This window comes from Novosphingobium album (ex Liu et al. 2023) (assembly GCF_029076845.1).
Taxonomy (GTDB): Bacteria; Pseudomonadota; Alphaproteobacteria; order Sphingomonadales; family Sphingomonadaceae; genus Novosphingobium.
This window is the reverse complement of record NZ_JARESE010000001.1, coordinates 1-115,343: the sequence shown is the minus strand read 5'-3', so window position 1 is coordinate 115,343 and position 115,343 is coordinate 1. Positions and strand designations below refer to the sequence as shown.

The 115,343-nt window shown below is 67.3% G+C and carries 97 protein-coding genes (1 of these 97 running past the window's edge); 61 read left to right on the top strand and 36 right to left on the bottom strand.

Annotated features, from left to right (window positions below):
- The 5 genes from PYV00_RS00485 to PYV00_RS00465 all read left to right on the top strand — a co-directional run.
- Nucleotides 1-908, top strand: the 3' portion of a protein-coding gene (locus tag PYV00_RS00485) for a VIT1/CCC1 transporter family protein (protein ID WP_275226275.1). 208 nt of this gene lie to the left of the window's left edge; 908 of the gene's 1,116 nt are visible here — the last part of the coding sequence; its start codon lies beyond the left edge, outside the window; its stop codon occupies nt 906-908.
- Between the two features lie 199 nt (nt 909-1,107).
- Complete coding sequence (locus PYV00_RS00480) at nt 1,108-1,686, top strand: RNA polymerase sigma factor (RefSeq protein ID WP_275226274.1); 579 nt, start codon at nt 1,108-1,110, stop codon at nt 1,684-1,686.
- Nucleotides 1,670-2,596, top strand: coding sequence for a FecR family protein (locus PYV00_RS00475; RefSeq protein ID WP_275226273.1), 927 nt, complete (start codon nt 1,670-1,672; stop codon nt 2,594-2,596). The genes PYV00_RS00480 and PYV00_RS00475 overlap by 17 nt, the downstream gene beginning before the upstream one ends.
- An 80-nt stretch (nt 2,597-2,676) precedes the next feature.
- The gene (locus tag PYV00_RS00470; protein ID WP_275226272.1) at nt 2,677-5,661 is read left to right on the top strand and encodes a TonB-dependent receptor; all 2,985 of its coding nucleotides are present in this window, start codon (nt 2,677-2,679) and stop codon (nt 5,659-5,661) included.
- 66 nt (nt 5,662-5,727) lie between these two features.
- Complete coding sequence (locus PYV00_RS00465) at nt 5,728-7,338, top strand: alkaline phosphatase D family protein (RefSeq protein ID WP_275226271.1); 1,611 nt, start codon at nt 5,728-5,730, stop codon at nt 7,336-7,338.
- Nucleotides 7,339-7,418: 80 nt separating this feature from the next.
- Here PYV00_RS00465 and uvrB read toward each other — a convergent pair whose 3' ends face one another.
- Nucleotides 7,419-9,605: an excinuclease ABC subunit UvrB gene (gene uvrB / locus PYV00_RS00460; RefSeq protein ID WP_275226270.1), complete on the bottom strand. Its 2,187-nt coding sequence runs from the start codon at nt 9,603-9,605 to the stop codon at nt 7,419-7,421.
- A 108-nt stretch (nt 9,606-9,713) separates the two neighbouring features.
- Between uvrB and PYV00_RS00455 the strand changes: the two genes are divergently transcribed.
- Nucleotides 9,714-10,271, top strand: coding sequence for a DUF3617 domain-containing protein (locus PYV00_RS00455; RefSeq protein WP_275226269.1), 558 nt, complete (start codon nt 9,714-9,716; stop codon nt 10,269-10,271).
- A 178-nt stretch (nt 10,272-10,449) separates the two neighbouring features.
- Nucleotides 10,450-11,070 (top strand): DUF3617 domain-containing protein, encoded by a 621-nt coding sequence (locus PYV00_RS00450; protein WP_275226268.1) that lies wholly within the window; start codon nt 10,450-10,452, stop codon nt 11,068-11,070.
- Between the two features lie 327 nt (nt 11,071-11,397).
- Here PYV00_RS00450 and PYV00_RS00445 read toward each other — a convergent pair whose 3' ends face one another.
- Together PYV00_RS00445 and PYV00_RS00440 are read right to left on the bottom strand one after the other, a co-directional pair.
- Complete coding sequence (locus PYV00_RS00445) at nt 11,398-11,883, bottom strand: DUF1465 family protein (protein WP_275226267.1); 486 nt, start codon at nt 11,881-11,883, stop codon at nt 11,398-11,400.
- 116 nt (nt 11,884-11,999) lie between these two features.
- Nucleotides 12,000-12,197, bottom strand: a complete 198-nt coding sequence (locus tag PYV00_RS00440; RefSeq protein ID WP_275226266.1) for a YdcH family protein — start codon at nt 12,195-12,197, stop codon at nt 12,000-12,002.
- Between the two features lie 196 nt (nt 12,198-12,393).
- On the opposite strand from PYV00_RS00440, the gene PYV00_RS00435 reads away from it, so the two are divergent.
- The 5 genes from PYV00_RS00435 (at nt 12,394) to tilS (ending at nt 18,427) form a co-directional block, all read left to right on the top strand.
- Nucleotides 12,394-12,549: a YdcH family protein gene (locus tag PYV00_RS00435; RefSeq protein ID WP_275226265.1), complete on the top strand. Its 156-nt coding sequence runs from the start codon at nt 12,394-12,396 to the stop codon at nt 12,547-12,549.
- A gap of 84 nt (nt 12,550-12,633) precedes the next feature.
- Nucleotides 12,634-14,910: a phosphoenolpyruvate--protein phosphotransferase gene (ptsP, locus tag PYV00_RS00430; RefSeq protein WP_275226264.1), complete on the top strand. Its 2,277-nt coding sequence runs from the start codon at nt 12,634-12,636 to the stop codon at nt 14,908-14,910.
- Between the two features lie 417 nt (nt 14,911-15,327).
- A complete protein-coding gene (locus PYV00_RS00425) occupies nt 15,328-16,311 on the top strand; it encodes a helix-turn-helix domain-containing protein (protein WP_275226263.1) in 984 nt (327 codons plus the stop codon).
- 180 nt (nt 16,312-16,491) lie between these two features.
- Nucleotides 16,492-17,442 carry a tetratricopeptide repeat protein gene (locus PYV00_RS00420; protein WP_275226262.1) on the top strand — a complete coding sequence of 317 codons (951 nt, stop codon included), beginning with the start codon at nt 16,492-16,494 and terminating at the stop codon, nt 17,440-17,442.
- Nucleotides 17,420-18,427 (top strand): tRNA lysidine(34) synthetase TilS, encoded by a 1,008-nt coding sequence (gene tilS / locus PYV00_RS00415; protein ID WP_275226261.1) that lies wholly within the window; start codon nt 17,420-17,422, stop codon nt 18,425-18,427. The genes PYV00_RS00420 and tilS overlap by 23 nt, the downstream gene beginning before the upstream one ends.
- A gap of 145 nt (nt 18,428-18,572) precedes the next feature.
- Here tilS and PYV00_RS00410 read toward each other — a convergent pair whose 3' ends face one another.
- The 7 genes from PYV00_RS00410 to zwf all read right to left on the bottom strand — a co-directional run bounded on the left by PYV00_RS00410 (nt 18,573) and on the right by zwf (nt 28,376).
- A complete protein-coding gene (locus PYV00_RS00410; RefSeq protein ID WP_275226260.1) occupies nt 18,573-19,226 on the bottom strand; it encodes a L,D-transpeptidase family protein in 654 nt (217 codons plus the stop codon).
- Nucleotides 19,227-19,447: 221 nt separating this feature from the next.
- On the bottom strand, nt 19,448-20,329 hold the full coding sequence (locus tag PYV00_RS00405) for an OmpA family protein (RefSeq protein ID WP_275226570.1): 882 nt from the start codon (nt 20,327-20,329) through the stop codon (nt 19,448-19,450).
- A 365-nt stretch (nt 20,330-20,694) separates the two neighbouring features.
- On the bottom strand, nt 20,695-23,466 hold the full coding sequence (locus tag PYV00_RS00400) for a phosphoenolpyruvate carboxylase (RefSeq protein WP_275226259.1): 2,772 nt from the start codon (nt 23,464-23,466) through the stop codon (nt 20,695-20,697).
- The gene (eda, locus tag PYV00_RS00395; protein WP_275226258.1) at nt 23,463-24,089 is read right to left on the bottom strand and encodes a bifunctional 4-hydroxy-2-oxoglutarate aldolase/2-dehydro-3-deoxy-phosphogluconate aldolase; all 627 of its coding nucleotides are present in this window, start codon (nt 24,087-24,089) and stop codon (nt 23,463-23,465) included. Before eda ends, PYV00_RS00400 begins: the two co-directional genes overlap by 4 nt.
- Nucleotides 24,086-25,063: a glucokinase gene (gene glk, locus PYV00_RS00390; RefSeq protein WP_275226257.1), complete on the bottom strand. Its 978-nt coding sequence runs from the start codon at nt 25,061-25,063 to the stop codon at nt 24,086-24,088. Before glk ends, eda begins: the two co-directional genes overlap by 4 nt.
- The gene (gene edd / locus PYV00_RS00385; RefSeq protein ID WP_275226256.1) at nt 25,060-26,877 is read right to left on the bottom strand and encodes a phosphogluconate dehydratase; all 1,818 of its coding nucleotides are present in this window, start codon (nt 26,875-26,877) and stop codon (nt 25,060-25,062) included. Before edd ends, glk begins: the two co-directional genes overlap by 4 nt.
- Nucleotides 26,878-26,933: 56 nt before the next feature.
- Nucleotides 26,934-28,376 carry a glucose-6-phosphate dehydrogenase gene (gene zwf, locus PYV00_RS00380; RefSeq protein ID WP_275226255.1) on the bottom strand — a complete coding sequence of 481 codons (1,443 nt, stop codon included), beginning with the start codon at nt 28,374-28,376 and terminating at the stop codon, nt 26,934-26,936.
- A 223-nt stretch (nt 28,377-28,599) separates the two neighbouring features.
- Here zwf and PYV00_RS00375 point away from each other — a divergent pair, with 223 nt between their 5' ends.
- The 10 genes from PYV00_RS00375 to PYV00_RS00330 all read left to right on the top strand — a co-directional run bounded on the left by PYV00_RS00375 (nt 28,600) and on the right by PYV00_RS00330 (nt 37,993).
- Entirely contained in the window at nt 28,600-29,586 is a 987-nt protein-coding gene (locus PYV00_RS00375; protein ID WP_275226254.1) for a sensor histidine kinase, read from the top strand.
- Between the two features lie 233 nt (nt 29,587-29,819).
- Nucleotides 29,820-30,863: a substrate-binding domain-containing protein gene (locus tag PYV00_RS00370; protein WP_275226253.1), complete on the top strand. Its 1,044-nt coding sequence runs from the start codon at nt 29,820-29,822 to the stop codon at nt 30,861-30,863.
- 17 nt (nt 30,864-30,880) lie between these two features.
- Nucleotides 30,881-32,254 (top strand): phosphate ABC transporter permease subunit PstC, encoded by a 1,374-nt coding sequence (gene pstC, locus PYV00_RS00365; RefSeq protein WP_275226252.1) that lies wholly within the window; start codon nt 30,881-30,883, stop codon nt 32,252-32,254.
- Nucleotides 32,247-33,146, top strand: coding sequence for a phosphate ABC transporter permease PstA (pstA, locus tag PYV00_RS00360; RefSeq protein WP_275226251.1), 900 nt, complete (start codon nt 32,247-32,249; stop codon nt 33,144-33,146). The genes pstC and pstA overlap by 8 nt, the downstream gene beginning before the upstream one ends.
- A gap of 5 nt (nt 33,147-33,151) precedes the next feature.
- Nucleotides 33,152-33,916, top strand: coding sequence for a phosphate ABC transporter ATP-binding protein PstB (gene pstB / locus PYV00_RS00355; RefSeq protein WP_275226250.1), 765 nt, complete (start codon nt 33,152-33,154; stop codon nt 33,914-33,916).
- Between the two features lie 11 nt (nt 33,917-33,927).
- Nucleotides 33,928-34,611, top strand: a complete 684-nt coding sequence (phoU, locus tag PYV00_RS00350) for a phosphate signaling complex protein PhoU (RefSeq protein WP_275226249.1) — start codon at nt 33,928-33,930, stop codon at nt 34,609-34,611.
- Complete coding sequence (gene phoB, locus PYV00_RS00345; RefSeq protein ID WP_275226248.1) at nt 34,608-35,294, top strand: phosphate regulon transcriptional regulator PhoB; 687 nt, start codon at nt 34,608-34,610, stop codon at nt 35,292-35,294. Before phoU ends, phoB begins: the two co-directional genes overlap by 4 nt.
- Nucleotides 35,295-35,363: 69 nt before the next feature.
- Nucleotides 35,364-36,374: an LLM class flavin-dependent oxidoreductase gene (locus PYV00_RS00340; protein WP_275226247.1), complete on the top strand. Its 1,011-nt coding sequence runs from the start codon at nt 35,364-35,366 to the stop codon at nt 36,372-36,374.
- A gap of 2 nt (nt 36,375-36,376) precedes the next feature.
- Entirely contained in the window at nt 36,377-37,180 is an 804-nt protein-coding gene (locus tag PYV00_RS00335) for an IclR family transcriptional regulator (RefSeq protein WP_275226246.1), read from the top strand.
- Between the two features lie 90 nt (nt 37,181-37,270).
- The gene (locus tag PYV00_RS00330) at nt 37,271-37,993 is read left to right on the top strand and encodes a DUF6629 family protein (protein WP_275226245.1); all 723 of its coding nucleotides are present in this window, start codon (nt 37,271-37,273) and stop codon (nt 37,991-37,993) included.
- Here the strand turns inward: PYV00_RS00330 and PYV00_RS00325 are convergent.
- The 4 genes from PYV00_RS00325 to PYV00_RS00310 form a co-directional block, all read right to left on the bottom strand.
- The gene (locus PYV00_RS00325; protein WP_275226244.1) at nt 37,987-39,348 is read right to left on the bottom strand and encodes a hypothetical protein; all 1,362 of its coding nucleotides are present in this window, start codon (nt 39,346-39,348) and stop codon (nt 37,987-37,989) included. The genes PYV00_RS00330 and PYV00_RS00325 overlap by 7 nt on opposite strands.
- Nucleotides 39,320-41,200, bottom strand: a complete 1,881-nt coding sequence (locus PYV00_RS00320) for a PQQ-binding-like beta-propeller repeat protein (protein WP_275226243.1) — start codon at nt 41,198-41,200, stop codon at nt 39,320-39,322. The genes PYV00_RS00325 and PYV00_RS00320 overlap by 29 nt, the downstream gene beginning before the upstream one ends.
- A gap of 180 nt (nt 41,201-41,380) precedes the next feature.
- A complete protein-coding gene (locus PYV00_RS00315) occupies nt 41,381-42,448 on the bottom strand; it encodes a glycosyltransferase family 4 protein (protein ID WP_275226242.1) in 1,068 nt (355 codons plus the stop codon).
- The gene (locus PYV00_RS00310; RefSeq protein ID WP_428981600.1) at nt 42,445-43,344 is read right to left on the bottom strand and encodes a UDP-2,3-diacylglucosamine diphosphatase; all 900 of its coding nucleotides are present in this window, start codon (nt 43,342-43,344) and stop codon (nt 42,445-42,447) included. Before PYV00_RS00310 ends, PYV00_RS00315 begins: the two co-directional genes overlap by 4 nt.
- Before the next feature lie 221 nt (nt 43,345-43,565).
- Between PYV00_RS00310 and PYV00_RS00305 the strand changes: the two genes are divergently transcribed.
- The 5 genes from PYV00_RS00305 to PYV00_RS00285 all read left to right on the top strand — a co-directional run bounded on the left by PYV00_RS00305 (nt 43,566) and on the right by PYV00_RS00285 (nt 46,862).
- Nucleotides 43,566-44,240 carry a response regulator transcription factor gene (locus tag PYV00_RS00305; protein WP_275226240.1) on the top strand — a complete coding sequence of 225 codons (675 nt, stop codon included), beginning with the start codon at nt 43,566-43,568 and terminating at the stop codon, nt 44,238-44,240.
- Nucleotides 44,241-44,390: 150 nt separating this feature from the next.
- On the top strand, nt 44,391-44,576 hold the full coding sequence (locus PYV00_RS00300; RefSeq protein WP_275226239.1) for a hypothetical protein: 186 nt from the start codon (nt 44,391-44,393) through the stop codon (nt 44,574-44,576).
- Nucleotides 44,577-44,711: 135 nt separating this feature from the next.
- The gene (locus PYV00_RS00295; RefSeq protein ID WP_275226238.1) at nt 44,712-44,897 is read left to right on the top strand and encodes a hypothetical protein; all 186 of its coding nucleotides are present in this window, start codon (nt 44,712-44,714) and stop codon (nt 44,895-44,897) included.
- Nucleotides 44,898-44,987: 90 nt separating this feature from the next.
- Entirely contained in the window at nt 44,988-45,815 is an 828-nt protein-coding gene (locus PYV00_RS00290; RefSeq protein ID WP_275226237.1) for an alpha/beta fold hydrolase, read from the top strand.
- A 93-nt stretch (nt 45,816-45,908) separates the two neighbouring features.
- Entirely contained in the window at nt 45,909-46,862 is a 954-nt protein-coding gene (locus PYV00_RS00285) for a glutaminase (RefSeq protein ID WP_275226236.1), read from the top strand.
- Between the two features lie 88 nt (nt 46,863-46,950).
- Here the strand turns inward: PYV00_RS00285 and PYV00_RS00280 are convergent, their stop codons facing one another.
- Nucleotides 46,951-49,656: a TonB-dependent receptor domain-containing protein gene (locus PYV00_RS00280; RefSeq protein WP_275226235.1), complete on the bottom strand. Its 2,706-nt coding sequence runs from the start codon at nt 49,654-49,656 to the stop codon at nt 46,951-46,953.
- 76 nt (nt 49,657-49,732) lie between these two features.
- Entirely contained in the window at nt 49,733-51,334 is a 1,602-nt protein-coding gene (locus PYV00_RS00275; RefSeq protein WP_275226234.1) for a hypothetical protein, read from the bottom strand.
- A gap of 286 nt (nt 51,335-51,620) precedes the next feature.
- Here PYV00_RS00275 and PYV00_RS00270 point away from each other — a divergent pair, with 286 nt between their 5' ends.
- The 10 genes from PYV00_RS00270 to PYV00_RS00225 all read left to right on the top strand — a co-directional run bounded on the left by PYV00_RS00270 (nt 51,621) and on the right by PYV00_RS00225 (nt 62,447).
- Complete coding sequence (locus tag PYV00_RS00270; RefSeq protein ID WP_275226233.1) at nt 51,621-52,013, top strand: hypothetical protein; 393 nt, start codon at nt 51,621-51,623, stop codon at nt 52,011-52,013.
- Nucleotides 52,014-52,287: 274 nt separating this feature from the next.
- The gene (locus PYV00_RS00265) at nt 52,288-52,614 is read left to right on the top strand and encodes a TrbC/VirB2 family protein (protein ID WP_275226569.1); all 327 of its coding nucleotides are present in this window, start codon (nt 52,288-52,290) and stop codon (nt 52,612-52,614) included.
- Nucleotides 52,614-52,895: a type IV secretion system protein VirB3 gene (locus PYV00_RS00260; RefSeq protein WP_275226232.1), complete on the top strand. Its 282-nt coding sequence runs from the start codon at nt 52,614-52,616 to the stop codon at nt 52,893-52,895. Before PYV00_RS00265 ends, PYV00_RS00260 begins: the two co-directional genes overlap by 1 nt.
- A gap of 14 nt (nt 52,896-52,909) precedes the next feature.
- The gene (locus PYV00_RS00255) at nt 52,910-55,366 is read left to right on the top strand and encodes a VirB4 family type IV secretion/conjugal transfer ATPase (RefSeq protein WP_275226231.1); all 2,457 of its coding nucleotides are present in this window, start codon (nt 52,910-52,912) and stop codon (nt 55,364-55,366) included.
- Nucleotides 55,363-56,598 carry a type IV secretion system protein gene (locus PYV00_RS00250; protein WP_275226230.1) on the top strand — a complete coding sequence of 412 codons (1,236 nt, stop codon included), beginning with the start codon at nt 55,363-55,365 and terminating at the stop codon, nt 56,596-56,598. The genes PYV00_RS00255 and PYV00_RS00250 overlap by 4 nt, the downstream gene beginning before the upstream one ends.
- Entirely contained in the window at nt 56,595-57,503 is a 909-nt protein-coding gene (locus PYV00_RS00245; protein ID WP_275226229.1) for a TrbG/VirB9 family P-type conjugative transfer protein, read from the top strand. Before PYV00_RS00250 ends, PYV00_RS00245 begins: the two co-directional genes overlap by 4 nt.
- A 3-nt stretch (nt 57,504-57,506) precedes the next feature.
- The gene (locus PYV00_RS00240; RefSeq protein ID WP_275226228.1) at nt 57,507-58,604 is read left to right on the top strand and encodes a TrbI/VirB10 family protein; all 1,098 of its coding nucleotides are present in this window, start codon (nt 57,507-57,509) and stop codon (nt 58,602-58,604) included.
- A gap of 3 nt (nt 58,605-58,607) precedes the next feature.
- Entirely contained in the window at nt 58,608-59,636 is a 1,029-nt protein-coding gene (virB11, locus tag PYV00_RS00235) for a P-type DNA transfer ATPase VirB11 (RefSeq protein WP_428981597.1), read from the top strand.
- Nucleotides 59,637-59,709: 73 nt separating this feature from the next.
- Nucleotides 59,710-60,105: a hypothetical protein gene (locus tag PYV00_RS00230; RefSeq protein ID WP_275226227.1), complete on the top strand. Its 396-nt coding sequence runs from the start codon at nt 59,710-59,712 to the stop codon at nt 60,103-60,105.
- Between the two features lie 149 nt (nt 60,106-60,254).
- The gene (locus PYV00_RS00225; protein ID WP_275226226.1) at nt 60,255-62,447 is read left to right on the top strand and encodes a TonB-dependent receptor; all 2,193 of its coding nucleotides are present in this window, start codon (nt 60,255-60,257) and stop codon (nt 62,445-62,447) included.
- Nucleotides 62,448-62,585: 138 nt separating this feature from the next.
- Here the strand turns inward: PYV00_RS00225 and PYV00_RS00220 are convergent, their stop codons facing one another.
- The 3 genes from PYV00_RS00220 to PYV00_RS00210 all read right to left on the bottom strand — a co-directional run bounded on the left by PYV00_RS00220 (nt 62,586) and on the right by PYV00_RS00210 (nt 67,253).
- On the bottom strand, nt 62,586-64,037 hold the full coding sequence (locus PYV00_RS00220) for a Ppx/GppA family phosphatase (RefSeq protein WP_275226225.1): 1,452 nt from the start codon (nt 64,035-64,037) through the stop codon (nt 62,586-62,588).
- A gap of 46 nt (nt 64,038-64,083) precedes the next feature.
- Complete coding sequence (locus tag PYV00_RS00215; protein WP_275226224.1) at nt 64,084-66,252, bottom strand: RNA degradosome polyphosphate kinase; 2,169 nt, start codon at nt 66,250-66,252, stop codon at nt 64,084-64,086.
- Nucleotides 66,253-66,365: 113 nt separating this feature from the next.
- Complete coding sequence (locus PYV00_RS00210; protein WP_275226223.1) at nt 66,366-67,253, bottom strand: IS1 family transposase; 888 nt, start codon at nt 67,251-67,253, stop codon at nt 66,366-66,368.
- 119 nt (nt 67,254-67,372) lie between these two features.
- Here PYV00_RS00210 and PYV00_RS00205 point away from each other — a divergent pair, with 119 nt between their 5' ends.
- A complete protein-coding gene (locus PYV00_RS00205; protein WP_275226222.1) occupies nt 67,373-68,638 on the top strand; it encodes an AAA family ATPase in 1,266 nt (421 codons plus the stop codon).
- A 194-nt stretch (nt 68,639-68,832) separates the two neighbouring features.
- On the opposite strand, the gene PYV00_RS00200 is transcribed toward PYV00_RS00205, so the two are convergent.
- Nucleotides 68,833-69,048 (bottom strand): hypothetical protein, encoded by a 216-nt coding sequence (locus tag PYV00_RS00200; protein ID WP_275226221.1) that lies wholly within the window; start codon nt 69,046-69,048, stop codon nt 68,833-68,835.
- A gap of 131 nt (nt 69,049-69,179) precedes the next feature.
- On the opposite strand from PYV00_RS00200, the gene PYV00_RS00195 reads away from it, so the two are divergent.
- From PYV00_RS00195 to PYV00_RS00185, 3 genes are read left to right on the top strand one after another with little or no spacing between them, the layout of a single operon-like run.
- Entirely contained in the window at nt 69,180-72,584 is a 3,405-nt protein-coding gene (locus PYV00_RS00195) for a DUF2126 domain-containing protein (RefSeq protein WP_275226220.1), read from the top strand.
- 16 nt (nt 72,585-72,600) lie between these two features.
- Nucleotides 72,601-75,066: a circularly permuted type 2 ATP-grasp protein gene (locus PYV00_RS00190; RefSeq protein ID WP_275226567.1), complete on the top strand. Its 2,466-nt coding sequence runs from the start codon at nt 72,601-72,603 to the stop codon at nt 75,064-75,066.
- Nucleotides 75,063-75,944, top strand: coding sequence for a transglutaminase family protein (locus tag PYV00_RS00185; RefSeq protein ID WP_275226219.1), 882 nt, complete (start codon nt 75,063-75,065; stop codon nt 75,942-75,944). The genes PYV00_RS00190 and PYV00_RS00185 overlap by 4 nt, the downstream gene beginning before the upstream one ends.
- Nucleotides 75,945-75,955: 11 nt before the next feature.
- Here PYV00_RS00185 and PYV00_RS00180 read toward each other — a convergent pair whose 3' ends face one another.
- The 4 genes from PYV00_RS00180 to PYV00_RS00165 form a co-directional block, all read right to left on the bottom strand.
- Complete coding sequence (locus tag PYV00_RS00180) at nt 75,956-76,741, bottom strand: SDR family NAD(P)-dependent oxidoreductase (protein ID WP_275226218.1); 786 nt, start codon at nt 76,739-76,741, stop codon at nt 75,956-75,958.
- A gap of 142 nt (nt 76,742-76,883) precedes the next feature.
- Nucleotides 76,884-77,330 carry a hypothetical protein gene (locus PYV00_RS00175; protein WP_275226217.1) on the bottom strand — a complete coding sequence of 149 codons (447 nt, stop codon included), beginning with the start codon at nt 77,328-77,330 and terminating at the stop codon, nt 76,884-76,886.
- Nucleotides 77,331-77,602: 272 nt separating this feature from the next.
- Nucleotides 77,603-78,226 (bottom strand): carboxymuconolactone decarboxylase family protein, encoded by a 624-nt coding sequence (locus tag PYV00_RS00170; protein WP_275226216.1) that lies wholly within the window; start codon nt 78,224-78,226, stop codon nt 77,603-77,605.
- A 90-nt stretch (nt 78,227-78,316) separates the two neighbouring features.
- Nucleotides 78,317-79,459 (bottom strand): sulfotransferase family protein, encoded by a 1,143-nt coding sequence (locus PYV00_RS00165; RefSeq protein WP_275226215.1) that lies wholly within the window; start codon nt 79,457-79,459, stop codon nt 78,317-78,319.
- A gap of 192 nt (nt 79,460-79,651) precedes the next feature.
- On the opposite strand from PYV00_RS00165, the gene PYV00_RS00160 reads away from it, so the two are divergent.
- The 4 genes from PYV00_RS00160 (at nt 79,652) to PYV00_RS00145 (ending at nt 83,456) form a co-directional block, all read left to right on the top strand.
- Entirely contained in the window at nt 79,652-80,698 is a 1,047-nt protein-coding gene (locus PYV00_RS00160; protein ID WP_275226214.1) for a hypothetical protein, read from the top strand.
- Between the two features lie 166 nt (nt 80,699-80,864).
- Nucleotides 80,865-81,470: a TetR/AcrR family transcriptional regulator gene (locus tag PYV00_RS00155; protein WP_275226213.1), complete on the top strand. Its 606-nt coding sequence runs from the start codon at nt 80,865-80,867 to the stop codon at nt 81,468-81,470.
- Between the two features lie 131 nt (nt 81,471-81,601).
- The gene (locus tag PYV00_RS00150) at nt 81,602-82,447 is read left to right on the top strand and encodes a TauD/TfdA dioxygenase family protein (RefSeq protein WP_275226212.1); all 846 of its coding nucleotides are present in this window, start codon (nt 81,602-81,604) and stop codon (nt 82,445-82,447) included.
- A gap of 160 nt (nt 82,448-82,607) precedes the next feature.
- A complete protein-coding gene (locus tag PYV00_RS00145; protein WP_275226211.1) occupies nt 82,608-83,456 on the top strand; it encodes a TauD/TfdA dioxygenase family protein in 849 nt (282 codons plus the stop codon).
- Nucleotides 83,457-83,480: 24 nt separating this feature from the next.
- Here the strand turns inward: PYV00_RS00145 and PYV00_RS00140 are convergent, their stop codons facing one another.
- The 6 genes from PYV00_RS00140 to PYV00_RS00115 all read right to left on the bottom strand — a co-directional run bounded on the left by PYV00_RS00140 (nt 83,481) and on the right by PYV00_RS00115 (nt 89,254).
- Nucleotides 83,481-83,852: an excalibur calcium-binding domain-containing protein gene (locus tag PYV00_RS00140; RefSeq protein WP_275226210.1), complete on the bottom strand. Its 372-nt coding sequence runs from the start codon at nt 83,850-83,852 to the stop codon at nt 83,481-83,483.
- Nucleotides 83,853-83,900: 48 nt separating this feature from the next.
- Entirely contained in the window at nt 83,901-84,968 is a 1,068-nt protein-coding gene (arsB, locus tag PYV00_RS00135) for an ACR3 family arsenite efflux transporter (RefSeq protein ID WP_275226209.1), read from the bottom strand.
- Nucleotides 84,968-85,396 (bottom strand): arsenate reductase (glutaredoxin), encoded by a 429-nt coding sequence (arsC, locus tag PYV00_RS00130; RefSeq protein ID WP_275226208.1) that lies wholly within the window; start codon nt 85,394-85,396, stop codon nt 84,968-84,970. Before arsC ends, arsB begins: the two co-directional genes overlap by 1 nt.
- 13 nt (nt 85,397-85,409) lie before the next feature.
- Nucleotides 85,410-85,739, bottom strand: coding sequence for an ArsR/SmtB family transcription factor (locus PYV00_RS00125; RefSeq protein ID WP_275226207.1), 330 nt, complete (start codon nt 85,737-85,739; stop codon nt 85,410-85,412).
- 68 nt (nt 85,740-85,807) lie between these two features.
- Nucleotides 85,808-87,121, bottom strand: coding sequence for a cytochrome P450 (locus PYV00_RS00120; RefSeq protein ID WP_275226206.1), 1,314 nt, complete (start codon nt 87,119-87,121; stop codon nt 85,808-85,810).
- A gap of 78 nt (nt 87,122-87,199) precedes the next feature.
- Nucleotides 87,200-89,254 (bottom strand): molybdopterin-containing oxidoreductase family protein, encoded by a 2,055-nt coding sequence (locus tag PYV00_RS00115; protein ID WP_275226205.1) that lies wholly within the window; start codon nt 89,252-89,254, stop codon nt 87,200-87,202.
- A 144-nt stretch (nt 89,255-89,398) separates the two neighbouring features.
- Here PYV00_RS00115 and PYV00_RS00110 point away from each other — a divergent pair, with 144 nt between their 5' ends.
- Nucleotides 89,399-90,196 carry an outer membrane protein assembly factor BamD gene (locus PYV00_RS00110; protein WP_275226203.1) on the top strand — a complete coding sequence of 266 codons (798 nt, stop codon included), beginning with the start codon at nt 89,399-89,401 and terminating at the stop codon, nt 90,194-90,196.
- Between the two features lie 105 nt (nt 90,197-90,301).
- Here the strand turns inward: PYV00_RS00110 and katG are convergent, their stop codons facing one another.
- Nucleotides 90,302-92,518 carry a catalase/peroxidase HPI gene (katG, locus tag PYV00_RS00105; protein WP_275226202.1) on the bottom strand — a complete coding sequence of 739 codons (2,217 nt, stop codon included), beginning with the start codon at nt 92,516-92,518 and terminating at the stop codon, nt 90,302-90,304.
- 245 nt (nt 92,519-92,763) lie between these two features.
- On the opposite strand from katG, the gene PYV00_RS00100 reads away from it, so the two are divergent.
- The 6 genes from PYV00_RS00100 (at nt 92,764) to ligA (ending at nt 101,314) form a co-directional block, all read left to right on the top strand.
- Nucleotides 92,764-93,207, top strand: a complete 444-nt coding sequence (locus tag PYV00_RS00100; RefSeq protein WP_275226201.1) for an RrF2 family transcriptional regulator — start codon at nt 92,764-92,766, stop codon at nt 93,205-93,207.
- An 8-nt stretch (nt 93,208-93,215) separates the two neighbouring features.
- A complete protein-coding gene (locus PYV00_RS00095) occupies nt 93,216-94,403 on the top strand; it encodes a serine hydrolase domain-containing protein (RefSeq protein WP_275226200.1) in 1,188 nt (395 codons plus the stop codon).
- 168 nt (nt 94,404-94,571) lie between these two features.
- Nucleotides 94,572-94,760, top strand: a complete 189-nt coding sequence (locus PYV00_RS00090) for a YezD family protein (RefSeq protein WP_275226199.1) — start codon at nt 94,572-94,574, stop codon at nt 94,758-94,760.
- A 111-nt stretch (nt 94,761-94,871) separates the two neighbouring features.
- Complete coding sequence (locus PYV00_RS00085; RefSeq protein ID WP_275226198.1) at nt 94,872-97,307, top strand: TonB-dependent receptor; 2,436 nt, start codon at nt 94,872-94,874, stop codon at nt 97,305-97,307.
- 103 nt (nt 97,308-97,410) lie between these two features.
- Nucleotides 97,411-99,075 carry a DNA repair protein RecN gene (gene recN, locus PYV00_RS00080; RefSeq protein ID WP_275226566.1) on the top strand — a complete coding sequence of 555 codons (1,665 nt, stop codon included), beginning with the start codon at nt 97,411-97,413 and terminating at the stop codon, nt 99,073-99,075.
- 70 nt (nt 99,076-99,145) lie between these two features.
- Nucleotides 99,146-101,314 carry an NAD-dependent DNA ligase LigA gene (gene ligA / locus PYV00_RS00075; RefSeq protein WP_275226197.1) on the top strand — a complete coding sequence of 723 codons (2,169 nt, stop codon included), beginning with the start codon at nt 99,146-99,148 and terminating at the stop codon, nt 101,312-101,314.
- A 177-nt stretch (nt 101,315-101,491) separates the two neighbouring features.
- Here ligA and PYV00_RS00070 read toward each other — a convergent pair whose 3' ends face one another.
- The gene (locus PYV00_RS00070; protein ID WP_428981596.1) at nt 101,492-101,779 is read right to left on the bottom strand and encodes a DUF1153 domain-containing protein; all 288 of its coding nucleotides are present in this window, start codon (nt 101,777-101,779) and stop codon (nt 101,492-101,494) included.
- 259 nt (nt 101,780-102,038) lie between these two features.
- Here PYV00_RS00070 and PYV00_RS00065 point away from each other — a divergent pair, with 259 nt between their 5' ends.
- Entirely contained in the window at nt 102,039-102,302 is a 264-nt protein-coding gene (locus PYV00_RS00065) for a PilZ domain-containing protein (protein ID WP_275226195.1), read from the top strand.
- On the opposite strand, the gene PYV00_RS00060 is transcribed toward PYV00_RS00065, so the two are convergent.
- The 4 genes from PYV00_RS00060 to PYV00_RS00045 all read right to left on the bottom strand — a co-directional run bounded on the left by PYV00_RS00060 (nt 102,290) and on the right by PYV00_RS00045 (nt 105,478).
- Nucleotides 102,290-102,691 carry a DUF2459 domain-containing protein gene (locus PYV00_RS00060; protein ID WP_275226194.1) on the bottom strand — a complete coding sequence of 134 codons (402 nt, stop codon included), beginning with the start codon at nt 102,689-102,691 and terminating at the stop codon, nt 102,290-102,292. The genes PYV00_RS00065 and PYV00_RS00060 overlap by 13 nt on opposite strands.
- Before the next feature lie 276 nt (nt 102,692-102,967).
- On the bottom strand, nt 102,968-103,873 hold the full coding sequence (locus PYV00_RS00055; protein WP_275226193.1) for a 50S ribosomal protein L11 methyltransferase: 906 nt from the start codon (nt 103,871-103,873) through the stop codon (nt 102,968-102,970).
- Nucleotides 103,870-104,760 (bottom strand): subclass B3 metallo-beta-lactamase, encoded by an 891-nt coding sequence (bla, locus tag PYV00_RS00050; protein WP_275226192.1) that lies wholly within the window; start codon nt 104,758-104,760, stop codon nt 103,870-103,872. Before bla ends, PYV00_RS00055 begins: the two co-directional genes overlap by 4 nt.
- Nucleotides 104,750-105,478 (bottom strand): SDR family NAD(P)-dependent oxidoreductase, encoded by a 729-nt coding sequence (locus PYV00_RS00045; RefSeq protein ID WP_275226191.1) that lies wholly within the window; start codon nt 105,476-105,478, stop codon nt 104,750-104,752. The genes bla and PYV00_RS00045 overlap by 11 nt, the downstream gene beginning before the upstream one ends.
- A gap of 217 nt (nt 105,479-105,695) precedes the next feature.
- Here PYV00_RS00045 and sdhC point away from each other — a divergent pair, with 217 nt between their 5' ends.
- The 8 genes from sdhC (at nt 105,696) to creD (ending at nt 115,043) form a co-directional block, all read left to right on the top strand.
- The gene (sdhC, locus tag PYV00_RS00040) at nt 105,696-106,145 is read left to right on the top strand and encodes a succinate dehydrogenase, cytochrome b556 subunit (protein WP_275226190.1); all 450 of its coding nucleotides are present in this window, start codon (nt 105,696-105,698) and stop codon (nt 106,143-106,145) included.
- Between the two features lie 15 nt (nt 106,146-106,160).
- Nucleotides 106,161-106,544, top strand: coding sequence for a succinate dehydrogenase, hydrophobic membrane anchor protein (sdhD, locus tag PYV00_RS00035; protein ID WP_275226189.1), 384 nt, complete (start codon nt 106,161-106,163; stop codon nt 106,542-106,544).
- A 1-nt stretch (nt 106,545) separates the two neighbouring features.
- Nucleotides 106,546-108,354 carry a succinate dehydrogenase flavoprotein subunit gene (gene sdhA / locus PYV00_RS00030; RefSeq protein ID WP_275226188.1) on the top strand — a complete coding sequence of 603 codons (1,809 nt, stop codon included), beginning with the start codon at nt 106,546-106,548 and terminating at the stop codon, nt 108,352-108,354.
- A 10-nt stretch (nt 108,355-108,364) separates the two neighbouring features.
- A complete protein-coding gene (locus tag PYV00_RS00025) occupies nt 108,365-109,045 on the top strand; it encodes a hypothetical protein (protein ID WP_428981599.1) in 681 nt (226 codons plus the stop codon).
- A gap of 88 nt (nt 109,046-109,133) precedes the next feature.
- Nucleotides 109,134-109,520, top strand: coding sequence for a BlaI/MecI/CopY family transcriptional regulator (locus PYV00_RS00020; protein WP_275226186.1), 387 nt, complete (start codon nt 109,134-109,136; stop codon nt 109,518-109,520).
- Entirely contained in the window at nt 109,517-111,325 is a 1,809-nt protein-coding gene (locus tag PYV00_RS00015; protein WP_275226185.1) for a M56 family metallopeptidase, read from the top strand. Before PYV00_RS00020 ends, PYV00_RS00015 begins: the two co-directional genes overlap by 4 nt.
- A 107-nt stretch (nt 111,326-111,432) precedes the next feature.
- Nucleotides 111,433-113,520 carry an FAD-dependent oxidoreductase gene (locus PYV00_RS00010; RefSeq protein ID WP_275226184.1) on the top strand — a complete coding sequence of 696 codons (2,088 nt, stop codon included), beginning with the start codon at nt 111,433-111,435 and terminating at the stop codon, nt 113,518-113,520.
- 119 nt (nt 113,521-113,639) lie between these two features.
- Nucleotides 113,640-115,043, top strand: coding sequence for a cell envelope integrity protein CreD (gene creD / locus PYV00_RS00005; RefSeq protein WP_275226183.1), 1,404 nt, complete (start codon nt 113,640-113,642; stop codon nt 115,041-115,043).
- The last annotated feature ends 300 nt before the right edge of the window (nt 115,044-115,343 follow it).

The window sequence follows — 115,343 nt, the reverse complement described above, 5'->3', positions numbered from 1 at the left end:
CCGCCCGTGCGCGGATTCTCGGCTGGCTGGCGCGGCGCTTCGGCCCCGCCTTCGTGCTGCCGACGCTCGCCGCGAACGAGACGCGCGACAGTGCGGCCTATGACGATCAGCCCGAGGCCCGCGCGGCGGGGTTGCCGGCCGATGAGCGCTCGCACGCGCTGCTGATGCAGGCGGCGGCCGGCAGCGGCGGCCTTTCGGGCCCCACGCTGGCGCTGATCGAGGGCCGGCATCGCGGCGGCGGCAACACGCTGCGCGCGGCCGTGCTGGGTGCGAATGACGGGCTGGTCTCGAACATGAGCCTGGTGATGGGTGTCGCCGGGGCGGCGGCGGCCGAGCGGACGCTGCTGCTCACCGGGCTGGCGGGCCTGATCGCGGGTGCCTGTTCGATGGCGATGGGCGAATGGCTGTCCGTCACCAGCTCGCGCGAGCTTTACCAGAGCCAGATCGCGACCGAGGCGGAGGAACTGCGCGAGGTTCCCGATGAGGAACGCGAGGAGCTGATCCTGATCTATCAAGCAAAGGGCATCGCCGAGCCGCAGGCGCGCGCGCTGGCGGACAAGCTGCTGAGCAACGAGGGGACCGCGCTGGACACGCTCGCGCGCGAGGAGCTTGGGATCGACCCGGACCAGCTGGGCGGATCGGCCTGGACGGCGGCCACCTGGTCGTTCCTGCTGTTCGCCGCCGGCGCGATCGTTCCGGTGGCGCCTTTCCTGTTTCTGTCCGGCCGCACCGCCCTGATCGCCAGCCTTGCGGCCAGCGGCCTGGCGCTGGCGCTGATCGGCGCGGGGACCAGCCTGTTCACCGGGCGCACGGCGCTGTTCTCGGCCCTGCGCCAGCTCGCGATCGGACTGGCCGCGGCCGGCGTGACTTACGGCGCGGGCGCGATCGTCGGCACGTCGCTGGGCTGAGGGGCTGTTCGGCCATGCGCCGAAGAGCGCGTTTCTCGCGGCACCAGCCCGCGCGCCCACCGGCGCGACATCGCGCCAATGTGGGCGTGCGCGGTGATCGGGGGGGCGCCATCTGCTTGTCACCGAACAGCCATATCCTGTTGATAGGGGCCCGCTTTTCGATCCGCTGCACCGTCCCAACGCGGGGTTTCAGGCAAAAATGGCAGACAAGCGCGAAGCGGTGCAATGGGTCGCCGTTCATATCTTGCGGCACGAGCCCAGCTTGCGCCGCTGGCTGCGGCGTACCGGGGTTCAGGCAAGCGATATCGACGATATCGTCCAGCAGACCTATTGCAAGTTGAGCGAGCTGGATTCGGTGGCGCATATCATCGATGCGCGCGCCTATTTCTTCGCCACCGCGCGATCGTTTCTGCTCCAGCGCCTGCGCCGGGATCGCGTCGTCCATATCCAGGCCGCTTCGGACCAGATCGACAACCAGGCCGTCGACCAGGCCCCATCGCCCGAACGCATGGTTGGCGCGCGTAGCGAATTGAACAAAGTCTTCGAAGTCATCGCCGCTTTGCCCAAACGGTACCGCGAAGTCATTGAACTGCGCAGGATCGAAGGGCTATCGCAGAAAGAAACTGCAAAAAGACTTGGGCTTACCGAGAAAAGTGTGGAAAATAGCCTGGCGCGCGGGCTCAAGGCGATCTTGCAATCCTTTGAAAACGCCGATCGGGATTATCCCTGCCCGGGGGAGGAGTTGGCGGAGAAGGTGCGCAATGTCGGCCAGCGTTGAGGATACGGCGATCCGCTGGGCAGTCCGCATCGACGCGCAAGACCTCAGCGATCACGAACAGCGCGCGCTGGATGGCTGGCTCCGTCAGGACAGCCGGCATCGCGGCGCGCTGTTCAGGGCGCGGGCCGGCCTGGCCCTGGTCGACGGGCTGGGAGCCGAACCCCTGGCCGAGCCGCACCCGGCGGTCCGGCGCTGGGTCAGGGCGTCCGCCGCGATCGCCGCCGGCTTTGCCGGCCTGCTGGCGCTCTCGTTGTCCTGGTCGCTGTGGTCCGGCCAGCAATACAGCACCGACCTTGGCGAAATCCGCCGGGTTCCGCTGGCGGATGGCTCGGTCGTGCTGGTGAACACCGACAGCGATCTGGAAGTGCATTATGGCAACAAGGCCCGCCAGCTCCGGCTGGACGCGGGCGAGGCCTGGTTCAAGGTCGCCAAGGATCGGCGCAAGCCATTCATCGTCGAGGCCGACGGCGTGCATGTCCAGGCGACCGGCACGGCCTTTTCGGTCCGCCGGCGCGAACAGGCCGTGGAGATCGTCGTGACCGAAGGCACGGTGCGCGCGTGGCGGGATGACCAGCCGGGCAGGGCCATCGCCGTGTCGGCGGGCAACACCGCCACGATCAGCACGGCAGCGGATCGGCCCGCGGCCAGCGTGGCGCCGATCGGCAATGGCGATCCCCTGGCCTGGCGGCAAGGCGGCGTGGCGCTGAACGAGACCACGGTGTTCGACGCGGCGGCGGAGTTCAACCGTTACAACCCCGTCAAGATCGACGTTGCCAGCCCGCAAGTCGGCAGCCAGCGGATGACGGGCTACTTCCAGATCGACCGCCCGGACGAGTTTTCCCAGGCGGTGGCCGACGTGACCGGGGCATCCGTGTCAAAAGATGGCAATAAATATATCATAAAAATGTAGGATAATAATTTCGGAGATTGCTGAGGGATTTCCCTCTTTCGAGCATCCTAACGCCGACCGAATTTCAAACGGGGCGCAGAATGTTCAAAGATTACATTTTTTATTCAGTATCTCCCATTGTCGCGGCCGCGCTTTTCGCGGCCCCGGCATCCGCCGAAGCGATCAAGTTCGTCATCCCCGAGCAGGCTGCGGCGGCTTCCATCCCGGCTTTCGCGCGCGCGGCCAATTTGCAGATCCTCGTCGCCGCGCCGGACTTGCGCGGCGTGCGCACCAATGGCGTGGTCGGCAATTTCGAGCGGCGCCCAGCGCTGGAAATGCTGATCCGCGGCACCGGGCTGAAGATCGCGACCTGGAAGGACACGGTCGTGACGCTCAGCCGCGAGGGCCAGCAGGCGAGCGATGAGGCGGCGGGAAACGTGGCCGACGATGAAATCGTGGTGAACGGCTTCCTGCGCTCGATCGGCGAGGCGCGCGACCTGAAACGCAAGTCCAACACGATCAAGGATGTCATCGTCGCCGAGGACATGGCCAAGTTTCCCGAGTTGAACCTGGCCGAATCGCTACAGCGCGTTCCCGGCGTCGCGATCAATCGCGAAGCGGGCGAGGGGCGCCGGATCACGCTGCGCGGGCTTGGCCCCGATTACACCCGGGTCCAGCTCAACGGCATGGAAGTGCTGGGCAATGTCGATTCCGCGATGGACAGCCGCGGGCAGCGCTCGCGCGATCGCGCGTTCGATTTCAACATCTTCGCGTCCGAGCTGTTCTCGCGCGTGGAGGTGCAGAAGACTTACGAAGCCTCGCAGAACGAAGGCGGCATGGCGGGCACCGTCGGCCTGTTCACGGCCAAGCCGCTGGAGAACAAGCCGGGCCTCAAGGGCGCGATCTCGGCCAAGCTGGGCACCAATACTTACACCGATGACGCGCAGCCGCGCGTCGCGGCCATGGCGGGCTACAATTTCGATGACCGCTTCGGCATCCTCGTGTCGGTCGCCTATTCGAAGCGGCGCACGCAGGAAAAGGGCTACGACACCTACAATCCCGTCCAGCTGACGCCCGCGCAGATCCAGACCTATCTCAGCAGCGGGCTGGACATCTCCGCCTTGTCGGCCGAGCAGCAGGCCAAGTTCAAGTCGGGCGATCTGGTCTATGCCGCGGGCAACCGGCTGTCGGTCTGGGATGCGCGGCAGGAGCGGCTGGGCGTGACCTTGTCGACCCAGTGGCGCCCCACGGACACGCTGCTGCTGACGCTGGACGGGCTCTACGGCAAGTTCAGCACCGATCGCGACGAATATCACCTGGCGACCCGTCCGACCTCGGGCAGCGGCGAGATCATCTTCAACGGCGCCTATTCCGATTTCGGGCGGTCGATCCTGGCGTCCAGGATCAATGACATTCGCTGGGATTCGTCCAATTTCGTGACTTATGCCGATGTCGACAACGCCACTTATGGCTCGGAGCACCGGCGGCAGGTCAATCGCAACGTGTTCAAGCAGATCGCCCTGACCGGTGACTGGAAGCCCTCGTCGGTCCTGACGTTCGACGGCCATGTCGGCTATGAGAAATCGACCTACAGGACGCCGATCGACGACAAGCTGTACCTCCAGGCGCAAGGCGGGATGATCACCCAGTTCGCGCCGGACGGGGAATCGGCCAGCAACCTGTATAAATGGAACACCGCCGATCCCGACAACTATGTGATCCGCGAGCTTTATTTCCGCGAGAACGCGCAGACGACCACGCTGCACGAAGGAACGCTCAACGGCCGCTATGTGCTGAGCCCGGTCTTCAAGCTCAATGTCGGCTATGCCTATCGCCGATACGCCATGTCCGGCTCCGACCTCTTCAACGACGGGCTCTACGGAGCCGAGTTCAAGAGCAAGCCGGGCTATGACGCGGTGACGCCTTATGCCCTGGTCTATGACGGCTGGGGCGGGCAGCCGTGGGTGGCGGGAGACTGGGACAAGGCGTTGGCGTTCTACGGCAAGAGCCACACCGATGTCGGCCCGGGCGCGCGCACGTACAACACCTTCGCGATCAAGGAAGTGACCAACGCCGGCTATGTCCAGCTCGACTGGGACGGCGATCTGGGCGGGATGACGCTGCGCGGCAATGTCGGCGCGCGCGCCTATCACACCGAGACGACGAACACCGGCCTGCTTGCCAATGCGGCCGGCCAGCGCGTGCCCAGCACGATCGTGTCGAGCTATTCGGGTATCCTGCCGGGGCTGAACGCCGTGCTGGAAGTGACGCGCGACTTCCAGGTCAGGCTTGCGGCCGCGCAGAACATCAACCGCCCGGCGCTCACGTCCATGAAGATGACGGGCAGCGTGCAGCTTGGCACCGCCGGCTATACCGTGAGCAACGGCAATCCCTCGCTCAAGCCCTACAAGTCGACTGACCTCGATCTTTCCGCCGAATGGTATTTCGGCCAGGTCGGCATGATCTCGGTGGGGATCTTCCACAAGGATATCGACGATCTGGTGGGCAACGAGACGCTGCTCAACGTGCCCTATTCGGTCACGGGCCTGTCCACGGACCTGGCGCCGGGGCTGACGCCCGATACCAACGTGGTGCAGTATACCCGTCCGGTCAATCTCGCCAAGGCGCGGCTGACCGGCCTGGAAATGGCCGCCCAGGGCAATTTCACGTTCCTGCCCGCGCCGTTCGACAATCTGGGCGCGCTGGCCAACGTGACGCTGATCGATTCCAATACCAAGGTGAACGGCCGGAACGGGCCGATCACCGGCCTGTCGGATATCAATGCCAACGGCACGCTCTATTACGAGACCAAGCTGTGGGGCATCCGTGGTTCGGCCAACTTCCGCTCGGGCTATCTGCTGTCCCGCTACGACGGCAGGAACCCGGTCAGCGAGGATGGCTTCAAGAGCACCGTCTATGTCGACGCGGCGGCGTTCGTGAACATCAGGGACGGCATTCGCCTCACGCTCGATGCCATCAACATCACCAACCAGCCCGAGATCCAGATCAACAGCATCTATGACCGGCTGCACAACGTGACGCGAAGCGGCACCACGCTCTTCGCCGGCCTGAACGTCTCATTCTGAGGCTCGCCCCGTGCCGGAACCCGCTCCGGCACGGGGCCCTTCGCTCCTGAAAGAGGGACATATCCCATGGTTACCATCGATCGTCGCGCCCTGCTGGGCCTGCTTGGCGGCTCCGGCGCCGCCATCGCGAGCGGCTTGCCGTTCCAGGCTTTCGCCTGGGATCGGCCGCCGCCCTATAATGTCGAAGCCAATCCCAAGTTCTCGACCATGCCGTTCACGCTGGGCGTGGCTTCGGGCGATCCCGCGCCCGATGGCTTCGTCATCTGGACGCGGCTGGCGCCCGAACCGCTGGATCCGCACGGCGGAATGCCGCGCCGGCAGATGTACGTGAACTGGGAAGTCGCGGCGGATGAGCACTTCGGCCGCATCGTCCAGTCCGGCCAGAGCATGGCCATGCCCGAGCTGGCCCATGCGGTGCATGTGGAAGTGGCCGGGCTGGAGCCCAACCGTCCCTATTGGTATCGCTTCACCGTCGGCGGCGAGCAGAGCCCGGTCGGCCGCAGCCGCACGCTGCCGGCCCTGGGATCGCGGCTGGATCGCGTGCGCTTCGTAGCGGCGGGATGCCAGTATTACGAGCTGGGCTATTTCACCGCCTGGCGGCGCATTTCCGAAGAGCCGGTGGATTTCGTGTTCCACTATGGCGACTATATTTACGAAGGCGCCGGCGCCAAGTTCAGCAACGGCGACAATTTCGGAAGGAACCCGCCGCCACTGCGCAATCATGTCGGCAACGAGCTTTATTCGATTGACGATTACCGGATGCGCTACAGCCAGTACAAGACCGATCCCGATCTTCAGGCGGCCCATGCCGCTTGCCCCTGGTTCGTCAGCTTCGACGATCACGAGATCGACAACAACTGGGCCGGCAATATCGACGAGAACGAATCGCCGCCCGAAATCTTCGCCTTGCGCAAGGCCATGGCGCTGCAGGCCTATTACGAGAACATGCCGCTGCGCCGCGCCTCGCTGCCGGTGGGCGGCCACATGCAGATGTTCCGCAGCGCGCAATATGGCGATCTGCTGAACGCCTTCGTCCTCGATACGCGCCAGTATCGCAGCAACCAGGCCTATTTCGACCTGACCTCGCCGCAGGGGCCGGACGTGTTCGCCCCGGATCGCAGCATCATGGGCGATCGCCAGGAGGCATGGCTGTTCGACGGGCTGTCACGCTCGCAGACACGCTGGAACCTGATCGCCCAGCAGGTGCTGCTGATGAACCTGCAATACCAGCGCGAGGAAGGCGCCCAGCGGGTGTCGGGCATGGACACCTGGACCGGCTATATGCACAGCCGCCGCCGCCTGCTCGATCATATCGACAAGCACCGGCCGGGCAATGTCGTCACGGTCAGCGGCGACGCGCATCTCCATTTCGCGGGCGACCTGATCCAGGACAATGGCGATGGTCGCGTGATCTCGGCCGAATTCAGCGCGACCTCGATCACCTCCGGCGCGGATGGCACGGGCGATGAAAATCCGCGCGTGAGAGGGGCGATGGCGGGCAACCCGGAACTGAAGGCGATCACCGACAAGCGCGGCTACCTGCTGTGCGACGTCAATCGCGACACCTGGCGCGCGGACCTCAAGATCCTCGACAAGGTGACCGAAGCGAACGGCAAGCTTTTGACTTATGCCAGCTTCGTGGTCGAGCACGGCCATCCCGGCATCAAGCGGGCCTGAAGCGCGAGGGGGGCGGCTTCGGCCCGGCCGCCCCTCCGCTCGCTTGCCGATGGCGGCTTTCCGGTGAGGGGCTTTGCGCCCTACCGGCTCCACTTTCGCTGGGCCTTGCCATAGCGCGTCTTGCGCGTGCCCGGCTTGCCTTCGTTGCTGCGGCCGACCCTGGGAGCCTTGTGCTCGCCGGACGGCAGGCCCAGTTCCTCGCCTTCCAGCCGCCTGATCTCGTCGCGCAGGCGGCCGGCTTCCTCGAATTCGAGGTCGGCCGCGGCGGCGCGCATCCGGCCTTCGAGTTCCTCGATATAGGCGCGCAGGTTGTGGCCGACGAGGTTGTTGCGTTCATCGTCTTCCAGCTCGACGATCACGCCGTCGCGGCTGGCGGTGTCGGCGACGATGTCGGCGATGCGGCGCTTGATGGATTGCGGCGTGATGCCGTGCTCGGCGTTGTAGGCCTGCTGCTTTTCCCGGCGGCGGTCGGTTTCGGCCATGGCGCGTTCCATCGATCCGGTAATCCGATCGGCATAGAGGATCACGCGGCCGTCGATGTTGCGGGCGGCGCGGCCGATGGTCTGGATCAGGCTGGTCTCGCTGCGCAGGAAGCCTTCCTTGTCGGCATCGAGGATGCAGACAAGGCCGCATTCGGGAATGTCCAGCCCCTCGCGCAGCAGGTTGATGCCCACCAGCACGTCATAGACGCCCATCCTGAGGTCGCGGATCAGCTCGATGCGCTCCAGCGTCTCGACGTCCGAATGCATGTAGCGCACGCGCACGCCGGCCTCGTGCATGAACTCGGTCAGGTCCTCGGCCATGCGCTTGGTCAGCGTGGTGACGAGCGTGCGATAGCCCTTGGCGGCGGTCGCCTTGCACTCGACGATGCAGTCCTGCACCTGATCCTCGACCGGGCGGATCTCCACCGGCGGGTCGATCAGCCCCGTGGGGCGGATCACCTGTTCGGCGAAGACGCCGCCGGTCTGCTCCATTTCCCAGTTGCCGGGCGTCGCCGAGACGGCGACGGTCTGCGGGCGCATCGCGTCCCATTCGTTGAAGCGCAGCGGGCGGTTGTCGATGCAGCTCGGCAGGCGGAAGCCGTATTCGGCCAGCGTGAGCTTGCGGCGGTGGTCGCCACGCGCCATCGCGCCGACTTGCGGCACGGTCTGGTGGCTTTCATCGACGAACAGCAGCGCGTTGTCGGGCAGATATTCGAACAGCGTCGGCGGCGGCTCGCCCGGCAGGCGGCCGGTGAGGAAGCGCGAGTAGTTCTCGATCCCCGCGCAACTGCCGGTGGCGGCGATCATCTCCAGGTCGAAGTTGGTGCGTTGCTCCAGCCGCTGCGCTTCGAGCAACCGGCCCTCGGCTTCGAGTTCCTTCAGCCGTTCGGACAGCTCGAAGCGGATCGCCTCGGCGGCCTGCTTCATCGTCGGGCCGGGGGTGACGTAGTGCGAATTGGCGTAGACCCGGACCTTGTCGAGGCTGGCGCCCTTCTTGCCGGTGAGCGGATCGAACTCGCTGATCTCGTCGATCTCGTCGCCGAAGAAGCTCACGCGCCAGGCCATGTCCTCGTAGTGGCTGGGGAAGATCTCCAGGCTGTCGCCGCGCACGCGGAAGTTGCCGCGCGCGAAGGCATGGTCGTTGCGCTTGTACTGCAACGCGACCAGCTTCCGGATGATCTCGCGCTGGTCGACGCTCTCGCCCTTCTTGAGATCGAAGATCATCGCCGAATAGGTCTCGACCGAGCCGATGCCGTAGAGGCATGACACCGAGGCGACGATGATCACGTCGTCGCGCTCGAGCAGCGCGCGGGTGGCGGAATGGCGCATCCGGTCGATCGCCTCGTTCACCGAGCTTTCCTTCTCGATGTAGGTGTCCGATCGCGGCACGTAGGCCTCGGGCTGGTAATAGTCGTAGTACGAGACGAAATACTCGACCGCGTTGTCCGGGAAGAAATCCTTGAACTCGCCATAGAGCTGCGCGGCGAGGATCTTGTTGGGCGCCAGGATCAGCGCCGGGCGCTGCAGTTCCTCGATCACCTTGGCCATGGTGAAGGTCTTGCCCGATCCGGTGACGCCCAGCAGCACTTGCGTCTTCTCGCCATCGCGCGCCGCGGCGACCAGCTCGGCGATCGCGGTGGGCTGGTCGCCGGCCGGCTCGTAGTCCGAGACGATGCGCAGCGGCTTGCCCGGCAGCGACTTCTCGGGCCGCTGCGGCTTGTGCGGAACGAAATTCTGCGATGTGTCGGGCTCTTCGAGACCCCGGCGGATAACGAGTTCGGCCATGCGGAACATATGGAGAAGGTTGCGCCGCGCCGCAATGAGTCGTTGGCAGCCGTGCCCGCCGGTGATAGCGGCGCCAGCCGCGGGGAACATGGATGGAAGGGTAGTTTCATGAAACGTATTGTCGAAATGGCGGGCGTCGCGCTCGCATTGTCCCTGCTCGCGGGCTGCGGCTCGAAGGAAAACGCCGATACCGGCCCCAAGACGATGGAACAGGCCAAGCAGGAAGCCAGCAAGCTCGATCGGCCCGAGGCGGGGCAGTACAAGCAGACGATCGAGATCACCCGGTTCGAGATCCCCGGAATGCCCAAGGAACAGGCCGACCAGATGAAGGGCATGATGCAGAACGCGCAAGTGCAGGAATTCTGCCTGACGCCCGCGCAGGCCGAGCAGGGCTTCAAGGACATGTTCGACAAGGTGGGCGAAGGCGGCGAGTGCAAGTATTCGCGCTTCGACGTGAGCGGCGGACGGATCGACGCCAAGATGGACTGCGCCAGCAAGGAGCAGGGCACGGCGACGTTCCTGCTGGCCGGCACGGTCGGCCCGAAGGGCACCGACATCACCGTGGACGTCGATCAGAACAATCCGAAATCGCCGATGGGCACGGCCAAGATCGGAATGCACATGAAGACCGAACGCACCGGCGAGTGCGCGCCGGCCAAGCCGTAAGGCCGGCAAGCGCCACGTCATCGCGAGCCCGCCGCCGCGCGCTCGCGATGACGGGCACCGCCGTGAGGCACGGGCCGGATGCGCCGCCGGGACCGCCCCGGAATGACCGCGCTTGCCATTGGCAGGGCCGGTGCGGGCCGTTACCCTTGGTCCTGATCCAGATCGGGAGACCAGCTTGATGCGCCGCACGATCCGTCCCCCCGCCGTTCCCGCCGCGGTGGCCGCCGTGCTTGCCGGCAGCTTCGCGCTGGGCGCTTGCGGGAGCAAGGATACGCCGCGCGACGATGCCACGCAGGTCGCCCCGGAAACGCAGGTGGCTCCGACTTCGACCGCGCCCGCCAGCGAGACCGCCGAATCGGTCGCGGCCAAGGTCGCCGCCGCGCGGATCGAGCCCCGGCCCGGCCGCTGGGAAGTCTCGATGCAGATCCGCGATATCGACATCCCCGGCCTGCCGCCCGAAATGAAGGACATGATGAAAGGGCGGATGAGCGTGATGCACAACACCGCCACTTGCCTGACCGCGCAGGAAGCAGCTCGTCCCCGGACCGGGTTCTTCAAGCCGGGCAACGACGACTGCACGTACCAGCATTTCGACATGGCGGGCGGCCGGGTCGACGCGGCCATGACGTGCGAGGACCGCGGCATGACCCAGACGATGCGCATGAGCGGCACTTATGGCGAGGAAAGCTATGACATCGCCATCGAATCCGACGGCAGGATCGAAGGCCGGCCGATGTCGATGGACATGGTGATCCGCTCCCGGCGCGTGGGCGAATGCACCGGCAAGGAAGAGGGCTGATCCAAGGCCGATCGCCATTCCGCCCTGACGGCCGGCAAATGGCGATTGTCCGTGCTTCCGGTGCTCCCGTACTTCTGGGCGGCGTGGACAAATTCGGATGCCACGAACAGCCTTCCCTTGCATTCCCTCGTCACCCCGGCCTTGCGCCGGGGGCCCGCTCCTTCCTTCCGATCCGACCTTCGGGGAAGCGAGAACAGCGGGACCCCGGCTCAAGGCCGGGGTGACGGAAAGGGGAATACGGAAAAAAGCGTGGCTATCCCCCGGAATTCGCCAGTCCGTCTGCGGAGAATTTGTCCCCGTCGGCTGGACCCGCAATCCGCGGATGCGTCAGGCCGAGATGCGCCGCTCCAGTCGCTCGCGCAAGTTGGCGATGGCGCTGGGGGCGCCCGGATCGCGCAGGCGCCAATCGCGATCGAGCCGTAGCAGCCGGTCGTAAAAGCGCTCGGTCGCGCCCACCAGGCGGCGGATCTCGATCGGCAGGATGTCGCTCTGGCCCGGATCGGACCGGCGCATGTCGCGCGACAGGCGGCCATGGCGGCGCAGCTGGAATTCGGACAGTTCGCCGCTGAAATAGGCCCGGTGATTGAGCAGCCAGGCGATCGCGTGCATCATCCGCGTGGTGGTGCGCAGGCCCTCGCTCGACAGCGCGATGCGCGCCAGATCCTCGGCGCCGGCCGCTTCCTCGATCCGGCCGGACAGCGTGAAGGCGTCGCGCACGTCGTCCGCCAGGACAAGCGCCTCGCTGTAAAGCGCCTCGATGATGCGCGGGTTGATGGTGAGCGGCTCGGCCATGGTGAGCCGACTATTGCCCATCGGCGACTCCCGGCAACATGGCGGCGCGGGCTTTCCAACGTCAAATCGGGACTGTCCGAAAAGGGCACGGAATGGATTTCATCCACAGGTTGCCCTTTTTGGATCTAACCCATTGATCAGGCGATGATATCGGGGATCAGATAGTCCTCGATGATGGCGATCTGGTCCTTCAGGCGCAGCTTGCGCTTCTTCAGTCGGGCGATCTGGAGCTGATCGGACGAGCCCGAGGCGTTGAGCGCGTCGATCGCCGCGTCAAGATCCCGGTGCTCTATCTTCAGCACTTCCAGGCGCTTGCGCATTTCCTCTTCGGTCACGCCGGAATTCCTTGTCGTCGGGTATCGGGAGCAAGGCCCTCCGGCTCGGCGCGGCTGGCTTGCGGTTCATCGATATGGGGCAATTATCCGCTTCGCAAGATAAGTTGATTATGGTTCCATGACAATCGCGCCGCACCGCTTGATGCCGAGTCGGCAGGTGAGGGGTCCGGCCCAATAAGAAAGAGGAGGACCATCGATGGATAGTTCGCATGTTAGCGCCCTGCAGCTCAAACATGCCGGTCTCGAACGGCAAATCCACGAGGAATTGAGCCGCCCGATGCCTGACCTCACCGTGATCCAGAGCCTCAAGAAGCGCAAGCTCCGGCTCAAGGAGGAAATCGTTCGCTGCTGAAGGCACGGGCTTTCTACAGATAAGGCCGATCGGCGGCTGCGCCCACGTTCCCAAAGCGCTCGCTTTCGGGTAGTTGCGTGAGACATGACCAGCGGAGCCGTCGACGCAGCCCGGAACATCCTCACTCGCCTCCACGAGGTCATGGCCTCGCGCAATCATGCGCAGGCCAAGCTGAACACCGTGGTGGAAGTGATCGGCGAGTGCCTCGATAGCGAGGTCTGCTCGATCTACCTCCTGCGCGAAGGGATGCTGGAACTGTTCGCCACGCGCGGTCTGGCGCAAGAGGCGGTGCACGTCACGCGCATGGCCGTGGGCGAAGGTCTTGTCGGCACGATCGCCGAGAATATCGAGACGCTCAATCTCGCCGAGGCGACGGCGCACCCGGACTTTTCCTATCGCCCGGAAACGGGCGAGGACAAGTTCCACTCGTTCGCGGGAGTGCCGATCGTCCGGCGCGAGCGCGCGGTCGGCGTGCTGTGCGTGCAGCATGTCGAGCCGCGCCGCTACGTCGAGATCGAGATCGAGGCGCTGCAGACCGTGGCGATGGTGTTGTCCGAGCTGATCACCAACGCCGACCTGATCGACGAGGAGGACGCGCGCGCCTTCGCCGCCGGGCAGACCGGGCCCGAGCACCTGAAGGGCCTGACGCTGGTCAAGGGCCTGGCCAGCGGCGTGGCCGTCTATCACCAGCCGCGCATCAATATCGAGCATGTCGTCGCCGAGGATACGGAGGCCGAGCGCCAGCGCGTGATCCTGGCCTTCGACCGGATGCGCGAGCAGATCGACCGCATGGCCGGGCAGGCCGAATTCGGCGTCGGCGGCGAGCATGAGGAAGTGCTCGAAACCTACAAGATGTTCGCTTACGACGAAGGCTGGACGCGCCGGATCAACGAGGCGATCGATTCCGGCCTGACCGCCGAGGCGGCGATCGAGCGCGTGCAGCAGCGCACGCGGATGCGGATGCGCCAGATCGACGATCCGCTGCTGGCCGACCGGATGCACGATCTGGAGGACCTGTCGAACCGGCTGCTGCGGATCGTTTCGGGCCAGCTCGGCACCGCGGCCACGCTGGGCCTCAGGAGCGATGCGATCCTGATCGCGCGCAATCTCGGCCCGGCCGAACTGCTGGAATATGACCGGCGGCGGCTGAAAGGCGTGATCCTGGAGGAAGGCTCGCTCACCTCGCACGTGGTCATCGTCGCGCGGGCGATGGGCGTGCCGGTGCTCGGGCGTGTGCGGGGCCTGCGCGGCGTTATCCGCGAAGGCGATCCGCTGCTGCTCGACAGCGATCAGGCCACTGTCACCGTGCGGCCCTCGCAAGCGCTGGTCGAGGCGTTCGAGGCGCGCTTTGCCCGCAGCCGCGAACGGCAGGCCGCCTATGCCGCGCTGCGCGAGGTGACGCCGATCAGCCGCGACGGCCAGCGCATCACGGTGATGATCAATGCCGGCCTGCGCGACGATATCGCCAACCTGAACCTGACCGGGGCTGACGGCATCGGCCTGTTCCGCACCGAGTTCCAGTTCCTCGTGTCCGCCACGCTGCCCGCGCGCGAGCGCCAGACCCGGCTCTATCGCGACGTGCTGGAAGGCGCGGGCGACCGGCCGGTGATGTTCCGCACCGTCGATATCGGCGGGGACAAGACGCTGCCGTACTTGCGCCATGACGATGGCGAGAGCGAGGAGAACCCGGCGATGGGCTGGCGCGCGCTGCGCGTGGCGCTGGAACGCGACGGACTGCTCAAGGTGCAGGCGCGCGCGCTGCTGGAAGCGGCGGCGGGCCGCACGCTGAACGTCATGTTCCCGATGGTGGTGGAACCGTGGGAATTCGATGCCGCCAAGGCCGTGTTCGACGGGCAGCTCGCCTTCCTCAAGCAGCGCAAGAAGATGGTGCCCGAAGCGATCCGCTATGGCGTGATGCTCGAAGTGCCGGCGCTGGCCGAACAGCTCGATATCCTTGCGCCGAAGATCTCGTTCCTGTCGATCGGCACCAATGACCTGACGCAGTTCCTCTATGCCGCCGATCGTTCGAACCCCAAGCTGGCCGAGCGCTATGACTGGCTGAGCCCGTCGATCATGCGCTTCATCCGGCGGATCGTGACCGTGCTGGACGGCAAGGGGATCGACATCACCGTCTGCGGCGAGATGGGCGGCCGCCAGCTTGAGGCGCTGGCGCTGATCGGCGCGGGCATTCGCCGGCTTTCGATCACGCCGGCCGCCGTCGGCCCGATCAAGGAACTGGTCGGTAAGATCGCCGTGGCCGAGATCGAGGCGGCCATGGCGCAGTGGCTGGCTCACCCGCCGCGCAGCCTGCGCGCCGCGATGATCGAATGGGTGTCGGAGCGCGGAATCGTGGTAGACTGACCTTACACTGCCATCGGCGAACCTTAAGGTCCGAACCCGATCGGTTAACCTTCGGGAGCGCGTCGCGAAAATGGCCTGCCGCGAGATGAGAAGGCTGCGGAATATGTCCCTGTTTTCAGCCTTCCCGGTGCCGCCGAGGGGTGGCGCGCGGCGTTCCCCGGCGCAGATGCGCGCACCATCCATATCGGATCGGCTTTCGCCAGGGCGGCGGGCTGCCGCGCGGGGCGCCTTCGCCGGCCGTCCAGGCGCGCGGATCGGACGCGAAAACCCGGCCCAAGGGCGCTTGTCGTGCCGCGGACAGGGTCTGCCGCAGAAACATATCCCTAACAACTTGCCAAACATTGACTTTGCCTGGCGGGACGCGTTGTCTCGGCAGCTTCGGGTCATGGCATTTTAACCGTCTTCATCGGGAGCGTAATGGAAGCGCAGGAATCCTCGGAGGAAGGCGTCGCCTTCAGCAGCGTGGGCGAGCAGCTTCGCCATGCCCGCGAAGCCGCGGGCATGAGCCGGGCCGATGTCGCGGCCGAAACCCGCATCGCCGAACGCCATCTGACCACGATCGAGGAGAACCGCTTCTCGGACCTCGCCGCGCGCACATACGCGGTCGGCTTCTCGCGCGCTTATGCCCGCGCCGTCGGGCTGGACGAGAACATGATCGCCGATCGCGTGCGCGCCCAGCTCGCCGCCGAGGAAGCGCGGCACCCGCGCCCGCAGGAGCAGAGCTTCGAGCCCGGCGATCCCGCGCGCGTGCCGCCCTGGGGGCTGGCCTGGGCGGCCGGCCTGGGCGTGATCGCGGTGCTGGCGGTGCTCTATCTGGCCTGGGGCAACCTGTTCAGCCCCGAAGGCGAATTGCCCGACCTGATCGACGATGCGCCCAAGGCCCAGGCTTCCGCACCGCCGCCCGCCGCCGCGCCGGCCACGCCCGCGCCGCTGCCGGGCGGCCCGGTGGTGCTGACCGCGACGCAGCCGCGCGTCTGGCTCAAGGTCTATCTCGCTGACGGCACGCAGCTTTTCCAGAAGGAAATGGCGCAAGGCGAAAGCTACACCGTGCCGGCCGAGGCCCGCGGCGCGCTGCTGCGCACGGCGCGGCCCGATGCGCTGGCGATCACGGTCGCCGGCCGGCCGCTGCCGCCGCTGGCCGACCGGCCGACGACGCTGGGCGATGTATCACTCGCGCCGGCCGACCTCGTCGCCCGCACCGCGCCGGGCGCGGCGCCGTCCTTGCGCCCCCCCACCACCGTGCCGCCTGCGCCGGGCAGCGGGGGCGGCGTGGTCCTGCCGTCCTCGCGGCCGACGCCTTCGCCCCGGCCCACCGCCACCGGCCGGCGCGACGAGGCGCCGCCGGCGCCATCGTCCGGGCCTTCACCCCTGCCAGTCGGCGTATCCACCGATTTGGACTAGCGAGTCTCGACAGCGCGGTTCGTATGCGGCAAGCAGCCGCTGGGGTTGGCTTGGTTAATTCCCCGTTCCGCTGCGCGCCGCCATGGTTCGGCGTGGCTTCAGATAGGGTAGGTTGACACGATGATACAGGCACGAGCGCGGACAGGTCTGGCGTGGACGGGTCGGGCAAGATTCGCCGCGATGACGGCACTGGCGCTGGTCATGGCGGGGTCTTCGGTATCGGCTGCGGCGCAGGAATCGGCTGAAAGCCGGATTTCCAGGGTCGAGGCGGAAGTGCGCGCGCTGCAGCGCAAGGTTTTCCCCGGCGCCGACGGCAAGTTCTTCCAGCCCGAGATCACGCCCGGCCAGACGGCGGGTACCACCACCACGCCGCCGCCATCGACCACGGCGGTGACTGACCTGCTGACGCGCATGGACGCGATCGAGGGGCAGATGGCGCGGCTGACCGCGCAGATCGAGCAGGACGGCAATCGCATCAGCCAGATCGAGGCGCGGCTGGGCATGGGCGCCGCCGCTCCCGCCGCGACGACGGGCACCGCGCCGGCCGCGAGCGTGACGCCGCTGCCCGGCACGACCACCGCGCCCACGCCGACGCCCACACCGACCCCGACGCCCGCTCCGGCCGCGCAGACCAACCTCGATGCCATGACTGGCGGCGCCTCGGCCGCCAAGCCGCCCGCGCCGGCGCCGTCCTCGCGCGTCCAGGCGGTGAGCGCCATCATCAAGCCGCAGACCGCCGATCCGGGCGATGACGAATACAGCTATGGCTATCGCCTGTGGGAAGCCAGGTTCTTCCCCGAGGCGCAGCAGCAGCTCAAGCTGTTCCTGGAAAAGTATCCCCGGCACGCGCGCGCCAGCTTTGGGCGCAACCTGCTGGGCCGCGCCTATCTGGATGATGGCAATCCGCGCGAGGCGGCCAAGTGGTTCCTGCAGAACTACCAGGCCGACAAGCGCGGCGATCGCGCGCCCGACAGCCTGCTGTATCTCGCGGTGTCGATGAAAGCGCTCAAGGACACCAAGCGCGCCTGCATCGCCCTGGCCGAATTCAGCCAGACTTACGCGGCCGAAGCGGCCGGGCGCCTGGCCGGCACCTACAATTCCACGAAGAATGGGCTCGACTGCGCAAGCTGAGCCCTGGCCTGACGCCCAGGCGGTGACGCGCCTTGCCGAACGGCTGGAGGCGCTCTGGCCCGAAGGGGCGGACGCGGACACGCGGCTGGGCATCGCCGTATCGGGCGGACCGGACAGTATCGCGCTGCTGCTGCTGGTCGCGCGCGCGCTGCCCGGCCGGGTGGAGGCGGCCACGGTCGATCATCGGCTGCGGGCCGAAAGCGCGCGCGAGGCGGCCGATGTCGCCGCGCTGTGCGAGCGGCTTGCAGTCCCTCACGCGACGCTGCCGGTCGATGTCGCGCCCGGCAATGTCCAGGCCCAGGCCCGCCGCGCGCGCTATGCGGCGCTGCGCGGCTGGATCGAGGCGCGCGGGCTGGCCGCGCTGGCCACGGCCCACCACGCCGACGATCAGGCCGAAACGCTGCTGATGCGGCTCAACCGGGCCAGCGGCGTGGCGGGGCTGGCCGGCGCGCGCGCGCGCGGGATCATTCCGGGATCGCGCATCCCGCTGCTGCGCCCGGTGCTCGAATGGCGGCGGGTGGAACTGGCGGGCGTGGTCGCCGCCGCCGGCGTGGTCGCGGCCGATGATCCCAGCAATGCCGACGATCGTTTCGACCGGGCGCGGCTGCGCAAGGCGCTGGCCCGGGCCGACTGGCTCGACATTCCCGCCGTGGCACGCAGCGCGGCGCATTTGTCCGATGCGGATGAAGTTGTCGAATGGGCGGCGATCCGCGAATGGCACGAAGCGGTGCGCCGCACGCCTTTGGGCATGACCTATCGCCCCCGCGCGCCGCGCGCGGTGGTGCTGCGGGTGCTGGCGCGAATCGTTGGTGAGCTGGAAGGCGAGGAGCCGCGCGGCGGCGCGGTGGCGCGATTGTTCGAAACGCTGGCCGAAGGGCGGCCCGCTTCGATCGGCGATCTGGTGGCGCGGCCCGATGTTTCCGGCTGGAGCTTTGCCCGCGCGCCGCAAAGACGATCAGAAAATCAGGCACCTGGCAAAAGCTGATCCGGGCGAAGCAATCCAGGGTGGCCCGTCTCATTTACCCTGGATTGCTTCCCCGGCCTTCCGGTTTTCGAGGCCGGAAGAAATCCCGAGCGATCAGGGGGGCCGGGATTGCCTTTACGGCACGATGAGTGTGCCGCATTTGGCCTCAGGAATCGACCAGTGAATCACCCATGCCGACCATCTTGCCGCGTGTGATGAACACCCGGTCGCCAACTTTGGTCTGCGCGAAGACTTTCGCCGCGAACGGTTCGGGCATGGCGATGCAGCCGTGGCTGGCATAGCCCCATTCCACTTGCGAGGCGTGGAGCGTGATTCCGTCGTTGGTCAGCCGCTGCATGTACGGCATTTCGGCATCGTAGAGGTTGGAGACGTGGTGGCGCTGCTTTTCCATGATCGGGAACACGCCGGTGGGCGTCGGCTTGTCCTGTGTGCCCAGCAGCACGGCCGCCGCGCCGATCTCGTAGCCGCCCTTGAAGATCGAGAGCACGCGGGCGTCGAGATCGACGGTGATGACGATGGGCCCGTCCGGCACGCCGGCATCGTCCCAATGCCAATCGCCATACTTGATCGCGCCTTCGATCGGCAGGATGCGCTTGATCGTGAACGCCTCGTCCGCTTTCGGCGCGGGCGCGGCCTGCGGCGCGGGCACCCCGGCCGGCGCCGCCGCCTTGGCATCGGCGACTTGCGCGGCGGCAAGCGAGGCCGGCTCGGGCTTTGCCGGCGGCCGGGCAAGCAGCAGCCCGCCAGCCGCGGCGGCAAGGCCGACGAAGGCGATGGCGAGCAGGGTGCGTCCGTTCACGTGTCCATATCCCAGATGAGGTCTTGCGAGTCCTATAGACGCAACATCTCGCAAGAAAGGTTAACAGGCCAGCCCCCAGTTCGCCCTGTTCCGGTGCAGGACTGGCTGGCGGGGAAAGTTAACGGGGGTGGGAGGACAGGCAGGCAGGCGGCCGGATGGGGTTTCCCCAACCTCATCCTCGCGCCCAGGAGCCGGGGCGGGCAAAGCCCACCCCGCGCATCTCACATACCGTCAAGGCCCTTGCTCACCAGGACATTCACCGCAACGCGGCGGTTCTGGGCCTTGCCTTCGATGGTGTCGTTGCTGGCCAGCGGGTCCGCTTCGGACATCCCGGTGGGCGTGAGCATCCGATACGGCTTCCAGCCGCAGACCTGCTGGAGATAATTGACCACGCGCGCGGCCCGCTTTTCGCTCAGTTCCTGGTTCAAGTCGGCGCTTCCCGTGGCATCGGTGTAGCCGACCACCAGCAGCAGGGCGTTATTCATTCCCTCGGCCGCGCTTGCCGTGGCGCACAGATCGTTCTTCGCCTGCGCGGAGAGCACGGCCTTGCCGGTGTCGAAGTTCACGTTCGTCGTGCTCTTGACGTTGTACTGGTCGATATCGGCCATGCGGCCGCGCAGCGCCTCGGTTGCCGCGGTCTGTTCGGCGAAGCGCTGGTCCGTGCCGTTGTGGATCATGGCCGCGGTCTTGAGATCCTTGTTCTTCAGGTCGATCTGGCTCGCCACCAGGCCGCCGCCCGATTGCAGGGTCTCGATGGCGACGGGCAGGCCGTTGAGCAGCGCGTCGGCTGCCAGCTTGCTGCGGTTGAGGCCCAGGAAGCCACCACTGACCTTGATCCGGGTGGCATCGTTGATGGCGACGACCGTGTTCGCGCCATCGGCGCTGGTGACACGTATCCGGTTGCCGTTGCGCGCCGAGATGATGCCTTCGATCTCCGGTCCTTTGGTCATCTCGCCCGCTTCAGGCACGGACGTGTCCGTGACCGTCCCCGTGATGCCGGCGTCGGGCTGGTCCTGCTGCTGCGCGGCCATGCTGGCCGTTGCCGAGCCGGCCAGCATGGCGAGCAGCAAGAGAACTCTGGGACTTTTGGAAATGACACTCATTGCGATACTCCTTGAAACTCGACCAGCAGGGCCTGCCGGATCGCATTTGTTCGCCGGGCCGCCGCCCCCATGATGGCACATCCGGTTGTCAGAGCCTTCTCCATCTTGCTTCACCAGGAGGTGCGGCATGTCGCTGCGTCTGAACACCAAGGATTTCCTGCGTGGTCGGACCAACCTTTCGTGTGGATGAATGTTCCCGGCGGGCTGGCGGCCGCGCCGGTGATTCGAGCGTTCCGTGCGACAAACCGATGCGCATCGCGCTGCATGAATGCGAGGCCCGATGCCTTGCGTTCGCGACGAACCACCGCCCGCGCAAGACGAACGCCGGGCCTGCGATCGACGATGCAGGCTCACTCGCGCCTTATCTACCCATGCGCGCCGAACTCGTTCGCGATCGCGGTCGTGATCCGCAGCGACAGGGCATAGGACCGCGCGATCGGGTCGATGAAGGCGCGGTGGATCTGGGCATAGCCGGTGGCGCTGGAATCGGGATAGTCGCTGGGCTCGTTCACCGAGAAGTCGCCGATCGAGGGGAAGCTGATCGGGAAGGCGCGGCGCAGCTGGGCCAGCCCTTCGTCGACGCGCAGGGTGAAGAACATCTCCAGCACGTCCTCGCGGCTGATGTCGTTGGCGCGGCTGAACGGGGGGACCATCACCGCGCGCAGGAACATGTGCTTGAACAGCGCCAGGCGCAGCGATTGCAGCACGCCCAGGCTGCGCCGGGTGTGCTCGCGATCGGGCAGCGGGGCCTCGTCCGGGATCAGGTCGAGCAGGCGGTGGAACTTCATCGAATCCACCCGCAGGCGCGAGGCGAGGCGGCGGAACACGCCGGCGCGATCGTCCTTGGTGAGATATTCGCCCAGTTTCAGGCAGGCATCGGCGATGTGCTGCTCGTCGCCGCGATAGGGCCGGCTGGCCCAGTACGCCGAATTGAACAGCTCGCCATAGGCGGCCACCGTCTTGATGCTGGCCAGCGCATTGGCCGCGCGGGCCAGGCGGACAAGCTGGCGGCCGCGCTCGCTGGCGCGCAGCAGCGCGGCCAGTTCCTCGCGATTGCTCTCGGCGGCGGTGCCGATGCCGGCGATCACGTTCACCGGATAGCCGAGCTGCTGCAGGATGGCGTTGTGCGGGATGGCGCGGATTTGCCTGAGGCTCATCGTCCGGTCCGAGGCGAGGTCGGACTGGCGGCGCGATTTGCGGCTGCCGGTATCGTTCAGCATCCCCAGGCCGAACGCGGTGATCGCGCGCGAATAGGTGCGGCTGGCCAGATGCTCGGTCTGCACGCCGCGGATCGCGCGGTAGAAATCGAGGCTGAGGTCGGTACGGCGATAGAAGGGATCGGTCGGCGCCTCGGTATCGGCCCCCCAGGCGGGCATTTCGGCGAAGCGGGTGAGCGTGGCCAGCGCGATTTCGGGCGAGCCGAACCACAAATAGCCATCGCCGCCCTGGAAGCTGACTTCGGGCTCCAGCCGGATGCCGGCGCGGGCGAAGCGGCGCCGCGCCCAGGGCGACATCTGCCAGGCGATGCGATCGGCCATGCTGGAAGGATGGCAGCCCCGGCCCATGGATTCGCCGCCGGTGTTGAAGATCAGCGCGGAAACGTCGGTCAGCCCGTTCGCTACCATGGCTTCGGCCAGGCGGCCTTGCAGGCGCTCGATCGCCAGCGCGGCGGGAATCTGGCCGACGAAGCGGCCGGCGTCGGAATAGCCGGTCTGGATCGAGATACGCCCGCGCTTGCGGGCATATTCGCGATAGGCGGGCTCGGCCAGCACCGCGTCGAGGAAACGGCCGCCGTGCTCCAGCGCGCTTTCGGTCTCGAACAGCGGCGAGACGTCCACCTTGTCCTCGATGCCGAACATCCGCGCGAAATAGAGCGCGGCCAGCACGGTAGTCGGCTGCTCGCATTCGGCCACCAACATGCGGATCGGCGCGTCCGCGTCGATGTGGCCAAGGATCTGCGCCATGGCGAGGAACTGGCGCACGGCGGTGCTGTTCTCGATCGCCAGCGCCGCGAAGTTCGATTTCAGCGGCTTCACTTCGGCCAGCAGCTCGCGCATCCGCACCAGCGCGGCCTGGCTGGCGAGATTGAGGTTGCCGTCCGGGTCGATCCGGCGGCGGATCGCGTTCTGGAGCTGCGAGCTGTTCACGCGGAAATGAATCCAGCCCATGCCCAGCCCGTCGGCGCGCATGGCGGCGGTCGCCACCATCAGCCGGCGCACCACCTCCTGGCCGCCATGGCGGGCTTCCTCCTCCAGTTCGGCGATGACCGGGCCGAGGCTGACCAGCTTGTCGGGGTGATCGGCGGTAAGGGCATTGGCCGCTTCGGACAGGGCCTGCGGCGCCGACAGGTCGGCGGCGAAGCGCCGGGCCATCTCGCCCGCAAGCAGGCCCGCGCGCTCCAGCCGCGCGGCGATCTCGGGCTCGTCCTGCTGCAGCATGGCGGCGTAGCCGGCCAGCCGCATGGCCTTTTCCTGCAGGCGATAGCGGATCGAGGTGGCCCACGAGATATCGGTGCGCCCGTCCAAGTCATAGCCGACCCAGCTGGCGAAGCGCACCGGCATCGGTTGCAGGCTTTTCCACTTCTTCGGCCAGCGCGCGGCGGCGATATCGAACAGGCGGGCATTGATCCGGTCACGCGCCACTTGCCCGCGCGCGATCGCGGCCATTGCCGCGTCATGTTCGTAATCCAGCGTGATCGTATCGCGCGCGGCCGGCGCGGCGCAGACCGAGGCCGAGCTGAAATCGCCGTTCGAGGCTGAAGCCGCCACTGTGTCGGCCTGCGCCTGGCTCAGCAGGAACGTGGGGTGGGCGGTGAAGACGATATGGGCGGCCGGGCGCTGCCAGCGCACCGCGAAGGTGGTGAAATCGTCCTCGCCGGCCAGGGCATCCAGCCGCCGGTCGTTGGCTTCGGGCGCCAGCGGGGCCAGCAGCCGGTCCAGCCGGGCGGCGCGGGCGCGCAGCCCCTCGCACTCCATCTCGGCGACGAGCGCCTCGATGTCGTCGAGCGACATCTGGTCGGTCTCGATCTTGCGCGACAGCTCGAGCGCAAGCTGGAACACCGGGTTGTAGAGCGGGGTCTGCGCGGTGAGGCGGTGCAGTTCCTGCAGCCGCGCGTCGAGATCGGCGATCCCGCTCATTGCGCCAGCTCCCGCGCGGCGCGGGCGGCGATCTCGATCGCGGTGGGATCGGGCGGACCCTTGGCCATCAGCCAGCTTCCGCCGACGCAGAGCACCGCGTCAAGCGCCAGCCATTCGGGCGCGGTATCGTGCGTAATGCCGCCGGTGGGGCAGAAGCGCGCCTGCCCGAACGGCGCGGCGATGGCCTTCAGCGCGGCGATCCCGCCCGAGGCGACGGCGGGGAAGAACTTGAAGCGGGTGAAGCCCAGGTCCAGCCCGGTCATGATGTCGCTGGCATTGGCGATGCCGGGCAGCAGCGGGATATGCGCCGCGATCACCGCCTTGCCCAGCTTTTTGGTGAGGCCCGGCGAAACGATGAATTCCGCGCCCGCCGCGATCGCGGCGTCCAGGTCGGCCGGGTTCAGCACGGTGCCCGCGCCCACCACCGCGCCGGGCACTTGCTTCATCTCGCGGATCACGTCGAGCGCGCAAGGCGTGCGCAGCGTCACTTCGAGCACGGGCAGGCCGCCGGCCACCAGCGCTTCGGCCACCGGCAGGGCATGGGCGACATCGTCTATCACCAGCACCGGGATCACCGGGGCCATGCGCATGATCGCCTCGACGGGCGCGGAAAGGTCGCTCATGTCAGGTGTTCCCTTGCGAAGGCCGCGGCGGCGCCGAACAGGCCGGGCTGTGGATGGGTGATGAGCTTGACGGGCATGGCCGCCATCATCTGCTCGTAACGCCCCTTGAAGCGGAAGCGCCCGGCGAAACCCGATGCGACCAGCGTGTCGCGGATGCGATAGCCCAGCCCGCCGGCGATAACGACGGCCCGTGCCCCGTGCGCCAGCGCGAGATCGCCGGCGACACTGCCGAGCGCGAGGCAGAAGCGATCGATGGCCGCGACGGCAAGCGCATCGCCCCCCTCGAGCCCGGCCTGCCAGATCGCCTTGTCGGCCAGATCGGGCACCGGCCGCCCTTCCAGCGCGGCGAGCGCGGCATGGATATCAACGATACCCGGCCCGGAGACGACACGTTCCACCGAGACGCGGCGGTGGCGCGCGCGCAGCCGCGCGAGGATGGCATCGTCGATCCCGTCGAGCGGGGCGAAATCGATATGGCCGCCCTCGGTCGCCTGCACGTGATAGGTGCCGTCGGCAAAGCGGTGGAACTGCGCCACGCCCAGCCCGGTACCCGGCCCGATCACGCTGATCGTGCCGGTTTCGGGCAAGGGCCGGTCGGGCCCGGCCAGATGGAGGAAATCACTCGCGTCCGCGCGCGCGGCGGCATGGGCGACGGCGCCGAAATCGTTGATCAGGGTGACTTCGTCGAGCCCGAGCTGATCGTCCAGGCGGCTGGGGTGCAGCACCCAGGAATTGTTGGTCATCCGCACGGTCTCGCCCGTCACCGGCCCGGCGATGGCGATGGCGGCGTTGCGCGGCACCGGCTGCGCGGACCGCCGCGCGAAATCCTCCCAGGCGGTGTTCAGGCTGGCATAGTCGGACGTCCTGAGCGTGATCGGCTCATCCAGCGCGATCGCGCCGTCATTGCCGATCGTCGCCTTGGCGAAGCGGGCATGGGTGCCGCCGATGTCCAGGGCGACGAGGTCGGTGGTCAAAGGCCGGCGACCTCCAGCATGGCCGATCCGCCTTGCTCGGCGCCACCCGCGCCCATGCGGAACATGGCGAACAGCTCCCGCCCCATGCCCATTTCCGCGATGGGGGCCGGGGCCGGATCGCGCCCGGCCAGATCGGCGGTGGTGGAAAGCGTGCCATCCGTGGCGCAAAGCCGCACCACGTCGCCATCGCGCAGCAAGGCGAGCGGGCCGCCGCCGAGCGCCTCGGGCGTGACGTGGATCGCGGCGGGCACTTTGCCCGATGCACCCGACATGCGCCCGTCGGTGACGAGCGCGACCTTGTAGCCCCGGTCCTGCAGCACGCCGAGCGGCGGGGTCAGCTTGTGCAGTTCTGGCATCCCGTTGGCGCGCGGGCCCTGGAAGCGCACCACCACCACCACGTCGCGATCGAGCTCGCCGGCGGCGAAGGCGTGGGAGACCGCCTCCTGCGTTTCGAACACGCGGCACGGCGCCTCGATCGTCCAGCGTTCGGCATCGACCGCGCTGGTCTTGAAGGTCGCGCGGCCAAGGTTGCCGGAAACGAGCCGCATCCCGCCATCGGCGAGAAACGGCGCAGACACGGGCCGCAGCATGGCATCGTCGCCGCTGGTCTCGGGCGCGGGTTTCCAGCCGAGCTCCTCCTCGTCGAGGTGCGGCTCGAAGGCGTAATCGCGCATCCCGCCTGCCGAGATCGTCAGCACGTCGGCGTGCGCGAGCCCCGCATCGAGCAATTCGCGGATCACGTAGCCCATGCCGCCGGCGGCGTGGAAGTGGTTCACATCGCCCGAGCCGTTGGGATAGACCCGCGTGATCAGCGGCACGGCGGCCGAAAGCTCGGCGAGGTCCTCCCAGTCGAGCACGATCCCGGCCGCGCGGGCCATCGCCGGCAAGTGGATGGCGTGGTTGGTCGATCCGCCGGTGGCGAGCAGGCCGACGCAGGCGTTGACGATCGCCTTTTCGTCCACCACGCGCGCCATCGGCCGGAAATCGTTGCCCTTGCGCCCGATCGCGGCGAGCCGGTGGACGGCGGCGCGGGTCAGGGCCTGGCGCAGCGGCGTGTTCGGCGGCACGAAAGCGGCGCCAGGCATGTGCAGGCCCATCATCTCCATCATCATCTGGTTGGAGTTGGCGGTGCCGTAGAACGTGCAGGTGCCCGGCGAATGATAGCTGGCGCTTTCGCTGGCCAGCAATTCGTCGCGCCCCACCTTGCCTTCGGCGTAGAGCTGGCGGACCTTCTGCTTCTCCTTGTTGGCGATGCCGCTGGGCATCGGCCCGGAAGGAATGAAGATCGCCGGCAAGTGGCCGAAGCGCAGCGCGCCGATGACGAGGCCGGGCACGATCTTGTCGCAGATGCCGAGCAGGGCCATGCCGTCGAACATCGCGTGGCTCATGGCGATGCCGGTGGCGAGCGCGATCGCGTCGCGGCTGAACAGCGACAGCTCCATGCCGTCGAAGCCTTGCGTCACGCCGTCGCACATTGCCGGCACGCCGCCTGCGACCTGGGCCGTCGCGCCCACTTCGCGCGCATAGAGCTTCATCTGCTCCGGGTAGCGGCCATAGGGCTGATGCGCCGAGAGCATGTCGTTGTAGGCGGTGACGATCGCGAGGTTCGGCCCGCCGCGCGGCGAGGCGATCGAGGCCTTGTCTTCCCCGGCGGCGGCGAAGCCGTGGGCGAGGTTCGAGCAGGAGAGAAAGCCGCGATCGGCGAACTTCTCACCCTCGCGCTCGACCAGCGCGAGATAGCGCGCGCGCTTGTCCTTCGACCGTTCGACGATGCGCCGGGTGACGCGGGCGATCGTGGGGTCGAGGTCGGTCATCGCGTTACTCCCGGTCTCCGGCCCGCCACGGGTATCGCGGCATGGTCAGGAAACGATCATTCATGCCAGGTCACGCCGTCACGCTCGGCCAGCGCGATCGAGGCCGAGGGCCCCCAGCTTCCCGCCGTATAGGTCTTGGGCTCAAGCGAATGCTCTTCCCAGCCCGCGCGGATCGCGTCGATCCAGTCCCACTGCGCTTCCACCTCGTCGCGCCGCACGAACAGCGTCTGGTCGCCCTCGACCAGGTCGAGCAGCAGGCGTTCATAGGCGATGCGGCGCTGCGGCCCGGCGAAGGCATCGGGCATGGTGATCTCCAGCGGCACGCTGCGCAGGCCAAAGCCCTCGCGATCGAGCCCGGGCACCTTGGTCATCAGCGAAAGCGTGATGTTCTCGGCCGGCTGGATGCCGATCACCAGCCGGTTGGGCGCGATCCGCGCGCCGCGGCCGGTGAAGATCGAATGCGGGATCGGGCGGAACTGCACGACGATCTCGGTCGTCCGCTTGGGCAGGCGCTTGCCGGTGCGCAAGTAGAACGGCACGCCTTTCCAGCGCCAGTTGTCGATATGCGCCTTGATCGCGACGAAGGTCTCGGTGTCGGAATCCTTGCCCAGCTCGTCATCGTATCCCGGCACGGCCTGCCCGCCGATGGCGCCGGCGCGGTACTGGCCCGTCACCGTCTCGCCATGCGCGACGGGGCGCAGCGAGCGCAGCACTTTCACCTTTTCGTCGCGCACATTGGTGGAATCATAGCTGACCGGCAGCTCCATCGCGACCAGCGCAAGCAGCTGGAGCATGTGGTTCTGCACCATGTCGCGCAGCGCCCCGGCATCGTCATAGAAGGCCACGCGCCCTTCGAGGCCGACCGTTTCGGCGACGGTGATCTGGACGTGATCGATGTGGGCGGCGTTCCACAGCGGCTCGAACAGCATGTTGGCAAAGCGCAGCGCCAGCAGGTTCTGCACGGTTTCCTTGCCCAGATAATGGTCGATCCGGTAGATCCGGTCCTCGGGAAAGGCGGTGGCGACCGCGTCGTTGATCACGCGGCTGGACTTGAGATCGGTGCCCAGCGGCTTTTCCAGGCCGATGCGCGTGCGCTCTCCGGCCAGGCCCCCGGCGGCCAGGCCATGGATGGTCGGCTCGAACAGGCTCGGCGCGGTCGACAGGAAGATGGCGAGCCCTTCGGCCGGCGTGCCCACCTTGGCGGCCAGATCGCCGAAGCCTTCGGGCTTCGATGCGTCAAGCGACTGATAGCTCAGCCGGTTGAGGAACGTGGCCATGCCGCCGCGCCGGTCGGCGGGCAGGAACTGCTCCAGCGATTCGCGCGCGAAATTGCGGAAGGCCGCGTCGTCGAGGTCCGACCGGGCGGTGCCGACGATCTCGATCTGCGGATCGAGCAGGCCGTCGGCATCGAGCGCGCAGAGCGAGGGCAGCAGCATCCGGCGCGAAAGATCGCCAGTGGCGCCGAACAGGAGAAGGCGATCCGCGGTGAATTTGGTCATGCAGTCGGGTGCCCGGTACAGCGCACTACACGATCTCCTGCTGACGTTAACGGTGCTCGCAGTTGCAGCATATCACAAGGGGGAGTTGCAAGCGCCAGTTTGCCCGGGAGCGGATTTTTCCTTAACCGTGCGGCCCGATTGCCGCTGCGCCCCCGCGCTGATCGCGAGCCTTTTTGCCGATTGCGCGCTTCCCGATCGCGTGCGCGCGCACTAAGAAGCCGCCATGGCAATCGACGGTGTCCAGCTTCTCGAACATATCCAGACTCCCGCGCTGATCGTCTCGCGCGGGCAAGTGAGCTTTGCCAACGCCGCGGCCAAGGCGCTGCTGGGCGCGCATATCCTGGGGCAGGACGTGCGCATCGCGATTCGCGATCCCCTGGCGGTCTCCGTGATCCTGAGCGAAAGCGGCGGCACCGCCAAGGTCGGTGGGCTCTCGGTCGGCGGCAGCGTGTGGGAGATCGACTGCAAGCCGGTGGGCATCGGTGAACGGCTGGTCACGCTTTACGACTTGTCGGTGCAGGTCAGCGTCGCGCGCGCGCACGCCGATTTCGTCGCCAATGCCAGCCATGAGCTGCGCACGCCGCTGGCCACCGTGCTTGGCTATGTCGAGACGCTGATGAACCCCAAGGCCGGCGGCGACGAGGCGACGCGCGAGCGCTTCCTCAAGACGATCCGGCATGAGGCGCTGCGGATGCAGTCGCTGGTGTCGGACCTCATGTCGCTTTCGCGAATCGAGGCGATCAAGCACGAGGTGCCGTCCGAGACGGTCGACATGGTCGTGCTGGCGCGTGAGACCGCCGGCGAATTCCGCACGGGCGGGGCCGTCACCGTCACGGCCAATTGCGAACACGCGCCGATCGCCGGGGATCGCGGGCAGATGGCGCAAGTGCTGCGCAACCTGATCGACAACGCGATCAAGTACGGCAAGCCGGGCGGCGCGGTGCAGGTGTCGCTTGAAGCGACCAACACCGGCTGGCTGCTGATCGCGGTGCACGACGATGGCGAGGGCATCGCGCCCGAGCATCTGCCGCGCCTGACCGAGCGGTTCTATCGCGCCGATACCAGCCGCAGCCGCGCGGCGGGCGGCACCGGGCTGGGCCTGTCGATCGTCAAGCACATCGTCGAGCGCCATCGTGGCCGCTTCGATATCGCCAGCCGGCCCGGTTCGGGCACCACCGCGTCGATGATGCTGCCGCTGCGCAAGGACTGACGGCATGGGCGCAACCGGGGCCGCGGGTGGCGCGGCGGCGTGGATGACTTCATCCGGTCATGACCGGGCGCGCATAAGCCGACATTGCGTCTATCCGCGCGCGCCAGGCAAGAGTAATGCGGCCGTGCGGCGAGGGTCGGGGGCGATTCCGGGTGGCTTGTCATCAAGTTGTCACGGAACTGTCATTCAACGCCCATAGAGGCGCGTCACAGCAGGACGCCAAGGGGTATTCCATGACTAGTCTCAAGTCCTTCTCGATTGCCGCGGTTTCCGCGCTCGCGCTTTCGGCGTGCGGCGGTTCGGGCGGCTCCTCTTCGGGCACGCGCGATTTCGTGCGGGCGGTCGGCTCGTCCACGGTCTATCCCTTCGCCACCGCCGTGGCCGAGGAATTCGCCAAGAGCGGCGCCAAGAGCCCGGTGATCGAATCCACCGGCACGGGCGCGGGCATGAAGCTGTTCTGCGCCGGCGTGGGCGCGCAGCATCCCGATATCGAGAATGCCTCGCGCCGGATGAAGGCTTCGGAATACGCCGATTGCGCCAAGAACGGCGTGACCGAGATCGTCGAGATCCAGGTCGGCATCGATGGCATCGCCTTTGGCGAGGCGAAGGACGGCCCCGGCATGAAGCTGGCGCCGGTCGATGTCTACAAGGCGCTGGCGGCCAATCCCTTCGGCAAGCCGAACACCGCCAATTCGTGGAAGGACGTCAACCCGGCGCTGCCCGACATGCCGATCATGGTCTACGGCCCGCCCTCGACCTCGGGCACGCGCGACGCGCTGGCCGAACTGATCCTGGAGGCCGGCTGCAAGACCGATGCCGCCACCAAGGCGCTCAAGGACAGCGATGAGGACAAGTACAAGGCGGTCTGCACCCAGATCCGCGAGGACGGCGCTTATGTCGATTCGGGCGAGAACGACAACCTGATCGTCCAGAAGATCTCGCAGAATCCCAAGGCCATCGGCATCTTCGGCTTCTCGTTCCTGGAAGAGAACCCCGATACGCTCAAGGGCATCCCGATGTCGGGGATCGAGCCGACTTACGAAACGATCTCGAACTTCACTTATCCCGGTGCCCGCCCGCTCTACATCTATGTCAAGAAGGCGCATCTCGCGCCGGTCAAGGGACTGGCCGAATACGTCAAGGCCTGGCCGGCCGCCTGGGGGCCTGATGGCTATCTCAAGGCCAAGGGCATGGTGATCGCGCCCGAGGACGTGCGCAAGAAGAGCGCGGAAATCGTCGCCGGCATGACCCTCCTCGATCCCTCGCAGCTGAAGTAAGCGCACGGGTTTCGCCGATGATCGGGTTCATCGTCCTGGCCGCGGTTCTCGGCCTTGGCCTTGTCGGGTGGTTCTCGGCCAGGACCAGGGCGCGGCTGCTCTATACCGGACGAGGCTCGCTGCATTCGACGCCCGGCTACCACGGCTGGCACATGGCGCTGTGGATCGTCATCCCGGCGCTGCTGGCGTTCGCGACGTGGTCCTCGATCGAACCCGGCCTGATTGAAACCTCGGTGATGTCCGATCCGGCGGCGGCCGCGCTGCCCGCCGGCGACATGGAGCGCGAATCGATCCTGGCCGAAGCGCATGTGATCGCGGCCAATCCCGGCACGGCCGCGTTCAATCCGCTTTCGGCGCAACTGGCCGAGCCGATGCGCGCGGCGCAATCGCGCTTCGACCTGATCGGCGCGGCGCTGGTTGTCCTCTTCGCCTTTGCCGGCGGCGGCTATGGCTTCACCCGGATCCGCGCCGGCTTCCCGGCCCGCACGCGGGTGGAGCGCGGCGTCATGCTGCTGCTGCTCGCCGCCTCGCTGATGGCGATCCTGACCACGTTCGGGATCATCGCCTCGCTGGTGTTCGAAGCGGGCATGTTCTTCCGCGACGTTTCGCCGCTCGACTTCCTCACCGGCCTGCACTGGGCCCCGGCCAACGCGGTGGGCGATGACCTGTCGAGCAATTTCGGCGCGGTGCCGCTGTTCTGGGGCACGATCTATATCGGCGCGATCATCGCCATGCTGGTCGCCATCCCGCTGGGGCTGATGAGCGCGATCTACCTGACGCAATATGCCAGCCCGCGTCTGCGCCGCTGGCTCAAGCCCGCGCTGGAAATCCTCGCGGGCGTGCCCACCGTGGTCTACGGCTATTTCGCCGCGCTGACGGTGGCGCCGCTGATCCGCGATTTCGCCGCCGCCATGGGCGCGGAAAACCCCTCGACCGAAAGCGCGCTGGCCGCCGGCCTCGTCATGGGCGTGATGATCATCCCCTTCGTCTCCTCGATGGCGGATGACAGCATCGCGGCGGTGCCGCAGGCGATGCGCGACGGCTCGCTGGCAATGGGCGCGACCAAGTCCGAAACGATCAAGCGCGTGCTGCTGCCGGCCGCGCTGCCCGGCATCGTCGCGGGCGTGATGCTGGCGATCAGCCGCGCCATCGGCGAGACGATGATCGTGGTCATGGCCGCCGGCGCTGCCGCGCGGCTGTCGCTCAACCCGTTCGAGAGCATGACGACGGTGACGTACCAGATCGTCCAGCTCCTCACCGGCGATCAGGAATTCAACAGCCCCAAGACGCTTTCCGCCTTCGCGCTGGGCCTGGTTCTTTTTATCGTCACATTGATCCTCAACATCATCGCCCTCAGGGTCGTGAAGCGTTTCCGGGAAGCATATGACTAGGGGTTCGAACCCGGGGCCTTGGCAGTCGCCGGAAATGACCAGGCGGCTGGCGCGCCGCCATGCCGCCGAAAAGCGCTTCCGCCTGTTCGGGATGGGCGCGATCGGGCTGTCGCTCGCCTTCCTGGCGCTGCTGCTCGTCATCATGCTCAAGAACGGGCTGGGCGGGCTGGACTGGAGCTTCCTGTCGGGCTCGGATTCCACCGACCCGTCGCTGGCGGGCGTCTGGGGTGCCACCAAGGGCTCGTTCCTGACCATGGTGGTGACGCTGGCGCTGTCGTTCCCGATGGGCGTGCTGGCCGCGATCTACCTTGAGGAATTCGCGCCGCGGAACCGCTGGGTCGACTGGATCGAGGTTTCGATCAACAATCTCGCGGCGGTGCCTTCGATCATCTTCGGCCTGCTGGGCCTGGCCGTGTTCATCAACACGTTCCACCTGCCGCGCTCCTCGCCGGTGGTCGGCGGCCTGACGCTGGCGCTGATGACGATGCCGGTGATCGTCATTTCCGGGCGTAACGCGATCAAGGCGGTGCCCCCATCCATTCGCGACGCCGCGCTGGCGATCGGCGCCAGCAGGGTGCAGACCGTGTTCCACCACGTTTTGCCGCTGGCGCTTCCCGGTATCCTGACCGGCACGATCATCGGCATGGCGCGCGCGCTAGGCGAAACCGCGCCGCTGCTGATGATCGGTATGCGCGCTTTCGTTGCCAGTCCGCCGCAGGGTTTCACCGACCCCTCCAGCGTGCTGCCGATGCAGATATTCCTGTGGTCGGACGAGATCGACAGGGCCTTCGTCGTCAACACTTCGGCCGCGATCATCGTGCTGCTGGTGTTCCTGCTGGCGATGAACGGCCTGGCCATCTATCTGCGCAATAAATTCGAAGTCCGCTGGTAGGATCGATGTCCGAAACACCCAAACTCACCGCGCGCAATGTCGACGTCTGGTACGGCCCGAAGAAGGCGATCGACAATGTCTCGATCGACATCGACAACGGCCTCGTCACGGCTTTCATCGGCCCGTCGGGCTGCGGCAAGTCCACTTTCCTGCGTTCGCTCAACCGGATGAACGACACGATCGCCGATGCCCGCGTCACTGGCGAGATCAAGCTGGATGGCGAAGATATCTACGCCGGCACGATGGACGTGGTCGCGCTGCGCGCCCGCGTCGGCATGGTGTTCCAGAAGCCCAACCCGTTCCCCAAGTCGATCTTCGAGAACGTGGCCTACGGCCCGCGCATCCACGGGCTGGCACAGGGCAAGGGCGAGATGGATCTGATCGTCGAAAAGGCGCTGATCCGCGCCGGCCTGTGGGACGAGGTGAAGGACCGGCTGACCGATGCCGGCACCGCGCTCTCCGGCGGCCAGCAGCAGCGCCTGTGTATCGCCCGCGCCATCGCCGTCAGCCCCGAAGTCATCCTGATGGACGAGCCGTGCTCGGCGCTGGACCCGATCGCCACCGCGAAGATCGAGGAACTGATCGACGAGCTCAAGGACAATTACGCCATCGTCATCGTCACCCACTCGATGCAGCAGGCCGCGCGCGTTTCGCAGCGGACGGCGTTCTTTCACCTCGGTTCCATGGTAGAATACGGTGAGACCAGCCAGGTCTTTACCAATCCGCGCGAGGAGCGCACGAAGGATTACATCACCGGCCGTTACGGCTGAGAGAGGTTGCCATGGTCGATCATACCGTCAAAGCATTCGACAGCGAGATCAGCCAGCTTCGCGGCCTCATCGCCGAGATGGGTGGCCTGGCCGAAGTGGCCATCCGCGATGCCATCGACGCGCTGACGCGGCACGACGAGGATCTTGCCCGGCAGGTCGTGGCCAACGATGCCCGGCTCGATGCGCTGGAGGCCGAGGTCGATCGGCTGGCCGTCCGCACCATCGCGCTGCGCGCGCCGATGGCCGATGACTTGCGCGACGTGATCGCCGCGCTGAAGATCTCCGGCGTGATCGAGCGGATCGGTGACTATGCCAAGAACATCGCCAAGCGCGTCGATGAACTGGAAGGCCGCCCCAAGATCGAGCCGATCACCCTGATCCCGGCCATGGCCGAGATCGCCCAGGGCATGGTGCGCGATATCCTCAACGCCTATGGCTCGCGCGATGCGATGCTGGCGGTCGAGGTGATCCGCCGCGACGAGAAGCTGGACCAGTTCTACAACACGCTGTTCCGTTCGCTGCTCACGCACATGATGGAAAACCCCTCCACCATCACCAGCGCGGCGCAGCTGCTGTTCATCGCGCGCAATCTCGAACGCATCGGCGATCATGCGACCAACGTCGCCGAAATGGTTTATTACGCCGCGACGGGCGAATACTGCTCCGAGCGTGACGCAAAGGACGAACGCAAATGAACCCGAGTGTTCTTGTCGTCGAAGACGATACCGCCCTTTGCGACTTGCTCGCATGGAACCTCAGCGCCGAAGGATATGACGTGCGCAGCACCGGCGATGGCGAGGAAGCGCTCGTCATGGTGCGCGAGCAGGCGCCCGACGCGATCATCCTGGACTGGATGATCGAGCAGGTGCCCGGCATCGAGGTCTGCCGCCAGCTGCGGAAGGACAAGGAAACCGCGCGCATCCCGATCGTGATGCTGACCGCGCGCGGCGAGGAGGAGGATCGCATCCGCGGCCTCAAGACCGGCGCCGACGATTACGTCACCAAGCCGTTCTCCCCGCGCGAGCTGATGGCCCGGATCGAGGCGCTGCTGCGCCGCAGCCGTCCGGCGCTGGCTGGCGACGTGCTGCAATATGCCGATCTTGAGCTTGATCCCACCTCGCACCGCGTGCGCCGCGATGGCGAGCCGCTGCACCTGGGGCCCACCGAGTTCAAGATGCTGCGCTATTTCATGGAGCGCCCGAACCGTGTGCTGTCGCGTCAGCAGATCCTCGACGGTGTCTGGGGCATGGATTCGGATATCGACGAGCGTACGGTGGACGTGCACATCCGCCGGCTGCGCAAGGCGGTCAACCGCCCCGGTGACGTCGATCCGATCCGCACCGTGCGCGCGGCCGGCTATGCCATGGACGTAAGCTGACACGATCCGGCTTTTACCGCGCCGCATTCCGCTCTAGGCAAGGGACATCGCCTTTGCCCGGAGGGACATGTGACCGGAAACCTGACGTTCGGCTACCTTTACGATTTTCGTAACCCACGGGAATTCCACCGTTCCCCGGCGGAACTCTATGCCGAAACGCTCGATGTGATCGCCGAGACCGAACGGCTGGGCTTCACTGGCGCCTGGGTGCCCGAACATCATCTCGCCGATGACGGCTACATGCCTTCGCCGATGCTGGCGCTGGCTGCGATCGCCGCGCGGACCAGGACGATCCGCATCGGATCGGCTGTCGGCCTTGGCCCGCTTTACGATCCGCTGCGTTTCGCCGAGGATTGCGCGGTGCTCGATATCCTGTCGAACGGCCGGGTCGAGATGGGGCTGGCGATCGGCTACCGGCGGCGCGAATATGCCGCGATGGGGCTCGATTTCGGCAAGCGCGGCGCGCGTTTCGATGAATTCCTGTCGATCGTCCGCCGGCTCTGGGATGGCGAGACGGTCGATTTCGAAGGCGCGCATTTCCGCCTGCAAGGCGCCAGGGTGGAACCGCGCAGCCCGCGCGGGCAGATTCCGCTGTTCATCGGCGGCTTCGCGCCCAAGGCGTTGCAGCGCGTGGCCAAGTATGGCGATGGCTATTTCGGCAACGAGGAAGTCTGCGAAACCTACCTTGATGCGCTGGTGGCGCAAGGCAAGGACCCGTCGCACGCGCGGATCTGGCTGCAGAACCTGATGCTGGTGGTGGCGCGCGACAAGCAGGCGGCGATCGACGAACTGGCGCCCTACTTCCATCAGGTCAGCAATGCCTATGGCGCCTGGATGAACGAGGACAACGCCATCGGCCTGGCCAACGCCGCGCTGAAGCCGATGGACCTCGATGCCTTCAAGCGCAGCCATATCATGCACGTGATGACGCCGGACGAGGCGATCGACCATTTCCGCGCGCAGCGCGGCCGGGTGCCGGTGGAGCACGTGATGCTGATGCGCCCGCCCGGCCTGCCGGCCGATCGCTTCCTTGACTACGCGGGCCTCTTCGCCAGCGAAGTGATCCCGGCGTTCCGCTGATCGTGCTGGCGGACCAGCCCGCGGAGGCGCGCCGCGCCCAGTCGCCGCAATCGGTGACGCGGGTGATCCGCATCCTCGAAGCGCTGTGCGCCAGCCCCGCGCCGCTCAGCCTTGCTGACCTTTCGCGCCTGCTCGGCACGCCCAAGAGCAGCCTTGCCGCCTTGCTGCGCGGCCTGGCCGACGAAGGCTTCGTCGCCGCCGCCGATGGCGCCTGGCGGCTTGGCCCCGGTGCTTTCGGCCTGGGCAGCGCGCTGGCCGAGGCGCGGCGGCGCTTTGCTTCGTCAGACCTCATTCGTGACGGGCTGCGCCGGCTGGCCGAACGCTCGGGCGAGACGGTGCTGTTCGCGGTGGCGGACGACGATGGCGAGCGGCTGACGTATGTGGATGTGATCGAAAGCCGCAACGCGGTGCGCTTCGCCGTCTCGATCGGCGATCGGCGGCCACTCCATGCGACAGCAGGCGGCCGGGCGCTGCTGGCGGCCGGGCCGGAAGCGGCGGCCAGCGCCTATCTGGCCCGCCTGCGGCCAGAGCGCTTCACGGCCGCCACGCTGGTCGATCCGGCGGCGCTCGCCCGGGAGATCGCGGCGATCCGCGCGGCCGGGGTGGCGCAGACGGTCGATCAGGCGGCCGAGGGCGTGACCGGCACGGCCGTGGCGATCCGCGATGCGGCGGGCGCGGTCGTCGGCGCGCTGGTGGTCGCCGCGCCAAGCTCGCGTTCGGCCGATCGGCTGGAGGAACTGGCCCGCCTGGTGGGCGAGGAAGGCGCGACGATCTCGCGCAGCCTGGGCTTTCGCGGCCTCGGCTGAGCGGCGCGGCCGACGCTCCCGCCATTGCGCTGGCTATCGGCGGCAAAGCGCTGCACAGCGGCTTGCCCGTTCCTTTCAGGAGACAATCGCATGTGCTTTTCGGCCAGCGCGAGCTTTGCCGCTTCCGGCGTGCTCGGCGCGATCGGCATTGCGACCTTGCGCCATGTCCGCGAACCGCGCGCCTTGCTGTTCGCCGCCGTGCCGGGCCTGTTCGCGCTGCACCAGTTCACCGAAGGCATGGTCTGGCTGGGGCTGGATGGCCGGGTCGGGCCGGTGGCGCTGGGCCACGTCACGTTCCTTTTCATGCTTTATGCCCAGGGCATCCTGCCGCTGCTGATGCCGCTCGCGGTCCTGCTGCTGGAGCCGCCGGGCTGGCGGCGCCGGGCGATCACGGCGTTGACCGTGCTGGGGATGCTGGTCTGCGGCTGGATGATCTATGGGCTGATCTTCTTTGAGAGCACCTGCTTCGTGGAGCAGCATTCGATCGCCTATCGCAATCCGGTCACGGGCAATTTCGGCGTGTCGCTGCTCTATATCCTGGCCACGTGCGGCGCGCTGGTGCTTTCCAGCCATCGCGTCGTCCGGTGGTATGGCGTGCTCAATGTCATCGGGCTGACGATCGCGCAGATCGTCAAGGAATATGCCTTCGCTTCGGTCTGGTGCTTCTATGCCGCGATCCTCAGCATCGTGATCTACTGGCAGTTCAGCCGCCGCGATATCGCCATCGCCACGCCCAACCGGCTCTCGCCGATCCTCAAGCCGTTTCTGCTGCCCTGGCTGCGGTTCTCGCGGTCGGGCCGGGCGGATCAGTAGGGGCGCTCTTCCGCCAGCATCGCGGCAAGGCTCGCGCCGAAATCGCGCGCCTGCCACAAGGCGAGGAAATTGGTCGTGACCAGCAGGAACCCCTGCACGACCTTGTCGGCGCCCAGCGCGGGATCGCGCGGGCCTGTCACCGCGTCGATGTCCGGCAGGCGCGCCGCCACCAGCGCGGGCAGGTCCATCATCAGCGAAAGCCCGGTGATCGCGAGCGCGAGATCGAAATGCAGCCCGAGCCGCGCGGGATCGAGGCGCGGGCCGCCGTGGGCCGCCAGCTCCGCCGCGTAATGCGCCAGCAGCCCGGCCAGCTCGGCTTCGAGGAACGCGGTGTCGCTGGCCGAAAGGCCGCCCCACAGGCCGGTCGCCACGTTCATCTGCCGGACCATGCCCCAATCGAGCAGGCCGCAACGCAGCGCCCCGTCCGGCTCGCGCCAGAACCACGCGTTGTCGATGTTGGTGTTCCAGTGGCACAGCGCGATGAAACCGGCATCGGCCTGGAGGAAGCGCCGGACTTGCGCCTCGTGCCGCAGGAAGCCGATCGCGTCGCGCAGCAGCTTGTCGGCGAACGCGGGCGTCCGCAGCGCGGGCGGGAAAAGCTGCGGAACGCGCGCGATGAACCCGGCGAGGGCGGCGATCTTCGCGCGCAGCCCCGCCTCGTCCCACGCGATCGGCAAGTCCGCCTCGGCCTGGGCGCGGCGATAGGGAAACAGCCGATCGACCTGCGGCGAGAGATGCCCGGCCTTGTGTGCCGCGGCCAGCCGCGCCTGCGCGCTTGCCAGCACGCGATAATAGGCCAGCGGATCGGCCAGCTCGTGGTCCATGCACTTGGCGTGGAGCGGCTCGATCGGCGGCCGGCCGAACGCGATGCGCTCGGTCACGAGCAGGCCGGTGCCGCTGGCGGGATCGAAATCACCGAACATCGGCCGCGCGACCGCAATCGGGAACCCCGGCAGGCGGGATAATGCGGCAAGGCGCACTTCGCCATCCAGCTCGAAGCGCCGCCGATCGCGAAAGGGATCGGTGAAATCGCGCGAGAACTTGGCGAACAGCGCGGTCGGCAGGTACGGCGCGGGGCGCGCGTAGGCGATGTCGAGTGCCAGCTTCTGGCCGGAATTGCCGCCGGCAAAGGGCGCGCTGCGGCGCACCGCGACCACCCGGTTGTCCCGCGGTAATGAGCCATAGGCGTGGAAAGCGGCAGTCAGGAACACGGCCGCGTCCGCGCCGCGCAGCATGTCCGGGCGCGCGGGAAACACGATCCCGGTCGCGCTGCCGCGCGCATGGTCGATCGGGTCGTGCGGCGTGCCGGTCAGGATCGCGCTCGCGTCATTCGGGTTCGAACACCAGCAGCACATTGCCCGGCATCTTGGTGACGAAGCCATAGCCCGACGAGACGACAAGCTGCCCGTGATCGGCGATCGGCGCCGCGCCGCCGCTCATCGCGCCGCCTTTCGCCGCCACGCCGTTCACCGTGGCGAAGTCGCGCATGGTATCGGTTTCCCAGAGCACCTTGCCCGTGGCGACATCGTAGATGCGCAGGAATCCGTCGTCAGAGCCGGCGAACAGCAGTTCGGGCGTGACGCTGATGGCGCCGCTGTAGCCCGGCAGGCAGAACGGGCGTCCCTCGCAGACTTGCGGCGCGGGCGCCTGCCACAGCGATGTGCCGGTGACGATATCCAGCGCATGGATGCCGGGGCGCGGTTCCAGCGGGTTCTTGGTGCCGTCGGGCATGTCGCTGATCGGTACGATCAGGCGGCCGTCGACCGTGGCGATGCCGAAATGGGTGCCGCCCGCCATGCCGCCCCGGCCGAGCCGCTCGGTCCATTTGACCGCGCCGGTCGCCGCGTCGAGCGCGAAGGCGATGCCGGCCTTGCTGCTGTTGACGACATAGTCGCGCCCGTCCTTGCCCCTGGCCAGCGCCGCGCCGGTGCCGAAGTTGTAATCGGGGCCGGCATCGACCGGGCACTGATCGGGATCGGGTGTGACGCAATCGACGTTCCAGGCATCATCCTTGATCAACTGGAAATCCCAGACCACGTCGCCCGTCGCCAGATCGAGCGCAACGATGGAATCGGTCAGCCGGGTGGTGGGGCGCGAGTAATTGCCGCCAGTACCGATGATCAGGCGCTGGCGCGCGGTGTCCACCGCCATGCCCGCCCAGACCGGCAGGCCCGAAGGCCCCATGTGCTTGCCGCCGGCTTGCGGCACCGGCTGGTCGACCAGCCACTTGCGCCAGCGTTCCGCGCCGGTCCGCGCATCGAGCGCGAGCATCGAGCCCCGGAAGGTGCAGCACACGTAACCCGGCGTAGCCGCCGCCGCTTCTTCCAGCGAGGAGATCGCGACGTAAAGCGTGTCCTGCCACAGCACCGGCGTGGCGGTGATGACGGCGGCGGGGTGCTGGTCCGCCCGCACTTTCCACACCAGCTTGCCGGTGAAGGCTTCCACCGCATAGGCATTGCCTTGCCAGTCGCCGAAGAAGGCCAGCGGGCGCGCGCCGGTATCGCCGGCCCGCCACGGGCTCAGCACGATGCCGGTGCGCACTTCGGCCGTCGCGTCGAACTGCCAGCGCACGCAGCCGGTCTCGCGGTCCAGCGCATAGACCATGCCGCCGTGGCTGCCCACGAAGATCGCCCCGCCGCCCAGCGCCGGCTGCGAACGGGCGCGGGTGGCACCGGGAAAACCGAAAGCCCACTTGAGCTTCAGCTTGCCCACGTTGGCGCGATTGATCCCGGCTTGCGCGCTCGTTACCGAATGGGTGTCGGCATGATCGAGGCCCCAGCCGGCGAAAGCGGGCGGCTGGTTGATATCGAACCGCGCCCGCGCGCCCGTGCACATCGCCGCTGGCGGCAGGCTGGCCCTGCTGCCCATCGCGATCCCGCTGAGGTGCTGGGAAACCTGGACTTTCTGCTCCTCGCTCAACGCGCCGCCTTGCGCCTGCATGGCGCCGGTGGTCAGCGCGGCATGGATCATCTCGGGCGTCATGTTGCTCAGGATGATCCGGGCGGGCGCGCGGCCGGCGCCGGTCTCATGGCAGGCGGCGCAATATCGCGTGTAGACTTCCGCGCCGATCGGGAACTGGGCAGCCTGCGCCGTGACGCCGGGCGTCTTGTCCGCCAGCAGATCCTCGGTAGAGACGGGCGCGGCGCGAAGCGGCGCCATCCATGCGGCCAGCACGAGAAAGACCAGTGCGAAGAGGGCGAACGCCATAAGCCTGAAGGTCCGCCCGCTTGCGGCTCGATCCGTTTCCCATCGCGCTTGCATCCGCCCATCCCGTCCGTCTTTTTCTTGCCCGCTAGAAACCCCAAGGGCGCGCCACTGGCAAGCCCGGCCAGAGCGCCGGGGCGGATTTTCGCAGGCGGGCAGGGGGTGGCGCGGGGGAAGGGGCCTTCAGGCGGCGCGCGCGGGGTGGCGGCTTTCAGCCAGCGCGGTTTCGATGGCGCCCTGGAACTGGTCGGTGGCGCGTTCCCAAGAGAACTGGCGGCCGAGCCGGGTCGCGGCCGCGCGATCCAGCGCGAGCGCGCCGCGCACCGCAGTCGCCAGATCAGGGTCGAGCACGCCGGCAGGCGCGGGCAGGTCGCCATCCGGGCCCAGGCCATCGGGGCCCAGGATGTCGATCGGGCCGGTGACGGGATAGCCGGCAACCGGCACGCCGCTGGCCAGCGCCTCGATCACCACCAGCCCGAACGTATCGGTCAGGCTCGGGAAGACGAAGCAGTCGGCGCTGCGATAGGCGGCGGCGAGTTCTTCGCCCGAAAGCGCGCCCAGGAACAGCGCCTTGCCATGGCGGCGGCGCAGTGTTTCCAGCGAAGGGCCATCGCCGACCACCACCTTGGTGCCCGGCACGGCGAGATCGAGGAAGGCGCCGATGTTCTTTTCCGGCGCGACGCGGCCGACATAGAGCAGCACCGGGCCGGACAGGCCCGCCATGGCCGGATGGCGCGGGCCTTCGGGATGGAACAGGCCGTGGTCGATCCCCCGGCTCCAGCGCCGGGTATGCGCGATGCCGCGTCCGGCCAGTTCGGCCGCGAGGCTGGGCGTGGAGACCAGCACCGCGCGGCTGGCGGCGTGGAACCGGCGCATGATCGGCCAGAACCGCTCGGCGCTGATGCCGGTGCGGACCGAGGCATATTCGGGAAAGCGGGTGTGGAAGGCCGAAGTGAACGGCACCCCGCGCGAGAGGCACCAGCCGCGCGCGGCCCAGCCGATCGGGCCTTCGGTGGCGATGTGGACGATATCGGGTTGGGCCGCGTCCAGCTTCCTGCGCACGCCGAAGCGCGGCGCCATCGCCAGCCGGATCGAGGCATAGCCCGGCATCGGCACGGTCAGGAACTGGTCGGGCGTCACCAGATCGACGCCGATGCCGCGCCGTTCCAGTTCGGCCACCGTGGTGGAAAGCGAGCGGACGACCCCGTTGACTTGCGGGAACCACGCGTCAGTCGCGAGAGCAAGCTTCACGCGGTGGCCTCAACCTCTTTTTCCAGCGCGCGGATCGGCGTGCCGGCGGCGGCCTTTTCCTCGGCCCAGTCGATGATCGCGATCTGGCCTTGCGCGTCTTCGGCCAGCGCGGTGCAGCTTTCCACCCAGTCGCCATCGTTGTAATACGTGATGCCGCCGAACTGGCGGATTTCCGCGCAGTGAATGTGGCCGCAGACCACGCCGTCAAGGCCCCGGTTGATCGCTTCGGTGGCCACCGCTTCCTCGTAGGAGGAAATGAAGGCGACCGCGTTCTTCACCCGCTTCTTCATATAGGCGGAAAGCGACCAGTAAGGCAGGTGCAGGCGCCGGCGCACCGCGTTCATCACGATATTGGCGCGCAGCAGCAGGCCATAGGCGGCATCGCCCAGGAAGGCGAGCCAGCGGGCATAGAGCACCACGCCATCGAAGCTGTCGCCATGCGTGACCAGCAGCTTGCGGCCATCCGCCGTCTGGTGCACCGCTTCGAGCACGAGTTCCACGCCGCCAAACGTCAGCCCGGCGTAATCGCGCAGGATCTCGTCATGGTTGCCGGCGATGAACACCACGCGCGTGCCGCGATGCGCCATCTTGAGCACGCGGCGCACCACTTCGTTGTGCTCGTCGGGCCAGTACCAGCCCTTGCGCAGCCGCCAGCCATCGACGATGTCGCCCACCAGGTACAGCGTCTGGCATTCGATCGAGCGCAGGAAGTCGACCAGCATCGCGGCGTTGCAGCCGCGCGTGCCGAGGTGGATGTCGGAAATCCAGACCGTGCGATACTTGCGCTTGGGCCGGAACGACTTGGGATCGGGAAGGTCCAGCCATGCCGGAATCCTGGTGCCGTTGCCCGCGGATGTATCCTGCCGGGCGAGGAGACCGCCTTCATCAAGCTGCATGCGCATGAAACCCTTTCATTTGCATTGCAGTCCCTATCTGTTCCGCATTTCGCCTCCGTGACGATACCGGGTCAGTTCAATGACAACTGTGGACAAAAGGATGGCGGAAATCCGCCGTCGGGCGGTTGCCTTGCGTGTTTCATGCAAGCGTCGCCGATATGTCACCCGCTCGTCATAATGGCTCGCCAGAAGCAGCCTCGCTTGGCACTGGACAGGGGAAGATGCGGCGGATCGACATCCTACTGACGCGGGAACTGGATGGCGGCATGGCACCCTTCCGCCATGACGATTTCGCGCTTGTCCTGCATCATTGGGCCAATCTTGACGAATTGCCGCTGATCGAGGGTTCGCTCTGGGCCTTCGTCGACTGGGTGCTGCCCGAAATCTCCGGGCTGGAAGTGTGCCGCCGGCTGCGCTGCGATCCGCTGACCTCGCAGGCGCATGTCACCATGGTGCTGGAAGACGATGACCAGGAAGACCGCAAGCGTGCCCTGCGCAGCGGCGCGGACGATTACATGCTGGGGCCGCTCACCCGCACCGCGCTGCTTGACCGGGTGCTGGCGGCGAACCTGCACGAGCACGAGGCGGCCGCCACGCGCAGCGTCTCGCAAGGCGAGCTGACGATCGATGTCGCCGCGTTCCAGGCGCGCTGGAAAGGCAAGCCGATCTCGCTGATGCCCAATGAATTCCGCCTGCTGCGCTATTTCGTCGAGCATCCTGGCCGCGTCTTCACCCGCGCGCAGCTGATCAGCGCGCTGGGCAAGCAGGAGCCGGCGGTGGACGAACGCACCGTCGATGTCTGGATCGGCCGCTTGCGCCGCGCCTTGCGCGCGGTCGGCGCGGGCAACCCGTTGCGCACCGTGCGCTCGCTGGGCTACGTCTTCGACACGGTGTGAGAAGGCGCTGGGCGCCGCGGCGCGCCGTGGCAACGCTTCGTCCCGGCATTGCCGCGCGAGGCTTGCCGGCCAGCGCGCAAGGGTTGTCAGACCGGATGCGATAGGGCAGTTTCGCTTGCGGGATTGAAGGTCCAACACGGAGGTTTCCTGATGACTGAACGACTGACGCCTTACGGCTCGGCCGAAAATGCCCACGCCATTGCCAAAGTCGGCAAGAGCAAGACGCCGCGCAGCCTGGCTGATCGTATGCCTTCGGCCGAACTGGTTGCGAAAGTCGGCAATACCGCGATCGGCACGATGGGCTCGGGCCGCGTCGTGCGGCGCAACGCGCGCTGAGCCGATCGGCCGCGCCCTGCGCGCGGCCCGGTGCGCGTTGCTTTTGACGTACGCTTTGTATTCGGGGCTGGCCGTCTCATCACCACGGTTCCCGCCAGCCCGGGGAACCGATGGTTCAACAGGGAGGATTTCTCAATGTCCATGCAACTGACGCCTTATGGCTCCGCCGAAAACGCCCACGCCATTGCCAAGGTCGGCAAGAGCAAGACGCCGCGCAGCCTGGCCGATCGTATGCCTTCGGCCGAACTCGCCGCGAAAGTCGGCGGAGTACCGACGATCAACGCGGTGACGCACCGCGTCGTGCGCCACAACGCGCGCTGAACCCGATTGCCGGGCCGCGACCTGCGGCCCGGCGCCTCGGCGGGGCATCCGCCTTTCGCCCATGGGCCATGACATCGCTGGAGCGGCGTGATGCCAGAAACGGTTTTCACGCCCTCGGGCGTACGCTTGCGCAAGCATTCGGCCCGCGCGGGCGACCTTAACTGGCTGCTGCTGCCCGGCGGACCCGGCATCGGCTCCGAAAGCCTGGATGAACTGGCCACGGCGCTGAATGTGCCCGGCGCGGTCTGGCTGGTCGATCTGCCGGGCGATGGTTCCAACCGCGCTCCGCCCGGCGCGGCGGGCGATCCTTTCGCCGCGTGGCCGCAAGTGCTGGTCGAGGCGGCGCGGGCCTTGCCCAACGTGGTTTTCGCCGGGCACTCCACCGGCGGCATGTATCTGCTCGCCACGCCCGAGCTGGAACGGCACATCGTGGGACTGGCGCTGCTCGATACCGCGCCCGACGCGGCCTGGCACCGCCACTTCGTGGCAATGACCGCGCGGCATCCCTTGCCGGAGGTCGAGGCGGCGACGGCGGTCTATGAACGGGACCGGCGCGACGGGAACATCGCCGCGATCGCGGTCGCCTCGGCGGAATGGAACTTCACCGCGCAAGGGCTCGCCGCCGGCCGCGCGCTGCTGGCGCGAATGCCGTACAACGCCGCCGCCGCGGACTGGTCGGAAGACAACTTCGATCATGTCTACCGCGCGCTCTGGTGGCCGGCGACGCTTCCGGTGCTGGTCCTGGCCGGATCGGACGATCGCATCGTCTGGCAAGGCGGCTGGGGCGAGGATCGCTTCCACACCGCCAACGCGCTATTCCGCGCGATCCCCGGAGGCGGGCATTTCCCCTGGATCGAAAATCCCACAGCGGTCGCGGCCGCGTTCGGGGAACTGGCCGCGCAGGTCCGGCCCGTCTGATCGCGCCGGCCCGGCGCGGCGCCAGGCCACTTTGCCGCTGGCGTCGCCGGCGAAGGCGAGGCAATCATCGCGCATCAGCGACAGGGGCGAAGCTTGGTTGACCTGCAGACCATCGTGGACGAGATCGCGGCGGAAATGGCGCAGGCGACCGAGCGTGGCGCGGTGGCAAGCTATATCCCCGATCTGGCGCGGATCGACCCGGCGCATTTCGGCATCGCGGTGATCGGCCATGACGGCGTATCCTATGCCGCGGGCGATGCCGACACCGCGTTTTCGATCCAGAGCGTCAGCAAGGTCTTCAGCCTGACCATGACGCTGGGCGCAGTGGGCGATGCCTTGTGGCGGCGCGTGGGGCGCGAGCCTTCGGGCAGCGCGTTCAATTCGATCGTCCAGCTGGAGACCGAGCAGGGCATTCCGCGCAATCCCTTCATCAATGCCGGCGCCATCGTCATGTGCGATATCCTGCTCGGCCGTTACGAACCGCGCGAGGCGATTGCGCAGTTCCTGCGCTTCGTGCGCGCGCTGGCCGGCGATGACGGCATCGTCATCGATCACAAGGTGGCCGGCGGCGAGCAGGAAACCGGCTTTCGCAATGTCGCGCTGGCCAATTACATGCGCGCTTTCGGCAATATCCAGCACGCGGTGGACAAAGTGCTGGGCATCTATTTCCACCAGTGCGCGCTGGCGATGAATTGCCGCCAGCTTGCGCTGGCCGGGCGTTTCCTGATGAACGGCGGGCGCAATCCGGCGACGTGCCGCTCGGTCGTCTCGCCGCAGCGGGCGCGGCGCATCCTTTCGCTGATGATGACTTGCGGCCATTACGACGGATCGGGCGAGTTCGCCTTTCGTGTTGGCCTGCCGGGCAAATCGGGCGTGGGCGGGGGCATCCTGGCGATCGTGCCGGGCATCGCCTCGATCGCAGTCTGGTCGCCGGGGCTGAACGAGCGCGGCAATTCGCAGCTTGGCACGCTGGCGCTCGAACGGCTGGTGCAGCGCACCGGCTGGTCGGTGTTCGAGCCTGTCGTGCTGAGCGCGCCCGAGGGTTGAAGGGGGCGGCGAAATGAAAGAAGCCCGGCCGCATCGCTGCGGCCGGGCCCAGGTTGCCGTCGGAGGGCAGGTGCCTCCGGGTCGAAACTCAGAACTTGATCGAGGCCGAGGCCGAAACCGTGGTGCCAAGATCGTAAGTGTTGAATTCAAGCGTGTTCGAGCCGACCTGCTGATACTCGCGGTGGCGCGTGTACAGCAGGTTGCGCGCTTCGAACTTCAGCTCGAATTCCTGGCCAAGGAACTGCACGCCTTCGCGGGCGACGAAATCGAGCTGCCAGCCCGGCCGCTCGATCACGTCGGGCTGCGGCACCGAACCGTTGAGGCCGCGGCTCATCGCGCGTTCGCTGGCATAGCTCAGCAGGATCGTCTGCTGCGACAGGCGCTCGGTATTCTCGAAGCCGAACTGCAGGTTCACCAGGTGGTCCGACTGGCCGGTCAGCGGCGCGCCATCCCGGAAGTAGTCGGTCGCGATGCCCGAGGACGCTGCGTAGACCGCCACCGTATCGCCCGACTGCACCTTGAGCTCGGATTTCGAATAGGTGTAGTTGACGATCGCCACCGCGCGGCGCTGCGAGAACCAGCCGCCCATTTCGGAGAGGTCGAAGTACTTCTGCAGTTCGATCTCGGCGCCGTAGAGCCGGGCTTCGGGCGCGTTGGCATAGCTGGTGACGAGCGAATCGTTCAGCGAGACCACGAAGGCCTCGATCGGCTTGTCGATCTTCTTGTAGAAGCCGGAGATCGACAGGCGCTGTTCCGGCGCGAAATACCATTCCACGCGGGCTTCGCCGTTGTAGAGTTGGCTGTCGGTCAGCAACGGGTTGCCCAGGTATTGCCGGTTGTTTTCCGGGTCGAAATACGGCTGGTAGATCAGTTCGCGGAACTGCGGGCGCGCGATCGTCTTCGAAGCGCTGAGGCGAACCTGCAGATCAGGCTGGACCTGATAGGTCAGCGTCGCGCCCGGCAGCCAGTATTCCTTGCGGAGCGCCGGCGGGTTGTTGAACGTGGGCGGCGTGCTGAACACCTGCACCGCGCTGACCGACTGGCGCGCCTTTTCGAAGCGGACACCCGCATCGAGGCTGAGCGCGTCGGTGATCTGGAAGTTCACCTTGCCGTAGCCCGCGTAGTTGCGCAGCTTGCCTTCGAACGCCGGGCTCGACGTATCGGGCTCGATCAGGTCGATCCCGCCGACGAGTTGCCCGGTCGAACTGTCGACCGTGCCGTTGATCAGGCCGGGCGAAAGCAGCAGGTCCGGGCGCAGCACCGAGGCTTCGACCGGGAACGTGCTCGACGCGCGGAACAGGAACTGGCGGCGCGAGCTGATACGGTCGGTATCGCTGAAGTAGCCACCGACCGTCGCCGAGATCACCGGCGAGACCACGTAGGTCAGGTCGATGCCGCCTGACCACAGCTCTTCGTTGAGATCCGAGAAGGTGACGCTGGCTTCGCCGTTGTTGCCGTTCAGGCGGTTGACGAAGAGCCGGCCGTAAGGGTCGGCCGACGAGTTGGTGCGCACGTATTCGAAGCTGGTCTCGTAAGGTGCTTCACGCTGCGACTTGGCGTAGCCGACGCGCACGTCGACCTGCATTCCAGGCGCCGGCTTGAACTCGCCGACGAGCTGGCTGTCGATCAGCTGCCGCTCATACCAGGCCGTGTCCTGCTGCATGAAATCGGCCGAGGTTTCGTTACGCTGGCCAAGTCCCAGGCGCGTCTGCTTGATGGTGTCGCGGATGTAGAGGTTGGTCCAGCGGATCTTGTTCTCGCCGAATTCGAGGCCGAAGCCGAGCAGGCCGTTGGCGACGATGCGATCATCGGTGCTGATGCGGTTGAAGTTCGTCTGCAGCGTCGAAAGGTCGGCGCTGAGCGAAGTCTGCTGGCGGGCGTCGCGATTGCGCCACTTGTTGCTGAAGCCCGCGGCGGCGATGATGCCCAGCCGGGCCCCGCCAAGATCGAACCCGGTGCCCCCGGAGAGCGAGATCGAATAGGCCGGCGGCAGATCGCGCACGCGCTGCGCGGTGCCCTTGCTGAAGCGCACGAGTTCGCTGCCGATTTCACGGCCGAGATCGACATCGCTGTTCACCAGCGCGCCGCTCTTGAAATAGTCCGTCAGCGCGGGGCCGAAATCGCGGCTGCCGTCATCGAAGCCGGTCCAGTCCGACTTCGAGCCGAAGTAGCTGTAGCCGGTGCGTCCGGTCGTCTCGGAATCGGCGGTGCCGCCGAATGAGATCGACAGGAACGGCTCGCGCGGGACGGCCTTGGTGGTCAGGTTGATCACGCCGCCGCCGAACTCGCCCGGATAGTTCACCGAGTAGCTCTTCTGGACGAGCGAGGATGCGATGACGCCGCTCGGGAAGATGTCGAGCGGCACGACGCGGCGCAGCGGTTCGGGGCTGGGCAGCGGCGAGCCGTTGAGCAGCGCGAGCGAGTAGCGATCGCCCAGGCCGCGCACGTACACGAGGCCGTTGCCGACCACGCTGAGGCCGGTCACGCGGCCCAGCGCGCCGGCGATGTTGCCTTCGCCGGTACGGGCGATTTCTTCAGTGGAAAGGACCGAGATGACCTGGTCCGACGTCTTGACGAGATTGCGGTTGCGCACGCCGGTGACGACGATCTCTCCGCCCGGAACGGAAATGTCGACGGGTTGCGCGGAGGAATCGTCCGCGGGCTGGCCAGCAGTGTCGCCCGTCGGCGGCTGGTCGGTGGACGGTGCAGGTTCCGTCTGCGCAAAGGCCACGGAAGGCGATACGAGTGCCGACGTGGCGAAGAGTGCGCCGGCTAGTCGCGACGTCAAGGACATCGGAATTCCCCTAGTTCCAAATGCAAGGACGGGGGCAGCCCAAACGGCTGCCCCCGCAAAGTCAGGCAGCCCCCTTTCAGGTCGTCGGCAGCGAGGTGCAGGCGCCCGAGTTGCCGGAACCGAAGTTCGCGGTCGCGCTGTTGCAGGTCCAGCCGGCGTACCAGGTGTCCGCGCTGTCCTTGACCGCGCCGACATAAGTCGTCGTGTCGAAGAAGGCCGAGGTCGCCTTGGGGTCGGTCGCGGTGCGGCCGGTTTCGTTCGCACCATTGATGAACAGGCTGGCCAGCGTGCTGGTGAACGTCGAGGTGGTGTTGGCGCCCGAACCGAACATCGTCGAGACCTGGTCAGCGGTGTAGCTGCCCGAGCCGAGGAACTTGGCCGCGTTGCACTGCAGGGCCACCGAGAACGTCTTGAGCGTCGCGGGCGTGCCGCCCGAGCCGTTCATGCGAAGGCACTCGTTGTTCGGCGTGATGATCAGGCCGTTGACCCAGGTGGTGTCCGAGTTGCCGCGCAGCAGGATGGAGGCAAGGTCGTTGCCTTCGTTGTTGCTGCTGGTCTGCGGCTGCAGCGCGGTGAAGTTGGCGACCGCCAGCTTGGTGCGGGGCGTATCGGCCTCGTTGCCGTTGCTGTCGATTTCCATCAGGGCGTCGCCCTGGCCCGAACGCTGGATGAGCAGCGCGTACTGCACGTTCATCTGCGCGCCGGTATCGACGTCAAGGCTGTCGTCGTCGGCGCCGACCGAGATGTAGTACTTCATGTTGGGGCTGCCGCCGAACCATTCCGAACCATCGTCCGAGCTGTTGTAGCTCATGATGTGGTCAAGCGTGGTGCCGCTGCCGATGCCTTCGCCGGTGAGCGACTGCAGCTCGATGTTGGCGCTGAGGATGAAGCCCGAATAGCGGAACTGAACGTACTTCATGGTGCCGGCGTTGTAGGCGCTGTCAGCGCCGCCGAAGCGGGCCGGATCGGTCGAGCCTTCGGTCTGGCGTTCGCAGTTGCCCGAAGCGACGGTGCCGGCGGTGCAGTCGGTGACGGCCGCGCGGCCCATCAGCACGACGCCGCCCCAGTGGCCTTGCGAGGTCTCGCTGACCTGGCCGGTCACGTTGTCGCGGCTGGTGAAGATGATCGGCGAGGTGGCGGTGCCGGCGGCGTTGATCTTGTTGCCGCGATTGACCGCGAGCCACGAAGCGCCGGGCGCGCCGATCAGGATCGCGCCGGGGGCGATCGTCAGCGTGACGTTGGTGTCGGCGGTCAGGTTGCTGGTGGGGCAGCCGACCGTCGAGGTGGCGACGGGCGCGGCCGTGGTCGGAGCGGCGAAGCCGCCGTCGCAGCCGACGTCGACGCGGCCGTTCATCTGGTAGACCAGGCCGGTGATCTTGGGCAGCGAGGTGGAACGGTCGATCAGCTTGGGCAGCGTGCAGACGCGATACGTGCCGGTCGGACCCGAGAGGATGCCGTTGTCGGTGAGCTGGTTCGAAGCGGCGATGGTCGGGCACGACGAAGCGGCTTCGACCAGGCCGGCGCCGGGAGTCGGAGTCGGGCTCGGCGTCGGCGTGGGAGCCGGGTTGTTGATGATCACGTCACCACCGGTTCCGGGTCCGGCAATGTCGCTCGGTCCGCAGCCGGCAAGGGCGAGCGCGCTGCAGCTGACGAGCAGCAAGCCATGGATATTCTTCACGATGAATCCCCCATTTTCTGGTCGAATGACGCAGCGACTCCGTCGTCGCTAGCCGGCGTGTAGAACTGGGGGGTGACAGTTTGTTGGCGGTATCGTGACAGTTTCGTGGACTTATGTGACTGGCATGTGACTATCGGCGCGCGATTATCGCATCCGGGCGGGAAGCAAATGGGCCGGCTCAAGCTTCGACTCGCCGAATCACGTTCGAATCAGTCTAACATTGCAATTTTATGACAGTTGCGTCATTTTGTTGCGATCCGGCGTAAATCGGCGGACAAATGCTCGCATGGAAGTGGATATTGGGAGAACGATCATGTCGGCCACCGCACTTATCGCCAGCGCACTCATCGCGCAGTCGGCGTTCTCGATGGCAATGGATACGCCGGTCGAGCAGAAGAACGACATCGCCACCGTCGAACTGCAGGCGGGCCAGCCGACCGAGGCCATCCGCAAGCTGGAGGTCGCCGCTTCGGACGATCCGGCCACGCTCATCAATCTCGGCACCGCCTATGCGCGCACCGGCATGACCGACAAGGCGATCGCCGCCTATCGCGCCGCGGTGGCGACGGACGTGCGCTATGACTTGCAACTGGCCGACGGCACCTGGATGGATTCGCGCCGGGCCGCGCGCAACGCGCTGCAGGACCTGCTGCGGGCCAACACCATCGCCGCGCGCTGAAGCGAGGCATTATATTTAACCGGATCGCCGGGCAGGAGCGGGGCTGCCCGGGTCCGGTCAGCCAGGCGGCGAAGCGCTCGCCCTTCGGAAAAAGTCGCGGCAGGCGGTGTGCCACGCAGCGCATCGCCGCATCGGTTCGAGCCCTGATCCCCGCCAATCGGCCTCACCACGCGGCCCCGTCACGGGGTCGCGTGGTGACGGCTTAGTCACAATGCTGTCATGAGATTAGCGCATCGCGCCCCAAACGGAGGCTGCGGTGATTCGTCCCAATACTATGATTTCGCGTGAATTCCGGCGTTTTTTCAGCGCCTTGGCATCGATGTTCGGCCTTGCCGCGACGTCGGCGGCGCAAGCCCAGGCCGTGGCGGGCGGCGATCCCGCCGGCAGCGGGCCGATCGTGGCCGCGCTGGGCTGGCTTCAAGGCACCTTATTGGGTAATGTCGCCACCGCGGTGGCCGTCATGGCCGTGGCGGCGGTAGGATTCATGATGCTGACGGGACGGATGAACTGGCGCTTCGGCGCGACGGTCATCATCGGCTGCTTCGTTCTGTTCGGGGCGGGCGCGATCGTTTCGGGCATCCAGTCGGCAGCGGCGGGCTGATGGCTCTCGCCCGCTATCCGGTCCACCGCGCGCTGACCCGGCCGCAGATGTTCGCCGGCGTCACCTACAGCTACTTCATCATCAATGCCGCGGTGACGACCGAGATCTTCCTGATCACCAAGAGCTTCTGGGCGCTGCCCGCCGCGGTGGTGATTCACGGCATCGGCTATCTCGCCTGCCTGCGTGAGCCCCGGGTCTTCGACCTGTGGATCGCCAGGGTCAGCAAATGCCCGCGCGTGCCCAACTGGCAACGCTGGGGCTGCAACAGCTACGCTGCCTGAGGAGAACGACCAAGATGGCCAAGCGCACGTTCGGCGGCCTTAGCGGATGGGGCAGGAAGGAATCGCTGGCGGGGGACCGCCTGCCGTACCTTGCCCTGGTGGACGAGAACGTCGTGCTGCTGCGCGATGGCTCGGTAATGCTATCGCTGATGGTGCCGGGCTTCGCGTTCGAGACCGCCGACACCGACGAACTGAACGCCCACGCGGCGACGCGCGAAGTGCTGCTGCGCTCCTCGCTCGACGCGCGCTTCGTGCTGTATCACCATGTGATCCGCCGCCGCGTGCAGATCGAGATGGAAGGCAACTTCGACGATCCGCTCGCCGCGCATATCGATGCGCGCTGGCGGGCGCGGACCGCTTCGGGCGCGCTTTACGTCAATGACCAGTTCGTCACGCTGGTGCGCCGTCCCGCGCGCGGCAAGGCGGGCTGGGCGGACCGGCTCTCGCGCCTGCTCAAGCGCGGTGTCGGCACGGGCGGGCAGGGGCCGGTGGAGGCCGATCCCGCCGATGTCCGCGCGCTGCGCGCCGCCGCCAGCGCGATGACCGCCTCGCTTGGCGCCTATGGCGCGCGGATGCTCGGCGATTACGCCGGCGCGGCCGGCGAGTGCTCCGAAGTGCTGGAACTGCTGTCGGCGCTCTACAATGGCGAGATGCGCCCGGTGCGCCGCCCGGTCGAAGGCACCGACATCGGCCACATGTTGCCCTACCGCCGGGCCAGCTTCGGCCTCGATGCGATGGAGCTGCGCGGCTCGGCCGGGGTGAGCTTCGCCTCGCTCGTCAGCCTCAAGGATTACCCGGACACCACCGCGCCCGGCCTGACCGACGCCTTGCTGCGCCTGCCCGCCGAACTGGTGCTGACGGAAAGCTATGCCCCGTGCGACCGGCAGGTGGCGCGTGAGCGCATCGATCTGGCGATCCGCCGGCTGAAGTCCGCCGACGAGGAAGCCATGGGCGAGCGGCGCGAGATGATGTCCGCGCGCGATGCGCTGGGCACTGGTGCGGTCGGCTTCGGCGATCATCACCTCTCGGTGCTGGTGCGCGCCGAGACGCTGGCCGCGCTTGACCTCGCGACCGCGTCCTGCGCCGCCGCGCTGGCCGATGTCGGCGCGGTCGCGGTGCGCGAGGACGTGAACCTGGAGCCGGGCTTCTGGGGCCAGCTTCCCGGCAACGAAGGCTTCATCGTGCGTCGCGCGCTGATCTCCAGCGCCAACATGGCCTGTTTCGGCTCGCTCCACGGCTTCGCCATGGGGCAGGCGAGCGGCAATCACTGGGGCGACGCGGTGACGCTGCTGGCGACGACCAGCGCGACGCCGTTCTTCTTCAACTTCCACCAGGGCGATCTGGGCAATTTCACCGTCATCGGGCCTTCGGGCTCGGGCAAGACGGTGGTGATGAACTTCCTGGCCGCGCAGGCGCAGAAGTTCAGCCCGCGCACGATCCTGTTCGACAAGGATCGCGGCGCCGAAGTGTTCCTGCGCGGTATCGGCGGCAATTACAGCCGCATCGTCGCCGGCCAACCGACCGGGTTCAACCCGCTGGCGCTGCCCGACAACGCGGTGAATCGCGCCTTCCTGCGTGACTGGCTGGGCGTGCTGCTGAAGGCCGGCGGGCCGGAGGAGCTTTCGATCATCGCCGGCGCGGTCGATGCCGCGTATGCCAACGATCCCTCGCTGCGCCGCCTCTCGCATTTCCGCGAACTGCTGGCCGGATCGCGCCGGCCCGAGCCGGGCGACCTGGCCAGCCGGCTCGATGCCTGGATCGCCAATGGCCCCAACGGCGGCGGCGAGCATGGCTGGCTGTTCGACAATGCCGAGGACCGGCTGGACCTGACCGCGCGCAAGCTGGGCTTCGACATGACCGCGCTGCTGGAGAACCCGCGCCTGCGCACGCCGGTGATGATGTATATCTTCCACCGGATCGAGGAGCGGCTCGATGGCGAGCCGACGATGATCCTGATCGACGAGGGCTGGAAGGCGCTTGACGACGAGGTCTTCGCCGCGCGCATTCGCGACTGGCTCAAGACGCTGCGCAAGCGCAACGCGCTGGTCGGCTTCGCCACCCAGTCCGCGCGCGACGCGCTCGATTCGAAGATCGCCACCGCGCTGGTCGAGCAGACCGCGACGATGCTGTTCATGCCCAACGCCCGCGCGCGCTATGAGGACTATTGCGAAGGCTTCGGCCTGACCGAGCACGAGCTGGACGTGATCCGCACGCTGCCCGCGCACAGCCGCTGCTTCCTGATCCGCCAGTCCGATGCCTCGGTGGTCGTGCGGCTGGACCTTGCGGGGATGCCCGAAGTGCTGACGGTGCTTTCGGGCCGCGAAAGCACGGTGCGCAAGCTTGACACCTTGCGCGAACGCTATGGTGACGAGCCTTCCGCCTGGTATCCGCTGCTGACCGGCGCCAACTGGCCCGGCGATGCCCCCGATGGCTTCGCGGACGGCGCGATCTGGACCGAGGCCGCCGAATGAGCGCTTGCGAACAACTCGCCGCCGATGCCTCGGCCGGGGTGGCCCCGGCACTGCGCGCGGTCGATTGCCTCGCGGGCGAGATGACCGCGGCCACGTTCGGCCGCCTGTTCGGCGAGCACGGGGCGATGGCCCCGGTGCTGACCATCCTGCTGACGCTGTACATCGCCTTCTTCGCGATTTCGCTGCTCACCGGCCGATCGAGCCTGAGCATCTCGGCGCTGACGCCCCGGATGCTGACGCTTGGCCTGGTGCTGACGTTCGCGACGAGCTGGATCGCCTATCAGGGGGTGATGTGGAATCTCGCGGTCGGCGGGCCGGACTGGATCGCCTCGTCGCTGATGGGCGCGGACGGTTCGGCGACGCAGATCTTCGGCGATCGCATCGACGTGGTGTTCAATGCCATCGCGCAAGTGGCGGAAACCAGCGGCGGCAGCGGCGGGCAGGCTGGCGCCGGGTCGGCCGCGGCCGCCGCGCAAGGCATGTTCACCCCTTCCAGCGTCATGTGGCTGGGCGCGCTGATGCTGCTGCTCGGCACGGTCGGCATCCTGCTGACCGCGCGGATCGCGCTGGCGGTGCTGATGGCGCTGGGCCCGATCTTCGTCGTCATGGCGCTGTTTTCCGGCACGCGCGGGCTGACCGCCGGCTGGCTGCGCGGCGTCGCGCTGACGGCGCTGACGCCGCTGTTCGTCGTGCTGGGCGGCGGCATCACGCTGGAACTGCTGGTGCCGATCCTCCAGGAACTGACGCAGACCGCCGGTGAAGTCGATGGCCGGGCGGCCATGGCGCTGTTCCTGGTGGCGGCGGTGCATCTGGCGCTGATGGGCATGGTGCTCAAGGTCGCGGGCACGCTGGTTTCGAACTGGGACGTGTTCGGGCTGGGCAAGTCGGACAAGACGCCGTCGGCCGATGCCGGCATGGTCGCTTATGGCGCCGCGATGGCGAACGCGGCGGCTGGTGTGGCACCCGTCGGCGCGGCGGCCGCGCCGGCCACCGCGCCGCGCCGCGCCGCCGTGGTCACGGCCGCATCGGCGGCGGCGATGGCCGATGCCGGGCCCGCCGGCGAGGCTCCCGCCCGCGCGGGGGAGCGGCGCACGGTGGTGACGCAAGTGGTCGGCGGCGGGATCGAGCCGATGGCGCCGCGCGGTGAAGCGCGCGCGCGCGGCATCGGCAGCCGTTTCCGCAATGCCTCGAACGATACTGGCAAGCGCCAGTCGCAGGAGATGATACGATGAACCGCGGCAAGTTTCCCGCCGCCAGGATTCCCGCCGTCACGATTTCGGCCGCCACGGTGCTTGCCGGCGCCGCGCTGCTCGCGTTGGCCGGCCCTGTCCATGCCGACGAGCGGCTGACGGAACGCCTTTACAGCGAAAACGAAGTCGTGCGGATCGACGGCAAGCTGGGCGTCCAGGCGACGATCGCGTTCGACGAGAACGAATCGATCGAGAATGTCGCGGTCGGCGATTCGCAGACCTGGCAGATCACCCCCAACAAGCGCGCCAATCTGCTGTTCGTGAAACCGCTGGAAGCCGGCGCGCGCACCAACATGACGGTGGTGACTGACAAGCACACCTATTTCTTCGATCTTATCGCCTCGGCCAAGGCGCGGCCGCTCTATATGCTGCGGTTCACCTATCCGAAGGAAAAAACCCCGCCGGCCGAACTCGCCGGGCTGACGGCGGCCGAGCAGGCGGCGCTGACCGCCGATGCCGGGCAGGCGCCGGTCGATCCAGCCATGCTCAACTTCGCGTGGAAGCGCGACGGCGATTCGCGCATCCAGCCTTCGCGGATTTATGACGACGGCAACGCGACCTACCTGCTGTGGGCCGACAAGCAGGCCGTGCCCGCGATCCTGGTGCGCAACGAAAAGGGCGATGAGGGCCCGATCAATTATGCCGTGCGCGGCAACACCATCGTGATCGACGATGTGCCCCGCACGATCCTGCTGCGCGCGGGCAAGGCGCGCGCGATGCTGGAGAATACGCGGCCCGAACCGGCCGCCGCGCCCATCACCACGCCCGATGCGGCCCCGGCGCCGGAACCCCCCGGGCCAGCGCCCACAACACCCGCCGATCCCGCCGCCACCACAGGCGTCGCCGCCGCTTCCCAACCCGTTGCTCCGGCCTTGAAGGAGGACTGATCCATGGCGCCCAATGCCGCATTCCGTGAACGCCTCGATCCCGCGGAAAACCGCGATCCGCGCGAAGGCGAAGGGGCAGAGGTCATCGATCTGGCCACGCGCAATGTCCTGCCCACCGTCACCCAGCGCAAGAAGGCGGACGGGCTGGGCCTGGCCGCCGGCGTCCTGATCGTCGCCGCGCTGGGCGGGGTAACGCTGTGGTCGATGGATGCCGCGCGCACTGGCCCGGCCAATAACGCGCCCGCGCCTGCCGCGCCCCAGGCCGCGCCCGTGCCGGCCGGCGTGGTCGCGGCGCCGGCCGCGCCCGGCCGGGCCGCGGCGCCCGCGCCGCTCGCCGCCCCCGCGCCGCAGCCGGTGCTGGCCGCGCCGCCGCAATCGCTGGTCGCCACCGCGCCCGCTTCCAATCCCCATGCCAGCCCCACCGTGGTGTTCGATGCCGGCGGCAATCCGGTGGCCATCGCCGCGCCGGGCGCCTCGGCCGACGGCAAGGGCGCTGGCAACCCGAACGATGATTTCGCCTCGCGCATCGGCGGCGTCGGCGGCGGCGCGGCCACCGCCAGCCGATCGTTCGACCCGGCAACCACGGTGACGCAAGGCACGCTGATCCCGGCGGTGCTGGAAACCGCGATCGATACCGATGTGCCCGGCTATGTCCGCGCCATCGTCAGCACCGACGTGCGCAGCTTCGATGGCAAGCGCGTGCTCGTCCCGCGGTCCTCGCGCCTGATCGGCCAGTACAAGAGCGGCCTGACCGCCGGCCAGAAGCGTGCCTACGTCATCTGGACCCGGCTGATCCGGCCCGATGGCGTCTCGGTCAACATCGGCTCGCCCGCGATCGCCTTCGGCGGCGAAACCGGCCTGCCGGGCAAGGTCAACAGCCACTTCTTCGAACGCTTCGGCTCGGCCATGCTGCTCTCGGTGGTTGGCGGGCTTTCGACGATCACGGGCAATGCCGGCGTGGTCATCGCCGGTGGCGGCCAGTCGGCGGCGGCGGCGGCGGTCCAGCAGGGCGGGCAGGTGGGGCCGACCATCCGCGTGCGCCAGGGCGAACCGATCCGGGTGTTCACGGCCAAGGATCTCGATTTCTCCAAGGTCTCGTGATCCGTGGCGGCGGAGGTCCATCCGATCCAGCCGGGGGCCGGCCTGACCGCGAAGGCTTTGGCGGATAACGCGATGCAGGGACCGCGCAGTGTCTATCTCGACGCTTATCTGGCGCCGCTGCGGCCGTGGCTGGAACGCGAGAGCGTGACCGAGATCCTGGTCAACCGGCCGGGCGAGGTCTGGATCGAGGATGCCGAGCATCCCGGTATGCAGCGCATCGACGTGCCTGAAATGGACAACCAGCTGCTCCAGCGGCTGGCCGAGCAGGTCGCGCGCATCAGCCACCAGGGCATCAATCGCGAGCATCCGCTGCTGGCCGCGACGCTGCCCGGCGGCGCGCGCATCCAGCTTGTCGGCCCGCCCGCGACGCGCGCGAACTGGGCGCTGGCGATCCGCCGCCATCGCCTGCTCGACTTGCCGCTCGACGCTTACGATCGCGGGCCGATCGTGCCGCAGGTCGAGCCGCCGATGCCCGATGCCATGGCCGAGCCGATCGCCTTCCTGCGCGATGCGATCCGGCGGCGGCGCACGATCCTGATCTCGGGCGGCACGTCCACCGGCAAGACCACGTTCCTCAACGCCATGCTGCGCGAGATTCCCTCGCACGAGCGCGTGGTGCTGGTGGAGGACACCGCCGAGCTGCGCTTGCCGGGCGCCAACGGCGTCGGCCTGATCGCGGTGAAGGGCGAGCTGGGCGAGGCCAAGGTCTCGGCCAACGACCTGCTGCAATCGGCGCTGCGCCTCCGGCCCGATCGCATCGTGCTGGGCGAGTTGCGCGGCAGCGAGACGGTGAGCTTCCTGCGCGCGATCAACACCGGCCATCCCGGCTCGTTCTCCACGGTCCACGCCAACACGCCGCGCGGCGCGCTGGAGCAGATCGCGCTGATGTCGATGCAGACCGGCATCGGCCTGACGCGAGCCGAAACGCTGGAATACGCGGCGTCGGTGATCGACATCGTCGTCCAGCTTGACCGGATCGAGGGCAAGCGCGGCATCTCCGAAATCGCCGAGAGCCGCACGCTGGTGGCCTGATCGCCGCGCCGGGCGGCCTTGCCCGGACATCGCTGATGACAGCGCCGCGCCAAGGGCATATAGGCCCGCCGCGATGGAAGCTTTCCGCGCCTTCCTGTTGCGCCATCGCGTGGCGGCCATCCTGCTGGCCATGGCCGCGCTGTGCCTGAAGGCCGTGGTGCCGGCGAACTATATGGTCTCGCAGACTTCGCGGACGATCACGGTCGCGTTGTGCCAGGATGCCAGCGGCGGCGTGGGCTATCACCAGCTCGTCATTCCGATCGATACCAAGTCGGATCATCCGGCGGCCAAGGGCGAATGTCCGTTCACCGCCTTGTCGATGGCCTCGCTGGGCGGGGCCGATCCGGTCCTGCTGGCGCTGGCGCTCGGCTTCATCCTGCTGCTCGGCTTCGCGCCGGTCCGCGCATGGCCGGCAAGGCGCCGCGCCTATCTGCGCCCGCCGCTGCGCGGGCCCCCGGCGACCGCCTGACCCGCTGATCCGCTGTTTCCCGAAGTGGCGCGTGCGCGAGGGATATCCCGCGCGCACCGCCAGCGATCGCCGCACCGCCCGTCGGGCGCGATGATCGCCAGCGGTTTCGGCCCGACACGCCCGGAAATCCGCAAATACCAGGAATGATCATGAAGACTTCGCACCTTGCCGTCGCCGCCATGCTGGCGGCGATGTCCGCGCCCGCGCTTGCCCAGGAGCAGGCCGAAAGCGCCCCTGCCACCGCCGACGGCGCCGCATCCGCAGAGGATGCCGCCATGCTGCCCACAGTGACCGTCAACACGGATGCCGCGCCGCGCACGATCACCTCGGCGCCGCTCAACGGTTCGATCCTGAAGCAGGACCGGCTGCGCCAGGGCGCCGTCGGCTCCAGCGACACCGCCGCCCTGCTGACCGGCCTGCCCGGCGTGAGCGCCAATTCGGGCGGCGGCTTTTCCTCCATGCCGGTGCTGCGCGGCCTGTCCGAGCAGCGCGCGCGCATCGTTATCGACAATGTGCCGATCGACGTGGCCTGCCCCAACGACATGAACTCGCCGCTGTCCTACACCGATCCGCAGACGATCGCCGCGATCGCGGTGGTGCCCGGGGTCTCGCCGGTCAGCATGGGTGGGGACAATATCGCCGGCGTCATCAGCGTGGAAAGCGCCATGCCGCGCTTTGCCGGCGATGGCGGCACCCTGATCGGCGGCGAGGCGTCGGCGTTCTATCGCGGCAATGGCGATGGCTTTGGCGGCGCGCTGTCGTTGACCATGGCCGGGCGGCACCTCAGCGCGACTTACACCGGCTCCTACACCCGGTCGGACAACTACAAGGGCGGCGGTGACCGGGGGACCGTGCGCTCCACCGAATTCGCCAAGACCGACCATGCCCTGGCGCTCGCGGCGCAAGTCGGCGGCGGGATTTTCGAGATCAAGGGCGGCTACCATTTCTCGCCCTACGAAGGCTTCGCCAACCAGTACATGGACATGACCTCGAACAGGTCATGGTTCGTGCAGAGCCGGTATCGCGGGGTGTACACCTGGGGCGATGTCGATTTCACCGCCAGCTATCGCGACACCGATCACGAGATGAACTTCCTGGCCGACAAGCTGCCGGGCGCCATGCCGATGAACACCGAAGTGCATACCTTCACGTCCGCGCTCAAGCTGGACTTGCCGGTTTCGGCGAAGGACACGCTGCGTGTGGGCGGCGATTACCATCACCAGTGGCTGGATGATTACTGGCCGCCGGTCGCCGGCTCGATGATGATGGGGCCGACCCCCTACATCAATATCGCCGGCGGCCGGCGCGACCGCTTCGGCCTGTTCGGCGAATGGGAAGCGCAGTGGTCGCCCGCCTTCTCGACGTCGATCGGCGCGCGCCTTGACCGCGTGACCACGAACACGGGCGATGTCCAGCCTTACGGCACCGGCATGATGAACATGGCCGATGCCATGGCCGCCAGCGCTTTCAACGCCGCCGATCGCCATCGTGCCGACAACAACTGGAGCGCGACCGCGCTGGCAAGCTGGGCGGCGGCCGACGGCGTGGCGATCGAGCTGGGCTATGCCCACAAGGCGCGCTCGCCCAACCTCTATGAGCGCTATGCCTGGGGACGCGGCGCGATGGCGAGCCAGATGATCGGATGGTATGGCGATGGCAACGGCTATGTCGGCGACATCGACCTGAAGCCCGAGCGGGCCGACACGCTCAGCGCGGCCTTGCGGCTGAGCCTGCCGGGCGGCGCGAGCTTCAAGCTTTCACCCTACTACACGCATGTTGACGATTATATCGACGCGGCCTTCGTGCAGGATCTCACCGACATGATGGGGATGCCCAGCGGCTTCGTGCAGCTTCGCTTCGCCAACCAGCAGGCTGAATTCCATGGCATCGACGCTTCGGCCAGCCTGCCGCTCGCCCGGCACGACAACGGCGCCACGACCCTGGCCGCCAGCGCGAGCTGGGTGCATGGCCGGAACCTGTCCGACAAGGGGCCGCTCTATCACCAGATGCCGTTCAACGCGAAAGTGACGCTCGATCACGCGAGCGGGCCGTTCGAGGCCGGGGCGGAGGTGGAATTCGTCGCGGACAAGACCCGCGTCGATGCCACGCGCCACGAACCGCGAACCGCCGGCTATGCGCTGGTCAACCTGCGCGTGGCCTATACGCTGGCACGCGTGCTCCAGGGCGTGAAGCTGAGCGTGGAAGCCAGGAACCTGTTCGACAAGGGCTATGACTTGCCGCTGGGCGGCCAGTCGCTGGGCGACCTGAAGGCCACCGGCATCCTGCGCCCGGTTCCCGGTCAGGGGCGTTCGGTCAACCTGCAGCTCAGCACCCGGTTCTGAGCGGGCGATGCCCGCCGCCGCCGAATGGTCCGACGAGGGGGAAGCCCGCTTCGTCGGTGCGGTTCGGGGCGGCGGGTGCCGATGCGATGGCGCGGCGTTGGCATTCCGCGGTGGCGGTTCGCCACCGCGCGGCGGCTTTTACGCCTCGGCGATGACTTTCACCATCCAGCCCAGGCCCAGCCAGTCGGCAAGCTGGCGCAAGTCCTTGCCGATGCCGTTGGAATAGAGCGCCTGCATGTCATCGTCGAGCACGAGGACAAGCTGGCCGTCTTCCAGCAGCAGACTGGTCTGGGCCAGGGCGGGGCCGGCGCAGCCGGTCAGGCGGCGGCACAGACGTACGGCCAGGCCCCAGCCGATCGCCTGGTTGAGGTCCGCCTCGCTGGCCAGCATGGCGAATTCGGGCGGAATCGCGGTCAGCCCGGAATTGGCGAAGACGGTCATCGCCATCATCGCCCGGCCGCGCGCGTCCAGGCCGATCCAGCGCTTGCGCAGCGCCCAGGCCATCGCCTGCTCGGCCCGCATGTTCGGCTCGCTGCGCATCGCGGCCAGCGCGAGCATGGTCGCGGCAAGGCGCAAGTGGGCATCGGCGGCGCCATCGGCATAGATCGGCGCGGTCCAGCGCGCGACCGCCTCGGCATCGCCCGGCGCGACCAGCGAGGTGCGTGCGAAGGCGGTGATGCCGGCCAGCATCGGATCGGCCGCGCGCGTTTCGGCATCGAGCTGGGCGTAAAGCAGCCCTTCGCGCAGGCCCCACGAGGAAAAGACGATGACCGAAGGCTCGATTCGCTCGACCAGCTGGCCCAGCAGCGCGGCGGCATCGGGCAGGGTGGCCAGGCGCGAGGCGGAAATGCGCGGATCGGGGCTGTCCATCTTGCCCTTTTCCAGCGCCCGGCAAATCCGCAGCGCGATATCGGGGGCAAGCTCGAACCCGTGCGGATCGTCCAGCGGCCAGTCCAGTTCGCGCATCGCCTGCAAGGCCAGCGCGCGCCACGATCCGCCGACGATGAACAGCGGGCGGCCCCTGCCGTTCTTCCAGCCCGCGCCGGCAAGCCCGGCCTTCACCGTCGCGGCGAAGCGCGCCGGGCCGGCGGCGCGCAGATCGGCAAGCCGCAGCGTGCCCAGCGGCATGGTGATGCCACCGCTGCACACGTCTCCATCCACTGCCACCAGTTCCAGGCTGCCGCCGCCCAGATCGCCCACCGTGCCGCTGGCGCCGGGAAAGGCGGCGATGACGCCGGTGGCGCTGGCGCGGGCTTCCTCCTCGCCCGAGAGCAGGCGGGGATTGAGCCCCAGCGCGCGCACGGCGGCGAGGAATTCGTTGCCGTTTTCCGCATCGCGCGTGGCGGCGGTGGCGACGCATTCGATCCGGTCCACCCCCAGCAGGTCCAGCATCGTGGCAAAGCGCCCGAGCGCGGAAAGCGCCGCGCTCATCGCCTTGTCCGACAGCCGCCGGGTCCTGGCCAGATCCTTGCCCAGCCGGGCGCTGACCTTTTCGTTCAGGATCACGACGGGCGCGCGCGGCGGGCCGTTGTAGACGACCAGCCGGACCGTGTTCGATCCGATATCGATGATGGCGCGCTTGTCGCTCATGACGGTGTCGGCGATTCCCTCGGTCCCGGCTTCCCGGTCGCCTATGTCAGATATTGCCGCGGCGAAGCGAGAGCTTGGGCACTTTTCTTCCACTGGCAAGTGACGCACCCCGTCCCGAAAGCGAAGGATTGGTCATGAAATAGCGGTGGAGGTTGAACGGGTTCTCGGTCTCGCCAACGCGTTCGTACGTACCGTCGGGCTCCAGGATCCAGCTTTGCTCGGTATCGAGCAGGTTGGCCAGCATGACCTGGCCCAGCACCTGATCGTGCACCGTCTTGTTGCGGATGGGCACCAGCAGTTCGACGCGCCGGTCAAGGTTGCGGCTCATCCCGTCGGCCGAGGTGATGAACACCCTGGCGCGGCGGTTGGGCAGTTCCGCGCCGTTGGCAAAGGCCCAGATGCGGCCATGTTCCAGGAACCGGCCGATGATCGACTTGACCATGATGTGCTCGGAAAGCCCCTCGATCCCCGGCCGCAGGCAGCAGATCCCGCGCACCACCAGGATGATCTCGACGCCGGCCTGGCTGGCGGCATAGAGCCGGTCGATCAGCTCGGGATCGGTAAGCGAGTTCATCTTGGCCCAGATCGCGGCGGGCTTGCCGGCGCGGGCATGGGCGATCTCGTCGTCGATCGCCTCGTACAGCGTTGCGCGCAGGCTGATCGGTGAGATCGAGAGCAGCTCTGTGCGCTTGGGCTCGACATAGCCGGTGATGAAGTTGAACAGCCGGCCGGCATCGCGCCCCGCCTTGGGATCGGCGGTGAAATAGGACAGGTCGGTATAGATGCGTGCCGTCACCGGGTGATAGTTGCCAGTGCCGAAATGGCAGTAGGTGCGGTAGCTGTCGCCTTCGCGGCGCACCACCATCGAAACCTTGGCGTGCGTCTTCCAGTCGACGAAGCCGTAGATCACCTGCACGCCCGCGCGTTCGAGCTGGCTGGCCCAGAGCAGGTTCTGCTCCTCGTCGAAGCGGGCCTTCAGCTCGACCACGGCGGTGACGGACTTGCCCGCGTCGGCCGCCGCGATCAGCGCGGCGATCACCGCCGATTGCTTGCCCGCGCGGTAAAGCGTCTGCTTGATCGCCACCACGTCGGGATCGGCGGCGGCCTGGCGCAGAAAATCGATCACCACCTCGAACGTCTCGTAGGGGTGCTGGATGACGATGTCCTTCTCGCGGATCGCCGCGAAGCAATCGCCGTCATGCTCCAGGATGCGCTCGGGATAGCGCGGGCTGTAAGGCTCGAACTTCAGCTCGGGCCGATCCTCGTCAGCGATCGCGGACAGGCCGGAAAAGCCGATCAGCCCGCCCGTCTTGATCACCAGCGCGCGATCGAGGCCAAGCTGGCTGCGCAGCAGATCCTCGGCCGCCGGATCGAACTTGCCCTGAAGCTGCAGGACGATGATCAGGCCGCGCCGCCGCCGCTGGATGGCGGTGCGGTAATAGCGCACCAGATCCTCGGCATCCTCCTCGATCTCGATGTCGCTGTCGCGCAGGATGCGGAACACGCCGTGCCCGTTCACGCGAAAGCCGGGGAAGAGCTGGGCGGCGTGGCGGCAGATCAGGTCTTCCACCGAGATGTAGATCGCTTCCTCTCCGGGCACGCGCACGAAGCGCGACAGGGCCGAGGGGATCAGCACCATTTCCATCACCGGCGCATCGTCGGCGATGCGGGTGAGCGAGAACAGCACGCCGATGCCCTGGTTGGCGACGAAGGGGAAGGGGTGCGCCGGATCGATCGCCTGGGGGGTGATCACCGGCATGATGTGTTCGAGGAAATAGTCCTTGAGCCAGCGCTCACCGGCATGGCCCAGCCGCTCCTCGCCGATGACCCGGACGCCTTCGGCCGCGAGCAGCCGCTTCAGGTCTTTCCAGGCATCCTGCTGCATCCGTTCGAGCTTGAGCACTTCCTCGTGAATCGCGGCAAGCTGCTGCGAGGGCGTCATCCCGTCGATCGAGATTTCCTCGATCTGGCGGCGCACCTGCCCGGCCAGGCCGGCCACGCGCACGGTCAGGAACTCGTCGAGATTGCTGCCCGAGATCGAAAGGAAGCGCAGCCGTTCCAGCAGCGGGTAATTGGCGTTGGTCGCTTCGGCCAGGACGCGCTCGTTGAACGCCAGCCAGCTCAGTTCGCGGTTGAAATAGCGGGCCGGGGTCGTGCTGATCGCGGCCGCGGCCGTTTCACTGTCCGTCGCGTTCGATTCGCGTGCTTCAAGCATGTCCTTCGTTTTCACCGCCCGCCTTTGTCATCCCGCTATGAAGGTTTTGCTGCAAAGATCGCATAAACGTCAAAAAGCGCTACCTGAAAGCCCCGCCCTGTTCGGGTAGTGTCTCAGTTTGAATTTTCTTCCCCGCGCTTTTTGTAGGGACCGCGCTTCGCGGGAGCCGGGGCCATCTCGTCGATCTTAGCGACGATATCTTCAAGCGACCACAGCCGATCCGTGATGCCAGCGGCCATCGCAGGCGACATGCGCAGCGTTTTGTGGATGCGGCAGAAGTTATAGAATGCGAAATATAGCGCCAGCGCATGAATGTGGTTGTCGAGCTTCTTCGAGAACGCATTCGTCAACCGGGTGAAGCGGCGGTTCTGCATACGGATCGACAGGTTCATGCGTTCGACGTGCGACGTGCTGACATGGGCGAAGTCGGGATTGCCTTCGCGGCGGATCTTCTTCGCGCCGATGCAATCAGCGGGGCTGTAGCGGCCCGGAGCGGCGATCGTGGGGCCGTAGAGCTTTACAAGCTGCGCATAGTCCACATCGCAACCGAATGCACCTTCCACGGCCTCGACGTAGGCGCGGTGGCCATCAGTGGTAAGCTGAACGCGGTTCGAGAGGCGCGAGCGCAGGTCGTCCATGAGGATGATCGCGCTTTCGCTGGAACGGTCCCCGACGAAGTAGGACACCATCAGCTTCGTGTCAGCATCCAGGGCGGTCCAGCTCCACACGTCGCCAGCGCCTTCAGGGGCGCCCTTCGCTGTCGCTACGTTCTTCTCCTTGGCGTAGCAGAACGACCAGATTTCATCGCACTGGATACGGCTCGCCTTCACGTTGCGCACATGCTCGTCATGCAGCGCAAGGGAAGCTTCCCCGGCTTCCACCAGCAACTTCGAAACGGTGTTGATCGACACGTCCGCAACGCGGCTGATCGAGCGCATGGACGAGCCCTCGCACAGCATGGCGAGGATTTGCGTGCGTTTGGCGAGAGGAAGCTTGTTCATGCCCATTTTCATACTGAACTTATTAGCGATATGCAAGCATAAAGCGTAACCTACTTGGAGCTTTTCTCCTGATACTTAAAGGATTGACCGATTCACTTAAAGCCTTCATATCTCTCCGCATGGCCTCACGCTTTTCTGGACCCGGCAAGCCACGCACTGCCGACGATTGGCTTCACCTTGAATGGGACTTGGCCAATTTATTTTCTGGCGCTCCCGTGAACGAGGAAGACCTTTTCGCCGGTCGCTCCACCGAAGTGAAGCGCATCCTTGAAGCCGTGGTTGAACGATCAAGGCATGTCATTCTCTACGGAGAACGTGGGGTAGGAAAGACTTCCCTCTCCAATATTTTTTGGAGACGATACAACACGATGTTGAAGTCGATGCTTGTTGCTCGTGTTCAAGCCGATCCATCTGATAACTTCACAAGCCTTTGGAATAAGGCGATCGACGAATTGGCTTCAACTGCACGGCAGAGTGACCGCTATGATTTAACTCCGCTCGACACGAACACATCAATGGACAATCCAGATATTGTCCGGCGAGAGCTCCAAAAATGTCGTGCGGATGCCACGCCCATCATCATAATTGACGAATATGATAAGCTTAGCGACGGAAATGCCCGTCTATTAACTGCAAATGTAATCAAATATCTGTATGACTATTCTGCAAATGTCACCATCATTCTCGTTGGCGTAGCCGAGGACATTGTGTCCTTGATTGAGGACCACCAGTCGATAGATCGGGCGATTTCCCAGATTAAGCTCAATAGAATGAGCGATTTTGAACTCAATGAAGTCATTGACAAGCGCCTGTCTAAAACTGTGATGAAGATCAGCGGGGATGCTCGCTGGACCATTGTGACCTTGTCACGGGGCCTTCCATATTTTACGCAGATGCTCGGTAAATATTCAGCGGTTCAGGCTGCGAAAAGGCGTAGCTTAAAGATTGACGTTGAGGACGTAGAGGCGGCAATGGACACGTTCATTGTTGATAGCGAAGAAAAGATGCAGGAAGCCTACAGAAAGGCTACTGAGAGTAATCAGAAAGATAATTTCTTCAAGCAAGTGCTCTTAGCGTGCGCCTTGGCCAAAACCGATCAGTTTGGATTTTTTACCCCAACTGATGTTATTCAGCCATATTCGGCTATTGTGGGGAAGAAAAAAACTCACGCCCACTTCCAACGACACCTAACGGAATTCATAAGCGAGACGCGCGGCAAAATTCTGATCCGACGCGGCGGTGAGCGCCAATATAGGTTTAGATTCTCTGATCCCATGATGCAGCCATTTGTTATTATTCGTGGGATTCAGGAACGCTTGATTGACCCTCAGTCTCGGAAGCGTCTTTTGGAGCAGGAACAGCCCGGTCTCCCCATCGGGTCTTAGCCGCCCGGGTCGCAATCTCGCGGCGGCGCTCTGGGCGTAACTTAGCCGCCCGCGCCTTGCCGCCCTTGCTGCCAAGCTGGGCGGCAGCGCTGGACATTTCTTCGCGTTCGTCCTCGATCTCACCGGTCGCGATCTTACCGACCATCACGGCGAGGCCGATCGCGTCGGCTGGGCGCTTCTCTCCACGAGGGCCTTTAGGCATTGTCTTCAACCGGCCAGATGAAAATGCCATCGCGTTCGATCGCGTCGATGATGTCTTCCGAATTGGCGCCAATACGCGGGCCATCCTCTCGGTTGATATTGATCTCACCGATCGCGAGCCATGCCCCCTCGGGCAACCCATCCGGGTTCTGCTCCGGGGCCAATGCCTGACGGCGGCCAGTCTGCTCTTTGAATTTATAAAGCTTCATATCGCCTCCATGCTTTCCGCTAAGCATATAGGCGCCGGAGCGACTGGCGTCACCGCTCAAATTCAAACTGAGACACTACCCCTGTTCGAACAACGTTGCAGTGCAGCATGGTTTGGCGCAATGTTGCGCCAATGATCAAGGCCGCTCTGCACCATCTCACCCGATACCGCTATAGCAGGCGCATTCGGCTTGGCCCGCAAGTGATCCGGCTCCGGCCGGCGCCGCACAGCCGAACGGCGGTACCCAATTATTCGCTGAAGATCAGCCCGCCCGAGCATTTCCTGAACTGGCAGCAGGATCCGCACGGCAACTGGCTGGCGCGAATCGTCTTTCCCGATCCGGTCGATCATTTCTCGATCGAGGTGGACCTGCTGGCCGAGCTGGCGGTGATCAATCCGTTCGACTTCTTCGTCGAGCCCGATGCCGAGGAATACCCGTTCGCCTACGCCGAAGTGCTGAAGGCCGATCTCGCCGCCTATTTCGAGACCGAGGACCAGGGCCCGCTGTTCGAGCAACTGGTCGCCAGCCATGCCGGCTATCAAGGGCGCACGGTCGATTTCCTGGTCGAGATCAATCGCCGGCTGCAGCAGCGGATCAATTACGTGATCCGCATGGAAGCAGGCGTGATGACGCCTGAGGAAACGCTGACGGCGGGCATCGGATCGTGCCGCGATTCGGCCTGGCTGCTGGTGCAGCTTTTGCGCCGGCTGGGCTTCGCGGCCCGCTTCGTCTCGGGCTATTCGATCCAGCTCGTCGCCGACGTGATCCCCAAGGAAGGGCCCAAGGGCGTCCAGCAGGACGTGACCGACCTGCACGCCTGGGCCGAGGCCTATGTGCCAGGCGCCGGCTGGATCGCGCTCGACGCGACATCGGGCATGTTCGCGGGTGAGGGGCACATTCCGCTTTGCGCCACGCCGCATTACCGTTCGGCCACGCCGATCGAGGGCATGGCCGAGCCCGCCGAAGTCGATTTCACCTTCGAGATGACCGTCTCGCGCATCGCCGAGGCGGTGCGCATCACCAAGCCCTTCACCGAGGAGCGCTGGCAGGCGCTGCTCGATCTGGGCGACCGGGTCGATGCCGATCTGGACGCGGGCGGCGTCAACCTGACGATGGGCGGCGAGCCGACCTTCATCGCCGACAACGATTTCGACGCGCCCGAATGGAACGGCGCCGCCGTCGGCCCGACCAAGGCGGTCTATGCCGACCGGCTGATCCGCCTGCTGCGCGAGAAGTTCGCGCCCGGATCGCTGCTGCACCACGGACAGGGCAAGTGGTATCCCGGCGAAAGCCTGCCGCGCTGGGGCTTTTCGATCTACTGGCGCAAGGACGGCGTGCCGGTCTGGCGCGATCCCTCGCTGATCGCCGGCGAGACGATGCCGCCCAGGCCGGACGAGACCGAGACGCCGCCGCCGGCAACGCTCGATCCCGCGCTGGCGGGAGAAGTCCTGCGCGCGGCCGCGCTGGGCCTGGGCATCGAGGACGATTTCGTCCAGCCGGTCTATGAAGACAGCGATGCCTGGGCCGAGAAGGAAGCCGGGCTGCCGGTGAACGTCACCCCGCTCGATCCCAAGATCGACGATCCCGAGCTGCGCGAACGGTTCGTGCGCACCTATACGCGCGGCCTCGACAAGCCGGTGGGCTTCGTCCTGCCGGTGCAGCGCTGGAACGCGGCGGACCAGTCGATCCCGCGCTGGCGCAGCGAACGCTGGAAAGTGCGCAAGGGCCTGCTGACCGCAGTGCCGGGCGACAGTGCGCTGGGCTATCGCCTGCCGCTGGGATCGCTGCCTTACGTGCCCGCGTCCGACTATCCCTATATCCACCCGCGTGACACCGCCGAGCCGCGCGAACCGCTGGCCGATTTCCGCGAACAGGTGATCGAGCGCGGCCGCGACGTGCGCGATGCCGGCGTGACCGGCGAAGAGGCGGGCGCCGCGCGCCAGCCCCAGCGGTCCGAGCAAGTCACCGGCCCCGAACGGCAGGCGCAGGACCGGGTCGAACAGATCATGATCGACGGCGCGGTGCGCACCGCGATGACGATCGAGCCGCGCGGCGATTATTTCTCGGTGTTCATTCCGCCGACCGAGCGGCTGGAAGATTATCTCGAACTCGTCGCCGCGATCGAGGTGGTGGCCGAGGAGCGCCGCATCCCGGTGCGGATCGAAGGCTATCCGCCGCCGCCCGATCCGCGCCTGCAAGTGCTCAAGATCACGCCCGATCCCGGCGTCATCGAAGTCAACATCCACCCATCGGCAAGCTGGCGCGAATCGGTGGAGATCACCGAGACGCTGTACGACTGCGCGCGCGAGGTGAACCTTACCGCCGACAAGTTCATGGTCGATGGCCGTTCGATCGGCACCGGGGGCGGCAATCACATCGTGCTGGGCGGGCCGACGCTGCTCGATTCGCCGTTCATCCGCCGGCCGGACCTGCTCAAGAGCTTCGTGACGTACTGGCAGCGGCATCCCTCGCTCAGCTACCTGTTCTCGGGCCTGTTCATCGGCCCGACCAGCCAGGCGCCGCGCATCGACGAGGCACGGCATGACAGCATCTTCGAGCTGGAGATCGCGCTGGCGCAAGTGCCCGGCCCTGACCAGCGCCAGCCCGCCCCCTGGGTGGTCGATCGCCTGTTCCGCAACCTGCTGGTGGACGTGACCGGCAATACCCACCGCACCGAGATCTGCATCGACAAGCTGTTCTCGCCCGATGGCCCCACCGGCCGGCTGGGTCTGGTCGAGTTCCGCGGGTTCGAGATGCCGCCGGACGCGAAAATGTCGCTGGCCCAGCAACTGCTGCTGCGCGCGCTGACCGCGTGGTTCTGGAAAGCGCCGCTCGACGGGCCGCTGGTGCGCTGGGGCACCGCGTTGCACGACAGGTTCATGCTCGGCCATTTCGTCTGGGCCGATTTCCTCGACGTGCTCGATGACCTGCGGCGCGCGGGGTATGATTTCGATCCCGCCTGGTTCGAGGCGCAGCGCATGTTCCGCTTCCCGGTCCACGGCGAGGTCGAGGGCGGGGGCGTGACGCTGGAGATCAGCCACGCGCTGGAACCGTGGAACGTGCTGGGCGAGACCGGCGCGATCGGCGGCACCGTGCGCTATGTCGACAGCTCGACCGAGCGGCTGCAAGTGCGTGCGACCGGACTGGTCGAGGGGCGCCACCTCATTGCGTGCAACGGCCGGCGCGTCCCGCTCACGCGCGTCGCTCCGGGCGAAGGGGTGGGCGGGGTGCGCTACAAGGCCTGGGCGCCGGCCGAATGCCTGCATCCGATGATGCCCGCGCACGCACCGCTGACCTTCGACATCCTCGATACCTGGAACAACCGTTCGCTGGGCGGCTGCGTCTATCACGTCGCGCATCCGGGCGGGCGCAATTACGACGATGTGCCGATCAACGGCTATGAGGCCGAGGCCCGGCGCAAGGCGCGCTTCCAGGATTACGGCCATACCCCCGGCACCCTTACCATGCCGCCCGAGGAGGCCGTTGGCGAGTTCCCCTACTCGCTCGACCTGAGGCGGCCGTTGCGTGCCGTCTGACCCGCAAGTCGAGGCGATGACGGGCCCGCGGACCTGGCTGGACGACTATCCGGCCGGGGCCACTTCGGGCGACCTGTTCGGCGATGCGCCCGCGCCCGTCGCCGGCAAGTGGAAGGCCATGGCCTGCGCGCTTGCCGCGATCGCCGAGGGTGATCCGGCGACCTTGCAGGACCTGACCGCGCGGCACATCGCCGACCTGGGCCTGACCTTCCGCATCACCGGCGACGATGACGAGCGCACCTGGCCGCTCACCCCCATGCCGCTGATCATCGGCGCGGGCGAATGGGGCCAGATCGAGCGCGGGCTGATCCAGCGCGCGGCGCTGCTCGAACGGCTGGCCGAGGATATCTATGGCCCGCAGCGGCTGGTGGCCGAAGGGCACCTGCCCGCCGCGGTGATCGCCGGCAGCCCTTATTTCGCCCGCAAGATGCTGGGGCGCGGGCCCAAGAGCGGGCATTTCATCCACGTCTACGCCGCCGATCTCGCGCGCGGGCCGCAAGGCCAGTGGCGCGTGCTGCAGGACCGGGTGCGGCTGGCCACCGGCATCGGCTATGCGCTGGAAAACCGGCTGGCGATGTCGCGCACCACCGATGCGCTGCTGTCGGACAGCCATGTCCGCCGCCTGGCCGATTTCTACGGAACGATCCGCGAGGGCATCGCCACCGATTGCCGGCGCGAGCTGCCGCGCATCGCGCTGCTGACGCCGGGCCGGTTCAACCAGACTTACGCCGAGCAGGCGCACATGGCGCGCTATCTGGGGCTGCCGCTGGTCGAAGGGCGCGATCTTTCGGTGATCGACAACCGGCTGTTCATCGGCACGATCGCGGGCCCCAAGCGGGTCGACGCGCTGTGGCGCTGGGTCAACACCAATGCGCTCGATCCGCTTTCGTTCGATGCCAAGTCGCAGCTCGGCGTTGCCAACCTGTTCGATGCCTGGGCGGCGGGCGGGCTGGAGATCGTCAACTGGCCGGGAGTGGAAGTGCTGGAGTCGGCGGCCTTTTCCGCCTTCATGCCGCGCCTGTGCCGCGTCCTGATGGGCGAGGCGCCGATCCTGCCGACGATCGCGACGTGGTGGTGCGGGCAGGCGGCCGAGGCCGATACGGTGCAACGCCGGCTCGACACGCTGGCGCTGCTGCCCGCTTTCGGCGAGCCGGTGGACGGCCTGCCGGATCGCCAGCCGGTCGCCGGGGCGAGCCTCGACGGCGCGCGGCGCTCGGCGCTGCTCGAAGCGATCCGGCGCCGGCCGATGGATTACTGCGCGCAGGAGATCGTCCACCTTTCGACCACGCCGGCCGTGATCGAGGGCGATGTGGTGGCGCGGCCCTTCACCATCCGCGTCTTCGTGGCGCGCACGCCCGATGGCCAGTGGGCGGTCATGCCCGGCGGCTTTGCCCGTCTGGCATCGAGCGACGAATTGCCGACCTCGCTGATGGGCGAGGGGGACTTGTCCGCCGATGTCTGGGTGGTCGATGACGGGCCGACCGATTTCCAGTCGCCCGGCCGGCTGACGCATGAGCCGCCGGTCACGCGCGGCGGCGGCATTCTCGCCAGCCAGGCGGCGGACAATCTCTTTTGGTTCGGCCGCTATAACGAGCGGGCGGAAATCACCGTGCGGATCGTCCGCTCGATCCTGGGCAGCTCGATCGAGGTCGATGGCAGCCGGGTGCATGATGGCGAGGTGCGGCGCCGGCTGGTCGATCTGCTGGTCCAGTGGGGCGCGATCAATCCCACGACCGCCGGCGAGCCGCTGGCGGTGGTGGGCGGCCGCGCGCTGGCCGAAAACCTGCTGCCGGGCGGCGTCGCCGCGTTGCTGCGGATGCGCCATCAGGTGGGGCTGGGCCTGCGCGAGCGGTTCGCGCGCGATTTCTGGCGCATGGTCAGCCTGCCGATGCCGGTGATCGACATGCAGCGCCCGCAGAACCTGGTTTCCACCGCCAAGTGGCTGATCGAACATTTCAGCGCGCTGGCCGGCCTGGCTTCGGAAAACATGGTGCGCGGTTCGGCGTGGCGGTTCCTGGAGATCGGCCGGCGGATCGAGCGCGCCGTGGCGACCTGCCGGATCGCCAACCACTTGTCGCAGCCGCAGGTTTCGCCCGAATCGCTCGGGATGCTGCTCGACTTGTGCGACAGCCAGATCATCTATCGCTCGCGCTACCTCACCGGGCCGATGCGCAATCCGGTCTACGATCTGGTGCTGCTCGATCCCGACAACCCGCGCTCGCTGGCGTTCCAGGTGGCGGAGATCGCGGCGCATCTGGGCGTGCTGCCGGCGATCCGGGACGATCACTTGCCCGAACGGCCGCTGCGCGCGGCGCGCACGATCATGGGGCGGCTGGAAACGGCGATCGCGCAGGAACTCGATGCGGCCAGCCTGCAGCAGATCGAAGCGCAGCTGCTCGATCTGTCCGATGCGATCTCGCTGCGCTATTTCCTGCAGTTCGATCGCAAGGGCGAGGATGCGCGGCCGAGCCTGCTGGAATGAGATACGCGGTCAGCCATCTGACGACGGTGAAATACGCCGCGCCCGTGCAGCTTGCCCAGTTCGCGGTCAGGCTGCGCCCGGCCGCCTGGCCGGGGCAGACGGTGAGCGACTACGCGCTGAGCGTCGATCCGGCGCCGGCGGCGATTTCCGATGGCGAGGGCGGATATCACGTCAACGAAGCCAAGTTCATGCTGCGCGAACCGATCGCGCAGCTGCGGATCGAAAGCCGCTTCCAGGTGGAGCGCCAGCCGCTGCCGCACGCGATCGGCGGCGCCACCGGGCCGGGGCTGACCGACTTGCGCGAACGCGCCATGGCGCGGCCCGATCTTTCGCCGCTCAGCCCCGCTTCCTACATCTTCGCCTCGCCGATCGCGCAGCCCGAACATGACATCGCGCTCTGGGCCAGCGGCTTCCTGGGCGAGACGATGCCGGTGATGGAGGCGGGCCGCGCGCTGATGGAGGCGATCTATCGCCAGTTCCAGTACGATGGCGATGCCACCGTCGCCGATACCCCGCCGATCGAGGCGTTTCACCAGCGGCGCGGCGTGTGCCAGGATTTCACCCACATCATGATCATCGCCGCGCGCGCGCATGGCATCCCGGCGGCCTATGTCAGCGGATACTTGCGCACGCTGCCGCCGCCGGGGCAGGACCGGCTGATCGGCGCCGATGCCATGCACGCCTGGGTGAACCTGTGGTGCGGCGAGGAACTGGGCTGGATCGGCTTCGACCCGACCAATGACCGGCTGGCCGATACCGACCATATCTTCATCGGCATGGGCCGCGATTATTCCGATGTCGCCCCGCTGGACGGCACGTTCCGGGGCAGCGCGCAGCAAAGCATGTTCTTCTCGGTGGACGTCGCGCCGCTGGACTGAGGCGCGCGGCGCTATTCCACTTTCATCTGCGTCAGCAGGCCGCGGATCATGCTGGCCGCTTCGCGGCGCGGCATGGCATTGAGCATCTGGAACATCTCCTCGTTGCCCGGCGGCACCAGCACGGGGCCATCGCCGATGCGATCGATGGCCTGCCGGGCCACGTCCTCCGGCCGGGCGACGGGAAAGCTGTCCGAATCCCGCGCGCCGCTGCGCCGCCGCGAGGGGGTGTCGGCCGAGCCGATGACGAGATCCAGCACGTCCACCCCGTAAGGCTCCAGTTCCGCCCACAAGGCTTCGGCGAAGATCTGCGAAAAGGCCTTGGCCGCCGAATAGGTCGCAAGGTTCGCGCCGCCGACATTGCCCGCCATCGAGCCGAAGATCAGGATGCCGCCGCTGCCGCGATCCTTCATCCGCCGGGCATAGTGATGCGCCATGCGCACCAGTCCGGTGCAATTGATCCTGACCACGCCCAGCGTGGCATCCAGCGCCTGATCGACAAAGGGCCCGCCGCCGGCCGATCCGCCGACATTGTGCACCAGCAGGCCGATCTCCAGGCCATCGGTGATCTCGCGGATGCGTTCGGGCGCGTCCTCGCGCGATATGTCGAGCGACAGCGTGCGCACCTGGGCGCCGGTGGCGCGCACTCTGGCGGCGGTTTCCTCCAGCGGCCCGGCCTTGCGCGCCACCAGCACGACGTGAATGCCCAGTTCGCCCAGCTTGATCGCCAGCGCCTCGCCAATCCCTTCCGAACCGCCGACGATCAGCGCCCAGGGGCCATGGCGTTCCTTGCTGATCATTGCCTCTCTCCCGCTGTTCCCCGCTGCCGCCATCAGGCGGCGCGAGTCTTGTCTCGCGGAGATCCAAGCAGGCCGCGGCCGGGCCGGCAAGCGAATCCGAAGCGAGGGCATGGCCGGGAGACGATCGGCGACAGGGCCCGGCTCAGGCCCGCGAATCGCGGGCCTGGATCGCTTCGCCGGGGAAGATGCCGGCCACCGCCATCGCCGCGTTGAGCGATGCCAGCGCTTCGAGCAGATCGCCGACGCTGTCTTCGGCCACCAGCAGCAGCAGCGTATCGCGCGCGGCCTCCGGGCCGGTTTCGCGCAACTGGCAGGCCAGGCTCAGGATCAGAGCCTCGTGCTCGGAGACATGATCGCAGCCCAGGCTGCAGAAGGCGAAGGTTTCCAGCGCGTCGCGATTGAAGATCAGCATGGCGCGGTGGAACGGCTGCAGGCCGCCGATCATGCGCCAGCGCGCGAAAGCCGGGGCGATCGCCTGTGCCGGGCAGGCGCGGTTGCCCAGCATCATGACCCAGGCGCGCATCGACCAGACAAGGAAACGGCAACCCGGATCGAGCGTGCTGAGCGGGCGGTCGACAAATTCATACATTCCGACTCTCCTGGCATCTTGTATTTGAGAATGATTAGCATTAGCTACTGTTGCGCGGCTTGGCTCCCCGGTCAAGCCCGTTGGTGCCGTCATGGGGCATCAGCTCTCCCTTCCGACTGACCGGGGCGGTTGTCCCTTTTACCGCCCCGGTCATTTTTTTAACGGCGCGGCGGGGCTGGTAGAGCGCGCAAGGCGCGCGGACACGCGAACGGCGCCCATGCTTTCGCGCGAGCGCCGAACCAGGTTCCGGGAATGCGGGCGGGCGAGCGGCCCTAGCGGTAGTCGAACCCGGCCTTGGGTTGGATCTTCAGCGTGTTCTGCTGCATCGCGGTCATCAGATAGGAGCCGACGAGCATCGGCACTTCGAGCATCTGCATCTCGTCATAGGTCTCGGCCAGCGTCGCCCAGCTTTCCTCCGACATGCAGTGGTCCGCGATCAGTTCCTCCACCGCGCGCAGCAGCGCCGCCTCATGCGCGGTCCAGCCCGGGGCCGAGGAGCCTTCGAGCACGCGCTCGATCTCGTCGGGCGTCACGCCGAACACTTTGGCGATATCGACATGCTCGGCCCATTCGAACGGCGCGCGGGCCAGCCATGCCAGCCGCAGCACCGCCAGCTCGCGCTCGCGGTGGGGGATCGTGCCCCTGGAAGCCAGCTCGATGCCGAGCACCATCTGCGCCTTGAACATGCCCGGATGGCGCAGGGTGATCAGGCTGACATCGGGAAAGGGCCGCTCTTCGGGAATGCTGAACGCGGCGCGGATCTCATCGACCTGGACCTGGCCTTCGGGGCTGACTTCATCGAGCGTGAGCGGCGCATAGCGCGGGCCGCCTTCCACGACTTGCGCCATGCGCGCGGCGGCATCGAATTCGACTTTCCCGGTATTGACCTTATCCATCACGCATCCCTCTTTCCCGACATATCCAGGCTTTGGCCGGCAATAGCCGCTCCGCGTGCGCGGGCAAGGCCATTCGCGCGGCCGGCGCGCTCAGGCCGCCTCGCTGAACGGAGCCCACTTTTCCATGCGCGAAAGGTACTCGGCAAAGTCCGTGCGCACGGTGGCGAAATCGAGCCCGAACTTGGCCGGATCGGGCTTTTCCGCCCGTTCGCGCGCGTCGTTCTCGCGCCACCAGCTTGCCATGCGTTCGGCGAAGACGGGCGAGACGTCCTCGCCCAGCCAGGCATAGAGACCGCGCACCTCGCCCACCGGGTCCTTGTGCATGGCGCGGAAGTGGATGTCATGGAACCGCGCGTCGTTGCCCTTCTCGCGAAAGGCGATGACGCGTTTCATCCCTTCGGACCACTGCGTGACGTTCAGCTCGCCGATGTAGTGGTAATCCACCGTGTCGGTGAAACGCTCGATGATGTCGGCATAGACCGTGGCGACCGACAGCAGCACGTCGGTGGGATCGCGGTGCGTCATGACGAAGCGGGCATCGGGAAACACGCGGTCCAGCGCGTCGAGCCAGAGCACATGGCTTGGCGCCTTCAGCCGCCAGGGCCGCGCCGGCTCGCCCCATTGCAGCAGCCGCAGCACGCGCTTTTCGTAAAGGTAGGTTTCGGTCAGGTCGGCATCGATCAGCCATTGCGAATAGCTGGGAACGATGGCGAAAGCCTGGAAGATCTGGCTCTTGAAATCGAGCGCCATCAGATCCTGGCATTCCATCGCGCCGTCGATCCCGCTCGGCGTGTGCGAGCCGCTGCCGCTGGCCGCGTCGAGCGCATTGGCCGCCGTGCCCCGGCGCGGATCGGGGCCCGCGACGGTCGCGGGCGGGGGGCAGGGCCGCGAGCTTTCCCAGACGCGCAGATACCGCACGGCCGGATCGCTCGACAGCAGGAACGACAGCGCCGAGGAGCCGGTGCGCGGCAGGCTGACGCCGAACAGCGGCTGGCGAATCTCGCCCTCGGCGATCTCCGGGTGGCGGCGATACCAGTCTTCCACTTGCAGGCGCTGCTTGAGGTGCATCAGGATGCGGTCGCGCAAGGCGTGCTCGCCCAGCGCGTTGAGCCGGGCTTCGCGGTTCAGCGCGGCGACCAGGATCTCCAGCCCTTCGCGAAACCCGTCACCGCCGAAATCGTCCAGCCCCGATTCGGCGCGCGCCGTTGCGATCAGGTCATTCGCGCTTTCCATGCGGCATCTCCTCCCGGCCTACCGTTCGACGGTTTCCTGCCTGCCGCCGACTATGCGGCGCTTGCCGCGCCCCGCCATCCTTGAGCGTCATCGCGCGCCGCTTGATCGCACCCGCGATGCGCCGCGCGCGTGACCCCCGCAAGGTGCTATGGCACTTTCGGGCCGACAGAACAGGGCAAGGAGAGGCATGGCATGGCGATCGACGTGGTGGAAACCGACCTCAGCGGCGGCATTCCCGTGGAGCGCGAATATGTCCTGGCGCAATGCCCGGCCGAGCCGGGCTTTCGCGACGCGGTGAACGTGTGGATCGAGGAAGAGAGCGGCGATTTCGCCATGCGCGTGGGCGTGGAGGCTGTGTCCGACGCGTGGGACCGGCATGAGATCTGGCTGGACATCGCCTTTGCCGACGGCCGGCTCTACCAGCGGCGCGGCGATGGCGACACCAGGGACGCCATCGGGCCTGAGGGGCTGCCGACCATCCGCGCGACCGGGCCGGTCGCGTTCCGCTGCGTCGAGCCGTTCAGGCGCTGGACCGTCACGTTCAAGGGGGATCTGGCCAGGCTGACCGCGCAGGACCTGATCGAAAATCCCAACCATCAGGACAGCGAATTCGTCGATGCCGAATTCTCCATCGACATGACCATGGTGGCCCCGCCGTGGATTCCGGGCTCGCTGCTGCCCGAAGCGGCCGAGGCGCTGGGCGGCGAGCAGGGCGATTTCATGAGCCCGCGCTATGAGCAGCTGTTCCGCTGCACCGGCACTCTGCGCATCGGCGACGAGACGCGCGCGTTCAACGGCAATGGCCTGCGCATCCGCCGCAGCGGCTTTCGCGCCTTCGCCGGCTTCTGGGGCCATTGCTGGCAATCGGCGGTGTTCCCCAGCGGCAAGGCGTTCGGCTTCAACATCTATCCGCCGCGCGAGGATGGCACGCTCAATTACGCCGAAGGCTTCATCATCGATGCCGACGGTACGCGCACGCCGGCCCGCCCGGTCCAGGTGCCATGGCTGCGCAAGCTGGTGACGGGCGGCGAGCCGGTGCCGTTCGTGCTGGAGACCATCGACGGCCGCCGCGTCAGCATCGACGGCGTGACGTTCGCCAACACCCGTTCGCGCAGCCACATCGTCATGCCGACCGAATGGCCGATCGTGCAACAGGCGCACGCCCGCTACGTCTGGGATGGCGAGGAGACGACCGGCATGATCGAGCGATCCTCGCTGCGCGCGGTGATGGATCTGTAAGAGGTTATCTAGAAATGCGCCTGTCGGTGCGGGCTGGTGCCGCCTGGGAATGCGCTCATCCGCGCATTTCCAGGCAAACTTCCGCCCAGCACCGCCACGGTCAAGCCGGCTTCGGTTGCCTTTGCCGGTGTGCCAGCCTAATCCTTTCCCGGCGAAGGGAATTGAGATGGCGGTAGCAGCGCGCAGGATCGGGGCGGAGACATCCGCAACGCGGACTCTCATTCTGGAGGCGACCGAAAAGCTGATCCGGGAGGAGGGCTACGCTGCCGTCAGCTCTCGCCGCGTCGCCGCGCGCGCCGGGCTCAAGCCCTCGCTGGTGCATTACTATTTCCCCACGACCGACGATCTGCTGATCGAAGTGTCGCGCCGGGGTGCGGCCGAAAGCGACCGGATGATCGAGGAAGCCTTCGCTTCCGACGATCCGATGCGGGCGCTGTGGGGCTTCTTCATCGACAGCAGCCGCACCGCCATGGCGCTGGAATTCATGGCCATGGCCAATCACCGCGATGCCTTGCGCGCGCACATGGCCGCGCACAGCGAGGCGATGCGCCGGCGCCAGGTGGAGATCCTGGGCCACTTGCTGGGCGATCGCCGCCTTGCCGCGCTCGATTGCCCGCCCGAGGCGTTGAGCGTGATCCTGGCCGGGATCGGCCGCGCCATCGTGATGGAAGCGAACCTGGGCGTGAGCGACGGGCACGAGGCGGCCAGGGCCTTTGTCGAGCGCTGGCTTGACCAGATCGCTCCGGCCCAGGCGGTGCGCGCGGACGCCTGATCCGCGGCCGGCTTGCGCCGCCCCCTGCTACTTCCCACATCGCATCCCGCCGCGGCCCGCTTGACGGGCAACGGCTTTTGACGGAGATGAGGAAACAGCGTTCTCATTCCAGTATCCGGGAGCAAGGATCGATGTCAGTCGCCACCACCGCCCAGTTGAAGGCCGAGGAAATCAAGCCGAAGATCGGCAGCCGTGTGCTCAATTCGAAGGAAGAGCTGCTGTCCGGCGAAATCGCCAGGGACATCCGTGACCTGCTTGAAGCGCGCGGCGTGCTGGTCTTCCCGAAGATCGGCTTTACCGACGAAGAACAGATCGCCTTCACCAAGACGCTGGGCACTTTCGCGCCCGAGCGGGCCGGGGGCGCCGAGGAAATCTCCAAGATCACGCTCGACGTGAAGGAGAACCCGTCCAGCGCCGAATACCTCAAGGGTTCGCTCTACTGGCATATCGACGGTACGCGCAACGACGTGCCGATTCTGGCCTCGCTGCTGTCGTGCAAGGTGCCCAGCCCCAAGGGCACGGGCAACACCGGCTTCGCCAACACCTACAGCGCCTATGACGACCTGCCGGAAGACAAGAAGGCGGAATACGAGCAGTACCGCGTGATCCATGGCCCCTGGGCCAGCCTGTTCTACTATGAGCCCGAGCCGAGCCTGGCCAAGCTGCAGGGCTATGCCGGGATCGGCGAGCAGGAACTGCCGCTGGTGTGGAAGCACCAGTCGGGCCGCAAGTCGCTGGTGATCGGCTGCACCGCCGCCGCGGTGGTCGGCAAGACGCCGCTGGAAAGCGCGATGATCATCCACGGCCTGCGCGACTGGGCGACCGGGCCGGAGTTCACCTACAGCCACGAATGGGACGTGGGCGATCTGGTGATGTGGGACAACACCGGCACGATGCACCGCGCTGAGGCCTATGACCCCACTTGCGGGCGCATGATGCACCGCACCAAGCTGGAAGGCGAGGAACCCTTCGAATAAGCCGATCCTCCCCGGCGCGGGGATGGGGGGGAACGGTCTTGCCCGCGCCTTGCCCGAAAGGGCGGGGACGCGGGCGCTTGACCGGCCAACCGGCCGTACTGTACAGGTGTTCAAACGAATGCGCGCGGGGCCTGATCCGCGCCTGACCGGGAGAAGACCGATGGCAACCGTCGCCGCCAAGTGGGAAGTCAGCGAAGCCGCGCCGAAGATCGGCTCGGTGATCCGCACCGACAAGGAAACGCTGCTGAGCGGCGAAAAGGCCGCCGAAATCCGCGAGATCATGGAAGCGCGCGGCGTGATCGTGTTCCCGCAGATCAACCTTTCGGATGACGAGCAGATCGCCTTCACCCACACGCTGGGCACGTTCGCGCACGAGGATGGCGAGGGATCGAAGGACGGCAAGGATGCCGTCTATCCGATCACCATGGACGAAAGCATCAATCCGATCGCCAGCTACCTTAAGGGCGCGTTCTTCTGGCATATCGACGGCACGATGTCGGAAAAGCCGATCCTCGCCTCGATCATGAGCGCCCGCGCATTGGCCCAGGAAGGCGGCGAGACCGATTTCTGCAACACCTATGCCGCTTATGACGACTTGCCCGAGGACGAAAAGCTGGCGATCGCGGACCTGAAAGTGGTCCATGCGATGTGGCGTTCGCAGCTTTACTGGCGGCCCGAGCCGAGCTTCGCCGAACTGCAGAACTGGATGGCGCGCGGCAGCAATACCCTGCCGCTGGTGTGGAAGCACCGTTCCGGCCGCCAGTCGCTGGTGCTGGGCGCTACCGCGCTGGAAGTCGAAGGGATGGACACGGTGGAAAGCGAGAAGCTGCTGGTCCGCCTGCGCGACTGGGCGACGCAGCCGCAGTTCTGCTATCGCCACACCTGGTCGCTGGGCGACATGGTGATCTGGGACAACACCGGCACGATGCACCGCGCGCTGCCCTATGATCACAAGTCCGGCCGCCTGATGATGCGCACCAAGCTGGAAGGCGAGGAAGCTTTCGCCTGAGGGATTCGTCGTGCCGGGCTGGCCTCAGTTCCGGTGCGGCTCGCAGGCGACGCCGTCATCGTCGCCGTCCATGCCGGGGCTGTAGCCGGGCTCGCCCCGGTAGATCGGCGCGGTCCCGGCCGCGCGCGCGTCATCGCATCCCGGCCAGTGATCGCCGGCTTGCGGCTCACGCGCGCGCATGACGCCCAGCGAAGCCGCCGCCGGTCTGGCGCTCTCCACGATGCCGTTCAGGTTGCCGTCGGCCAGGATGATGCCCAGCACGCTGCCTGCAAGCGCGACGCCGATCACCGGCCCGACGAGCGAGCTGCCCGTGGCAGTCGCGTCGCTGCGGTCGCGCTGGCGCACGCTGGCGAAATCCCGGCGCCGTCCGCGCCCGGAAGGTTGGTGATAGCCCATGCCATTCCTATAGCCCAACGGCGTAAAAGGATCGTTGCGATGGCGGCGTCAGGCCGCTGCGCTCCGCTCGTACCAGGCGCGGCTTCGCCGGACGATCGCCACGACCGAGAGCATCACCGGCACCTCGACCAGCACGCCGACCACGGTGGCCAGCGCGGCGCCGGAATGCAGCCCGAACAGCGAGATCGCCGCGGCGACGGCCAGTTCGAAGAAGTTGGATGCGCCGATCAGCGCGGCGGGCGCCGCCACGCACCAGGCCACGCCCAGTCGGCGCGAAAGCCAATAGGCAATCCCGGCGTTGAGATAGACCTGGATCAGGATCGGCACCGCGATCAGTGCGATGACCAGTGGCCGCGCGAGGATCTGGTTGCCCTGAAACCCGAACAGCAGCACCAGCGTGGCGAGCAGCGCGACAAGCGATACCGGACCCAGCGCCGCCAGCACGCGATCGAGCGCGCGCTGTCCGCCCTTGCGCAGCAAGGCGCGCCGCGTGACTTGCGCGACGATTACCGGCACGAGGATATAGAGCCCGACCGAAAGGAGCAGCGTGTCCCACGGCACTGTCACTGATGCCACGCCCAGCAGCAGCGCCACCAGCGGCGCGAACAGGAACACCATCAGCACGTCGTTCAGCGCCACCTGGCTGAGCGTGTAGTTCGGATCGCCATCGCATAGGTTCGACCAGACGAAGACCATGGCGGTGCACGGCGCCGCTGCCAGCAGGATCAGCCCCGCGACATAGGAGGAGATCTCGCCAGCCGGCAGCCAGGGCGCGAACAGCCAGCCGAGAAACAGCGTGCCCAGCGCGGCCATCGAGAACGGCTTCACCGCCCAGTTGACGAACAGCGTGACGCCGATCCCTTTCCAGTGCCGCCTTACCGAGCCCAGCGCGCCGAAATCGATCTTGAGCAGCATGGGGATAATCATCAGCCAGATCAGCACCGCCACCACCAGATTGACCCGCGCCACTTCGGCCCCGGCAATCGCCGCGAACACGGAGGGCAGGGCATGGCCAAGGGCGATCCCGGCGACGATGCACAGCACCACCCACCACGACAGGTACCGTTCGAAGCGGCCCATGCCCGGCCGCCGTTCGGGAGGCGCGCTCGTCGCCATCAGCGCAGCCGCCGGCCGGAGGCATCGACCACCGGCTCGCCGTCCTCCTTGGCGAAAGCGCCGCGCTGCGGCGCGGGCAGGATATCGAGCACGACTTCGGACGGGCGGCACAGCCGCACGCCCAGCGGCGTTACCACCAGCGGACGGTTGATCAGCACCGGGTGCGCGATCATCGCGTCGATCAGCGCCGCATCAGGCAGGTTTTCGTCCCCCAGGCCCAGCTCCGCGTAAGGCGTGCCTTTCTCGCGCAGCACCTGCCGAGGCGTGAGGCCGGCGCGCGCGATCAGCTGGACCAGCATGGCGCGCGATGGCGGGGTCTTGAGATATTCGATCACGTGCGGCTCGATGCCGGCGTTGCGGATCATCGCCAGCGTGTTGCGCGACGTGCCGCATTCGGGATTGTGATAGATGATCACGTCGGTCGTCATGCGTCCGCTCCGCTCAGCAGCACGTCAGTTCGGCGATCAGCGGCGCGCACAAGTCGGCGCGGCCCTGGCAGCAATCCCTGGCGAGGAACAGCATCAGCGCGCGCAAGGTGTCGATCCTGGCGCGCTGGATGAAATGGCGGCCGGACCGTTCCGAAACGACCAGCCCGGCATGGACCAGCACGGCCAGATGCGTGGAAAACGTGCTTTGCGTCAGGCCCGTCGCCTCGACCAGCTGCCCGGTGGTCAACCCTTCGGGCTCGTGGCGCACGAGCAGCCGATAAGTGGTCAGCCGCGTCGGATGGGCCAGGGCGGCCAGCGCGGCGAGTGCGTCGTCATCGTTCATCCATCGGGATTAGCCGATGGAAATAGCCCCAGTCAAGGTCGTATCGGAATTTCCCGATAGATATCCGGTCACACCGGATCGAATTCCAGATGCAGGCTCTTGAGCGCGCGCAGGATATAAGTCGGCTCATAATCGAACCGGCGCTGGCCCTCGGGGCCGTGGTGCGCTTCGGACAGGCGGATATTGCCCATCCGCGCCAGCAGCCGCTCGATGCTCACCGCCACTTCGCGCCGGGCCAGCGGCGCGCCGATGCAGGTATGCGCGCCGCGTCCGAATGCGACATGCTCCTTGGCGCGCGGCCGGTCCATGTTGAATTCGCCGGGGTTCTCGAAGCGCTTGGGGTCGCGGTTGGCGGCCATGTGCGACAGCAGGATGGTCGTGCCCGCCTTGATCTCCACGCCGCCCAGCGTCACCGTCTTCTGGCAGACGCGCCCGCCGCTCTTTACCGATCCGTCATAGCGCAGCACTTCCTCCAGGAAGGCGGGGATGCGCCGCGGATCGCCGCGCAGCTCGGCCTGGATGTCGGGGCGCGTGGCGATCACCTTGAAGGCGTTGGCCAGCAGCCGGTTGGTGGTATCCTGCCCCGCGCCGAACAGGAAGGCGGCCAGGCTGGTAAGGTCGACCAGCGTCGGCTTCGCTCCGTCGGGATAACGGGCCAGCGCCAGCTCGGTCAGGATATCCTCCTGCGCTTCGGCCCCCACCAGCCCTCGCACGAGGCGGACCGGCGCGCTGTTCATCATCCGCCGCTTGGCGATATACTGAAACAGATCCTTGCCGACATCGACCAGCGGGTTCTTCATCATGTCTTCGGGCGTCGCGCCGATCTCGGCCGGAACCGTGCCGGTCAGGATCTCGCGGAAGCGCTGGCGCCCGTCCTCGGGCACGCCCAGCAGATCGGCGATGACCAATGTGGCGTAAGGCCCGCCATATTGCTCGACGAGATCGACCCGCCCGCTGGCGGCGAATTCGTCGATCAGCGAATCGGAGGTTTCGCGCAAGCTGGGCTCCAGCGCCTTCAGCCGGCTGGGGGTGAACAGCGATGCGAGGATCGAGCGCAGATCGGCATGGCGCTTGCCGCTTTCGGTGACGACCTGGTCGGCAAAGGCGATGCGTGCGCGCGCCGCTTCGAGCTGCTCGGTGATATCGTCGCCCTCCGGCTCGAAGGGCAGGCCGGGGATTGGCCCGGTCACGGCGTTGATGCTGGAGAAATGCTCGGTATCCAGCATGACCTGGACCGTTTCCTCATAGCCGGTCACGGCCACGACATTACGGTGTGGCAGGCGCGTTACCGGGCCCTTGCCGCGCAGGAAGTCGAAATAGGCGTGCGGATCATCGACCAGCGAGACATCGGTGTAGAAGTCGGCGGTCTCGTAGTCGCTCATGGCCTTCTCCCCAGCCTTTTGTGATACTGTATGTATCATATAGGGCTGGGTGAGAGCGCGTCAATCGCGCGTTCCGGGTCAGGCCCCGACCGGCTCCAGCGCGATCGGAATCCCAGTGTAGAGCACCATCCCGGTCATCGCGTCGACCTTGCTGGCATCGGTCAGCAGGTTGACGTTGGCCACGCCGTGGCCATGCGGGATCGAGGCGACGCCGGGGCGGATCGTCTCGCTGACATTGGCGGTCAGCGTGATCGTGCCGCGTTCGGTTTCCACGCGCACCGGCTCGCCGTGGACCACGCCATGGCGCCCGGCATCGGCGGGATTGAGGATGATGTCGGCCGGCGCGCCGAGGAAATCGAGCGAGGCGTTGAGCTTGCGGCGCTGGCGGCGCGAGATGAAGCACAGCGGGCGCGGCTGGCCCAGTGCGGCTTCATCCTGCGCCAGCACTTCGGCCAGGAAACCGATCAGGTTGTCGGGCGCCAGCTTCCACCCGCCCATCTTCTCAATATGCGTATCGACCCAGGCCGCCGGGAATTCGAGCGGCTTTTCGACATAGCTCTTGGCCGCCACTTCCTCGTAAGTGGCGCGCGCGCCGGGGCCGAAATGGGCGGCGAGCATCGCCTCGTCGGCGCCCTGGCGGCGATCGTCTTCGGGCACGTGCGCGGGCACTTCCATGCCCATGCGCCGCATGAGTTGCGAGATCACCCACCAGCCAGCGCGCCGCTCACCCGTGGCGGGCAGCACCGCTTGCGAATGCTGCATCGCCACGCGGAAGCCCAGCGTATCCCACATCGCCACTTCGGGGCGTTCGAGCTGGTCCTTGGTCGGCAGGACATGGCTCGACAGCGCGGTCGTCTCGTTCTCCACCACTTCGAAGGTGACGAGCGTGTCGAGCTGTTCGAGCGCGGGGGCGAGCCGGTTGGCATCGGGGAACGAGCGCAGCAGGCTGCCGCCGAAATTGACCATGGCGCGGATATTGCCCGCCGCGATCTCGCCCGGCAGCGCGGCGCAGGGCCAGTCTCCGATCAGGCCGGAGACTTCGGGCATCGTCGGCGGGCCGGGCGTGAATGGATTGTCCAGCACCGGCAGCTCGAACGAATCGAAGCAGGTGAGGAAGCCGGGGTGGAACCAGGCGCCGCCCTTGCGGTTCATCGCGCCGGTCAGGATCATCAGCGTCCACGAGAACCAGTGCGTCAGGTTGGCGCTGTTCGACATGGTCACGCCGGTGCCCGTTTCCACCACCAGCTTGTCGGCCTTGCGGATATCGGCGAGCAGATCGGCCAGGTCTTCCTCGCTGACGCTGGCGATCGCCGCCGCCCTGGCGCGGGTGAACGGCTCCAGCGCGGCGCGCAGCGTTTCCAGGCCCTGCACCGGCTGCGGCAGATCGGGCAGGCCCGCGTCGATCACCTCGCGCGTCAGCCAGGCGAGGATGGCGTAATCCTTGCCGGGCAGCGGCGCGATGTGGCGCGTGGAAAACTTCGCGGTTTCGGTGAACAGCGGGTCGATCGTCCACACCCGCCCGCGCGCGGCGGCGGCGCGCAGCGGCCCGGCGGGATTGTACATGCCGGTGTTGTGGCCGTGGCTGACCATCGGGTTGGTGCCGACATAGAGCAGCATCTCGACATTGTCGTAGTCGGTCTTGGGATTGAGCCCCGGAAAGCCGCCGACCGTGCTGGAGACCAGCACCTTGGCGGTACCGTCGATCGTCAGCGGCGAGAATTTCGGCGCGCCCCCTTGCGCATTCTGGCCCAGCGCATTGTGAAACGCCTCGGCCATGCGGAAGCCCGATGAATCCATGCCCAGCCCGCTGCCGAAGAACACGCCGATGGCGCCCGGTCCGTGCTCGGCCAGCACCTTGCCGAGCCGCGCGGCGATATCGTCAAGCGCTTCTTCCCACGATACGACGGCCAGCGCGCCGTCCTGGCGCATCATCGGGTGCGAGATCGCGTCGGGATGGTGGTGGTTTTCCCCCACCGAGCGGCCCTTGGGGCACGTATAGCCCTTGGTCAGCGGGTGGGTCTTGTCGCCACGGACCTTGAGCACGGTCTCGCCTTGCAGCTCGACCACGATGCCGCACTGCGTCGTGCAGATCTTGCAGTACGTGCGTTTGGTCTCGATCGGTTGCGTGGCCATGGCTCTCCCGGCGTGTCTTGTGGTTCGTGTTGTTTGAACATGTGTTCCATGTTCCGTGGCCCTGTGCAAGCGTACAGTGACGTGCCCGCGCGATCGCCCGCAACTTCACTTGGCGTTCAGGCGCGCGCTGGCTATAGACCCGCCATGTTCGAACACTCGCGACTGAAAACCGCCCTGCTTGCCGCCGCCACCGGGGCAATCGTGCTGACCGCCGGCTGCGCCGGAAAGGGCGGCGCCAACAAGGACACCGCCTATGTCGCGCGGGATGTCGATACGCTCTACATGGCGGCGAAGGACCGTCTGGACCGCGGGCAGACCAAGCAGGCCGCCGCGCTGTTCGACGAGGTGGAACGCCAGCATCCCTATTCGCCCTGGGCCCGCCGCGCCCAGTTGATGAGCGCGTTCAGCTATTACGCCGCGCGCGATTATACCAAGGCGACGCAGGCGGCGCAGCGCTTCCTTTCGATCCACCCCGGCAACAAGGACGCGCCCTACGCCTATTACCTGATCGCGGTATGCTATTACGAGCAGATCAGCGACGTGACGCGCGACCAGAAGATCACGCTGCAGGCCAAGCAGGCGCTGACCGAAGTCATGCGCCGCTATCCGGGCACGACGTATGCCTCGGATGCCAAGCTCAAGCTCGACCTGGTGGACGATCACCTGGCCGGCAAGGAAATGACCATCGGCCGCTATTACGAGCGCAGCGGCAAGTGGCTGGCCGCGACATTGCGGTTCCGCAATGTGGTGGACGACTTCCAGACCACCAGCCACGCGCCCGAGGCGCTCTTCCGGCTGGTCGAAAGCTACCTGTCGCTGGGCATTCCCGAAGAGGCGCAGAAATCGGCGGCGGTGCTGCGGGCCAACTATCCCGACAGCAAGTGGTATCGCCGCGCCTATGAGCTGATGGAAAAGCACGCGCCGCAAACCACCGCGAGCTGACCGGCGCCGTCCGGGCGCCATCCGGGGCGGGGCTGGTGCGACCCCTGCCGGAAAGCGGCCCCGAAGGCGGCGGCATGACGCGCGCCCCCCCCGGGTCCGGCTGCGTCAGAAGCGGTCCAGGTTCATCACTTTCGTCCAGGCCGCGACGAAATCCTTGACGAACATCTCGCGCGCGTCGTTCGAGGCATAGGCTTCGGACACGGCGCGCAGTTCCGAATTCGATCCGAACACCAGATCGACCGGCGTTGCCGTCCACTTCAGCTTGCCGCTGGCGCGATCGTGGCCTTCATAAAGCCCCGGCGTCCCGGCCGACTTCGACCACTGCGTCGACATGTCGAGCAGGTTGACGAAGAAGTCGTTGCTCAGCGTGCCGGGGCGGGTGGTGAGAACGCCGCTGGAGGAATGCCCGGCATTGGCGTCCAGCGCGCGCATACCGCCGACCAGAACGGTCATTTCCGGCACGGTCAGTTCCAGCATGTTGGCCTTGTCCACGAGCATTTCGGCCGGGGAGGCGCCGGCATCGGCGCCGTAGTAGTTGCGAAAGCCGTCGGCGCGCGGGCGCAGGTATTCGTAGGAAGCGGCATCGGTCTGCGCCTGCGTGGCGTCGACCCGGCCCGGCGTGAATGGCACGGCGGCGTCCTGGCCGGCTTTCCGCGCCGCCTGCTCGACCGCCGCGTTGCCGCCCAGCACGATCAGGTCGGCGAGCGAGACCTGCTTGCCCCCCTTGGCCGAACGGTTGAAATCCTGCCGCACCTTGTCGAGCGCGCCCAGCACTTTGGCCAGTTCCGCCGGATCGTTCACCGCCCAGTCCTTCGCCGGCGCCAGCCGGACGCGCGCGCCGTTGGCTCCGCCACGCATGTCGGTGCCCCGGAAAGTGGAGGCCGAGGCCCAGGCCGCCTTGACCAGTTCGGGCCCGGTGAGCCCGCTGGCCAGGATCTTCGCCTTGAGCTGGGCCGCGTCGGCCGCGTCGATCACGGCGTAATCGGCCTTGGGCAGCGGGTCTTGCCACGAGAAGGCTTCCTTGGGCACCTCGCCGCCGAGATAGCGCGCGCTCGGCCCCATGTCGCGATGGGTCAGCTTGAACCAGGCGCGGGCGAAGGCATCGGCGAATTGCCTGGGATCGTCATGGAAGCGCATGGCGATGGCGCGGAAGCCGGGGTCCTGCTTGAGCGCGAGGTCGGTGGTGAACATGATCGGCGCGTGGCGCCTGTCCTTCACGTGCGCGTCGGGCACCAGCGCGGCGGCGGCGGCATCGCTGGGCACCCATTGCACCGCGCCCGCCGGGCTGCGGGTCTGCACCCAGTCGAAACCGAACAGGTTGTCGAGGTATTGCGTGGTGAAGGCGATCGGATTGGCCGACCAGGCGCCTTCCAGCCCGCTCGTCACGGTATCTTCCGAATGGCCCTTGCCGCATGTGTTCGCCCAGCCCAGGCCCTGCTGTTCGATCGCCGCCGCCGAGGGATCGGCGCCGACGCATTCGTCGGGCTTGTGCGCGCCATGCGCCTTGCCGAACGTGTGGCCGCCGGCGATCAGCGCCACGGTTTCCTCGTCGGTCATCGCCATGTTGCCGAAGGCCAGGCGGATGTCGGCGGCCGCCGCGATCGGATCGGGCTTGCCGTTGGGGCCTTCGGGATTGACGTAGATCAGCCCCATCTGCGTCGCGGCGAGCGGGCCCTTGAGGCCGCCCTTGCCATCGCGCCGCTCATCGGCAAGCCACTTCTTCTCCGGCCCCCAGAACACCAGGTCCGGCTCCCACGAATCGACGCGCCCGCCGGCGAAGCCCAGCGTCTTGAAGCCCATGTTCTCCAGCGCGACATTGCCGGTCAGCACCATCAGGTCGCCCCAGGAGAGCTTGCGGCCGTATTTCTGCTTGACCGGCCAGACCAGCCGGCGCGCCTTGTCGAGGCTGACATTGTCGGGCCAGGAATTGAGCGGCTCGAAGCGTTGCTCGCCGCCGCCCGCGCCGCCGCGCCCGTCTCCCACGCGATAAGTGCCGGCGCTGTGCCAGGCCATGCGGATGAAGAAGGGGCCGTAATTGCCATAGTCGGCCGGCCACCACGGCTGCGAGGTGGTGAGGACGGCGTTGATGTCCCGCTTCACCGCCGCGAGATCGAGCGTGGCGAATTCGGCGGCATAGTCGAAATCGGCGCCATAGGGATTGGCCCCCGGATCGCGCTGGCGCAGCGGGCTCAGGTCCAGCCGGCTGGGCCACCAGTCGGTATTCGACATGGCCGTTTCCTCGGCATGGGCCGGCGCCGCGATCAACGCGGGACTCATCGTGGCCGCGAGCACGGCCAGCACGGATGTGGAAGTCTTGCGCATTTCACCCTCTCCTTGGCCTCACGTTATATCGTGAGGGCCTTGGGATAGACCTGCGCCAGAAATGGGGAAAATAGATCGATTCGTTGACTGAGATCGGAAATGCCGATCAGTCTGTAAAAGTAATCGGCTCAGGCGCGATTCATGCCGGCCCGGCATTGATGGCTGGGCATAACCGCGCTCATCCCCAGGTCAGACTCTAGCCGGTAAGTTGACTTTTTCGCACGAACGGCGCTGAGTGTTCGCACATGCTTTCGCAGAAGACCCGATATACCATCCGCGCCTTGCAGGAACTGGCCGACCATTACCAGAAGGGTTCGATCCGGCTGGACCAGATCGCCAGCGCGCAGAACATTCCGCGCAAATTCCTGACCGTCATCCTTTCCGAACTGGTGCGCGAGGGGATCGTCGCCTCGCACCGGGGGCGGTCGGGCGGCTATGAACTGGCGCTGCCGCCAGTCGACATCCGCTATGGCGACATCATCCGCATCACCCGGGGCAGCCTGGCGCTGGTGCCTTGCGCCAGCCGCAACGCGCATGAGACCTGCACCAATTGCCTGCCCGAAGCCGAATGCCGGCTGCGCGGCCTGATGCTGACGCTGCGCGACGAGATGGCGGCGATGCTCGACCGGATGACGCTGGCCGATCCCATCGTCACCGAACCCCCGTTCGAAGACGAACTGGAAGCCTGAGCCGGGCGATGCGCCGGCCGCTCCCGCTGCTCGTAACCGTGCTGGCGGGCGTGCTGGCCGGGACGCTGGCCGGTATGTTCGGCTCGGCGGCGCGCGCGGCCCCTCCCGCGCCGACCCGCTTGTGCCCGGCGGCGGAGCGGGCGATCGACCTGGCCGCGCGCGGCATGATGGATCGCGGCACGCCGGGCGTGATGATCGCGGTGTCGCGCGGAGGCCGTACCCTGTTCGAGCGCGGTTATGGCCTGGCCAATATCGAGGACGGGGTGCCGGTGACGCCCGAGACCGTGTTTGCGCTCGCTTCCGTCACCAAGCAGTTCACCGCCGCCGCGATCCTGTCGCTGGCGCGCGAAGGGCGGATCGGGCTTGACGATCCGCTGTCGCGCTATGTCCCCGAGATGCCCAGGGCCCGGCGGATCACGCTGTACCAGTTGCTGGTGCAGACCGCCGGCGTGCACAATTTCACCGATGACGCGCAAGGGCTGAAGACCAAGGCGGTGCATCGCACCCCGGCCGAAATGCTGGCGTGGATCGTCCATCTGCGCCCGCCGCTGGATTTCGCGCCGGGCACGCGCTGGGCCTATAGCAATTCGAACTATGTCCTGCTGGGCATCGTTGCGGAGCGCGTGACCGGCCAGCCGCTGCAGGACGTGTTCGACGCGCGCCTGCTGCGTCCGGCCGGGCTGGAGCACACCGCGCTCGATCATCCGGCCGAAGTCGTGCCGCACCGCGCGCGTGGCTATCGCAAGGTTGCGGGCGTGCCTTCGGGCTATGTCGCGGCCGACTGGGTCAGCCCGACGATGACCTGGGCGGCGGGCGGCCTCAGGACCACGGCCGGCGACCTGCTGAAATGGACCGAGGCGCTCTATGCCGGCCGGGTGATCGACGCCGGGGCGCTGGCGCTGATGACGCGGCCGGGCCTGCTGGCCGATGGGCGCACGGTGAAGCAGGGAATGCCCGAGGACTGGCGGCGCAATCTCGATTCCGAATACGGCATGGGGCTGGTGATCACGCGGACGCCGCAAGGCCCGCGATTGTGGCACAGCGGCGGGATCGACGGCTTCAAGTCCTGGCTGGCGCATTATCCCGACAGCGATGTGACGATTGCCATGCTGGGCAATTCGGAATCGGTCGATCTTGCGTCGGACGCGGTGGAAGCCGCCGTTTTTGCCACCAATGCGCCGGGCTGCGGCGGGTAACGCACCGGGCCGCATCGCGCCGGAAACGGGAATCCGGGCCGTCGGTGGGCTTTGCCACGGCGGCTCTTCGCATCGGCGTGCAGAACTTTCGCTTTGGCGCAGGCAAGGAAAATTTTGGTTGTCTATCTAATTGGTAGAGAATATGCCCGGTTGCGAAGGAGGCCTGGCATGCGATCTTCCGATAACCCCGATAATCAGATTTCCACTGGTCAAGACGCAGGCAAGGACAAGTCGAACCCGGCGCTTTCCGCAGTGGCCGAGGCGGTCGCACGGCTGCGTTACGGCGCGGTCCATCTCACCATTCACGACGGGCGCGTGGTTCAGCTCGACGTGACCGAGCGGCAGCGGTTCACTTGATCGTTTGACCTGATCTTGCGGCCTGACCCGATCGCGGGCGGGCGCTCACCCCATGACCGATGCAGACCGGACCGCCGGATGCGTCCAATTCCCTCTCCAAAGGATTTGGCAATGCATTCGTTCGTCCGCACCATATTGCTTGCATCTTCAGCGCTGGCCTTGCCCAGCGCCGCTCTGGCGCAGGGGGCCGCGCCAGCCACGCAAACGCCATCGGCCGACATGGCTCCGTCCGCCAGCGACGCGCACGATTCGGGCAATGACATCATCGTCACCGCCCGCCGCCGCGCGGAAACCGCCCAGGAAGTGCCGCTGGCGATCTCGGTGATCAATGCCGAGAGCATCGAGGCGACCGGCAACTTCAACATCAACAAGCTCCAGCAGCTTACGCCCACGCTCCAGGTCTATTCGTCGAACCCGCGCAATACCGCGGTCAACATCCGCGGCCTGGGCGTGCCGTTCGGCCTGACCAGCGACGGCTTCGAGCAGGGCGTCGGCATCTATGTCGACGATGTCTACAATTCGCGCGTCGCCGCCGCCGTGTTCGATTTCCTCGACGTCGCGCAAGTCGAAGTGCTGCGCGGCCCGCAAGGCACGCTTTACGGCAAGAACACCACGGCAGGCGCGATCAACATCACCACCAACCAGCCGACCTTCGATTTCGAGGGCAAGGCCGAAGTGACAGTGGGCAACCTCGATTTCAAGCAGGCCAAGGCCGCCGTCTCGGGCCCGCTGTCGGACACGCTGGCGGCGCGCATCGCGATTTCCTCGACCAGCCGGCGCGGCACGATCTACAACGTCACTACCGATCGCTGGATCAACGAGCAGGACAACCTGGGCCTGCGCGGCCAGTTGCTGTTCAAGCCGAACGATGGCCTGAGCATCACGCTGAGCGGCGACTACAGCAGGCAGGACCCCGAATGCTGCGGCACCGTGTTCGTGCGCACGGGGCTGACCCAGCGCGCGCTGGCGCGCCAGTACGAGGCGCTCGCCGCGCTGCAGAACTACACGGTCGTCAGCCGCAAGCCGTTCGACCGGCTGACCGACGTCGATGCTCCGCTCAGCGCCGGCAACAAGATCGGCGGCGCTTCGCTGCGGGTGAAGTGGGATGTCGGCCCCGGCACGCTCACTTCGGTCAGCGCCTGGCGCTTCTGGGACTGGAAGCCGGAGAACGATCGCGATTTCACCGGCCTGTCGATCGTTTCCGCATCGAACAATCCCTCGCAGCAGGACCAGTATTCGCAGGAATTCCGCTACAATTACGAAAGCGACAAGATCGACTTCGTCGTCGGCGCGTTTGGCTTCAAGCAGCGGATCGATACGCAGGGTTTCGAGCAGCAGGGCGTCAATTCCAGCAAATGGAACCTGACGGGCGCCCTGGCGAACGATCCCACGGTCCTGGCCGGCCTGACCGCACGCAATACCCAGTATCTGAAGAGCACCAGCGCTGCCCTGTTCGGCCAGGCAAGCTGGAAGGTGACGGATGCGCTGACGATCCAGCCGGGCGTGCGGGTGAACTATGACAAGAAGTCGGGCTTCTATCAACGCGTCGTCACCACCGGCCAGGGCGCGATCCTGACTTGCCCGCAACCTGCCGGCTCCATCGGGGCGGCCCAGTGCGGCGTGTTCTCGCCGCAGCTCAGCGCGCCCTCGGTCAGCGACTGGAACTTCAGCTATGACCTGAACGTCAACTACAAGATCGCGCCCGATATCCTGGCCTATGCGACCTATGCCAAGAGCTTCAAGACCGTGGGCATCAACCAGAACGGCCTGCCGACCGATGCCGCCGGCAATCCGATCGTTTCGGCGGGCGTCATCAAGCCCGAATCGGTCAACCACTTCGAAGCCGGCGTCAAGACCCAGTTCTGGGATCGCAAGGCGACCTTCAACCTCACCGCGTTCCGCACCGATATCAAGAACTACCAGGCGACCGTGACCAACGGGCAGCTTGGCGTGCTGCGCGGCTATCTGGCCAATGCCGGCAAGGTCCGCTCGCAGGGCGTCGAAGCCGATTTCTCCGTCCGGCCCAGCGAGCGCTTCAGCGCCTATGCCAACGGCGCCTATACCGATGCGAAGTACAAGAAGTTCGTCGATGCGCCGTGCCCGCCCGAGCTGGCCGGCGGTGGCACCGGCACGCCGCCGGGGCCGGCGGGCACACCCGGCGCGAACAGCCCGGCGAACTGCGACATCTCCGGCCAGCGCCTGCCGGGCGTGTCGAAGTGGTCGTTCTCGTATGGGGCCGAGGTCAACGCGCCGGTCACGCTGCTGGCGAAGGACGGCGAGGTCTATCTGGGCGTCGACGGCAACTACCGGTCCAGCTTCTCGTCGAACCCCTCCGAATCGATCTATACCAACGTGAAGGGCTATGCGCTCACCAACTTCCGGGCCGGTTTCCGCTCCGGCGGCTTCGACGTCTATGGCTGGGTGCGCAATGCGTTCGATACCAACTACTTCGAGCTGCTGCAGGTCGCGCCGAGCAACGTCGGCCTGGTTGCCGGCCAGCCGGGCGATCCGAGGACCTGGGGGCTTACGGTCAAGTCGGATTTCTGAAATCGGCTTGCGCTAATATTGTTTCGTCCGGGCCCCCCTTGCACCCGGACGTAGCGAAGCCGGGTGACGCCTGTTCCGCATTTCGCTAGAACGCGTGGCGAACATGCTCACCCGGCTTTCCATCCGCAATATCGTGCTGATCGAGGCGCTCGATCTCGAGTTCGCCGGCGGGCTCGGCGTGCTCACGGGCGAGACCGGGGCCGGCAAGTCGATCCTGCTCGACGCGCTCGGCCTCGTGCTCGGCAACCGTGCCGACAGCGGGTTGGTGCGTGCCGGCGAAGACCGCGCGAGCGTGACCGCCAGCTTCGAATTTTCCGCCTTGCCGGCCGCGGTGCGGGCGGTGCTCGACGAAGCGGAGATCGAGATCGAGCCGGGCGAACCCCTCATCCTCAAGCGCCAGCTCAAGGCGGACGGCGGCAGCAAGGGATTCGTCAACGACCAGAGCGTGAGCGCGGCGCTGCTGCGCGAACTGGCGCCCGCGCTGGTCGAAATCCATGGCCAGCATGACGATCGCGGCCTGGTCAATCCGCGCGGCCACCGCGCGCTGCTCGATCGCTTCGCCGGGGGCGATGTCGCGGGCGTGGAGGCGGCGTGGCGGGAATGGCGCGAGGCGCAGGCCGCGCTCGATGCCGCCCGCGCGCTCGTCGCCAAGGCGGCCGAGGATCAGGACCTGCTGCTGGCCCATCTGGCCGAACTTTCCGCGCTGGAGCCGGTCGCGGGCGAGGAAGAGCAGCTCGCGCTCGCCCGCGCGACGATGCAGAAGGGCGAGAAGCTGGCCGACGATCTGGCCGAGCTGCAGCACTTGTGGGCCGGATCGGATTCGGCGCTGGCGAGCTTGCGCGGCGCCGCCCGGCGGCTCGACCGGATCGCGGGCGAGCACCCGTTGCTGGCCGAGGCGCTGGCCGCGCTCGACCGCGCGGTGATCGAGGCGGGCGAGGCGGAAGACCATCTCGAACGGGCGGCCGAGGCGCTGGCGCACGATCCGGCCGAGCTGGACCGGATCGAGACGCGGCTGTTCGATCTGCGCGCCGCCGCGCGCAAGCACGGCTGCGCGGTCGACGATTTGCCCCAGCGGATGCGCGCCATGCGCGCCGAACTCGATGCGATCGAAAGCGGGGAGGAAGCGATCGCCGGTCTCGAACGCGCGGCGCAGGCCGCGGCGAGCGCCTATCGCGCGCGAGCGGAGGAACTCCACGCCTTGCGCGCGGCGGCCGCGCTGCGGCTCGACGCGGCGGTCGCGGCCGAGCTGGCGCCGCTCAAACTCGATGCCGCGCGCTTCCGCACCGCCGTCACCCGCTTGCCCGAGGAGCGCTGGGGCGCGAGCGGCAAGGACGCGGTCGAATTCCTCATCAGCACCAATCCCGGCGCCGATTTCGCCCCGCTTGCCAAGATCGCCAGCGGCGGTGAATTGTCGCGCTTCATCCTGGCGCTCAAGGTCGCGCTGGCCGAGGAAGGCGGGGCGGCCTCGGTGATCTTCGACGAGATCGACCGGGGCGTGGGCGGCGCGGTCGCCTCGGCCATCGGCGAGCGGCTGGCGCGGCTGGCTTCGGCGGGCCAGCTCCTTGCCGTCACGCACAGCCCGCAAGTCGCGGCGCGCGGGCGGCGGCACTACATGATCGCCAAGTCCTCGCATGGCACCGTAACGCGCACTTCGGTGACGCTGCTCGACGAACCCGGACGCAAGGAAGAGATCGCCCGGATGCTGTCGGGCGCCGAAGTGACCGACGAGGCGCGCGCGCAGGCGGACAGGCTGCTGGAGGGGGTTTGAAGTCCGCCCGGCCGCATTTCGTGGACGAATCGCGTTCACAAATGGCCGGGCTGTGGCTTATCAGCGGGCCATGACGAGCGAAGCCGAAGCCGCCAACGAACTCATGCGTCTTGCCAGGGCGATCACTCGCGCCAACCGGCTCTACCATGCCGAGGACGCGCCCGAGATCTCCGACCCCGAATACGATGCGCTGGTGCGCCGCAATGCGGAGCTGGAAGCGCAATTCCCCCATCTGGTCCGGCCGGATTCGCCGACCAACCAGGTCGGGCACGAGATCGCCGCCTCGCCGCTGTCCAAGGTGACGCACGAGGTTCGCATGATGAGCCTCGACAACGCGTTCACGCCCGAGGAAGTCGGCGAATTCCTCGCCCGCGTGCGCCGTTTCCTGGCGCTGCCCGAGGACGCGCCGGTGGTCGTCACCGCCGAGGACAAGATCGACGGCCTGTCCTGCTCGCTGCGCTACGAGCACGGCAAGCTGGTGCGTGCGGCGACGCGCGGCGACGGGCTGGTGGGCGAGGACGTGACGCCCAACGTCGCCCACATCGCCGACATCCCGCAGGAACTGGCCGGCAAAGTGCCCGCCGTGTTCGAGGTGCGCGGCGAGGTCTATATGGAAAAGGCCGCGTTCCACGCGCTCAACGATCATCTGATGGCCGAAGCCAAGGCGCAGGCCGAGGCGAAGGGCGAACCGTTCGATCCCGGCAAGGTCCGTCAGTTCGCCAATCCGCGCAACGCCGCCGCCGGATCGCTGCGGCAGAAGGACGCGGGCGTCACCGCCAGGCGCCCCTTGCGCTTCTGGGCGCACGGCTGGGGCGCGGCGAGCGCAGTGCCGGGCGAGAGCCAGCACGAGGTGATCCGCAGGATCGCAAGCTGGGGCCTGCCGGTCTCGCCCGATTTCCGCCTGTGCCATTCGCTGGACGAGATGCTGGCGGCCTACGCGGCGATCCGCGCCGCGCGGCCGGGCCTTGCCTATGAGATCGACGGCGTGGTCTACAAGGTCGACCGGCTCGACTGGCAGGCGCGGCTGGGCTTCGTCGCCAAGGCGCCGCGCTGGGGGCTGGCGCACAAGTTCCCGGCCGAGCGCGCCGAGACCGTGCTCGAAGCGATCGACATCCAGGTGGGCCGTACCGGCAAGCTGACGCCGGTGGGGCGGCTGCGGCCGGTGCTGGTGGGCGGCGTCACCGTCACCAACGTGACGCTGCACAATCGCGATGAGATCGCCCGGCTGGGCGTGCGGCCGGGCGACCGCGTCGTGCTCCAGCGCGCGGGCGACGTGATCCCGCAAGTGGTCGACAACCTGACGCGCGACGAAGAGCGGCCCGCCTATATCTTCCCCGACCATTGCCCCGAGTGCCATTCCGAAGCCGTGGCCGAGGAAGGCGAAGTCGATGTGCGCTGCACGGCCGGCCTGATCTGCCCGGCGCAGCGCACCGAACGGCTCAAGCACTTCGTCAGCCGCGCCGCGCTCGATATCGAGGGGCTGGGCGAGAAGACGATCGATGAGTTCTTCGCGCTCGGCTGGCTGGAAAGCCCGGCCGACATCTTCCGCCTGCACCAGCACCGCGACGAACTGCTGACACGCGAGGGCTGGAAGGACAAGTCGGTGGATAACCTGTTGGCGGCGATCGAAAGCAAGCGCCGCCCCGATGCCGCGCGGCTGCTGTTCGGCCTGGGCATCCGCCATGTCGGCGCGGTGACGGCGCGTGATCTGATGAAGGGGCTGGCGGATATCCGCCTGCTGCCGGAACGGGCGGAGCAGATTTACCGCTATCGCGAGGAAAACCCGCAGGGCGAGGACGAGAAGCCCAGCCCCTTCGCGGCGCGTATGCTCGCCGAGATCAAGCGGATATTGCAGGTTCGCACCGATGGGATCGGTCCGGCGGTGGGCTATGCACTGGCGGATTTCTTCCACGAACCGCACAACCGCGACGTGTGGGCCGACCTGCTCGACCCCGAGACGGGCCAGGTCGATCCCCCGCCTTACGTGGTCGAGACCAAGGACAGCGAAGTCGCCGGCCAGACCGTGGTGTTCACCGGCAAGCTGGAGACGATGAGCCGCGACGAAGCCAAGGCGCAGGCCGAGCGGCTGGGCGCCAAGGCCGCGGGCTCGGTCTCGCCGAAGACCGATCTCGTCGTCGCCGGGCCGGGCGCGGGATCGAAGCTGAAGAAGGCCGCCGAACTCGGCATCCGCGTGATCGACGAGGCGGAATGGGCCGAGATCGTCAACGCGGCGGGGTAGAGTGGGTTCGGACATGCGCCTTTCCGCGCATTTTCCATAAAGACGCGCGGCGTGCCGAAGTAGCCCAGGGCTTAGCGCGGGGGCCCTGGACTACTTCGGTACGCCGCGCGCACGGGGCGCGGCCTCTACCGGGGGACACACCGATAGGGGACCGCGCCGCCGGCCATGGCGATGGAATCAGGCGTGACGCCCCTGATGTTCGTGGATTTGCCGGTAATGCTGCACGCGGGTCGCGCGCAGGCCCGCCATGCCTTCGCGTTCGACCGCGCGCTGCCACGACGCCAGTTCCTCAAGCGTGAGGTCATAGCGCTTGCACGCTTCGGGAATCGTCAGCAGCCCGCCATTGACCGCCGCCACCACTTCGGCCTTGCGCCGGATGACCCAGCGCGAGGTGTTGGGCGGTGGCAAGTCGTTGCGGGTCAGTGCCTCCCCCAGCGGTCCGATCACCTCGGACGTTTTGTTCATGTCATTCTGAAGCATTTCGCGCCTCTTGAGCTGGTAGTTCAGCCCCCCGATGCGCTTATGGATTGATGCCTAACGGTTAATACGGTGCTTTGCGGGAAGGTTAATTCCATTCGAGTGTCCCAAAATCAAACACCTGATAATAAAGGAGAAAGTCCCACCCGATTTGTTGATGACATGTTAACGGCGGGTTTACCTTTCTTACTTACCACCCAATCCAAGGAGGTTGCTGATGTCTCGGTCTGCTTTGGATTGTGCGCGCGTGGCCGCCACGCCGATCGGTTCGGCGGTCTTGCGGCACGTTTCGTCGGAAGGGTGCCAGCTTGTCTCCGGCGACCTGCGCCCCGGCGTCGGCCAGCGCCTGCGCTTCAAGGTCGATTCGGTGCGTCCGATCACCGGCACCGTGCGCTGGAGCGTGGGCGATCGCGCCGGCTTCGAATTCGACGAGCCGATTTCCGCCCGCGCGCTCGGCGTGCTGCAGCGCTATCACCCCGCGCTGGTATCGATCCGCCTCTATTCGGCCTGACCGGCCCCGGCCGGCGCGGGCACCCATTTCATCACGCCGCCCGCCAGCGGCGTCCAGCGGCCCACCCGCACGCCGGCCGCCGCCAGCATGTCGCTGGTCCACTGGTTGCAGGTGCGCGTCACCGTGTAGCTGCCGCCGGTTTCGTAGAACACGTCCTGCCGGCCATAGCCGCGATGGCGTCGGCCGGGCCCGCGCGGGCCGATCCGCGCCGTGATCGCGCCGACCAGCGCGCGGTATTGCGCCTCGGTCAGCCGCAGCGGGCGGACCTGCGCGTCGGGGGCGGGGCGGACATAGTGCTCGACATGGAGCAGCCCTTCGCCGCCCACGCCGATCACGCGCAGCACGGTGGCGGGGGAAAGATCCCACCAGGTCGGCGTGTCCAGGAACACCTCGCGCTCCCCCCAGCTGATCGCGACATGGGTATAGGGCCGGGCCGGATCGGCGGTGTCGGTCGGGCGGGAACAGCGCGTGCCAGTCTTGCGCGGGCGTCACCGCGGGCAGGACCAGCGCGGTGTGGATGCCGTTGCTTTCCACCATGATCGTGACGCCGCGCGCGGGTTCGCGCCAGCCCGGATTGCGCGGCAGCGACGAGCCGATCCACGCCGCGAGCAGGAACAGCGCCACGCCGAGCGCCAGGCTGCCCGCCGCCGCGCGAGCGATGCGGCTCAGCGCGCGGGCCGCCGCCGCAGCCACAGGATGGACCAGTCGCCCCGCACCATCCGCGCCGCCAGCCGCAGCCCGGCGCGGCGGCAGGCGGCGCGCACTTTGGCTTCCTGCCCGGTCAGGAGCCCGGCCAGCAGCAAGTGGCCGCCCGGCACCAGCGCGCGGGCGAAATCGGGTGCCAGCGCGATCAGCGGGCCGGCCAGGATATTGGCCATGACCAGGTCGTAAGGTCCGCGCGCGGCGATCAGCGGGCTGTCCATGCCGGGCGCGATCGTCATCACCAGCTCGCCCGCGCGCGCGCCGATGGCGATGCCGTTGCGCGCCGCGTTATCGGCCACCACCGCGCCGCAGACCGCGTCGATGTCGCTCGCGATCGCCAGCGCGCGGGGCCAGAGCGCCAGTGCGGCGAACGCCAGCAGCCCGGTGCCGGTGCCGATATCGGCGCAATTGCGCACGATCACGCCGCGCTGCTTCATCGCGGCCAGCATGGCCAGGCATCCGGCGGTGGTTTCGTGATGGCCCGTGCCGAAAGCCCGGCTGGCGGGAATGGCGAAATCGATCACGCCGGGTTCGGCCAGTGCCGGCCGCTCGGGCGTGCGGACATGAAAGCAGCCGGCGCGGATCGGCTCCAGCCCCTGCTGGCTCTGCGTCAGCCAGTCGGTATCGGGCAGGCGCTCGACCGTCAGCGGCGGGGCGCCGGCGGCGAACAGCGCGGCGATGGCGTTGCGCACGGCGGCGGTGGGCCTTGCTTCCAGCCAGGCTTCGAGCACCCAGTCATCGGGCCGGTCCTCGGCCACTTCGCTGCCGGCGATGATGATGTCCGGGTTCCAGTCGAGTGCGTCCTCGTGCGCCAGCAGCGCGGCCTCGATCACGCCGCGCGGGGCATGGGCGGTGACTTTCCAGCTCATCGGCCGGCCTCCCTGGCCAGCCGCGCGTCGAGCCGTTCGCGCCCGTTCTCGGCATAGCGGCGGCAGGCCGCGGGATCGGCGAGCGGCTGCGTGCCGGCCAGCCGTTCGAACAGGGCGCTGGCCGAGGGATGCGGCGTCATCAGGATCTCGCAATCGAGCTGGCCCACCTGGCCAAGCGTGCGGCGGAACGTGGCGACATAGGCGGGATGGTCGGTGAAGCGGTAGGCGTCGGCCGAAACGGCGGTCAGGCTGTCGACATAGGCCATGGCATGGCACGTCTCGCCCTCGCACGAGCGCCAGGTCCAGCTTGTCGAGCCCGGCGTGTGGCCCGGCGTGGCGTGCGCGGTGAGGGCGAGCGGGCCGAGCGTGACCACTTCGCCATCGGCCAGCACGCGATCCACCTTGACCGGGGCGAATGTCGACAGGCCCAGCTGCGGGTCTTGCGGATCGGGCTCGCCGGTCTCGAACGCGCGGCGCGCCTCGGCCCGCACCGCCAGCCTGGCCCCGGTCGCCTGCTTGAGCGCGGCCAGCCCGCCGGCGTGATCGACGTGCTCGTGGCTGGCCAGCAGCCAGCGGATGTCGCCCGGCCGGAAGCCCAGCGCGCGGATATTGGCCAGGATCGAGGGCACGGCTTCCTCGGTCGCGCCGTCGATCAGGATGTGGCCTTGCGGCGAGGTGATGAGCAGCACCGTGATGCCGCATGTGCCGACATCGTAGACATTGCCGAACACCGGGGCGGGCGGTGCCGGATCGCTCCAGCCGTCGCGCCCCGCGCAGGCGGCGACCAGGTTCGGCCGGGCCGGCGCCGGGACCGGGGCGGCCTGCGGCGCGCAGGCGGCGACGGCCAGCAGGCCCAGCGCGACAAGACCGTGCGGCCTAGCGGACATAGCTGGCTCCATTGGCATCCAGCACCGCGCCGGTCATGCTGGCGGGGGCGTCAAGCGCGCAGAACACGGCGATCACGGCGATCTCCTCGGGCGTCGCCAAGCGGCCCAGCGGGATATCGGCGAGCAGCCCGGCGCCGCCCCGGCTGGCCAGGTAATCGTCCGCCATGGCCGTGGCGGTAAAGCCCGGCGAGATCGCATAGCTGAGCACGCCTTCGCCGGCATAGCCGCGCGCGATCGTCTTGTGCAGCGCCAGCATCCCGCCTTTCGCGGCGGCATAGTGCCAGTGATCGGGCGAATCGCCGCGATGGCCGGCGCGGCTGGCGATATGCACGATCCGTCCCGCCCGCCCTTCGGCGCGCCAGTGCGCCACGGCCGAGCGCGAAAGCTGCGCGGCGGCGGTGAGGTTGATCTGCAAGGTGCGGTCCCAGTCGGCCAGCCAGCCGGCATCATCCCGCGCGATCGGATTGGGCTCGAACAGCCCGGCATTGTTGATCAGGACGTCGATCCGCCCGCCCGCGCGCGCCAGCGCTTCGTCCCACAGCCGGGCGGGGGCGGCCGGATCGGCCAGATCGGCGGCGATCGTGGCATCGTCGATAGCGCGCGTGGCATGGCCGATCACGATCGCGCCGCGCGCGCGCAGGGCTTGCGCGATGGCGGCGCCGATTCCCCGGCTGGACCCGGTGACAAGGACGGAAGGCGTTTTCGCGTTGGTATCCATGGCCGGCTCCGTAGAACGACTTGGCCGCGCATGAAAGCCGCTGGCACGGTTACACCCATCCGTGTTCGCGCGTAGGGCACGCTTCGCCGATATTGAAATGCCGCGCTGAATTGCCGCAATGCGGCACGAGTGCTTGAACGGCGGCGCATTTTGACTAAGGGGGTAGGCACGAGGGCAGCGCCGGGGGCTGCCCAGCGCTAAAGGGGATTCGCACCGCATGGCCCAAGCCGGCACCAGCAACCGTCCGCTCTCGCCCCACCTCCAGATCTGGCGCTGGGGGCCGCACATGGCGGTTTCGATCCTCCACCGCGTCAGCGGCAACGGCCTGGCCTTCGTCGGCCTTGCGCTGCTGCTCTGGTGGCTTGGCGCGCTGGCGAGCGGACCCGCCGCCTATGCCACATTCACCGGCTGGGTCTGGGCCGATCTCTCCACCCTCGACTGGAGCGGGCTCGGCCTCGTTACCTCGCTGATCCGGCTGGCCTTCAAGGTGGTGCTCGTCGGCATCACCTGGGCTTTCTTCACGCACGCGGCTTCGGGCCTGCGGCACTTCGTGCTCGATATCGGCGCGGGTTACGAGCTGAACGCCAACCGCACCTGGTCGATCCTCTCCCCCGTGCTTGCGGTGGCGATGACCGCGATCTTCTGGGCACTCCTGCTTCTTCGCTGAGGGACTCGTCTCGATATGGGTAACGGAACTTCGATCGGCCGCGTGCGCGGCCTCGGCTCGGCCAAGACGGGCCCTCACCACTGGCTGATGCAGCGCTTCACCGCGATCGGCAACCTGCTTCTCGTGGTCTGGCTCGGCGTGTCGCTGCTGCTGCTGCCGAACCTGCACTACCAGACGGTGATCGAATGGATTTCCGCTCCGGTGCCGGCAACCGCCATGGCCCTGCTGGTGATCTCCACCTTCTGGCACGCGCGCATGGGCGTGGGCGTGATGATGGAAGACTACGTTCACGAGCACGCCAACAAGTTCGCCTGCGTCGCCGCGCTCAACCTGATCACTTTCGCGGGGGCCGCCTTCGGCGTCTTCTGCGTGGTTCGCCTCGCGCTGGGAGGCGCATGACATGGCTACTCAGCCCGCATATCCGATCATCGATCACGTTTACGATACCGTCGTCGTCGGCGCCGGCGGCTCGGGCCTGCGCGCCACGATGGGCAGTGCCGAGGCCGGGCTGAAGACGGCCTGCATCACCAAGGTCTTTCCCACCCGTTCGCACACCGTGGCGGCGCAGGGCGGCATCGCCGCCTCGCTGTGCAACAACACGCCCGATCACTGGACCTGGCACATGTACGACACCGTCAAGGGGTCGGACTGGCTGGGCGATCAGGACGCGATCGAATACATGGTGCGCGAAGCGCCGCAGGCGGTCTATGAACTGGAGCACGCCGGCGTGCCGTTCAGCCGCAACCCCAACGGCACGATCTATCAGCGCCCGTTCGGCGGCCACATGCAGAACATGGGTGAGGGCCCGCCGGTGCAGCGCACCTGCGCCGCGGCCGACCGCACCGGCCACGCCATGCTGCACGCGCTCTACCAGCAGAGCCTGAAGTACGACGCGGACTTCTTCATCGAATACTTCGCGATCGACCTTATCATGGAAAACGGCGTCTGCCGGGGCGTGATCGCGCTGTGCCTGGATGACGGTTCGATCCACCGCTTCCGCGCCCATGCGGTCGTGCTGGCGACGGGCGGCTATGGCCGCACGTACTACACCTGCACCAGCGCCCACACCTGCACGGGCGACGGCGGCGGCATGGTGCTGCGCGCCGGCCTGCCGATGCAGGACATGGAATTCGTCCAGTTCCACCCCACCGGCATCTACGGCGCGGGCGTGCTCATCACCGAAGGCGCGCGCGGCGAGGGCGGCTACCTGACGAACTCGGAAGGCGAGCGGTTCATGGAACGCTATGCGCCGTCCGCCAAGGATCTGGCCAGCCGTGATGTCGTTTCGCGCTCTATGGCGATGGAAATGCGCGAAGGGCGCGGCGTCGGCCCGCACAAGGACTATATCTACCTGCACCTCGATCACATCGATCCCAAGGTGCTGGCCGAGCGTCTGCCGGGCATCACCGAATCGGGCAAGATCTTCGCGGGCGTGGACCTGACGCGCCAGCCGCTGCCGGTCTGCCCCACGGTCCACTACAACATGGGCGGCATCCCGACGAACTATCACGGCGAAGTCATCAACCCGACCGCCGACAATCCCGATGCCACCGTGCCGGGCCTGTTCGCGGTGGGCGAGGCGGCCTGCGTTTCGGTGCACGGCGCCAACCGCCTCGGCTCGAACTCGCTCATCGACCTTGTCGTGTTCGGCCGCGCCGCCGGCCACCGCCTCAAGGAACTGATCAAGCCCGACATGAAGCACGACGAACTGCCGAAGGATTCGGCCGACCTCGCGCTCAGCCGGCTCGATCACTTCCGCCACGCCAATGGCGGCTCGCCGACCGCGCAAGTCCGGGTCGAGATGCAGCGCACCATGCAGACCCACGCCGCCGTGTTCCGCACTGACGAACTGATGGCCGAAGGCAAGGTGAAGCTGGCCGACACCTACCAGCGGATGCAGGACGTCCACGTGACCGATCGCGGCCTGATCTGGAACTCGGACCTGGTCGAGACGCTGGAGCTGGACAACCTGATCGGCCAGGCCAGCGTCACGCTGCACGGCGCCCACGCCCGCAAGGAAAGCCGCGGCGCCCACGCGCACGAGGATTTCCCCAACCGCGACGACGCCAACTGGATGAAGCACACCCTGTCGTGGTTCGATGGCTGGGGCGGCAAAGGCGGCGCGGTCACGCTCGATTACCGTCCGGTGCACGAATACACGATGACCGACGATGTCGCGTACATCAAGCCGAAGGCGCGCGTCTATTGAGGTGAAGCGGATGCGGACGGTGGTTTCCCTGCTGGGGGCCATCGCCGCGTTCCTCTTGCTGCTCGCGCCTGCTGGCGCGTGGGCGGGAGATGCCGCCGACGCCGCGCTCGCCGGGGTTTACGATGGCGGCCAGATGGAACTGGCCGCGCGGCTCGAACTCGGCGCGGACGGGCGCTATCGCTACGCGCTGAGCTATGGCGCGGTGGACGAGGCTTCGGCGCGAAGCTGGACGCGCGAGGAAGGCGGCATTGCGCTTACCAGCGATGCGTCCACCCCGCCGGCTTTCGAATACCTGGGCGATACAGGCAGCAGCGGCGGATCACCCGCGCTCAAGCTCGTTCTGGACGTGCCCGATGGGCTGCCACGCCCGTTGTTCAGCGCCGTGGTGACATTGGCCGACGGTGCGACCTTCGCCGCCGATTTCGCGGCTGACGGGCTGGAAATCCCGCTGGCGCCGGGCGAGGATGTCGCCTCGGTCGCGCTGGCGCTGCCGGTGTTCGCGGTGCGGGGCGAGCCCGTGGCGGTGCGGTCCGCGCGAGGCAGGACGCTGCGCTTCGCTTTCCACGCCAACGACCTGGGCTTCGTCGCGTTCGATCACGCGATGCTGCCCATTGAGGACGGCGCCTTGGTGCTGGAACGCTTCGATCGCCGCATCCTGTTCCGCAAGGCGGCCGATCCGCCGACGCCCTGACCGGGCCCCGGCGCGGGCCTGCTGGCATTCACTCACGGTTCATGTTTACAGACGTAGTCGATTACGTATGTAGACGAAGGGGAGTGACGTGGCGGAAGACGGCGGCCAGCCTGAACGCATCAGCGATGCCGAACATGCGGTGATGGAAGCGCTGTGGGAAACCAGCCCGCTGACCGCCGCCGAAGTCTGCGACAAGGTTTGCGGCGCGCGCGGCTGGAGCCTGGCCACGGTCAAGACGCTGCTCTCGCGGCTTGTCACCAAGCATGCCGTGGCCACCAAGCCCGATGGCAAGCGCTTCCTCTATTCGCCGGTCATCGCGCGCGCCGAGTATGTCGGCACGGAAAGCCGCCGGCTGGTGGACCGGCTGTTCGGCGGGCGCGCCGCGCCGCTGTTCGCCCAGCTTGCGCAATCCGAAGCGCTGACCCTGGATGACATCGCCGAGATCGAGGCGCTGCTGCAGGAGCTCAAGTCATGATCGAATGGCTGATCGATACGCTGGTGATGACGGGCGCGCTGATGGCGCTGGTGCTGCTGGTTCGCCGCCCGGTGGGCCGCTGGTTCGGCCCCGCCGCGGCCTATGCGCTGTGGGCGCTGCCGATGATCCGGCTGTTCCTGCCGCCGCTGGTCCTGCCTGAGGAAACCGTGGCGCGGCCCGAATTCGCGCTGTCGCCGCTGCTGGCGCAAGCCGCTCCCGCGCGGCCGGCGGCGGCGATCGCCGATGCCGTGCCGGTTGCGGTCGTGGCCGAACCCGCCAGCGCGCCGGCGGCGCCCTTGCTGGGCCAGCTTGCCGCCTTGCCGTGGGGCGAGATCCTGCTGGCGGTCTGGCTGGGCGGGGCGGTGGTGTTCCTGCTGGCGCGCACGATCGGCTATCGCGCCATGCGCCGCGAATTGCTGCGCGACGCGCGCCATGTCGGCCGCGCGGGCAGGGTGCGCATCGTCGAGAGCCCGGCGGTGGCCGCCCCGGTGGCCTTCGGCGTGCTCGACAAGGTCGTGGCGCTGCCCGCCGGCTTTCTCGCGACGGCCGATTCGGACGCTTCGGACTTTGCCGTGACGCATGAGTTGCAGCACCACGCCGGCAACGATCTTGCAGCCAATATCGCCGTCCAGCCGCTGTTCGCGCTGCACTGGTTCAATCCCGTCGCCTGGCTGGCCTGGCGCGCCTTGCGCAGCGATCAGGAAGCGGCGTGCGATGCGCGCGTGATGAACGGCTGCGGCCGGGCCGAGCGGGAGCGCTATGGCCGGCTGATCGCCTCGTTCGCCGCTGGCCCGCGCCTGGCGCTCGCCGCGCCGATGGCGGGGCCGCTTTCGGGCGACAAGCCGATCATCCATCGCCTCAAGGCGCTGGTGCGCAACGACGTTTCGGAGCGGCGCCGGCTGCTGGGCCGCAGCCTGTTCGCCGCCGCCGTGATCGGCGTGCCGCTGACCGCGACGATCACTTATGCCGCGACCGAGGCCGATCCCACCGCCGATCTGCCCGCCCCGGCCGCGCCGCGCGAGCCCGAGATGCCCGAAGCGCCGCTGGCGCCCGAGGCTCCGCCCGCACCCGAGCCGCCGCTGCCCGGCACCACCGCGCGCATCGTGCACCGCGAATTCACCAGCGATTGCACCGAGAAAGTCGTCACGCAGGACGGCCGCACCACTCGCACCAAGGACTGCCCCGAAGGCCAGGATCGCAAGACCTATCGCCGCGTCGTCCAGCATGAGGGCAAGACTTTCGAGTTCGTCACCGACCGGCCCTTGAGCGACGATGAGATCGATGCCCGCATCGAGCGCGACATGGCCCGCGCCGAAGCGCAGGCCGACCGTGCGGAACGCGATGCCGAACGCCGCGCCGCCGAAGCGGAACGCCGGGCCGAGCGTATCGCCGCCGATGCCGAGCGCCGAACCGCCGATGCCGAACGGCTGCGCGAGCGTGCGTGGACGATGGCGCCCGAAGTGGAGGAAAGCACTTCGCGCGATGGCAAGGTGCAGACGATCCGCATCGCCGGGCGCGACGCGAACGGCAACCGCAGCGTTGCCCGCACCATGGTGATCGACAGCACTTGCCCTGCCGGCGGCTCCTCCAGCCGGACGGCCTGGGCGGGTCAGGGGCCGGCCGCCAGCGCGACGCAAATGCGCATCTGCACCGGCGCGCCGGACGTTTCGCACCAGATCATTCCCGCGCTGCAAAAGGCGCGCGCCTCGATCGCGTCGAACCGCTCGCTCCCGCCCGAGGTTCGCTCGGACATCGTCGCGCAGCTTGACGGGCAGATCGCCGAGGCCCGCGCCGAGGCCCGGTAAACGCGGCCTGGTGAGCCCGGCGAGGGTGATCCGGGCAACGCGGACATTGCACCCCGTCGCCGCGCGCCATAACCTCGCCCCCAAACAAAGGGACGAGGGGACGGGGATTGCATCCGAAATATCCGAACGTGTTCGCGCCGGTGCGGCTGGGGCCAGTGGAACTGCCCAACCGCTATTTCTTCGCGCCGCACGGCAGCGCGCTCTCGGCCGGGACCAAGCCCGCCGACGATCTGGTCGCCTATAGCGCCGAGCGGGTGCGGGGCGGCGGCTGCGGGCTGGTCGTGGTCGCGCTGGCGATGCACGAGCGGGGCCGCACCCGCCAGCCGAGCCCGCACGATCCGGCCAATATCGCCGCGTTCCGCGTGCTGACCGAGGCGATCCACGATGCGGGCGGCAAGATCTTCGGCGAGCCGTTCTATCACTGGATCGGCGCGGGTTCCTGGCAGCCGCTGGGCACGCCCGCGCCGGCGCTGGCGCCATCGGTGCGCCAGTTCGGCCTCAACGGCCGGGCGCATTCCACCCGGGCGATGACGCGCGGCGAGATCGCCCGGATGATCGCGGCGACGCGTGAGACCGCCGCCAACATGGCCCAGGCCGGCTTTGACGGGATCATGCTGCATGTCAGCCACGCGGCGCTGATCCAGCAGTTCCTTTCGCCCTTGTTCAACGAGCGGGAGGATGAATACGGCGGCTCGCTGGAAAACCGGATGCGCTTCCTGGTCGAATCGCTCGAAGCCTGCCGCGCGGGCGGCGGCGCGGCCTTCGCCGTGGGGCTGAGGCTCAATTGCGATGAGCAGATGGCCGGCGGCTATGGCATCGAGACCGCGCGCGACGTGGTCGCCAGGCTCTCGGCCAGCGGGCTGATCGACTATATCGACCTCGATGTCGGGCTGGAACCGCAGCAGTTCCACCACGGTATGCCCACCGGGTTCGAGGCGCACCAGTATTACCGGCCCTTCGTGGAGCAAGTGCGCGGCGCGGCGGGCGCGGTGCCGGTGCTTTCGGTGCTGGGCAACATCACGCGCATGGCCGAGGCCGAAGCCGCGCTGGCAGCGGGCGTGTGCGACGTGATCGGATCGGCCCGCCAGCTTATCGCCGAGCCCGATTTCGTGCGGCACGCCCGCGCCGGCACCGAGCATCTGGGCCGTACCTGCATCGCCTGCAACTGGTGCACGGCGGCGGGCGGCGACGGCGCGCAGGGCTGCGCGATCAACCCCGCCTCCTATCGCGATCGCCTGTGGGGGCACGACAGCTATGGCACGGCGGCGCGGCCTTCGCGCGTGGTCGTGGTCGGCGGCGGGCCCGGCGGCATGGAAGCCGCGCGCGTCGCGGCGCGCAAGGGGCATCGCGTGACGCTGTTCGAGGCGGGCGATGCGCTGGGCGGCGCGCTGGGCTGGTGGTCGGCCTTGCCGGGGCGGGGGCACTATGCGGCCGCGATCGACTGGTGGGCGGCGGAACTGACGCGGCTCGGCGTGGAAGTGCGGCTCGGCGCGCGCGCCGATGCGCCCGCCGTGCTGGCGCTGGCGCCTGACGCGGTGATCGTCGCCACGGGCGCGCGCTATAGCCCCGGCGGGCGCAGCGTGACCTGCGACCGTGATATTCCGGGCTGGGACCGGGCCTTCGTGCTGCGGCCCGAGGAGGTGCTGGCCGGCGGCGCGCGGCCCACGGGCGATGTCTGGATCTGCGATGCCGAAGGCTATCACACCGGCACCGGCATTGCCGAGCTGCTGGCCGATGCCGGCGCGCGCGTGCGCTTCGTCACGGCCGGCTATGCGCCCGTCTCGCAGCGCAACACCGACAATTGGGAAGAGCGCTATATCGTCACGCGGATGAAGCGCGCGGGCGTGGAGCTGTGGCCCTCGACATGGCTGCGCGAGATCGGCGAGGGCAGCATCACGCTGTATGACGTGCACACCGGCGATGCCATGGCCGAGCCGGCCGACGCGGTGGTGCTGGCGACGGGCCGGGTGCCGCAGGACGGGCTGGCCCGCGCACTGGAAGGCAAGGTGGCGCAGCTGTTCACCATCGGCGATGCGCTTGCCGCGCGGATGCTCGCCGCCGCGCCGTTCGAGGGGCACAAGTTCGCCCGCCTGATCGGCGAGCCGGGTGCGCCCGCCTCGATCGCCGATGCCTGGTTCGCGCCCGATCCGCTGTCGGTCATGCCGTTTCCGGCGGATGTGCCGCGCCCGGACTGAGATGTGACGGCGCCGCTTCGTTCAGCCGCGAGCAAGCCGGAAGCGGCGATGTCGATGAGCCGTGCCGTTTGTGCGACAGAATGCACGCGCCACGGCCAACGACCAGGGAAGGACGAATCATGTCGGAAGAAGATTTGCGCAAGGACCGATCACCCGGGCTGAAGCTGCTCTTCGCAGCCCTGATCGGCCTTGCCCTGATGATCCCGCTGCTGCTGGTCTATGCTCTGGTCTATGACCGGCAGGACCAGTCGAACACCGCGCAGGCATCGATCAACGCCGGCTGGGGCGGGCCGCAAGTCGTCGCCGGGCCCGTGCTGGTGGTGCCTTACCGCACGGCCGAGACGCAGAACCAGGTGATCGACGGCCAGACGGTGTCGCGCACGGTCGAAGTGGAGCGCGAGCTGTTCGTCTCGCCGGTGGAGAACCGGGTCGAGACCAATGTCGTGCCGCAGGAGCGGCGCAAGTCGATCTATCGCACCGTGCTGTACGAGGCGGCGGTGAAAGGCGCGGCGCGCTTCGCCTTGCCGGGCGATTTGCCGCGCTTCGGGGTGAAGCCCGGGCAGCTTATCTGGGAACGCGCCGAGTTGCGCGTCGGTGCCTCGGACGCGCGCGGGCTGACGCGGGGCGGCACGATCACCGCCAATGGCAAGCCGCTCGCGGTCGAGCCGGGCAAAGGGCCGGGTGCGACGGGCGGACAGGGCTTCTTCGCCTTCGTGCCGTGGGACGGCGCGGGCACGCTGGCGGTGGCATACGAATTCGGCCTGCGCGGCAGCCGCAGCCTCAGCCTGGTCCCGCGCGGCGGGCAGACGCGCTGGCATGTCGCCTCAAGCTGGCCTAGCCCCAGCTTCGGCGGGGGCTTCCTGCCCGAAAGGCGCACGGTTTCCGGCAAGGGCTTTGGCGCGGACTATACGATCGACAAGCTTGCGCTGGGGCAGGCGCCGGTTTCGGCCGACGATCCGGGGCCGCCGGTGATCGATGCCACCGGCACCTATATGCCGGGCCCGATCGTGACCGATGGCGCGCCCGGCCAGTCGCTGGCGGTGACGGTGGGGCTGGTCGAGCCGGTGGACCTTTATTCGAAGGTCAACCGATCGGTGAAGTACGGCTTCCTGTTCATCGGCTTCACCTTCCTGGCGTTCCTGCTGTTCGACGTGGTCGGCGGCGCGCGGGTGGCGCCGGCCGAATACCTGCTGACCGGCGCGGGGCTGGTGCTGTTCTTCGTGCTGCTGCTCGCCTTTGCCGAAGTGATCGGCTTTACCGGCGCCTACCTGCTGGCGGGCGGCGCGATCATCGGCCTGCTCACCGCCTATAGCGCGGCGGTGCTGAAAAGCTGGAAGCGCGCGGGCTTCATCGGCGCGCTGCTGGTGGGGCTCTACGCGGTGCTGTTCGTGCTGCTGAACCTGGAGGCGCTGTCGCTGCTGATCGGCTCGGTGCTGCTGTTCGTGGCGCTGGCGGGCGTGATGTACGCCACCCGCAACATCGACTGGAGCAATGTGGGCCGACGGGAAATCGCGGCGAATTGAACCCAAAGCCCTCTCCCCTTCAGGGGAGAGGGTTGGGAGAGGGGCGGGGCCGGGGCGCGACGCCCGCGTTGCCGCCCCCTCTCAACTCCAGCCAGCCGGGCAAGCCGGCGAGCCTGCGTATCTCTCCCCCGAAAAGGTGAGAGCAGCGGTTTACCGCCAGCGCAGCCGGTCGCTGGTGAGCTGGTCCACCCGCGTCACGCCCATCAGCTTCATCCCGCGCTCTATCTCGTCCTTGAGGGTCCCCCTCTGGGAGCAACCCCTCCGACTTCAGTCGGATACTGGCTTCAGCCTTCGACTCGC

Coding starts and splice junctions, on each gene's coding strand:
- PYV00_RS00205 (WP_275226222.1), top strand. CDS start 67,373: ATGGCCTCACGCTTTTCTGGACCCGGCAAGCCACGCACTGCCGACGAT.
- arsC (WP_275226208.1), bottom strand. CDS start 85,396: ATGACGACCGACGTGATCATCTATCACAATCCCGAATGCGGCACGTCG.
- PYV00_RS00250 (WP_275226230.1), top strand. CDS start 55,363: ATGAGCGCTTGCGAACAACTCGCCGCCGATGCCTCGGCCGGGGTGGCC.
- PYV00_RS00435 (WP_275226265.1), top strand. CDS start 12,394: ATGGATAGTTCGCATGTTAGCGCCCTGCAGCTCAAACATGCCGGTCTC.
- bla (WP_275226192.1), bottom strand. CDS start 104,760: ATGTCCGCTAGGCCGCACGGTCTTGTCGCGCTGGGCCTGCTGGCCGTC.
- eda (WP_275226258.1), bottom strand. CDS start 24,089: ATGAGCGACCTTTCCGCGCCCGTCGAGGCGATCATGCGCATGGCCCCG.
- PYV00_RS00125 (WP_275226207.1), bottom strand. CDS start 85,739: ATGAACGATGACGACGCACTCGCCGCGCTGGCCGCCCTGGCCCATCCG.
- PYV00_RS00170 (WP_275226216.1), bottom strand. CDS start 78,226: ATGGATAAGGTCAATACCGGGAAAGTCGAATTCGATGCCGCCGCGCGC.
- PYV00_RS00470 (WP_275226272.1), top strand. CDS start 2,677: ATGTTCAAAGATTACATTTTTTATTCAGTATCTCCCATTGTCGCGGCC.
- PYV00_RS00220 (WP_275226225.1), bottom strand. CDS start 64,037: ATGAGCGACAAGCGCGCCATCATCGATATCGGATCGAACACGGTCCGG.
- PYV00_RS00070 (WP_428981596.1), bottom strand. CDS start 101,779: ATGAACAAAACGTCCGAGGTGATCGGACCGCTGGGGGAGGCACTGACC.
- PYV00_RS00015 (WP_275226185.1), top strand. CDS start 109,517: ATGATCGAATGGCTGATCGATACGCTGGTGATGACGGGCGCGCTGATG.
- PYV00_RS00165 (WP_275226215.1), bottom strand. CDS start 79,459: ATGGAAAGCGCGAATGACCTGATCGCAACGGCGCGCGCCGAATCGGGG.
- arsB (WP_275226209.1), bottom strand. CDS start 84,968: ATGGCGACGAGCGCGCCTCCCGAACGGCGGCCGGGCATGGGCCGCTTC.
- phoU (WP_275226249.1), top strand. CDS start 33,928: ATGGTCGATCATACCGTCAAAGCATTCGACAGCGAGATCAGCCAGCTT.
- sdhD (WP_275226189.1), top strand. CDS start 106,161: ATGGGTAACGGAACTTCGATCGGCCGCGTGCGCGGCCTCGGCTCGGCC.
- PYV00_RS00230 (WP_275226227.1), top strand. CDS start 59,710: ATGGAAGCTTTCCGCGCCTTCCTGTTGCGCCATCGCGTGGCGGCCATC.
- PYV00_RS00210 (WP_275226223.1), bottom strand. CDS start 67,253: ATGAACAAGCTTCCTCTCGCCAAACGCACGCAAATCCTCGCCATGCTG.
- PYV00_RS00265 (WP_275226569.1), top strand. CDS start 52,288: ATGATTTCGCGTGAATTCCGGCGTTTTTTCAGCGCCTTGGCATCGATG.
- PYV00_RS00175 (WP_275226217.1), bottom strand. CDS start 77,330: ATGTATGAATTTGTCGACCGCCCGCTCAGCACGCTCGATCCGGGTTGC.
- PYV00_RS00480 (WP_275226274.1), top strand. CDS start 1,108: ATGGCAGACAAGCGCGAAGCGGTGCAATGGGTCGCCGTTCATATCTTG.
- PYV00_RS00245 (WP_275226229.1), top strand. CDS start 56,595: ATGAACCGCGGCAAGTTTCCCGCCGCCAGGATTCCCGCCGTCACGATT.
- PYV00_RS00095 (WP_275226200.1), top strand. CDS start 93,216: ATGCGCCGGCCGCTCCCGCTGCTCGTAACCGTGCTGGCGGGCGTGCTG.
- creD (WP_275226183.1), top strand. CDS start 113,640: ATGTCGGAAGAAGATTTGCGCAAGGACCGATCACCCGGGCTGAAGCTG.
- PYV00_RS00475 (WP_275226273.1), top strand. CDS start 1,670: ATGTCGGCCAGCGTTGAGGATACGGCGATCCGCTGGGCAGTCCGCATC.
- katG (WP_275226202.1), bottom strand. CDS start 92,518: ATGCGCAAGACTTCCACATCCGTGCTGGCCGTGCTCGCGGCCACGATG.
- PYV00_RS00160 (WP_275226214.1), top strand. CDS start 79,652: ATGGCGATCGACGTGGTGGAAACCGACCTCAGCGGCGGCATTCCCGTG.
- phoB (WP_275226248.1), top strand. CDS start 34,608: ATGAACCCGAGTGTTCTTGTCGTCGAAGACGATACCGCCCTTTGCGAC.
- PYV00_RS00255 (WP_275226231.1), top strand. CDS start 52,910: ATGGCCAAGCGCACGTTCGGCGGCCTTAGCGGATGGGGCAGGAAGGAA.
- PYV00_RS00115 (WP_275226205.1), bottom strand. CDS start 89,254: ATGGCCACGCAACCGATCGAGACCAAACGCACGTACTGCAAGATCTGC.
- PYV00_RS00145 (WP_275226211.1), top strand. CDS start 82,608: ATGGCAACCGTCGCCGCCAAGTGGGAAGTCAGCGAAGCCGCGCCGAAG.
- PYV00_RS00400 (WP_275226259.1), bottom strand. CDS start 23,466: ATGAGCGGGATCGCCGATCTCGACGCGCGGCTGCAGGAACTGCACCGC.
- PYV00_RS00215 (WP_275226224.1), bottom strand. CDS start 66,252: ATGCTTGAAGCACGCGAATCGAACGCGACGGACAGTGAAACGGCCGCG.
- PYV00_RS00310 (WP_428981600.1), bottom strand. CDS start 43,344: ATGCAGCTTGATGAAGGCGGTCTCCTCGCCCGGCAGGATACATCCGCG.
- PYV00_RS00180 (WP_275226218.1), bottom strand. CDS start 76,741: ATGATCAGCAAGGAACGCCATGGCCCCTGGGCGCTGATCGTCGGCGGT.
- PYV00_RS00110 (WP_275226203.1), top strand. CDS start 89,399: ATGTTCGAACACTCGCGACTGAAAACCGCCCTGCTTGCCGCCGCCACC.
- edd (WP_275226256.1), bottom strand. CDS start 26,877: ATGACCGACCTCGACCCCACGATCGCCCGCGTCACCCGGCGCATCGTC.
- PYV00_RS00375 (WP_275226254.1), top strand. CDS start 28,600: ATGGCAATCGACGGTGTCCAGCTTCTCGAACATATCCAGACTCCCGCG.
- PYV00_RS00300 (WP_275226239.1), top strand. CDS start 44,391: ATGACTGAACGACTGACGCCTTACGGCTCGGCCGAAAATGCCCACGCC.
- PYV00_RS00190 (WP_275226567.1), top strand. CDS start 72,601: ATGACGGGCCCGCGGACCTGGCTGGACGACTATCCGGCCGGGGCCACT.
- PYV00_RS00085 (WP_275226198.1), top strand. CDS start 94,872: ATGCATTCGTTCGTCCGCACCATATTGCTTGCATCTTCAGCGCTGGCC.
- ligA (WP_275226197.1), top strand. CDS start 99,146: ATGACGAGCGAAGCCGAAGCCGCCAACGAACTCATGCGTCTTGCCAGG.
- PYV00_RS00420 (WP_275226262.1), top strand. CDS start 16,492: ATGACGGCACTGGCGCTGGTCATGGCGGGGTCTTCGGTATCGGCTGCG.
- recN (WP_275226566.1), top strand. CDS start 97,411: ATGCTCACCCGGCTTTCCATCCGCAATATCGTGCTGATCGAGGCGCTC.
- PYV00_RS00150 (WP_275226212.1), top strand. CDS start 81,602: ATGTCAGTCGCCACCACCGCCCAGTTGAAGGCCGAGGAAATCAAGCCG.
- PYV00_RS00445 (WP_275226267.1), bottom strand. CDS start 11,883: ATGGGCAATAGTCGGCTCACCATGGCCGAGCCGCTCACCATCAACCCG.
- PYV00_RS00260 (WP_275226232.1), top strand. CDS start 52,614: ATGGCTCTCGCCCGCTATCCGGTCCACCGCGCGCTGACCCGGCCGCAG.
- PYV00_RS00305 (WP_275226240.1), top strand. CDS start 43,566: ATGCGGCGGATCGACATCCTACTGACGCGGGAACTGGATGGCGGCATG.
- PYV00_RS00185 (WP_275226219.1), top strand. CDS start 75,063: ATGAGATACGCGGTCAGCCATCTGACGACGGTGAAATACGCCGCGCCC.
- PYV00_RS00450 (WP_275226268.1), top strand. CDS start 10,450: ATGCGCCGCACGATCCGTCCCCCCGCCGTTCCCGCCGCGGTGGCCGCC.
- PYV00_RS00225 (WP_275226226.1), top strand. CDS start 60,255: ATGAAGACTTCGCACCTTGCCGTCGCCGCCATGCTGGCGGCGATGTCC.
- PYV00_RS00320 (WP_275226243.1), bottom strand. CDS start 41,200: ATGGCGTTCGCCCTCTTCGCACTGGTCTTTCTCGTGCTGGCCGCATGG.
- PYV00_RS00140 (WP_275226210.1), bottom strand. CDS start 83,852: ATGGGCTATCACCAACCTTCCGGGCGCGGACGGCGCCGGGATTTCGCC.
- PYV00_RS00155 (WP_275226213.1), top strand. CDS start 80,865: ATGGCGGTAGCAGCGCGCAGGATCGGGGCGGAGACATCCGCAACGCGG.
- PYV00_RS00370 (WP_275226253.1), top strand. CDS start 29,820: ATGACTAGTCTCAAGTCCTTCTCGATTGCCGCGGTTTCCGCGCTCGCG.
- PYV00_RS00405 (WP_275226570.1), bottom strand. CDS start 20,329: ATGAGTGTCATTTCCAAAAGTCCCAGAGTTCTCTTGCTGCTCGCCATG.
- pstC (WP_275226252.1), top strand. CDS start 30,881: ATGATCGGGTTCATCGTCCTGGCCGCGGTTCTCGGCCTTGGCCTTGTC.
- PYV00_RS00120 (WP_275226206.1), bottom strand. CDS start 87,121: ATGAGCGACTACGAGACCGCCGACTTCTACACCGATGTCTCGCTGGTC.
- PYV00_RS00200 (WP_275226221.1), bottom strand. CDS start 69,048: ATGAAGCTTTATAAATTCAAAGAGCAGACTGGCCGCCGTCAGGCATTG.
- PYV00_RS00270 (WP_275226233.1), top strand. CDS start 51,621: ATGGAAGTGGATATTGGGAGAACGATCATGTCGGCCACCGCACTTATC.
- zwf (WP_275226255.1), bottom strand. CDS start 28,376: ATGACCAAATTCACCGCGGATCGCCTTCTCCTGTTCGGCGCCACTGGC.
- tilS (WP_275226261.1), top strand. CDS start 17,420: ATGGGCTCGACTGCGCAAGCTGAGCCCTGGCCTGACGCCCAGGCGGTG.
- PYV00_RS00325 (WP_275226244.1), bottom strand. CDS start 39,348: ATGTGCTGCTGGTGTTCGAACCCGAATGACGCGAGCGCGATCCTGACC.
- ptsP (WP_275226264.1), top strand. CDS start 12,634: ATGACCAGCGGAGCCGTCGACGCAGCCCGGAACATCCTCACTCGCCTC.
- sdhC (WP_275226190.1), top strand. CDS start 105,696: ATGGCCCAAGCCGGCACCAGCAACCGTCCGCTCTCGCCCCACCTCCAG.
- pstB (WP_275226250.1), top strand. CDS start 33,152: ATGTCCGAAACACCCAAACTCACCGCGCGCAATGTCGACGTCTGGTAC.
- pstA (WP_275226251.1), top strand. CDS start 32,247: ATGACTAGGGGTTCGAACCCGGGGCCTTGGCAGTCGCCGGAAATGACC.
- PYV00_RS00055 (WP_275226193.1), bottom strand. CDS start 103,873: ATGAGCTGGAAAGTCACCGCCCATGCCCCGCGCGGCGTGATCGAGGCC.
- PYV00_RS00195 (WP_275226220.1), top strand. CDS start 69,180: ATGATCAAGGCCGCTCTGCACCATCTCACCCGATACCGCTATAGCAGG.
- uvrB (WP_275226270.1), bottom strand. CDS start 9,605: ATGGCCGAACTCGTTATCCGCCGGGGTCTCGAAGAGCCCGACACATCG.
- PYV00_RS00465 (WP_275226271.1), top strand. CDS start 5,728: ATGGTTACCATCGATCGTCGCGCCCTGCTGGGCCTGCTTGGCGGCTCC.
- PYV00_RS00100 (WP_275226201.1), top strand. CDS start 92,764: ATGCTTTCGCAGAAGACCCGATATACCATCCGCGCCTTGCAGGAACTG.
- PYV00_RS00290 (WP_275226237.1), top strand. CDS start 44,988: ATGCCAGAAACGGTTTTCACGCCCTCGGGCGTACGCTTGCGCAAGCAT.
- PYV00_RS00295 (WP_275226238.1), top strand. CDS start 44,712: ATGTCCATGCAACTGACGCCTTATGGCTCCGCCGAAAACGCCCACGCC.
- sdhA (WP_275226188.1), top strand. CDS start 106,546: ATGGCTACTCAGCCCGCATATCCGATCATCGATCACGTTTACGATACC.
- PYV00_RS00280 (WP_275226235.1), bottom strand. CDS start 49,656: ATGTCCTTGACGTCGCGACTAGCCGGCGCACTCTTCGCCACGTCGGCA.
- PYV00_RS00045 (WP_275226191.1), bottom strand. CDS start 105,478: ATGGATACCAACGCGAAAACGCCTTCCGTCCTTGTCACCGGGTCCAGC.
- PYV00_RS00455 (WP_275226269.1), top strand. CDS start 9,714: ATGAAACGTATTGTCGAAATGGCGGGCGTCGCGCTCGCATTGTCCCTG.
- PYV00_RS00090 (WP_275226199.1), top strand. CDS start 94,572: ATGCGATCTTCCGATAACCCCGATAATCAGATTTCCACTGGTCAAGAC.
- PYV00_RS00330 (WP_275226245.1), top strand. CDS start 37,271: ATGTGCTTTTCGGCCAGCGCGAGCTTTGCCGCTTCCGGCGTGCTCGGC.
- PYV00_RS00240 (WP_275226228.1), top strand. CDS start 57,507: ATGGCGCCCAATGCCGCATTCCGTGAACGCCTCGATCCCGCGGAAAAC.
- PYV00_RS00025 (WP_428981599.1), top strand. CDS start 108,365: ATGCGGACGGTGGTTTCCCTGCTGGGGGCCATCGCCGCGTTCCTCTTG.
- PYV00_RS00425 (WP_275226263.1), top strand. CDS start 15,328: ATGGAAGCGCAGGAATCCTCGGAGGAAGGCGTCGCCTTCAGCAGCGTG.